Raw genomic sequence first — 95,580 nt, forward strand, 5'->3', positions numbered from 1 at the left:
CTGTGGGGCGAACAAGTAATAAGTTACGCGGATCCCGCGCACTCGTCCAATCCACACCACCGCCCGGGCGTGTCGCACCCCCGAAACCGCGGAAAGACGCGGATCTCAGGTCCAGCGCTCGACACCGCCCCATCGGCCGACCCACGACTCGAGGTGCGGCTCGTCGCGCACGGGAAGTACTCCGTTCGTCACGACGGTGCCCGTCGTGAACCCGACGGCTCCGTGCCATCGCTCCGCACGGCGCCGCGCCCGACGCGAGGTCGCCTCGCCGATGGCCGTCCCGTCCGCAGACCGGACGATGAGACGCCCCTCGTCTCCCTGTCCGAGCCTCGCGAGCCGCTCGCGCAGTTCGTCGGCGTCGAGAACGACGACGGGCTGCGTCAGCCGGAGCACCACGCGAGCGTCGGGGATGTTCCCCACCACGAGCCGCGGGTCGGTCGTCAGGACTGGCACGGTGGGGGTGGCATCCAGGATCACCGTTGCACGAGGGAACGCTTCGAGGACCGAGTCGACGCACAGGAAGGTCGCCGCCGGCGCGAACTCTCCGTCCAGGTGGATGGCGAGGTCGGGGGTTCTGGGCAGCAGGCCGCGACCGGAGGATCCGTCGACGGGGATCAGGTCGGCGAGCGTGAGTGTCTGCGCATTGCCCTCGCGGGCGCGATCGACGCCCGGTCGTTCGGCCCACTCAGGTCCGTCATGCCAGGCGACGGCATCCGGAATGTGCGCGAAGACGGCGCCGGCCTGCCACGCGCGGTGGGCCCATTCCCAGTCCTCGCCGCCGTATGACGAGAAGCTCTCGTCGAATCCTCCGACGTCGTCGAACATCGCGCGTGAGCAGGCCATCACGGCACCGATGATGTACCGGTAGCTGCGGTCGTCGGAGAGCCGGAGGTTCTCGGTGCGGGCGTAAGCGTCGAGAAGCCACTGCGGCTCGGGCAGCTCGACGGTCGGGGCGATCTCGGCGATCGGCGCAGAGGGGTCCACCCCCGCGAGGGCGGCGTGCCGGCGTCGCCCCACCGTGACCGCCTCGGGCAGGAGCGCGGGCAGGCGCGTCATCGCTCGGACGTACCCCGGCTCGGGCGCCGTGTCGGCGTCGAGGAAGCACAGGATCTCTCCCGTACTCGCGGCGACTCCCCTGTTCCGCGCGGCGGCGGCCCGGAACCCGAGGTCCGGCTGACTCACGACCCGGACTCCCGGGGGCACGATCGGCGCGGAGGGAGAGCCGTCGTCGGCGACGACGATCTCGACGAGATGCGCGGGATAGTCCTGGCGCGACAGCGCGAGGAGCGTCCGGTCGAGCTCGGCCTGCTGGTCGTAGTGCGTCACGATGACGCTCACCCGCGCGAGGCGTGACGGCGCGTCCGCGACGTCGTCCCACCGGTTGCCGACCACCCACCCGGGTGCGCTCATGAGAGCACCTCGGCCCACCACCGGAGGTACGCGCGAGCGGCTTCGGCCCGATCGAACGGGATGGGGTCGACGCCGTGCCAGGTCGAGGACGGGTCGTCGACAGCCTCACGAATCGCAGCCGGCAGGGCCTCCGGTTCGACGGAGCGCAGTGTGCCCGGACGCAGGGCAGACATCTCGTCGACGTAGCGGTTGCGGACCGCGACGGGTCGACGGCCCCAGCCGATCCACGACGCCAGCGACCCGGACGCCGAGACGTGCCGATGGGCGATCACCGGAACCGCGACCGTGCGTGCCTGCACCGCCATCTCGGCGTCGTCGAGCCAGCCCGTGACCTCGGTCGTCACCCCGAGACCGCGGGCGCGCCGGACGAAGGCGTCGAGTTCATCAGCGTGACCGTCCGACGCGCGCCCGAGCACGCGAAGCCGGGGCAGTCCGGCCGCGACGGTCGCGGCGAGCGCTTCGTCGTGTCCCTTCCCCGGGTAGAAGTAGCCCAGAACGCCCACGGCGTCGTCGAGTCGGGGACGGGTCGACAGCGTGTGCGCGGTGACGGGAAGCGGCACCACGGCGACGGGCCCGCTCCACACGCCCTCTTCATCGAGCAGCGCGCGCTCATGCTCGCTGTTGACGGCAATCGCGCGTGCCGCTCGAGCGACCGCCGTGTAGAACGCTCGTCGGCGGGGCCGGTTGCGCTCTCCATCGGAGGCTTGCGGGACGTCGTGCAGGGTCACGGTCAGCGGATGACGGGCGGCCAGAGCCAGGACGTACTCGGTCGCGTCCTCGGGCGACGTTCCCCACAGCCGGTCGGTGATCTGCGCGTGGACAGGGGTTCCCGGGGTGAGCGATGAAATCTCCGCCGGGTCGATCACCCGAGGATCGGCCCCGAGATCCGTCAGCGCGTCCGCGAGTTCGCGCCCGAACACCGCGACCCCGTGGGGACCGGGGTGGACAAGAAGGATCGGGGCCGTCACGCTGCCCGCCACCGGTGCAGCAGGGAGGCGATACGCGTGACGGCTGCGGCGACGAAGTCGGGACGCTCGGCGTACCAGGCACGGTGGGCCTCGGACACGGTCGCGGCGGGAAGGATCTCGCCCTCGACGACCCAGTCGGGCTGGGGCTCGGCATCCAGGTTCCAGGCGTCGACGACCCACTCCTCGAGCGGCGCGCGCACTCCCGCGAGGATCGGGCGGCCGGGATCGACCGCTCGCCCGGGCGCGCCGAGGGCCTCGACCACCCGCTCGCCCAGGGGGACGAACACGGCGTTCCCGGGGTGGTTGACCGTGCGGGCGAGGTCGGCGACGACGGGGGTGAACAGATCGGATGCCGAGACGTCGAGCCCGAGATCCTCTCGCCGGCGCAGCTCGGCGACGGACTCCGCCGCCACCTCGCGCACCGACTCCGCCGGCAGCTCTCGCTCGACCGGAAGGCCCGCGGCCTCGGCCAGCAGGCGCACGTCGTGGTAGGCGACCAGCGGCGGATCGGGCTCGAAACCGGGGAGGCGCAGCACGACCTGGAACGGGTGCAGACCGGCGTAACGGATCGAGGGGACGAGGACCACGCGGGCACCGCTCGGGAGGGACGCCCGCAGCTGCGCGGTGCCGAGCGGGAGGCCCCGGTAATCGTCACGGACCGGCTGTGCGACGAGGAACGAGGCCCGCGCGAGCACGTCATGCAGGCGCACGGCGTCGGTTTTGGTGAGCTCGTGCACGGCCGGAACCCGGATGGTGGGGAGCGCGTCGGAGGCGATCACGAGACGCAGGGACTCGGCCTGGCAGTTGCCGACGACCACGCCGAAGCGGGCGGGAAGCGGGGCCTCGCCGAAGAACTCCGCGTAGTGGCGACGGCGCGCTATCACCGTCCCGCCGTGGTCCGCAAGGCTCGTCTTGCCACCCTCGTCGCCGCTCATGCTGTGAACGTATCCGTCGGTGCCGTCGTCGTCCCAACCGCCCCGTTGCATTGCGATGTCTCCGTCGATGCGGTACGCGCACCGACGAAGCCGCTGCACGAGGAGGAAAAAGAATCGACGCCCCCACCATCCCCCCGATCCGGGTGGCCGCCGTGCCGTCGTCGCATCCGTACGTGGACGCCGTCACGGACCGCCACGCGGTGACCCTGCTCAGCGACCCCGCGGTCCCCGGTTCGCCCGAGGGCCAGTGGTGGCCGCCGCAGATCCTGCTCCCGGCCTGGCTGGAAGCACACGCGGCGGAATTCGACCTCGTGCACCTGCACTTCGGGATCGAGTCGTACAGCCCGGACGATCTCGCAGAGACCGTGGCCGCGCTGCGGCGCACTCGGCGTCCGCTCATATACACGGTCCACGACCTGGAGAACCCGCAGCTCGAATCGCAGGACGCCCACCGTGCGTCGCTCGCCGTCCTGACGGCCGCGGCGGACCAGCTGATCACCTTGACCGAATGCGCCGACGCCGAGGTGCGCCGCGTGTACGGCCGGTCGACGACCGTCGTGCCGCACCCGACGCTGCTCGGCGCGGAGGACCCGCCCATCGGTACGCCCCACGCGACGACCCGGGTGGGCGTGCACCTGCGCGACCTGCGACCGAACATCGACGGGGTGGGCACCGTGGCGACTCTGGTGCGGGCGATCGCCGACCTCCGCGCCGAAGGCGCGCGCGTCGAGGCCGTGGTACGGGTGAACGAGCGCGTCCGCGACGCGGAGGCGGCGGCATCCATCGACCGACTCGCCGCGGAGGCGGACGGCGTGACGTTGGAGCGCGGCGACCGTCTCGACGACGACGAGCTGGCGAGCTGGCTCGCCGACCTCGACGCGTGTCTGCTGCCGTACCGGCACGGCACGCAATCGGGGTGGGCAGAGCTCTGCTTCGACCTCGCGGTGCCGGTGATCGGCACGCTCGTGGGGCACATCGCGGCGCAGCATCCCGAGGACTTCCACGCCTTCGCCGTGGGGGACCCGAACTCGCTCGCGCGGGCGATCACGGATGCCACGGCACCGGCGTGGTCGACATCCGGATCGCAGCGGCGCGCCGAGGAGGTCGCTCGGCGACGTCGCGAGCGATCCGCCGAGCGTGACCGGATACGCGCCGCACACCTCGAGATCTACCGCCGGGCTCTCCAGACGACGGATGCCGCATGAGCCGCGCGTCGCGTCCGCTGCGCGTCCTCGTCGTCGCGCCGTCGCGCTATCCGCTGCGCCAGCCCCACGCCGGAGGGCTGGAGGCGTGCGTCTGGGACCGGGTGCGGTGGTTGCAAGCGCGCGGCCACGACGTCACGCTGTGCGCGGCGGACGGATCGGACTACCTCGGCGACGTGCCCGAGTTCCGCTTGCCGACGCCCGCGTGGACGCGCCCCGAGGAGTCGTCGGACACGGACTATCCCCTCGGGTACGCCGGGGCCGTCGACGCGGCCTTCGAGGCCGCGCGCGATCGGCTGATCGCCGACCGCCACCTCTACGACGTCGTCGACAACCACAGCCTTCATCCGGCGCCGATCCGGTGGAGCCGAGAGGCCGAGATCCCGGTCGTCACGACCCTGCACACCCCTCCCCTCGAACCGCTGCTCGAAGCGGCCGAGCAGGTGCGTGACAGCGCTCACCGCTTCGTCGCCGTCAGCCAGGCGACCGCACGCGCGTGGTCGGTGGAGGGGGTCGACGCGTTCGTCTTCCCGAACGGCATCGACACCGACCAGTGGACCCGCGGCGAGGGCGGAACGTCGTGGGTGTGGTCGGGTCGTGTGGTGCCGGAAAAGGCCCCTCACCTGGCGATCGAGGCGGCGCGCGCCGTCGGCGCTCACCTCGTGCTGGCCGGGCGGATCGGCGACGTCGACTATTTCGAGCAGGAGGTCGTGCCCCGGCTCGGACCGCACGCGCGCTACGTCGGACCGCTGCGGCAGCCCGAGCTGTGCCGTCTGGTCGGATCGTCGGCGGTCGCCCTCGTGACGCCGATGTGGGAAGAGCCGTTCGGGTTGGTCATCGCCGAAGCGCTGGCCACCGGCACCCCCGTCGCCGCGTTCGACATCGGCGGGGTGTCGGAGGTGCTCGCGGGGATGCCGGGATCGGCGACCGTCATACCCGGCGACGTCGTCGCGCTCGGGAAGGCCGCGGCCGAGCTCGCCGCCCGGGGCGCGCGCGAGCCCCTGACCCGGGTGTGGACGCGGCGGGCCGCGGTGCGGCAGCACTCTCTCGCGCAGCGCTACCGGGAAGTGGAGCGCGTGCTGTCGCACACCGCTCAGCCCGTCGCCGCACGACGCGCGCCGGCGGTGTCGTGGTGATCGGCTGGTACGTCCACCACCACGGCTTCGGGCACGTCGCTCGATTCCTCGCCGTACAGCCCCACCTGCGGGTTCCGGTCATGGCGTTCTCGTCGTCGACGCGGCCCGCCGGACTCGACCCCGCGGTCGAATGGGTGGAGTTACCCCCGGATGCCGATGCCGTCGAGACCGCGGACGGTACCGTCCTCGATCCACGCAGCGCCGATCCGACGGCACGAGGGGCGCTGCACTGGGCCCCGCACGATCATCCCGGACATCGCGCCCGACTTGCGACGATCGCCCGCGTCGCCGCCGAGCGACACCTCGGGGCCTTCGTCGTCGACGTGAGTGCCGAGGTCGTCGCTCTCGCTCGCCTCCTGGGCCTGCGCACCGTCGCGGTGACCCAGCCGGGCGCGCGGACCGACGCTCCGCATGCCCTCGCCTACCGACTGGCGGATCGCATCGTGGCGCCGTGGCCGCACGGCGCGGTGCCGACCCCCGGCCTCACGGCGCATGCCGATCGCGTCGTCTGGACCGGGGGGATCTCGCGGTTCGACGCACGCACACGCGAGAACGCCCGCGAGCCACGGGCGGTTCTTCTGCTCGGACACATCCTCGACCCCGCCGTCCACACCGAGCTCACCACCCGACTCTCGGCCGGCGGATGGGATGTCCGCTCCATAGGACACGAGGACCACGCCCGCGTCGACGATCCGTGGCCGCTGCTCTGTCGGAGCACGGTGGTCGTGAGCGCGGCCGGGCAGAACAGTGTCGCGGACCTCGCGGCATCCGGGGCTCGAGCCGTGGTGATCGCCCAGGACCGACCTTTCGACGAACAGCGGGCCACCGCGGACGCTCTCGAGAGGTGGGGACTCGCGCGAACGGCGGACTCCGCCGCTTCGGCCGCTGAACTGGCCTCGGTCATCGAGCGAGCCGGAGACGACGACCCCGATTGGACGCGCTGGCAGGTCTCGGGGGCCGCGACGCGGATGGCTGCGGCGATCGAGGGGATGCTGCCGTGAGGACCGCCGTGATCACGGTCGCCTCCGCAGCCAGGCGCGAGCATCTCGAGCGTCAACGGCGAGTGCTCGCCGAGGTGTCGAACGACATCGTGCGGGTGGAGGCCTGGCTCGACGAGACGTTGCCGGATGGCATCCGGGATGTCGGGACCCACACGCTGCACGTGCCGCCCGGACCCCGAGGAATCAGGGTCGGCGAGGGACGGAACCGTGCCGCCGAGCGGGCGATCGACGCGGGAGCCGAGCTGCTCGTCTTCCTCGACGTGGACTGCCTGCCGGGTCCGGAGCTGCTGCCCGCGTACCGGGCGGCGGCGCGGACGGATCCAGCCGCTCTCCTGGCGGGCCCGGTGACCTATCTCACGAGCGTCCAGCGCCCGGGAAGCGCCTCCGACCTGCCGTTTCTCCGGCGCCCGCACCGCGCGCGACCGGCGCTTCCTCTCGGTCAGGCGCGCACCGCGACCGCCGCCGAGTACGACCTGTTCTGGTCACTGTCGTTCGCGGTGACGCCCGCGACCTGGCGGCGGATCGGCGGGTTCCACCCCGGCTACGAGGGGTATGGCGCCGAGGACACCGACCTCGCGTGGACGGCGCGCGAGCGAGGCGTCGAGATGCGCTGGATCGGTGGGGCGGATGCGTTCCACCAGTGGCATCCGGTGTCCTCTCCCCCGTGGCAGCATCTCGACGACATCCTGCGCAACGGCGCAAGGTTCCATGAGCGGTGGGGCGAGTGGCCGATGGGCGGGTGGCTCGACGCGTTTGCCGCGGCCGGCGCGATCGAGCGCCGGGGTGAGGCGTGGGTGCGCACGGATCGCGGTTGAGTGTCCGAGAAACGCCGTAACCGCGCGGGGAGTTACGGCGTGTCTTGGACAGTCGACGAGAGTGGCGCGCGAGAGAGCCCCGCGCCCGGAAAGGGGTGCGGGGCTCCCGCGGGCGGTGGGTCAGGCGCGGCGGAGCCAGACCGTCGTCTCGGCGGGGAGCGTGTCGCCCTCGAGCGCGGTGCTCGACAGAAGCACCTCGCCCGCGGGGAGCGCGGCCGGCTCGGTGCCGAAGTTCGTCACGACGGTCCAGCCGTTCGGACGCTCGAAGGCCACCACGTCATCGCGGCCCGTGTCGATCCACTCCAACTGCTCGTCGGTCTGCAGCTCGTGGCGCAGGTCGAGCGCGCGGCGGTAGAGCGACAGCGTCGAGGCGGGGTCGCCATCCTGCAGATCGACCGCGTAGGTACCGAACCACTCCGGCTGCGGGAGGTGCGCACCGGTCGAGCCGAAGCCGAACGCGGGGCCGTCCGCGGTCCACGGCAGGGGCACGCGGCATCCGTCCCGACCCTGGTCGATCCCTGGGCTGCGGAAGAACGTCGGATCCTGCCGGTCGGCGTCGGGGATGTCGGCCACCTCGTGCAGCCCCAGTTCCTCGCCCTGGTACAGGTACGCGGATCCCGGGAGGCCCAGCACGAACGTCGCGGCGGCGCGGGCCCGGCGCTCGCCGCGCGCGGCGTCGAGGGCGGGCGACTGGCCGCCCGAGAGCAGCCATTCGTTGCCGTGCTTGAGCGTGGGGCGACCGTCGGCTCCGCGCTCGGCATCCGGGAGCCCGTACCGGGTGGCGTGACGGACGACGTCGTGGTTAGACAACACCCACGTCGTCGACGAACCCGACTGCGCGGCGAGCGCGAGGTTGTCGGCGACGATGCGGCGGAACTGCCCCGCATCGAAATCGGCCTCGAGCAGATCGAAGTTGAAAGCCTGACCCAAGCTCTCGATGCTCGCGTACAGCGGCACGCGGGAGGGGTGGACCCACGCCTCGGCGACGGCGGTGCGCGGCGGGTCGTACTCGTTGAACACCGCACGCCACTCGGCGTAGACCTCGTGCACGTCGTCACGGTCGATCAGGGGGTGCTTGCCGTCGAAGGGCAGCGCCTCGAGCTCGGCCCGCGAGGGCAGCGGCTCGCTGAGGTCCTTCGTCAGCATGTGCGCGACGTCGATGCGGAAGCCGTCGACGCCGCGGTCGCTCCAGAAGCGCAGGGTCTTCACGAAGTCGGCGCGCACTTCGGGGTTGGACCAGTTCAGGTCGGGCTGCGACACGTCGAAGTTGTGGAAGTACCACTGGCCGTCTTCGACGCGCTCCCACGCCGAACCGCCGAACACCGAGAGCCAGTCGGTGGGCGGCTCGGAGCCGTCGATCCCGGTGCCCTCGCGGAAGATGTACCGCTCGCGCGCGGCCGACCCGCGGCCTGCGGCCAGCGCCTCCTGGAACCAGGCGTGGTCGTTCGAGGTGTGGTTCGGCACGATGTCGACGACGACACGGATGCCATGGGCGTGGAGCCGCTCGATGAGCTCGTCCATGTCGGCCAGGGTGCCGAGCTTCGGGTCGACGTCGCGGTAGTCGGCGACGTCGTACCCTCCGTCGGCGAGCGCCGAGGGGTAGAAGGGGCTCAGCCAGACGGCATCCACCCCCAGTTCCGCGAGGTACGGGACGCGCGAGGTGATGCCCTTGATGTCGCCGAGGCCGTCGCCGTCGGTGTCGGCGAAGCTGCGCGGGTACACCTGGTACACCACGGCCTGGCGCCACCAGTCGGGGGCGTCGGAGAGTTCGCGGGTCTGCACCGAGGGGGCGGTGGTAGTCACGTGCGGGGTTCCTTTCGGGGTGGAGGGACGATCAGCCCTTGACGGCGCCCTGCGTGACGCCGGCCATCACCCATCGCTGGGTGAAGAGATAGGCGACGATCGCGGGGGCCATGGCCATGAGGTAGGAGGCGAAGGCGACGTTGTAGTTGTTGCTGAACTGCGTCTGGAACAGGTTCTGGCGCACGGGCAGCGTCTGCAAGGCCGGATCGCTGATGATGAGCGAGGGCATCATGAAGTCGTTCCACGCGTACAGGAACGCGAAGATGCCGACGGTGGCGCTCATCGGGGCGAGCAGCGGGAAGATCAGCCGCCAGAACGTCTGCCACGTCGTCGCGCCGTCGATGCGCGCGCTCTCCTCGAGCTCCAGCGGGATCGAGCGCAGGAACGCCGTGAACAGCAGCACGCTGAAGCTCAGCTGGAACATCGTGGCGAGGATGATCACGCCGACCGGGTTGTCGAGACCGACCCGGCCGGTGAGCTGGATCTGCGGGAGCGCGACGACCGGGAACGGGATGAACATCGCCGCGAGCAGGTAGAAGAACGAGTACCGGAAGAGCTTGCGATCCCAGTTGCGGGCGATCGCGTACGAGGCGAAGGCCGCGAGGATGATCGTCGCCGCGACCGTGCCGGCGGTGACCAGGAGGGAGACGGCGAGACCGACGGGGAACTTCGTCAGTGTCCACGCCTGTACGAAGCCGTCGAAGCTGATCGGCGAGGGGAACGAGAAGGCGTTTCCGTCGACGACCTGCGTCCCGCTCTTCAGCGCCATCGAGATGGTCACGTACAGCGGCAGCAGCACGGTCAGCGAGCAGAGCACGAGGATGGTCGTCGCCGACCAGTTGATGCGCTCGGCGCCGACACGGCGGATGCGGGGACGGGACCGCTGCTTCGCGGGGACGGTGATCTCGGCCTGCTCGAACGCGAGCGCGGGCTGGTTGAGAGCGGTCATGACAGGGTGTTCCTTCCCCGGGTCAGGGAGAGCTGGAGGAGCGAGATGACGACGGCCACGACGAAGAAGAGCGCCGCGTTGGCCATCTGGTAGGCGTAATCGCCACCGTTGAAGCCGAGGATGATCGACATCGCGACACTGCGCGTCGCGGTACCCGGGCCTCCGCCGGTGAGACCGACGATGATGTCGTAGGCATTGAGGAAGCCCTTGAAGCCCAGGATGACGTTGATGACGACGTATCCGGCCACGAGCGGCAGCGTGATGCGAAGGAGCTGCTGGGTCTTGCTCGCCCCGTCGAGGCCGGCGGCCTCGTAGACGTCGCCGGGCACCGACAGCAGCCCCGCGATGTAGATCAGCAGCGTGCCGGGGATCGCCTGCCACGCGGTGACGATGACGATCGCGACCCACGCCAGATCGGGGTTGGCGAGCAGGCTCGTCTCGAGCCACGGGATGCCGAGCGAGGCTCCGGCCTGCGGGACGGAGTTGCTGAAGAGGAAGTTGAAGACGTAGGCGATGATGATGCCCGAGATCACCATCGGGATGACGAAGACCGTGCGCAGCGCCTTCTTGAAGCGGATCTGCGCGGTGAGGCCCACCGCGAGAAGGAACGCCGCGACGTTGACGACGATGACCGTGGCGACCGAGAACCCGAAGGTGAAGAGGTAGCTCTGCAGGATCGCCGGGTCGCTGAAGATGGCGATGTAGTTCGTCAGGCCGGTGAAGTTCCACTCCCCCAGACCGATTGAGTCGGTGAAGCTGAAGAAGATGCCGATGATCCCGGGCACCGTGATCGCCAGCGTGAACAGCACGAGCGTCGGCAACAGGAAGAAGTAGTAGATCGGCTCGACCCGGCGGGTGCTGCGACGCGCGGTCGCCTTCCCGCCGGTCACGATCGTGGTGGTGGTGCTCATCGCGCGGCCTCCTCGCCGGATGCGTCGTTCGTCGAAGCCGGCGGCTGGCGGAACGCGAGCCGCGACCAGTCCTGGTCGAGGGTGTTCAGGGTGGCCTGCGGGGAGGCACCGAACAGCATCGCCTGCGCGTAGTTGAAGACCGGAATGGTCTTGGGCACGAGCACCGAGGCGCCCTGGTAGATGCGGCCCTCGTCGTAGTACGGAACCATTCCCGCGACCCGGGGGTCGCTCGGCGAGGGGGCGTCCTTCGTCGGCGCGAACCCGAGCTGCGACTCGTTGTACGTCTCGATCACCCCGGGCTGGTACAGGTACTCGAGGAAGTCGCGCGCGGCATCCTTGTGCCGGGACGCTTCGGGGATGATGGCCGCGAGGTCCATGTTGACGCGGACCTTCAGGTCTGCCGGGTCATCGGTCATGGGCAGCGGGAAGGTGCCGACGGGCAGGTCGGGCGAGGTCTTGGCGATCTCACCGAGCGCCCACGGGCCCTGCAGGTACATGGCCGCCTGCCCCTGGGCGAACGCGAGGTTGCCGTCGCCGTAGGCCCGACTCTCGGCATCCGGGTTCGTGTAATTCCGGGCGAGCTCGAGCATGCGGTCCATCGGCTCGCTGAAGTCCTTCGCGAACGACACCGCCGACTGCGGCCCGACCTCGTCGCCCTCGGCGGCGAGCGCGTCGAAGAAGTCGATGACGTCGAGCGATCCGCCGACGGAGTAGTCGTACCAGCCCTGTCCGACAGTCCAGTCGTCTTTGAAGGTGCCGTAGAAGGGCGTCACGCCATTGGCCTTCAGCGTCTCGGAGACCTGGAGCAGCTCGTCCCACGTGGTCGGAACCTCGAGTCCGTACTGGTCGAAGATCTGCTTGTTGTAGATGACCGAGGCCGCCATGACCGAGTAGGGCAGCGCGCTGGTGCGCCCTTCGCACGAGCCGTACTGGTCCATGAGGGGCTGCAGGTCGTCGCGCACCGTGCTCGCGGCCGTCGTGCCCGAGAGGTCGCTCAGCGCGCACCGCTGGACGAAGCGGGCGGTCTCGTAGTTGTAGTTCGCGAGCATGATGTCGGGCGGGTTGCCGCGGACGAAGCTGGCCGACACGACGTCGACGCCGGAGCTGTCCATCTCGACGCGCACCCGGTCTTGCGAGGCGTTGTACTCGGCAACGACGTCGTTCATGAACGACAGCGCCTCGCGCTTGCTGAAGGTGAAGCGGATCGTCTCGCGACCGTCGGCGGAGCAGCCCGCGAGCATCGCCGCCCCGAGCACCCCCACCGCGGTCGCGGCGACCCATCGTCGCCCGGCCCTCGTCTTCGTCGACACCAGCTGCCTCCTCCGCTGCACTGCGAATATGTTGTGTCGGTGAGTAAATCTACTCGCCAAATCAATGTAGTGCAGGCAGTATTGCAGGAGAACTCAGGGGGGTCAAGAGAGCCGATGGATGCCATGACGACGACGCCGTCGCTGCGCCGCCACAACCTCGACGCGGTGCTGACCCGCGTCTGGGACGAGGACGCCTTCACCGCCAGCGACGTGATCGCCGCGGTCGGGCTGACCCGCTCGACGGCCATCGACGTGCTCGACGAATTGACCGCGCGCGGGCTCCTCGCGGAGATGCCCAACGCCCGCGCGGTCGGCGAGTACTCGAAGGGGCGCCCCGCGCGCCGCTTCGCCTTCCAACCCGGCGCAGGGCTCGTGGTCGGGGTCGACGCGGGACGCGGTCACCTCACCGCGACCGTCGCCGACCTCCGCGGCACGACCCTCGCGACCTCGCGGCTCACCGTCGACCCCGAACTCGATTCGCCCGAGCGACGCCGCCGCGCCGCCGAGGCGACGGTCGACGCGGCCCTCACGCGCGCGCGGCGCTCGCGCGACGACCTCGTCGCGCTGTGTGTCGGCGTGCCCGCGCCGGTCGACCGGGCGGGGCGGTCCCCCGTCCACCACGACGGCTTCTGGGCGCGCATGAACCCCGACTTCGTCGACACCTTCGCGGCGTGGGCGCCCGTCGTACGCGTCGAGAACGACGCCACCCTCGCCGCGGTGGCTGAAGGGACGCACGGCGCGGCGGTGGGCTGCGACGACTTCGTCGCGCTGCTCGCCGGCGAGCGGTTCGGCGCGGGGATCAGCGTCGACGGTCATCTGCTCCGCGGCGCGCACGGAGGGGCGGGCGAGACCGTCGCCTTCGATCAGGTCGAGGGCGTCGGCAGCGCGTGGGGCCTCGCACCGCGGTGCGTGGATGCGGCGCGGGCGGCTCTGGCATCCGGAACCCTTCCGGTCGACAGCGCGCTACGTGGGATCGATCCCGAGCGCCTCGATGCCAAGACCGTGCTCGACCTCGCCGCCGCGGGCGATATCGGAGCCCTCGCCGCGGCACGCGCGGTCGGCCCGGCGCTCGCCGGAGTGGCGGCGATCTTCGGCAGCCTCTTCGACGTGGAACGCGTGGTGGTGTCCGGAGCGATCGCTGCCGGTGCGGGACCGATCATCGCCGCGGCGATCGAGGCGATCCCCGATTCGCTGCACCTTCCGGCGCCGCGGATCGTGGCCTCGACGCTCGGGGCCGACATCGTGTCGATCGGGGCCGTCTCCGCCGCCGTCGAGTCGGCGCGCGCTCGCGCGCTCGATCTCGAGGCGTTCGCCCTGCCCGAGGACCGGGCGCGGGCGTGAGGGGCAAGCCCCCCTCGCCGTGTCGGACCCCCCGGATAGCGTCGAGAACCTCGACCCCGATCGAGAGGAGACCGGATGCCCTCGTGGCCCGAACACGTGATCTGGTGGCACGTCTATCCGCTGGGCTTCGTCGACGCCCCGATCCGCGAGAACGAGGGTCCGGATGCCGCGCCGGTGCACCGCCTCGACCGCCTCGAGCCGTGGCTCGACCACGTCATCGAGCTGGGGCTGAACGGCCTGTTGCTGGGACCGGTGTTCGCCTCCGAGACGCACGGCTACGACACGGTCGACCACTTCCGCATCGACCCGCGACTGGGCGATGACCGGGACTTCGACCGACTCGTCGCGGCGGCTCGGGAGCGTGGCATCCGGATCCTGCTCGACGGCGTGTTCAACCATGTGGGGCGCGGTCACGCGGCTTTCCGGGACCTGACCGAGAACGGGCCGGGCCTGTTCTGCGGGCGTTGGATCGACGGACGGTTCGAGGCCGACGTGTTCGAGGGGCATGACGCGCTCGTCGCGCTGGATCACTCCTCCCCCGCCGTGGTCGACCTCGTCGCCGACGTCATGTGCCACTGGCTCGAGCGGGGCATCGACGGCTGGAGATTGGATGCCGCGTACGCGGTGCCGTCGTCGTTCTGGGCCGAGGTGCTCCCCCGCGTGCGGGAGCGCTTCCCGGAAGGGTGGTTCCTGGGCGAGGTGATCCACGGCGACGCTCCGGCGATCGTGCGGGAGTCGACGATGGACTCGCTCACGCAGTACGAGCTGTGGCAGGGGATCTGGCACGGCATCGCGGACCGCAACCTCTTCGAGCTGCGGCACGCGATCGAGCGGCACGACGAGATGCTGCGGACCTTCGTGCCGCAGACGTTCGTCGGGAACCACGATGTGACGCGGATCGCCTCAGCCGTGGGGCGCGACCTCGTCCCGCATGCCCTCGCGGTGCTCTTCACGGTCGCCGGGACGCCGTCGGTGTACGCGGGCGACGAGTTCGGGTGGACGGGAGTGAAGGAGGAACGCGTCGGGGGCGACGACGCGGTGCGGCCCGCGTTCCCCTCGACCCCCGGGGAAGCGCAGGGCGACGAGCGCATTCTGCAGGCCCACCGCGCGCTCGTCGCGCTGCGCCGCCGAAAGCCGTGGCTGTGGCGGGCGCATACCGACGTGATCGAGGTCGCCAATACCGCTCTCGCCCTGCGGACGGCGGTCGGCGATGACGCGGTCGTCGTCGCGCTGAACGTCGGCGACGAGCCGGTGTCGCTGCCGGTCGCGGACGGGCTGACCCCCGTGGCCGGCGAGGGGTGGCCGACGGACGGGCGCGTCGAGCTCGGGCCGCGCGGGTGGGTCGTCCTGGAAGCGTGACATCCTCGGGGTCCCTGAGCATGTCGAAGGCAGGTCCCTGAGCCTGTCGAAGGGACCGGGGCCGTCGCACCCCGGTGGCTTTGACAAGCTCAGTCACCTCACGCCACCCCTGCCGGAGACGGCTTCGACGAGCCCTGCCACCGCTTACCGCGACCCGTGACCGTCCTCCCTCCGCGGGTCAGGCGCCGGCGCGGAAGCGGTGCTCGGGACGACCCGTCGAGCCGTACCGGAGGCTCACCTGCACGAGACCCCGTTCGGCGAGAGCGGTCAGGTGTCGTTGCGCGGTCGCGCGCGAGACGCCGATGCGCTCGGCCACCTCGGTCGCCGAGGCCTCGTCCGCGCCGAGAGCGGCGAGCACCGTCTGCTCGGTGGCCGAGCGCGCGAGCGACGGTCCCTCGCGCTCCCCGCGCATCACGGATGCCGCGCGGTCGATGTCGTCCTGCGACAGGGGCCGCGAGCTGGTCAGCAGGTTGCGGTACCGCGCGTAACGGTCGAGCCGCTCCGCGAGCACGCGCGTGTCGAAGGGCTTCACCAGGTAGGCGAGCGCCCCGGCGGTGAATGCACGCCGGACGGTCTCGGCATCCGTCGCCGCGGAGAGGACGAACGCGTCGATCCCGGCCGAGCGGACGAGCTCGATGCCGTCACCGTCGGGCAGGTAGACGTCGGCGACGAGCAGATCCGGGCGGTGCGCGGCGAGGGCGGCTCGGGCCTCGCCGACCGTGCGCGCGGGCTCGAGCGCGACGAAGCCGGGGCGCGCGGCGACCGCGTCACGGTGCAGTCCCGCGACGCGGAAGTCGTCGTCGACGACGAGGACACGGATACCGGTCATTCGTTCTCTCCTCGAAGGACTCCGGGCAGACGGGCTGCCACGACGGCACCGTGCCCGTCGCCACCGGGATCGACGACCCACACGTCGCCGCCCCGGCGTCGCGCGAACTCGCGCGAGAGCGGCAGACCGATCCCGAGGCCGTGGACCGCCGAGGGGTCGTCGTCGCGCTCGCGCGGGGCGAAGGCGGCGTCGACGTCGGCGATCCCGCCCCCGGTGTCGGCCACCGTGAGCACGACCGCGTCGCCGTCGCCGAGCACCGCGACCTCGACCTCTCGAGGTTCGGGGCCGGATGCCGTGGCGGTCACGGCGTTGTCGACGAGGTTGCCGAGCACCGCCACGACGTCTTCCACGTCGTCGACGGTGCCGCGGAGGTAGGTGTCGTCGGACACGCGCAGCACGACTCCCCGCTCGCGTGCGGCGAGCGCTTTCGCTCCGAGGAACGACTGGAGCATCGCGTCGCCGACGAGGTCGATGCCCGGGACGGCCCAGTCCACCGAGCCGCGATCGACGAGATCCGCGAGGAATGCGCGAGCCTCGTCGGCGCGGCCGGCGTCGAGCAAGCCCACCGCCGCGTGCAGGCGGTTCGCGTTCTCGTGCCGCTGCACACGCAGGGCGTCTCCCATCGCGCGGACGCTGTCGAGCCTCCCCGACAGCGCGGCCACGTCGGTGCGGTCGCGCAGCACCGCGACCCGGCCGAGCGCGCGAGCGCCGCGGCGCACCGGACGCACGTCGATGAACACGACTCGGCCCCCGATGGGCAGCCCCGTGCTCGCGCCGTCGCCGGCCAGCGCGGTGGCGACGGCCGACGGGAGATCGAGGTCGGCGAGAGGGCGGCCGACGGCATCCGTGATCCCGAGAAGACGTTCGGCGGTGGCGGTGCACACGCGCACGACCCCCGTCTCGTCGATCGCGAGGACGCCCTCATCGGCGCCCTCGAGCACGGCGGTCTGCGTCTGGACGAGGGCGACCAGCTCTTCGGGCTGGACGCCGAGGGTGAGGCGCTCGAGCCGGCGGCGCATGAGCAGCGCGACGAGCGCCCCGATCGCGACGGCGAGCGCCACGGCCACGGCGATCCCGCCGACGAGCGCGGGCAGATCGTCGAAGACGCTCGCGCGTTCGAAGCCGACGCTCACCTCACCGACCGGCACGCCCCCGTCGGGCGCGTACACGGGGACTTTCGCGCGCGCGGACTCCCCGAGCGTTCCGGTCTCCCATGTGACGACCTCACGGCCCGCGAGCGCGTCCGCGAAGCTCGTGCTGACGACCTGGCCGAGGCGGTCCGGATCCGGGTGGGCCAGACGGATGCCGTGATCGTCGGTGATCACGACGAACAGGCCGCGCGTGCGCTGGGTGACGTCGGCGGCGTAGTGCTGGAGGGCGCCGTCACGCAGGGAGGCGGCATCCGGAGTCCCGGGGTCAGCCGAGTACTGCGCGACGAGGTCGCGCACCTCGGGCGCTTCGGCGACCGCGCGGGCGATGTTCAGCGCCGATGAATCGGCCTCGGCCTTGAGCTGCTGCACGCCGAGCCAGGCGAACACCGCGGTGCACACCGCGACGACGGCGATCTGGGTCGCGATCTGCACGACGAGCATCCGGGTGGCGAACCGCATGGGAACCTCCGGGCTCGACATCGTCGCGCGCGGCAGCGACCGCGACGGCGTGCGCGAAATGCGCAGAACACACGGTACGCGCATAACCCCGCGCAATGCGAGCAAGCGCGCGGTCGAGGTCTCGGCATCCGTAGGGTCGCCGCATCGAGAGCGCGAGAGACGCGCCCGTCCCGACGAAGGAGTCGCGATGACCCCCCTGATCCTTGCGTCCGAAGCCGAAGAGTACGCGGTGGCCTACACGCCCGCCGACGGCGTGCTCGTCGCCCTCGGCTTCCTCATGGTCCTGTCGTTCATGGCGCTGATCATGACGCGGCGCCTGACCCCCATGGTCGCCCTCATCGTGGTGCCCACGATCTTCGGCCTGATCGCCGGCGCCGGCCTCGGTCTCGGCGACATGGTGATCGACGCGATCAGCAAGATGGCGCCCACGGCGGCCCTGCTGATGTTCGCGATCATGTACTTCGGCATCATGATCGATGTCGGCCTGTTCGACCCGCTGATCCGCGTGATCACGCGCGTGCTGGGCGACGACCCGGCCAAGATCGTGCTTGGCACGGCGATCCTCGCCGGCGCCGTCTCGCTCGACGGCGACGGCTCGACCACCTTCATCATCACGACCTCGGCGATGCTGCCGCTCTACCTGCGCCTGGGGATGAGCCCCGTCGTGCTCACCTGTGTCGCGGGCCTGATGAACGGCACGATGAACATCGTCCCGTGGGGCGGTCCGACCGTCCGCGCGGCGACCGCACTGGGCCTCCAGCCGACCGACGTCTTCGTGCCGATGATCCCCTCGCTCGCCGCGGGCCTCGTCGTCTCTCTTGCCTTCGCGTGGTTCCTGGGCCTCGCCGAGCGCAAGCGCCTCGCGGGCGTCGTCGACACCTCGAAGCTCGACACCCCCGGGGTCTTCGGTCGTCTCGGCGGTCCGGCGCTGGTGCGCGGCGCGGAGCCCAAGCCCGGGGCTGCCGCCTCGCTGCGCACCGGGAACATCGTCACCGTCCGCGGCGGCCGCGACGCCGTCGCCGCGACCCAGCTGGTCGACACGGCCGACACCGCGATGGCCGACACGATGCTCGACCCGAACCGCGCGACGCTCCGCCCGAAGCTCATCTGGTTCAACCTCGCGCTGACCGTCGCCGTCATGGTGCTGCTGGTGATGGACATCTTCCCGCTCGCGTTCGTGTTCATGGTCGGCGCGGCGCTCGCCCTCATCGTGAACTTCCCGAAGCTGCGCGGACAGGCCGACGAGATCGTCGCTCACGCGCCCAGCATCGTCGGTGTCGTGTCGATGGTGCTCGCGGCCGGCGTCCTCGTGGGCGTGCTGAACGGCACCGGCATGGTGACCGCGATGGCGTCGTGGATCACCGAGGTGATCCCGTCGTCGATGGGGCCCTTCCTCGCCGTGATCACCGGCATCCTGTCGATCCCGTTCACGTTCTTCATGTCGAACGACGCGTTCTACTTCGGCATCCTGCCCGTGCTCGCCGAGAGCGCCGCGAACTACGGCATCGCCCCGGTCGAGATGGCCCGCGCGTCGATCACGGGCCAGCCCGTGCACCTGCAGAGCCCGCTGGTCCCCGCGATCCTGCTGCTCGTCTCGCTCGCGGGCGTCAACCTCGGCGACCACCACAAGAAGGTGCTGTGGCGCGCGACGATCGTGTCGCTCGTGATGCTCGCCGTCGGCGTGCTGGTGGGCGCGGTGCCGCTGCTGGGCTGAACGTCTCGCTCGACATGGGCCCCGGATGCCATGGCATCCGGGGCCCTTTCCGCGTCGGGCAGGGCGAGGGGCGGGGCGGGGCGGCGGCGTCGGCGCCGTCGGGTGGACGCATAAACGCTATTCGCGCACAGAAACACGTGCACACCGCGTTTATGCGAGTGGATCGCGTTTATGCGCCGCGCGGGCGGCGGCACCGGGGAGGGGCGCGGGGGCGGCGGCGGGGGCGGGGACGCTAAGGGCGGTCGGCACACGCCCGACGCCCGCGAACAAGCACGCGAGCGAACGGCGCACCTCAGCGCGCGAGCGGCGCCGACGACCGTACGACGAGCCGCGTCGGCAGGGGTGTGCTCTCGGTCACCGTGTCGGGTTCCTCGACGAGCAGAAGCACCTTCTGCATGAGGATCTCGCCGAGGGCGGCGAAGTCCTGTCGCACCGTGGCCAGTGAGGGGTAGACGAAAGCGGCCTCGGGCACATCGTCGAAGCCCACCACCCCGATGTCCTCGGGCACGCGCAGCCCGCGCTCGCGCAGCGCCGAGAGCACGCCGATCGCCATGTGGTCGTTGGCGACGAAGATGCCCTCGCCCGGCGACAGATCGGCCTCGGACGCGATGCGGTATCCACTCGCCGCCGACCAGTCGCCGTGCACGGCCGGCGTCGACTGCGCGCGAGCGGTCGCGATCTCTTCGCGCCACCCACGGATGCGCTCGACGGCGTCGGGGTTCCGCGCAGGGCCGGCGATGTGGCGCACGGTGTCATATCCCGCCTCGAGCAGGTGCCGAACGGCGCTGCGCGCCCCGCGGTACTGATCGATCGCCACGAGGCGAGGGTGAGGACGGGCACTGGCCGCCGCCGCCACGATCGGGACGTCGATGTCGAGCGCCTGGACCGCCGCGAGCACCTCCGTGTCGACGACGACGAGGACGATGGCATCCACGCGCTGCTTCAGCAGGCCGTCGATGGCCGCACGAACCGGGGCGACGTCGCTCTGCGGCGAGCTGATCGCGTCGACGTTGTACCGGGCCGCGCGCGCGGCGAAGTTGAAGTTCGTGGCGATCGAGGTCGGGCCGTAGTCGACGGTGCCCGGGGTGACCAGGCCGATCGTGCGGGTGCGGCGGGTGACCAGCGCACGGGCGGCGGGTGACGGGCTGTAGCGCAGCTGCGCGATCGCCTGCTCGACGCGCGCGCGGGTCGCGGGGCGCACGTTCGGCATGTTGTTGAGCACGCGCGAGACGGTCTGGTGCGACACCCCGGCGAGGCGGGCGACATCGAAGATGTTGGCGGTCCGCGAGGCCTTGTCTTCAGCCAACGCCGCCCTCGTCTCCGCTCGTATGACCGGCCACGAGCGCGAGCAGCGCGTCGGAGGTGAGGTCGGCAGCCGGCACGATCTGCGCGAGGACGCCGTCGCGCATCACCGCGACCAGATGAGCGACGCGCAGCACCTCGTCGAGCTCGGCCGAGATGTAGACGATCGAGAGCCCGTTGTCGCTGAGCTCTCCCACCAGCCGCTGGATCTCGGCCTTCGCCCCGACGTCGATGCCGCGGGTGGGTTCGTCGAGCACGATGAGCCGTGGCGACAGCGCGAGCAGACGCGCGAGGAGCACCTTCTGCTGGTTGCCGCCCGAGAGCGTGCGGACGGGACGGTCGATGTCGGCGGGCCGGATGTGCAGCGCCTCGACCCAGCTCATCGCGAGCTCGCGGCGCCGCGCGTTGGTGAGCCGGTGGAAGATCCCGCGCTGCGCCTGCAGCGCCAGGGTGATGTTGTCGAGGACGCTGAGGTCGCCGATGACCCCCTCGGTGCGCCGGTTCTCCGACGAGTAGGCGACGCGGCGGCGGATCGCCTCGCGCGGCGACGACAGGCGGACGGGCTCGCCGTCGATGCGCAGCTCGCCGCCGTCGGGGCGGTCGACACCCGTGAGCGAGCGCGCGAGTTCGCTGCGGCCGGATCCCAGAAGCCCCGCGACCCCGATCACCTCTCCCTCGGCGATGTCGACATCGGCCTCGCGAAGACGGGCCCCGGATGCCAAGCCCCGGGCGCTCAGCACCGACGGGCCCTCGGTGGTCTCGATCTCGCGCTGACCGAGCGGTGCGAGGACCTCGGCGGTCGCGCCGAGCATCTTCTCGACGAGATCGATGCGCAGCAGCTCACGCGTGCCGTACTCGCCGACCAGGCGTCCGCCGCGCAGCACCGTGACGCGGTCGCAGATCTCGTACACCTGATCGAGGAAGTGCGAGACGAAGACGATCGCGATGCCCTGCGCCTTGAGGTCGCGGATGACGCGGAACAGTTCGGCGACCTCGTCGGCATCCAGGCTCGACGTGGGCTCGTCGAGCACGAGCACCTTGACCTCGGTCGAGACCGCCCGCGCGATCGCGACCAGCTGCTGCACCGCGAGGGGATGCGACGACAGCACCGAGGACGGGTCGACGTCCACGCCGAGCGACGTCAGCGCCTCGACGGCGCGCTCGCGCATCGCGCGGTGGTCGATGACGCCCCAGCGACGCGGCTCACGGCCGAGCGAGATGTTCTCGGCCACCGTGAGGTTGGGCAGGAGGTCGATCTCCTGATAGACGGTCGAGATGCCGACCGCCTGCGCATCCGCCGGAGAGGAGAACCGCACCTCCCGGCCGTCGAGCTCGATCAACCCGGAGTCGAGACGGAGTGCACCGGTGATCGCCTTGATCAGCGTGGACTTGCCGGCGCCGTTCTCGCCCATGAGCGAGTGCACCTCGCCAGGGAGGAGGCGGAAGTCCACGTCGGACAGCGCCGATTCGACGCCGAAACGCACCGTCGCTCCGCGCACCTCGAGGAGGGGCGGAGCGACGGTGGACATGGGGTCAATCATGCCCGCGTGTAGCGGTGATCGCTAACACGGCGCGGGAGCATCACCGGCTGAGCGCGGAGCGCGACACGATGATGCGCTGTACCACCACGAACAGCAGCAGGAGCGCGCCGACGGTGATGCGCGTCCAGGACTGCTCGGCGCCCGAGAACGAGATGATCGTGCGGATGAGGCCGTACACGAACACGCCGATCATCGAGCCGATCACGAACCCGCTGCCGCCGGTGAGGAGCGTCCCCCCGATGACGACCGCGGCGATCGTGTCGAGCTCGGTCCCCACGCCGTTGAGGGGGTACCCGGCACCGGAGTACGCCGTCAGGACGATGCCCGCGAGGCCCGCGCACACCCCGCTGATGACGTAGACCGACAGTTTCGTCCGCACGACCGGCAGACCCATGAGCCGGGCCGACTGCTCGTTGCCGCCGACCGCGTAGACCGTGCGACCGAAGCGCGTGTAGCGGAGCACGAAGGCCGCGATCGCGACGGTCAGCAGGGCGATGATGCCCGTGGGGGTGATGTACCAGCCGGCGAACGAGAACCGCGTGGACTGCAGCCACAGGATGCCGTCGTTCTCGACCTTGATCGACTCGAGGCTCACCACGAACGCGAGTCCGCGGGCGAGGAACATGCCGATCAGCGAGGCGATGAACGGTTGCACGTCGAAGAACTGCACGAGCACGCCGATCAAGAGGCCGATCGCCGCGCCGATGAGCACCATCGCGGGGACCGCCACGGCCACCGGGACCCCGTCACCGAGGAGCTTGGCGCACAGGATGCCGGTGAACGCCATGACCGCGCCGACCGACAGGTCGATGCCCCCGGTGAGGATGACGAAGGTCATGCCCACGGCGAGGACCAGGAGGTACGCGTTGTCGAGCAGGATCGACGACATGATGCGCGGCAGCTGGAAGTTCGGGAAGTAGGCCATCGAGCCCGCGATCATGATGATCAGGATGGCCACGGCGGCGAACACCGGGACCCACGAGATGTGACGGCTGAGGAAGCGCCGGTACGCGCTGATCGACGACGCGGCGCCGCGCTCCGGGGCGGTGAGAGTGGTCATCAGGACAGCACCTTTGCGTCAGGACGGCGGGTGAGCGGACGGGCGGCGGAACGACCGGCCGTCTGGAAGAACGAGCGGAACCGCGGCGACTGCAGCAGCACCACGATGAGCACGGCCGCGGCCATGAACACCGGGCTGACCGCGGGTGGGACGCCGAGGAAGGTGATCGTGCTCTTGAGCGTCTGGATCGTGAAGACGCCGACCACGGTGCCCGCGATGCTGAACTTGCCGCCCGCGAGCGAGGTGCCACCGAGCACCACCGCGAGGATGGCATCCAACTCGATGTAGAGGCCCGCCGCGTTCGCGTCGGCCGCCATGATGTTCGAGCTGTAGAGGATGCCGGCGATACCCGCGAGCGTGCCGCTGGCGATGTAGGCACCCCAGATGATGCCGCGCGAGCGGACACCGGCGAGGCGGCTCGCCTCGGGGTTGATGCCCACCGCTTCGGTGAGCATGCCGAGAGCGGTACGACGCTCGAGGACCCCGACCACGATCACGGCGACGATCGAAACGTAGAACGCGAAGGGCAGGCCCAGCACGTAACCCTGCGCCATGAACTGGTACGGGTCGCTGTTGATCGTGGTGATGAAGCCCTTGGTGATCAGCAGGGCGACACCGCGGCCGGCGAGCATCAGCACAAGCGTGGCGATGATCGGTTGGATGCCGAGCACCGAGACCAGGAACCCGTTCCAGACGCCGAGCAGCAGAGCGGTTCCCACCGCCGCGACGATCGCGATCATCACGACGCCGAGGTTCCCCGGTTCGGGGGACGCTTCGATGATGGTGAGCGCGACGGCGCCGGACACCGCCATGATCGCGCCGACCGAGAGGTCGATGCCGCGGGTGGCGATCACGAGCGTCATGCCGAGCGCGACGAGCATGAGCGGTGCGCTGTTGCGCAGGATGTCGATCAGCGACCCGTAGAGCTGCCCGTTCTGCACCGTGATGCTGAGGAACGACGGCCGCGAGATCGTGTTGACGGCGATCAGGGCGATGAGCGCCGCGATCGGCCAGACGAGGCGGTGCGTGAGGAACTTCTTCATGCGATCTTCTCCCGATCGGACGGCGATGTCTCGGGGGCGGTTGCGGGCGTGGTCGGCTCCGCCTGACCTTCGGCGATGTATGCCACGAGGCCGTCGAGATCGACGTCCTTGGTGGCCAGTTCGCCGATCTTACGACGGTCGCGGAGCACGGCCACGCGCTGGGCGAGGCGCAGGACCTCTTCGAGCTCGGAGGAGATGAAGATGACCGACAGGCCCTTCTCAGCGAGCTCGGCGACCTTGCGTTGGATGTCGGCCTTGGCGCCGACGTCGATGCCGCGCGTGGGCTCATCGAGGATGAGCAGCTCCGGTGCCGTGGCGAGCCAACGGGCGAGCAGCACCTTCTGCTGGTTGCCACCCGAGAGGTTGCGGATCAGGGCGTTCGGGTTGGCCGGGCGGACACCGAGGGCGGTGATGTACTCGTCGACGATCGCCTGCTTCTCGGCGGCGCCCACGCGACGGAGTGCGCCGCGACGGGCCTGCACACCGAGGATGATGTTCTCGGCCACCGTGAGGTCGCCGACGATGCCCTCGGCGCGACGGTCCTCGGACGAGAAGGCGATACCGCGATCGAGCGCGTGTCGGGGCGAGCCGGTGCGAGCGGACGAACCACCCACCTCCAGGGAACCGCCATCGGTGCGGTCCGCCCCCGCGATGAGACGCGCGAGCTCCGTACGGCCGGAGCCGAGGAGACCCGCGAGCCCGACGACCTCGCCCCCAAACACTTCGAGGTCGACGGGCTCGAGGGCGTTCTTGCGGCCGAGGCCGATGGCCCGCAGCACGGGGGTGCCGGACCGGTCGATCGGGCGCTCGGCGCTGGCGGAGATGGCATCCAACTCGCCGAGCTCGCGGCCGATCATCTTGGCGACGAGTTGTTCGCGGCCGAGTTCTTCGACGGGGTACTCCCCCACCAGCGTGCCGTTGCGGAGCACGGTCAGGCGGTCGGAGATCTCGTAGATCTGGTCGAGGAAGTGCGAGACGAACAGGATCGCGACGCCGCGGTCGCGGAGATCGCGCACGACGCCGAAGAGCTGCTCGACCTCGCCGCGGTCGAGGCTGGACGTGGGCTCGTCGAGGACGAGCACCTTGGTGTCGACCACCATGGCGCGACTGATCGCGACGAGCTGCTGGATCGCGATCGAGTGGCTCGCGAGGATCGACCGCGTGTCGATGCGCACGCCGAGCTCGGAGAGATGACGTTCGGCGGCCGCGTGGGTCGCCTTCCAATCGATCATGCCCGCGCGGCGGACCTCCTGACCGAGCATGACGTTCTCGCCGACGGTGAGGTTCTGGCAGAGGTTGACCTCTTGATAAACGGTGGCGATGCCCGCCGCCTGCGCGTCGGCGGTGGCGCGGAAGAGCCGCTGCTCGCCATCGACGCGAATGGTGCCGGCGTCGATGCCGTAGACACCGGTGAGGGCTTTGATGAGCGTGGACTTGCCGGCGCCGTTCTCGCCCATGAGGGAGTGGACTTCGCCGGGGTAGAGGGTGAAGTCGACCCCGTCGAGGGCCTTCACTCCGGGGAAGGTGATGCTGATTCCTCGCATCTCGACCACGGCGGCCTGCGGGCCGGGGGCCGCTGCAGCACGTTCGGATGTCATGCTCGATCGCTTTCTGGGGTACCGGGAGGGTGTGCGGGGCCGGTCGCGGCCCCGCACACCCCGGGAGGGAGGGATCAGTACTTGCGGTCGGGCAGAGCGGCCTTCGCCTGCTCCTGGTCGAACGCCTGGTCCTCGACGATGTAGCTCTTGTCGACGGACTCGCCGGCCACGACCTTCTTGACGACCTCGGCGACCTTGTCACCGAGCAGCGGGTTGCACTCGACGATGTAGTTGAACTCGCCGTCGGCCAGGGCGGTCATGCCGTCCTTGACGGCGTCGATCGTCACGATCTTGATGTCGGTACCGGGCTTGAGGCCGGCGGCCTTGATCGCGTCGAGGGCGCCGAGGCCCATGTCGTCGTTGTGCGCGAACAGCACGTTGATCGTGGAGCCGTACTTCTGCAGGAAGCCCTCCATCACCGTCTTGCCCTCGGCGCGGGTGAAGTTGCCCGTCTGCGAGTCGAGGACCTTGATGTCGGTGCCCTTGATGGCCTCGTCGAACCCGGCGGCACGGTCGGTCGCTGCCGACGAGCCCGTGGTGCCCTCGAGCACGACCAGGTTGGTGGGCGTCTTGCCGAAGTTGTCGGCGACCCAGGTGCCCGCGGTCTCGCCTTCCTTCTTGAAGTCGAGGCCGACCCAGCTCGCGTACAGGTCTTCGGGAGCGGAGACCGTGCGGTCTTCGAGGATGACGGGGATGTTGGCATCCTTCGCCTCCTTCAGCACGTCGTCCCAGCCGTCGGTGACGATCGGCGCGAGCACGATCGCGTCGACGCCCTGGTTGATGAAGCTGCGGACCGCGGCGATCTGCGCCTCGGGCTTGTTGTCGGCCGCGTTGAAGATGAGGTTGAAGCCGTTCGCCTCGGAGAACGCCTCCTTCATCGACTCGGTGTTGGCGCTGCGCCACCCGCTCTCGGAGCCGGTCTGCGCGAAGCCGACGGTGATGACCTTGTCGTCGCCGCCCCCGCCGCCGGCGGTGTTGCCCCCACCGGCACAGCCGGCCGTGGTCAGAGCGATCGCGCCCACCAGAGCGAACCCGGCAAGAATCTTCTTCGCCTTCATGTTGAAACCTCCTCGTTTCGCCGGCACCGCTGCCGGTTCATGTGATGCAGCCCCCTCGGGTGGGCTGACTCGTGAATGTTAGCGCTCACACAATTAGCTGTGTCAAGAAATATCGGCAGCCGAATCATCACGAATTGGTAAATGTGAAGCTTCACACTCTGTGACTCGGGACCGCGGTGGATCGCGCGAAGCGTGTCGCCGTGTTGCACGCGACGACGCCGAGGCACGCGGAAGCGCCTACCGTTTGAGGTATGACTTCCCTTCCGCATGCAGCCCCCGAGAGCACCCCCGCGATCGGCACCTCGGTCTCGGCGGACGACTTCAAGCGCGCCTTCCGCGGACACCCGGGCGGCATCGCCGTGATCACCGCCTACGGCGAGAACGGGCCCGTCGCGCTGACCGCATCGTCGGTGTCGTCGGTGAGCGCCGAACCGCCGCTGCTGATCTTCTCGGTGTCGGCGCTGTCATCGGCGACCCCGACGATCGTCGCGGCCGACACGATCGTCGTGCACCTGCTCGACGCCGAAGACATCGGTCTCGCGCGCACCGCCTCGACCAGCGGGCTCGATCGCTTCGCCGACACGTCGACGTGGTCGCGCCTTCCCACCGGCGAGCCCGTCTACCACGGCGTACGCGCCTGGCTGCGGTGCAAGATCGTCAGTCGAATGGATGCCGGTGGCTCGACCGTGATCGCCGCACAGGCCCTGCAGGTCGACGTCGAGCGCGACCTCGAGCCCGGCGAGCCGGGCGCCGCGCTGGTCTACCACAACCGCACCTGGCACCGCCTCGGCGAGCACTCGCGGCTCGACTGACCCCGGCTCCGCGCTCCGCCGGGCGCCCCGCCGCGGCCGCGGCCGCGAGACTGCATACAGCTGACATCTCCACTGCACGCTGCAATGGAGATGTCAGCAGCGTGCAGTCTCACCCCAACATCGCGGGAGAGCGACGCCGTCAGCTCGTGACGATCTCGACCACGGCGGCGCCGTCTGCGGGAGCCACCACGCGCGAGACACAGCAGCACATCTTCGAGCGGGCGTCCTTCTGACGCTCGCTGTAGAACACGTCGCGGTGGTCGATGTCGCCCTCGAGGCCCAGCACCCGTACCTCGCACAGACCGCACTCGCCCTTGCGGCAGTCCCACATCATGTCGGCGCCGGCCGCCTCGAGAGCCTCGAGCATCGACTGGTTCGGACGCACGCGCGCCTCGATCCCGGTCGCCGGGATGCGCACGGTGAACTCCTGCGCGTCGAACCATCCGCTGTTGCCGAACGTCTCCATGCGGAGGTCCGCGATCGGGCGGTTCTGTTTCATCCACTCCCGGCGGATGGCATCCATCAGTCGGATCGGCCCGCAGACGTAGACCTCGGTGCCGGAGTCGATGCCGGAGACGAGATCGGGGACGACCAGCGAGGTGTTCTCGTCGCGCACGTGCAGGCGCAGGCGCTCACCGTGCACCTCGCGCAGGTCGTCGACATACGCCATGAGCGGGCGGCTGCGACCGGCGTAGAGCAGACGGTAGTCGGCTCCGCGGGAGCGGAGACTCGCCGCCATTCCGATCATCGCGGTGATGCCGACGCCTCCCGCGATGAGCACGTAACGCTCAGCCCCGGGCCTCAGCGGGAAGTCGTTCAGCGGCTGCGTGAGCTCCAATCGGTCACCGGGCGCGAGGGCGTTCATGACGGCCGCGCCCCCGCGGCTCACCGGTGAGGTGTAGACGCTGAGCGCGATGCGGCGGCCGTCGTCGGTGGCATCCACGATCGAGTACGACCGCCGGTCCCGCTCGCCCGCGATCGTCAGACGCACGTCGACGTGAGCTCCCGGCGCGACCGGTGCCGGGTCGTCGACCTCGATCTCGATGCGGCGGATCTCGGGCGTGAGGGAGCGGGATGCCACGACCGTGCCGCCCTGCCAGACCTCCGTGCGTGAGACCGCCACGTCAGCGCACCAGCTGAGCGCCGCGGCGCGGGGCGGGCGCGTGGTCGCGGCCCTCGGCGAGCAGCATCCGCTCGAGGATGCGGCGCACCCACATGCCGCCCGCATCGATGTTCAGGCTGTAGAACTCGTAGTCGGGGTTGGCGTCGATCGCGGCCTGCTGAGCGGCGAGCATCGCCTCGTCCTCACCGAAGACGCCGTGCACGCCGTCGCGCAGCTGGGTGGTGATGAGCTGGCTGTCGAGACGGTAGTTGCGCTGGAACGACCAGAAGTAGTGGCTCGAGCGCGCGGTCTCGGGGGTGATCGTGTTCATCACGTAGCCGTTGACGCCCTGCGAGCGGTCGCCCTCGGGCGCCCCGGTGCCGGCCTTGGCGACACCGACGTCGATGCAGATCGTCGACGGCGCTTCGAAGTGGATGATCTGCCAGCGGTCGACGCGGCCCGAGAAGCCCGGGAACTTGTCGCGCATGTTCTTCAGCCAGAACGGCGGCGCCTCGATGTCGCGCATCCACCGCTCGACGGTGACGGTGGTGTCGGTGTGGCTCGTGACGAACTCGCTCTCGCTGAGCTCCTTCTGGCCGATGCTGCTGGAGTGCACGAACTCCTCGTGCGTGAGGTCCATCAGGTTGTCGAGGATGAGCTGGTAGTTGCACGGAGCGTGGATCGTCAGGCCGTCGCCGGTCCAGGCGGCATCCGTCATCTGATGCATGTCGGGGATGAGCGCGGGGTCGGCGAGAGCGGGATCGCCCACCCAAACCCACACGTAGCGGTACCGGTCGACGACGGGGAACGAGGGGACGAGGGCGCTGGGGTTGATCGTCTCCTGCGCCGGCATGCTCGTGCAGCGCCCGCGAGCGTCGTAGGTGATGCCGTGGTAGGGACAGCGAATGTCTTCCGGGCCGACCAGCGCGCCCTGCGACAGGGGCGCGAGACGGTGCCAGCAGGCGTCGGCGAGCGCGACCGCGCGGCCGTCCTCGGTGCGGTAGAGAGCGAGAGGACGACCCGCGACGGTCCGGGCGAGGATCTTCTTGCGCCCGACCTCGTGGTCCCACGCGGCGACGTACCACGCGTTCCGCGGGTGATCGAGCAGCTTCGCGGTCACTGTCTCCTGCATGGTGCACTCCCTTGTCCACTCACTATCAAGATAGTTATAGCGGAGAAGATACGGTGGAAGCTCGGCATCCGCAAGCGCGAAGGAGGCGGCCGATGAGCCTGCGCTACGCCCTCCTTGCCCTGCTGACCGCCCAGCCCATGACCGGATACGACCTCGCGAAGGCCTTCCACGTGTCGGTCGGGCACGTGTGGCACGCCCCCGACTCGCAGATCTACCCCGAGCTCAAGCGCATGGTCCGCGACGGCTTGCTGGTCGATGAGTCGGTGCCGTGGGGCGAGAAGTCGACGAAGACGCAGTATTCCGTCACCGACGAGGGCGTCGCCGCGTTCCGCGCCTGGATGCGCGAGCCGATCGACTACCCGAGCGAACGCGATCCGGCGCACCTGCGCGCGGCCTACTTCGAGTGGACCGAGCCCGACGTCGCGCGACGCCACCTGCAGGAGCACATCGCGCAGTACGAGTTGCGCCGCGCCCAGTGGCAGGCGCAGTTGGATGCCATCCGCCGGCGCACGCACCCGATCGTGGAGCGCCGCCTCGCGAGCGACACCGAGCACGATCACGACGCGATCGTGGCCTTCAAGGTGTTCACGTACGAGGGCTTCCTCGACCGCGCCGAGGGCGAGATCGCCTGGGCGCGGCACGGGCTGGATCTGCTGGACCGGCTAAACCCGGGGGCGTGAGCCGAGGCGCGAACCCGGGGCCTGAGCCCGGGGGCGGATCCGGGGCCCGAGCCGCGGGCGTGAACCCGGGGCCTGAACCCGGGGCGCGAGCCTCGGGGCGAGAGTCCCGGGCACGTGAGCCGGGAGCGGGCGCCCCTCAGCTCTCGGCCGGAAACGCCGCCGCTCGCAGCAGCCGCGCCAATTCCGCCCGATCGGCGCGCGAGAGCGCCGCGTGCGCGCGCCGCTCCCCCGCCTCGACGTCGACGAGAGCACGACGGTAGAGCGCCCGCCCCTCGAGGGTCGCGGCCACGACGTTCGCGCGGCGATCGCGCGGGTCGGGCTCTCGCGTGACGAGCCCGCGCCGCTCGAGGTCGTCGATCAGGGCAACCACCTGGCTCGGGTCGAGCCGCAAGAAGGCCGCGAGCTCCCGCTGCGAGGGCCGCCCGCCGGTGACGGCGAGGGCGAGGACCGAGTACGAACGCACCTTCAGCCCGTGCGCCGCGAGCGCCTCATTGCCCGTCGCCTGCGACACCGCCGCCGCGCGCGCGAGCAGGAAGCCGAGGTCGTCGGCGAGGGGAGCGTGCTCCAGCCGCGACGCCTCGCCGGCGTCGTCGTCGGCCGCGGGAGTCATGAGGACAGTGTAGCGAAACTCAATCATTGACATTTTCAACGAATGGATGGCACGATGGCGGCGACACGAAGGAGTTCACCATGTCGCTCACCGGCAAAGTCGCCATCGTCACGGGTTCGGGGCGCGGCCTCGGCCTCGCCTACGCCCAGGAGCTCGCCCGCCAGGGGGCAGCGGTCGTCATCAACGACGTGGATGCCGCCACCGCCGACGCCGCGGTGAAGACCATCGTCGACGCGGGCGGACGCGCGGTAGCCGTCGCCGCCCCGGTCGGCCCGACCGAGACCGCCGATGCACTCGTCGCGGCCGCGGTGGACAACTTCGGACGCCTCGACATCCTCGTGACCAACGCCGGGGTCCTGCGCGACACGGTCCTCTGGAAGATGAGCGACGACGACTTCGACACCGTCATCGGCGTGCACCTTCGCGGCACCTTCACCACCGTCCGGGCCGCCGCGACGTACATGCGCCAGAACGAGATCCCCGGGCGGATCATCTGCATCGGCTCGCCCACGGGCCAGCGCGGCAACTTCGGCCAGACCAACTACGCGGCCGCCAAGGCGGGCATCGTCGGCATGGTGCGCACCTGGGCGCTCGAGCTCAAGAAGGCCGGCATCACCGCGAACGCCGTGATCCCCGTCGCCGCCACCGCGATGACCGCGACGGTCCCCTACTTCGCCGCCGCCGTCGAGGCCGATGCTGCGGGGGAGCCCATGCCCGCGTTCTTCCGACACGACCTCGGCTTCGGCACCTCCGACGACGTCGCCGGTCTCGTCGCCTACCTCGCCTCGGACGCCGCCGCCGGCGTGACGGGTCAGGCGATCGGCATCGGCGGCGACCGCCTGCAGCTGTGGTCGCACCCCGAGCCCGTCGCGACGGCGTATCGCGAGGGCGGCTGGACGTTCGAGGCCCTGAACGACGGATTCGCCGAGGCGGTCGGAGAACTCCAGAGCGTCGGCGAGCGGTTCCCCGCCCTGCCCACCGAGCTGCAGCGCCCCACTCCGACCGCCTGACGACCATGGTCCGCTATGAGTCCGCCATCGATGTCGAGGCGCTGAAGGCCATCGACGTCCACGTGCACATCGAGGTCGACGGGCACGGCCACGCGTCGCTGCCTGACGACCTGGCGGCAGCCGCGAGTCGCTACTTCGCCGTCGATGCCGCTCGCCCCGACCTCGACAGCATCGCGGAGTACTACCGCGAACGGTCGATGGCCGCGGTCGTGTTCACGGTGGATGCCGAGAGCCACCTCGATCACCCTCCTCTCTCCAGCGCGGACATCGCCGCGGGGGCCGCGCGCCACAACGACGTCCTGATCCCCTTCGGCTCGGTCGACCCGAACCGCGTCGACGCCGTCGATCGAGCGCGTCGGCTCATCGAGGATTCCGGAGTCCGCGGGTTCAAGTTCCACCCCACGGTGCAGAACTTCGACCCCAGCGACGAGCGCCACTACCCGCTCTACGACGCCTTGCAGGCAGCGGGCGTGGTCGCGCTCTTCCACACGGGCCAGACCGGGATCGGGGCGGGGATGAAGGGCGGGCGGGGCCTGCGCCTCGGCCTGTCGAACCCGATGCTGCTCGACGCGGTCGCGGCCGACTTCGGCGACCTGCAGATCATCATGGCCCACCCCTCGGTGCCGTGGCAGGACGAGGCGATCTCGGTGGCCACGCACAAGCACAACACGTGGATCGACCTGTCGGGATGGAGCCCGAAGTACTTCCCCGAGCAGCTCGTGCGAGCCGCCAACTCCTTCCTGAAGAGCCGCATCCTGTTCGGCTCGGATTTTCCCCTGCTCACCCCCGACCGCTGGATGCGCGACGTCGAGCAGACCGCCCTGAAGACCGAGGTGATGCCGGGGATTGTCAAGGACAACGCCGCGCGCCTCCTCGGCCTCTCGACCCCCTCCAAGGAGAACTGATGACCACCACCATCGCCTACGACGACATCGCGGGCCTCGCCGGCACCGACCTCGGCTGGTCGGACTGGCTCGAGATCACGCAGGACCGCGTCGACCTCTTCGCCGACGCGACCGACGACCACCAGTGGATCCACACCGATCCCGAGCGCGCGAAGGGCGGCCCTTTCGGCGGCGCGATCGCCCACGGGTTCCTCAGCCTGTCGCTCGCCGTGAAGTTCTGGACAGAGCTGCTGGACGTCACGGGCGTGACCACCAAGGTGAACTACGGCCTCGACAAGGTCCGCTTCATCTCGCCCGTGAAGGTCGGCGCCCGCGTGCGCATGAACGCCGTCGTCGCCGAGATCACCGAGATCGCCGGCGGCTACCAGCTCGCCGTCGACCAGACGATCGAGATCGAGGGCGGCAGCAAGCCCGCCGTCGTCGCACGCGGCCTCTACCGCTTCTACGCGTGAGCCGCCCGGGGCCCGCCACGCGCGGGCCCCGAACCCCTTCGCGAAATCCGCACTCGAAGAAGAGACCGCGCATGAGAACCCAAGGACTCGGAGCCTGGCTCCCCCGCCGCAGGCTGCGATCGCCCGAGAAGACCGCCGTGGTGTTCGGTGAGAACCAGCGACTGACCTACCGACAGCTCGCGGACCGCGCCGAGGCGGTGTCCGCCGTCCTGGTCGAGGAGGGCGTCGGCGCCGGTGACACCGTCGCCTACCTCGGCGAGAACAGTCCCGATTTCCTCGTCACGCTGTTCGGCGCGGTGCGCATGGGCGCCGTCTTCGTCCCGGTCAACACCCGGCTCGCGGGGCCCGAGATCGCCCACGTCCTCACCGACAGCCGCGCCCGCGTGCTCGTCCACGACGCTGTGTTCGACGACCGGCTCGACGCGATCGAGGCCGGTCTCGCGAGCCCGCCACGACGCATCCGCACGGGAGCGTCCGGACGCAACGGCGAACCGGGCTTCGATCGGAGAATGGATGCCGCCGGCCCCGCCCCCGCTCTCGTGATCGCCGAACCGGGCGCCCCCGCCGCCGTCGTCTACACCTCGGGCACGACGGGTCGCCCCAAGGGCGCCGTACTCACGCACGAGAACCTGACAGCCGTGGCCGTGAACACGATCATCGACTACGACGTCGTCTCGGACGATGTGGCGCTCATGATCTCGCCGCTCTTCCATGTCGCCTCGCTCGGCATGGGCGCCCTCCCCGTCGTCCTCAAGGGCGGGACCCTCGTCCTCGAGAAGGGGTTCGAGGCCGGCCGCGCGCTCGACCTCGTCGAGCAGCACCGCGTGACGATGATCTCCGGCGTGCCCACGACCTTCCAGCTCATGGCCGACCATCCTTCCTGGGCGAGCACCGACATCTCGAGCCTGCACACCCTCACCTGCGGCGGATCCGCCGTCCCGGACCGCATCCTGCGGGCGTGGGAAGAGCGCGGACTGTCGTTCTCGCAGGGGTACGGCATGACCGAGACCTCGCCCGGGGCGACCTCGCTCGCTCCGCACATGACGCGGGCGAAGCAGGGCAGTGTCGGTCTCCCGCACTTCTTCACCGAGGTACGCGTCGTCGACGATGAGGGGCGCCCGGTCCCGGCCGGCACCGTGGGAGAGATCCACGTCACGGGACCGAACGTCTTCGCCGGCTATCTCGGTCTCGACGAAGCGACGCGCGCGGCGAAGACCGACGACGGGTGGTTCCGCTCCGGCGACCTCGGTTACCTCGACGCCGACGGCTACCTTTACATCTGCGGACGATCGAAAGACATGATCATCTCCGGCGGCGAGAACATCTACCCGGCCGAGGTCGAAGCCCTGATCGCCGACATACCGGGAGTCACGGGCGTCGCCGTCATCGGCATCCCGGACAATCGCTGGGGCGAAGTCCCGCTGGCCGTGCTGACCGTGAGCGAGGGGACGATGGTCGACACCACCGCCGTGCGCGCGCACCTCGACGGGCAGGTGGCGCGCTACAAGCTCCCCAAAGAGGTGGTCGTGATCGAGGCGTTGCCCCGCACGGCATCCGGAAAGGTCATCAAAGCCGAGCTGCGCGAGCGCTTCGGCGGCACCTCACTCTGAAGCCTCCTCATGCCCGGGACCTGTCGATGACGACGCTCAGCGTCACCGCCGTGGTGATGTCCTTGACACCCGGGTGGCCCGCGACGAGGCGCCAGATCTCGCTCACGCGGGTCGTGTTCGCAGCCTCCACGTGCACGACGAGGTCGAGTTCGCCGGCGACCACGTCGCACCGGCGTACCTCCGGAATCGCCTCCAGGGATGCCACGACGTCGTCGCCTCGCATCCGGTCATGACGCTGGACGAGCAAGGTCGCCACGGCCGCGTCGGCACCGGGGCCGACCGTGATCGCCTCGCGGATCGTGTAGCCCTCGATGTGCCCGTCGCGTTCGAGTCTCTCGACGCGCTGACGAACGGCGTTGCGCGAAAGTCGGACGACGCTTCCCAGCATCGCGTGGCTCGCGCGGGCGTTGCGCCGGAGCTCTCGCAGGAGTTGCTCATCGATGTCATCGAGTCGGCGCATGGGAAGCCTTGCCTTCGACAGGGGACCGTGGCCGCCACCCCGCGAACGGCCACCGCCTCGTGTTCGTTCGAGGGTCGGGGGATGCCCCGCATCGTGGATGCGATCGAATCCCGACCCCGCGGCAGGGTGGGGCCGCCGAAGTCCCGGCGGGGCGATGAGCGGCGCCCCTCCGTCGCCCGTGGGGGGAAGGGGAGCCGTTCATCGTCGTCCGTTCTCGTTCTCGTTCTCGGGTCTGCGGCTGCGGCCGTCAGACCTGCTCGGGGACGACCCAGCTCTTGCGGATGGTCTTGGTCACGACCCAGGTGCCCGTGTCGCCGGCCTCCATGAAGAACACGCGGCCGGGAGCGATGACATGCACGCAGCCATCGGCGTCGGTCAGCGTCCCCTCGCCCTCGATGATGTGGAACATCTCCGCGTGCGTCCACGACCACGGGAATTCACCGGGCTCGCACATCCACGTGCCCACGCGCAGGCCGCCACCGCTCGCGATCGGGGCGGTGAACTGCTCGGGGTCGCCGGAGGTGGCATCCGGGACCAGACCCTTCGAGGTCAGAGCGAGATCGGAGGGAAGGGCATCGATGATCATGATTCTCCTGGTGGTGAGGACAGGTCACAGGACCTGGTCGAGGAAGGCTTTCAGGCGCTCCGTCTGGGGATTGTCGAAAAGGGATGCAGGAGGACCCACCTCGACGACCACGCCGCGGTCCATGAAGACCGCCTGATCGGCGACCTCGCGGGCGAAGCCCATCTCATGCGTCACGACGACCATGGTCATGCCGGCGCGGGCGAGCCGACGCATCAACGCCAGGACGCCCTTCACCAGCTCGGGGTCCAGGGCCGACGTCGCCTCGTCGAAGAGCATGACCTCCGGCTCCATGGCGAGAGCACGGGCGATCGCCACGCGCTGCTTCTGACCGCCCGAGAGCGATGCCGGGCGCATGTCGGCCTTCTCGGCGAGCCCCACCTCCGCGAGGCGCTTGTGCGCGACCTCCCGCGCCGCGGCCGCGCTCACGCCGCGCACCCGCCGGAGGGGGAGCACGATGTTGTCGAGCACGGTCCGGTGCGGGAACAGGTTGAAGTGCTGGAACACCATGCCGATCCGGCGGCGCAATGCGTCGTCCGACCCCGTGAGGACGTCGACCCCGTCGAGCAGGACGGCTCCGCCCGACGCCTCTTCCAAACGGTTGATGCAGCGCAGCACGGTCGATTTGCCCGATCCCGACGGACCGATGATGCAGGTGGTCTTCCCGGCGGGAACCTCGATGTCGACGCCGTGTAGCACGCGAACCGGTCCGAAGTCCTTCGTCAGCCCCCGCACGGAGAGCGAGCCCGCCGCCGGTGTGAAAGCACCCGTGGGGGCGGTGAGGATGTCGCTCATCGTTGTGCTCCGTTCTGCGGCGCGGTGGTCGGACCTGCCGACAGGATGGGGTCGGGAAGCACCGTCTCAGCCGGAGCGTCGTTCGCCGGGCGACGACGACGGCCCAGCGGACGCCCGTCACGGAGGCGACGGTCGATCACGTTGACCAAGTGAGTGAGGGGCACCGTGATGATGAGGTAAAAGATGCCGGCGAGCACCAGCGGCGAGAGGTTGCCGTTGGTGATGGCGGCGTCCTGCCCGATGCGGAACAACTCGCGCTGCGACGTGATCAGGCCGAGGAAGTACACCAGCGACGAGTCCTTCACGATGGCGATGAACTGGTTCACCAGCGACGGCAGCACCTGACGCACCGCCTGCGGGATCACGATGAGTCGCATCGCGTCGCGGTGCGTCATGCCCAGCGCGCGAGCGGCCTCGAGCTGGCCCTTGTCGACCGCGAGGATTCCCGCGCGGAAGATCTCTCCGAGGTAGGCGCTGGCGATGAGGCTCAGCGCCAGGATGCCGAGAGGGTAGGGGTTTCCGCGGGTGATGCCGTTGAACAGCGGGGCGAGCCCCGTTCCGATCAGAAGGATCGTCAGGATCGCCGGGAGCCCTCGGAAGATGTCGGTGTAGATCCGACTGAGGGTGCGCAGCAGACGTGACCGGCTCGTGCCCATGACGGCCAGGCCGAGTCCGAGCACGATGCCGATGACGGTGGCCGCGAGCGACAGCAGGAGGGTGTTCCAGATGCCGTAGGCGAGCATGTCGGGCAGCGCTCGCAGCATCGACGTGACGTCGAAGAAGCTGCGCGCGATGTTGCCCAGGGTGTCAGCGAGGTCCATGGGTCACTTCGTCGGCTGGAACTGGTCGGGAACCGGCTGGTCGGGGAAGAACTTCATGTCGATGCTCAGCCAGGTCCCATCGGCGATCATGTCGGCCAGGGCCCCGTTGACGGCATCCTTCAGCGCCGTGTTCTGCTTCGACACGGCCATGCCCACGGGGTAGTCGGGGACGGGGATGTTGATCGCGATCTCCTGGCGTCCGCCGGACTGAGCCGCGTAGTCCTCCGCCACGGGGAAGTCGAGGAAGTGCGCGTCGATCGTGCCCGCCGTGAGACCCGCGATCGCGCTGTTGTTGTCGGGGAAGCGCACGATCTCGACGCCGGGGAAGTTCTCCTGGGCGTAGCTGTCCTGGATCGTGCCCTGCACGACGCCCAGACGCTTGCCGCTCAGGGTCGCCTCGTCGTCGGTGATCCCGGATGCCGGGGAGGCGAGCACGGAGATGTAGGCGATGAAGTAGTGGTCGCTGAAGTCGACCGTCTCGCGACGCTTCTCGGTGTCGCTGATGGAGGCGGCGGCGAGGTCGAGCTGACCGTTCGCGACCGCCGGCAGGAGAGCGGAGAACTCCTGCGTGACGAACTCGGTCTGCAGGTCGAGACGCTTGGCCACTTCGCGTGCGATCTCGACGTCGAAGCCCTGGAGCTCGCCGTTGTCGGTGTAGGCGTAGGGCTTGGTGTCGCCCGTGGTGCCGATACGGAGCGTGCCGCTCGAGATCGTGTTCAAGCCGTCGTCGGAGCCGCCGGCGCTCGGCCCGGCGCAGGCCGAGAGGCTCAGGCCGAGGGCGACGGCCGCGGTGGCGGCCAAAAGGATTTTGGAGCGCTTCATGGTCAGGCTGCTTTCTTGGTCGGGTGGTGGGGGTCGTCGGCCCAGGACGTGCCGTCGTACTCACGGTCGGGGCTCATGAACTGGATGTCGGTGAACGGTTCCTCGTCGAGGGCGAGCTCCGCCAGGAGTTCTCCGATGGCGGGCGCGTGCTTGAAGCCGTGACCGCTGTCGCCGCCGGCGAGGACGAGCCGGGGGTCTCCGGCGACACGGCCCAGGAGGAACTGCTTGTCGGGGGTGTTCGTCACCATGCAGGGGATCGCCTTCGCGGGCGTCGGCTCGAGATCGCGGAACGCCCCGTCGACAGCCTTGGACAGGGTCGCATAGTCGCTGGCGGGGCGGATGTAGCGGTCGACGGTGTCCGCATCGGTGTCGGTGAACACACCACCGATGTCCTGCAGGCCGATCTTGACCGCGTAGCCCTCGCCGTCCGTCGCATCCGCGCCGTGGCCCCAGAGCGCCAGACCGCTGGGAAGCTGACGGATGAAGACGGGGAAGGCCGAGAGGTCGAACTGCCCGTCGGGCTCGATGTCAGAGGGGTCCGAGCTCTCGAACCAGAACATGGGCATGCGCCGGGGCGACAGGGGCAGGTCGAGGAACTTCGAGGTCCACGCGCCGGCGGTCATCACCGCACGACGGGCGCGCAGAGTCCGCCCTCCCGCCTCGACCTCGACGCCGTCGTCGATGAGACGGACGTCGGTGACCCGCGTGTCGGTCAACACCGTCGCGCCCAGCGAGACGGCCACCTCTACGGCTGCTCTGACGCCGAGCTCGGGGTAGCAGACGCCGGCGGCAGGATCCCACACGCCGATGTCGTCGGGACCGAAGCCTCGATACTGCGGGAAGCGCTCGCCGAGTTCGTCGTGCTCGATGACCTCGACCTTGAGGCCCGCATCGGTGGCGGCGCGCAGCGTCCCCTCGACCACGTGACCGTCGGGCGGGCCCACCATGAGACCGCCGGTCTGCCGCAGCAGCGTCTGGCCGGTGCGCTCGCCGAGGTCGTACCAGAGGTCGCGAGCTCGTGTCGCGATCGGTGCGAGACCGGGGTGCTCGTGGCAGGCGACACGGAAGACGCGCGTGGTGCCATGCGTCGAGCCCAGGTGGTGACCGATCCCGTACCGTTCGACCCCGATGACGCGGACGCCGCGCTCGGCGAGACGCCAGAGGGCCTGAGATCCCCACGCGCCGAGTCCGACGACGATGACGTCGGCATCCAAAAAGTTGTCTGACATGACATGCTGCCTTTCCCTCCCGGTGTGCCGGGGTGCGCATCAGTCTGCTCAAGCGCACGCTGGCTTCGCCAAATACAATTTTCGATGGTTGTGATACCCAGCAGGTATGAATGCCGCCGAGGAGGCCCCATGGAAATCCGCGAACTGACCTACTTCATGGCCGTCGCCGAAGACCTGTCGTTCACGCGGGCCGCCGCCCGTCTCCAGATGAGCCAGCCGCCCCTCAGCCGTGCCATCAGTCAGCTGGAGAAGAAACTCGGGGTGCGGTTGTTCGACAGGCGCTCTCGAGCCGCGCCGCGCCTCACCCCGGCGGGGCACCTCCTCGTCCGCGAAGGACGCCGCATCCTGCAGCAGGTCGAGCAGACCGAGTCGCTCCTCGACTCCGCCGTTGCCGAACTGCATCCCCTGCGCATCGTCAGTGTCAGCTCGGTCCTCGCCGGACTGCTGCCCCCTGTCGTGCGGGCCTTCACGGGGTCGCACCGCGAAGCGCGCGTGCTCATCGAGGAAGCGGAGGAGCGTCCGATCCTGTTCGATCTGGCCCGGGTGACGGCGGATCTGGGATTCACCCGAGTCCGAACCGTCGACGATCGCTTCGAGTTCGACCGTGTCGCGATGGAGCCGCTGGTGGCCGCCCTTCCCGCGACTCACCGGCTCGCCGGACGCGGCGAGATCTCGCTCGCCGAGCTCTCGGACGAGGACTTCATCATGTTCAACCGCGAGGACTCCCCCCAGGCGTACGACCGTCTCGTCCTCTCCTGCGTGCGAGCGGGCTTCAACCCCCGCATCATCCTGCACGCGACGAACGACCTGTCGATTCTCAGCACGGTGTCCTGCGGCCTGGGCGTGTCGCTCATGCCGTACATCTCGTCTTTCGTTCCGATCCCCGGCGTGCACTTCGCCACCATCTCGGAGGAATGGGCGCGCACGCCGCTGACGATCGTGTGGTTGTCGGGTCAGCCCAACCCCCTTACGGCGCTGTTCGTGTCGTACGTGCGCGCCGAGCTCACCGCCCGGCGCGACGCGGATCGACGAGCCGGTCGCATCACCTTCGATCTGCTCGCCCCCTGAGCCCCACCGCACGCGGCACCCTCGGCCCTCCGCACCACAGGACAACGGCTCGCACCGCACCTCGACGACGAGCGATCCGCTCGGTGCGGGGAGCGGATCGTCGCTGGTGCGCGGTGCACCTTCGCCTCGAACCTGGAGGAAAGACCCGTCTAAGGAGTTTCGATGCGTTCGTACAATCTGGCCCTGATCGGTTTCGGTGGAGTGAACCGTGCCCTCGCACAGCTCATCGACGAGGACCAACCCCGTTTCCGCGAGCTCGGCTTCGAGCTGAAGGTGGTCGCCATCACCGACCTCGCGATGGGTTCTCTCATCCAGGCCGACGGCGTCGATCTCGGCGAGATCCTCGCCCTGCCCCGCGGCACGACCTTTGCGGGCCACGACGGCGGTTCCGCCGAAGCGGACAACGAACGCGTGATCCGCGAGAGCCCGGCCGACGTCGTGGTCGAGGCGACGTTCACGAACCCGCAGACCGGAGAACCCGCGGCCTCGCACGTGCGCTGGGCGCTCGAGAGCGGCAAGCACGTGACCACCACGAACAAGGGCCCGGTCGCCCTCCACGGCGCCGCCCTGAACGCCATCGCCGCCGCGAACGGCGTGCGCTTCGCGTACGAGGGCAGCGTCATGAGCGGCACGCCGGTGCTCGGGCTCGCCCACCGGCAGCTCGCCGGGCTGGGCTTCTCGCGCGTGCAGGGCGTTCTCAACGGCACCAGCAACTACGTCCTCAGCCGTATGGAGGCGGGGCTGAGCCTCGACGCCGCCGTCGCCGAGGCCCAGGCCCACGGTTACGCCGAGGCCGACCCCACCGCCGACATCGGGGGGTCGGACGTTCAGCTCAAGGTCACCATCCTCGCGAACGAACTGCTCGGCGCCGACATCTCGCCCGCCGACGTCGAGACCTTCGGCATCCAGGACATCACCGCGGACGACGTCGCCGCGGCGGCCCGCGAGGGTCGACGCTGGAAGCTCATCGGTTCGGCGGAACGCGACCAGGACGGCGCCGTCACGGCCCGCGTCGCCGCGGAGGCCGTCACCGCCGATCACCCGCTGGCGAATGTTCCCGGCGCGACCAATGCCGTCTCGTTCGACACCGATCTGCTTGGCACGGTCACGGTCACCGGACCGGGTGCCGGCCGCATCGAGACCGCCTACGCGCTGATCGCCGACCTGATCAGCATCGACGCCTTCGAGAAGGATGCCGCTCGTGTCTGACACGCACACACTCGACGTCCTCACCGTCGACAATCTGCTCGTCTACGACAAGTTCTCGGGCGACGTCGTCGCCGCTCTGCCCCAGAACGACGTCGACGGAGCCCGTGACGCCCTCGCACGCGCCGTCGCGGCGGCGCCCGCGGCGGCGAAGACGGCCAGGCACGAACGGGCCGCGGTGCTCGAACGCGCCGCCCGCATCTTGGACGAGCGCTCCGAGAACGTCGCGCATCTCATCGTCACCGAGGCCGGCAAGACGATCCGCCAGGCGCGCAAGGAGGTCTCACGAGCGATCAACACCCTGAAACTCTCGGCGCACGAGGCGACAGCCAACGCCGGCGAGGTCATCCCGTTCGAGTCCTTCCCCGGCGGTGAGGGTCGGCGCGGCTGGTTCAGCCGCGAACCCCTAGGGGTGATCGTCGCGATCACGCCCTACAACGACGCCCTGAACCTCGTCGCCCACAAGATCGGCCCGGCGATCGCGGGCGGCAACACCGTCGTGCTCAAACCTTCCCCGCACACCCCGCTCACGGCGCAGCTGATGGTGGACGTGCTCGTCGAGGCGGGCCTGCCCGACGACGTCATCACCGTCGTGCGCGGTGACAGGTCGGTCGCTCAGGCGCTCGTCTCCGCACGCGAGGTGCGTCTGGTCTCGTTCACCGGCGGGTTCGCAACGGGGCGCGCGATCGCCGCGGCCGCCGGCATCAAGAGGCTCGCGATGGAGCTCGGGGGAAACGCACCCGTTATCGTCTTCGCCGACGCCGACCTCGACAGCGCGGTGTCGGCGTGCGTCTCGGGGGCGTTCTGGGCCGCGGGGCAGAATTGCATCGGTGCTCAGCGTCTCCTCGTGCAGCGAGAGATGTACGAGCGGTTCGTCGCCGCGTTCGTCGAGGCGACCGGGCGGCTCGTCCACGGCGACCCGCGTGAGGAGACGACCGATATCGGTCCGATGATCAGCGCGAGTGCGGCGCACGCGGCGCGTCAGACGGTGCTCGACGCCGTCGCTGCCGGAGCGCACCTGCGGATCGGCGGCACCGTGGAGGGCTCCGTCATGGCGCCGACGGTGCTGACCGATGTGCCGCGCACGTGCACGGTGTGGACCGAGGAGGTCTTCGCGCCGGTGGTCGTCATCGAGCCTTTCGACTCCGAAGAGGCCGCGATCGAGGCCGCCAACGACAGCGAGTACGCACTGCAGGCCGGGGTCTTCACGCAGAATCTCTCGCGCGCGCTCCGCGTCGCCGACGCCATCGAGGCCGGTGGCGTGATGGTCAACGATTCCTCGGACTATCGCCTCGACGCGATGCCGTTCGGCGGAGCGAAGTACGGCTCGATGGGTCGCGAGGGCGTGCGCTTCGCCTACGAGGAGATGACTCAGCCGAAGGTCATCTCGATCCTGACCTGACGGGCGGACGGGCGGGGACCCGCTGATCAGGGAAAAGAGAGAACTCCGAATTCTCTCGCAGCCCCGCCCCTGCCGGAAAGGCACCGCCGTAGAGGTCAGGCGGGGTCAGCCGTCGACGTGGGCGGCCGTTGCTGTGCGGTGCCCGCCGGAGGGCCCACCGCGCTTCGTCAGGCGCGTGATCCCGGTGATCACGGCGACGATCACGAGCCCGATCGCCAGGCCAAACACCGCCGACATCGTCGTCTCCACGATCCACACGACGACCGCTCCGGCGGCCTCGATCGCGTGGGTCACGACGTGCACGACGTCGTACGGTCCTGCCCACAGCGTCTCGGCGAGATTCTGCAGCAGGAGGTGTCCACCGACCCACAGCATCGCGACGGTGCCGACGATGCTGATGACCCGGAACACCGCCGGCATGGATGCCACGATCCGCACGCCGAAGCGGCGGACACCGCGCGAGGGGCTCTTCATGAACCGCAGGCCGATGTCGTCGATCTTCACGAGCAGCGCGACGGCACCGTAGACCACGACCGTCATGGCGAGACCGATGATCAGGAGGGCGCCCAGCGTCATCCAGATGCCGAAGTCGGGGTCGAGACTCGACAGCGCGATCAGCATGATCTCGGTGCTGAGGATGAGGTCGGTGCGCACGGCACCGAGCACGAGCTTCTTCTCATCGCGCGGGCCGTCGTCGTCGTGCTCTCCGTGGCTGACGCCGAACCACTCGAGCACCTTCTCGGCGCCTTCGAAACAGAGGAAGGCGCCACCGACGATGAGGAGGTATGGAAGCACCATCGGCGCGAACGCCTCCAGCAGCAGCGCGATCGGGATGATGATGACGTACTTGTTGATGATGCTGCCGAGCGCGATCTTCCACACCACCGGGAGCTCGCGCGCGGGTGTCAGCCCCTGCACGTACTGCGGAGTCACGGCGGCATCGTCGATGACGACGCCCGCGGTCTTCGCGCTCGCCTTCATGGCGGCGCTGAGGATGTCATCGACAACGGCGAGCAGACCGACAGACATAGGTTCTCCGGGGTCGAGGGGATGCGGCGAGAGGCCTCCAGCGAGGATATCGGCGTCGGCGACCCTGAGGGGCGCGCTGCGGACAACGCACCCCCCAGCACTGAGACGCGACGGGGATCAGACCGAGACCGGGCTGTCAGGGACAGCCTTCGCGGAATCCTCCACGGGCGCAGCGTCTTGGACCGGCGGCGCAGGCGCCTTCCGCGCGACGTGTCGCCAGATGAATCCCCCGCCGAAAATCACGACAACGACGCAACTCCAGTGCGTCACCGCGAAAAGCAGATCGTTGTTGGTGAGACCGAGGACCAATGGAGCCACACCGTCCCAGGTCCCGTGCAGAACGGCGACGCCGACGTACGTGCCGAGCACAAGCCACGACAAGCGGAAGCGCCCCTTCTTCGCGGCGGCCGCGAAAAGGGCGGCACCCAGCAGGGAACTCCAGAGAACGTGCATGAACGGGGCGTAAAGGCCGCGGTCGTACGCCTGGAACACCGCCGAGATGATGGGGTCGGCACCTGTCGCCGACATGTTGATGTAGCCCATGGACTCCAGCACCGCGAAGCCGAGACCGACCGACCCGCCGATGAACAGACCGTTGCGAGCGCTCTTGGCGATCTTCCACCCCACGGCCACGATGAGCACCCCCTTGGCGAACTCCTCGACGAAGCCGGCCGACAGCAAGGCGATCACCCCCTGGTTCCCGAAATGAGGCTGCGGAAGCTGCTCCACGAGCTGATCCAGCGTCGCGCCGAGTGTGACGGCGAGAGTCCCACCGATGACCGCCGCCACAACGAGGTTGATCGCGGTGACTGTGTCGGTCGTCCGGAGACGGTGCAGCATGATCCAAAAGACCGTCGCGGGCACGAGTGCTGCGCTTATGAAGACCCACGCCGGCAGAACGAGCACGTTTCGCAACAGGTGCAGAAGAACGATGCCCATGTAAAGCCAGATGAGTAGCCCGCCCACGAAGAACCAAACGGTGTGGGTCCTTCGGTGCTCCCGTCGGTGTGGCGCGTGTTTGTGCGGCGCGTGTTTATGTGTGCGAGTGGTGTGCTTCCCTGCCGTGGTCACGGCTCTCCCCCTGTCCGGAACGCCCAGCGCGCCCTGAGTCAGAGTGTGGCAGAGCACATCACCCCGTCGTGGCCGAATTTCACCCGACACGCTGCCTCGTCCACTGCCGGGCGGCGCGATGCTGAAAGGATGCCCGTCCTCACCACGCTCCCTCCGTTGCTGCTCCTCGTCGTCCTCGGCGTCAGCGGGGTGAGCAAGCTCCTCGATCTCGACTCCGCGGCGACGACGATGCGGGCCCTCCGCCTCGGGGCGCTTCCCGCCCGACCGACCGTCGCGGCGGTGGCCTCGGTGGAACTCGCCGTCGCCCTGGGGCTCGCTTTCGGCACGCGCGAGCTCTTCTCCGGGGCGGCCGTCGCCTCCCTCGTCGTGACGCTGGCCTTCCTCGCCGTGGCCGTCCGCGCACAGCAGCAGCACTCCACCGACGAATGCGGATGCTTCGGGCGGGTGGCATCCACCCGGGTCGGCCCGTGGATGACGGCGCGCAACGTCGCACTCGCAGTCCTGGCGTCGGCGACCTTGGCGGGCGCGATCATCGACCCGCCGTCCAACGCTCTCCTCACGCGCACGCTCAGCGACCCCTTGACCGCCGTGTCGCTCGTCATCGTCGTTGCGGCGATCGCCGTGATCGGAGCGTCCTTCGGGCCCGATTCGGCGACGGCGACCTCGGCGGCGGAGTTGCCCCTGCTCACCCCCGACGGAACGGTGGTGGTTCCGCGGCAGCGCGCCCTGCGCGGTCGCGCGCAGCTGCTGCTGTTCGTGCGGCGCGGCTGCGCGCCGTGCGAGGCGCTGATCGAGCGCGCGACGACCGACCTGGCCGAACTGGATACCATCGACGTCCGCCTCATCGGCGCCGTGGGAGATGATCATCGGCCCGCGACGGACGAACCCGTCCACACCGATCTGTCGGGGACGTTCGCCGAGTCCCTCGGCGTTCCTCCGGAGCGGCCCGCGGGGATCCTCCTGACCACCAGCGGCGACCGGCTCCTCCCTTTCGCCGTGGGTGCCGACGAGACGAATCTGCTCATCGACACCGTCGTCGCCGCCCTCGCCGAGCAGAAGCTCGACTGACGCATTCAACGAGAAAAGCCCCGGCGAACCGGGGCTTTTCTCGTTGTGCGGAGACGGAGGGATTTGAACCCTCGGTCCCCTTACGGGGACTCCACCTTAGCAGGGTGGTGCACTAGGCCTGACTATGCGACGTCTCCAGGTGATCAGCGCCGAAGGCGCGAGCACACCGGTTCATACTACCCGCTCGCGCCCTGGCATCCGAATCCGAACCGGCCGGGATGCCAGGGCGAGAGCGTCAGCGGACGTTGCCGTTCGAGCAGGTCGCCTGCGCCGCCGTCTGGCCCGCGATCTCCGACGGCAGCGTGATCGCCGACGAGGAGGGGTCGGGGGTGGGCGCGGCGCTGTCGGTCGGCGCCGGGGTGGCCGTGTCGGTCGGCGTGGGCTGGGCGTTCTCGTCGACGACCACGCCGTCTCCGTCGCTCAGGTTGCCCGAGAGCTGCAGCGGCTGGTTCGCCGCGAGCGCGGCCCAGAGCGTGTCGGCCGCGTCGTAGTCGGGCACGACACGGTTCGGGTCGGCCGAGTCGGTGAACGTCGGGTACTGGATGAAGACGATCTCGCTGAACGGGACGTCCTTCACGGCGGACGCGATCTGGACGAGCGTCAGCGGGTTGGTCAGCGACGTCGACGGATCGACGTTGCGAAGCGCGGTCGAGGCGAGCTTGTAGAGGGTCGCCGGGTTCGACAGCACCTCCTGGCTCTTCAGCTTGTTGGCCAGGCGCGACATGTACTGCTGCTGGTTCGAGATGCGGCCGAGGTCGCCGCCGTCACCGACCCCGTGACGGGTGCGCAGGAACTGGAGCGCGTCGAGGCCCTGCACCGTGCGCATTCCGGCGGGCCAGTCGATGCCCGTGTACGGGTCCTTGATGCCGTTCGCGATACACACGTCGACGCCACCGATCGCGTCGGTGATGTTGATGACGCCGCCGAAGCTGACCTTCGCCGCGAACGGGATCTCGAGTCCGCTGAGCTTCGAGATGGTCTGCACGACGCACGACAGTCCGCCGTACGAGAAAGCGCTGTTGATCTGCTGCTTGCTCATCGCGGAGGTCTCGTTGCCGTTGGCATCCGTGCAGGAGGGGATCGGCACCATGAGGTCGCGCGGGAACGAGATGACGGTCACGCGCCGCGGCTCGTCGGAGATGTGCACGAGCATGTTGACGTCGTTGAGGCTGCCCTCGGAGTCATCGCCCGAGCAGCGGTCGCCGAACAGCGAGGCGAAGGCGGGCTCGCACTCGTCGGTGCCGACGAGCAGCATGTTGACGCCGCCCTTGAGCTCGCCGATGTCGGGCGGAACGGCGGGCTGGCCCTTCAGCTCGACCGCGTCGGCGGTGAAGCTCGACGACAGGTCGTAGATCGCGTACGCACCGACGCCGAAGCCGGCGACGAGAAGAACGGCCAGGCCCACGGCGACGCCGCGGAGGATCTGGCCGGCGGGGCTGAGCGTCCGCAGACGTCCGTGACGCGCGACGGTTCTCTGCCCGCGCGGGGTCGTGCTCTTGCTCACTCGGGTCCTTTCGGGGACGGATGCCATCGGCCGGGCATCGCATCACACCTGGGCCGCGGCCACAGGTCGGAGCCATCTTAGGGACGCGCGGCTGAGAATCGTGTGAGGGTCAGGGGAATCTCACACGGAGCGCGGACCGACACGGCGGACGAGGCGCCAGAGATTCCCCCGGCGGCGCTCGACCGAGAGCTCGTCGCACACCGCAGCCGCGATCGCGAGACCGCGGCCCGATTCGGCGAGCGCGTCGGCCATCGTGGCGGCGGCGAGGTCGAGGTGCACCGGCGGCGCGGAGTCGCGCAGGACCGCGCGCAGCTCGTCGCCGGCCGACAGCTCCACCGACAACGACACCTCGTCACCGCCCCGGGGCGCGTGCACGGCGATGTTCGTGGCAATCTCGATCACCGCGAGCGAGAAGAGCGAGAAATCGTCTTCGGCGATGTGCGGAACGCTCTGGGCCAGTTCCTCGAGCGCGCGGTGCAGCCCTTCGACGAACGCGAGAGTCGCGGCCCCCTCCCGGGTGACGGTGATCTCAGACACCGTCGAACGCCCCGTCGGCGTCGGGGTACACGTGGAGGACCCGATCAAGATTTGTCAGGCGCAACACCTGTCGCACCTGTTCCCCTGCGGCGGCGATCCTCAGGTCTCCCCCGGCGACGCGTGTCGCCTTCAACGCGCCGATGAGTGCCCCGAGACCCGAGGAGTCGATGAAGTCGACTTTCTCGAGGTCGACGACGAGCCGGGTCCGACCCGCCGCGACGAGATCCGAGACCTCCGCTCGGAGCTGCGGGGCGACCGCGGCCGTAAGCCGTCCCTCGACCTCCAGGACGACCGCTTCCGCAGACTCGCGTCGTTCGATGTTCATCGTGCTCCTTCCCGGGCGATGTCGCCGTCGCGCGCCACCACCATCACCGTCACGTCATCCGTGGCCGTCGCCCCGCGCGCGAGGCGCGCGGCCTCGTCCAGCGCGCCGGCGATGCCGCGCTCGCGGAGAACGCGCCGTACGTGTCCGAGCGGATCGGACGGGTCCAGCACATCCAGCAGACCGTCGCTGCACACCATGAAGATGTCGCCCGGAGCGAGCCTCGTCTCGGCTTCGGCACGGGCGTCCGCCAGCCCCATCCCCAGCGGCATCCCGGTGGAGAAGAGGTGCTCCCACGTGTCGTCCGCGCGCAGGATGTAGCCGAGACTGTGCCCGGCGTCGACGAAACGCAGGACGCCCGTCGGCGCCTCCAGCTGCGCGTGGAACGCGGTGGCGAAGGTGCCGAGGTCGGCGACGTCGGCCTCGAGCAGGCGGTCCGCCTCGCGGATGGCATCCAGGAGTCCCCGATCGGGGAGCGTGCGCAGCGAGGCGCGCAGGCCGGCCGCCAGGAGGGCCGCGCCGAGGCCCTTGCCCATGACGTCGGCCAGCGTGAAGCGAACCCCGTCCCCGACCGGGTACCAGTCGTAGAGGTCGCCCGACATCTGGCCCGCGGCGACGGTGACGGCCGCGATCTCGTATCCGGGGAGTTCCGGCGCCGTGCGGGGGCGCAGGGTGCCCTGCACCGCCACGGCGTCATCGAGCTCGTTCTGCCGGAGGATCTCGGACTGGACCCACGCGGCCAGGTCGCGGAGCAGGTCTTCCTCGCGCTCGTCGAGCGAGCGGGGTTTCGTATCGAGCAGGCAGAGGGTCCCGATGCGTTCGCCCCCGGCCGCTTGCAGGGGATGACCGGCGTAGAAGCGCAGGTGCGGGTCTCCCTCGACGAAGGGGTTCGCGGCCCAGAGCTCGTCGGCGCTCGCATCGGGGATGACGACGGTGCGCCCCTCTCGCACGGTGAAGTCGCAGAACGCATCTTCGCGCGGCGCCTCGCGCCCGCCGAGACCGATCTCGGACTTGCGCCACTGCCGGTCGCGGTCGAGGAGCGTCACGCTCACCATGGGCACGCCGAACACCTCCTGGGCGAGGCGCGTGACGCGGTCGATGCGCTCGTCGCGCGGGGTGTCGAGGATGCCGAGCTCCTCGATCGCCCGCTGCCGGGCTGCATCGTCGAACTCCGGAATGGTCACACTCATCGGCTCTCCTTTCGCGACGACCGCCGCCCGTGCTCGGCGAGCCGCTCAGCCTCGGCGACGGGGTCGTACCCGGTGAAGGTCGCCGCTTGGAAGAGCACGCTGAGCACCACGAGATCGTAGATCGCCCACGCGATGTTGACGGCGGTGCCGATCGGCTCGGCACCGTTGACGAACAGGCGGATGGCGCCGACGATGATCGCCACGACCAGCAGCCCCATGACGACCAGCTGGGTCTTGATGAGGTGCCACTGCGGCCCGTTCGTGCTCGGACGCGTCTTCGGGGTCACGGCGAAACCGAGCGGGATCCGCAGGACGACGTTCGTGAACGCCGTCGAGCACGCTTTCAACCACACCGGGAACAACGCCAGGCTGTACTGCTGCCCGCGCCACGTGGGCGCCCCCTTCGCCGCGACGAAGAACAGCAGCTGATTGACGAGCATGAACGGGATGAACCGCGCGAAGAAGTCCCCCGCGTACGCGTGGACGGGAAGGATGCCGAGCACCAGGAACATGATGGGGGCGGCGAAGTAGACCACGGCGGCGTACCCCGACAGGTAGCTCCACATCGTGGCGAAGTACATCAGTCGCTGGGGCAGCGACATGCCCCACTGCACGAGCGGGTTCTCGCGCAGGAGAACCTGCATCGTGCCCTGCGCCCAGCGCAGCCGCTGGGTGAGCATCGTGCCGAGGTCCTCGGGGGCGAGGCCGTCGGCGAGCAGCTCGTGGTGGTAAACGCTCTTCCAGCCCATGCCGTGCATGCGCATCGACGTCGCCATGTCCTCGGTCACCGAGATGGTCGCGAGCGGCATGACCGGCTGCGCCTCACCCGCGCGGTCCACGCCGATGGTGCGCAGCACCGCCTGCACGGCCTCGAGCGCGTTCAGCGGAGACAGTTCGCGCGTGGCGAGCGCCGCGACCGCCTGCTCCACGTCGAACGCCTGCTCCTCGGGGCTCGATCCCGCGCCCGCGGGGCCGGCCAAGGCGGCCAGCTCGCGGAGGTCGTCGTCGATCCCCGCGACGTCGGACGCCACGATCGACTGGGTGGCGGCATCCACTCGGCGGTGCAGGCGATACGTGACCTCGCCCAGCGGCTCACGCGCCCGCAGGCGCGACCGGGCTTCGGCGACCCCTGCCGACACCTCGTCGAGAGCCGCCGAGACCGCGGGGTCGGATGCCGCGGGTGAGGTGCGCGCCTTCTCGATCACGCGCGTCGCGCTGCGCAACGCGCGGGCGACCGACTGATCGAGTTCGCGGACGTACCCGACGATGCCGAGCTGCATGAGGGCTTCGCGTCGCAGGATGGCGTTCGAGCCGCAGAAGAAGGCGGCGTTCCACCCGTCCTTGCCCTGCTGGATCGGACCGTAGAACAGCGGAGCCTGGCTGCCGAGGGGATCGCCCGTGGCGACGTTGCTGAAGACCTGAGGCGTCTGGACGAGCGCCACCAGCGGGTCGGTGAAGTAGCCGAGCGTGCGGTCAAGGATCTCGGGTCGGGGGATCATGTCCGCGTCGAGGATGAGGATGAACTCGCCGTCGGTGGCCTGTAGGGCGTTGTTGATGTTGCCGGCCTTCGCGTGCCGGGGACGATCGTCCCACTCGGCCCCGCGCGAGATGTACCCGATACCGGCGGCCTCGGCGCGCTCGCGCATCTCGGCGCGGCCGCCGTCGTCGAGGATCCACGTGTGGTGCGGGTAGCGGATGCGCTGCGCGGCGAGAGCCGTGGTCATCACGAGGTCGATCGGTTCGTTGTACGTCGCGATGAAGACGTCGACGGCGAGACCCTCGGCCGGCGGGGGCGGCGCCGGTCGGCCGCGGGCCTTCCACATCATCATCCCGAACAGGCACACGTCGATCAGGCTGTAGGTCTCGGCGGCGATGAGCGGGACGGCGATCCACCACGCGTCCCAGTTCAGCGAGAAGAACCACCGCCACGAGACGTAATTGACCCCGAGGAGGACCGTGAGCACGACGACGATCCGTAGGACGAGCAGTCGCCCTTCGCTGATACGCGTGTCGTCGGTCACGGCATCCGTCCTTTCCGGCCCGTTCATCGCGGCACCACCGCGAAGAGGAATCGCGTGCGCACCATGAGCCACAACAGGGCCAGGACCACGACGTTGGCGAGGGTGTCGAGCAGGAGGTCGCCACGGGTGAGGAACGGAATGCTGGCGACCGCGAGGGCGAAGAACACGTGCATGACGAACACGTACAACGTGGACTGGCCGAGCGGGATGAGGAAGCCGCCGGCAACAGCGGCGATCGGCTTCCAGAAGGCCGTGAGCAGCGCGTAGAGAGCCACCACGAGCACGAGGACGTTCAGCAGCCGACCCGGGGCGAGATAGGTGCGTTCGAACAGCGCCCCGTAGACGCCGCGGAAGGCGTTGTCGGAGACCAGGGCGAGGCGCGGGTCGCCCGGGGCCGGCGCATACGGGTTGTTCCAGGAGAACAGCATCAGCGCGACGGCGACCGCCACGATCGCGATCAACGCGACCCGGCCCGCCCGCGTGGCGAACCAGGCGATGATCTCTCGGCGATGGAACCCGGCGACCATCCCGACGATGAAGAGCATCTGCCAGACCAGCAGCGGAAACGAATCCTCGAACTGCGCGGGAACGAGCCGTAGCCGCGTTGTGTATCCCACCAGGTAGAGCGCGAGACTCGCGCCCAGCACCCACGGCCACCACCGCCGCCCGAGCGCCCACAGCACGAGCGGAGAGATCAGCAGCAGGACGACGTACAGCCCCATGACGTTGAACTGCCAGGGCCCCATCCGCAGGAGCAGGAAGTCGATCACGACCTGCGGATCGACGGGGTACTGCAGCAGGCGGTCGGCTCCCGCGTAGAGGTCGTACACCCGCCCCGTCGCACCGGTACCGGCGGCCCCCGTGCCCTGATCGGTGAAGGTGGTGACCGCCCGACCGTTGAGGAAGGGAAGGAGCGACAGGAAGAAGATCAGCACCACGACGACCAGCGCGGTGCGGTAGAGCTTCCACGAGCGCCCGGCGGTGCGGATCACGACCTCCCCGATGCCGCCCGACACGAGTTTCGGTCGATAGACGAGACCGAGCACGGCGCCCGAGAGCAGGACGAACAGCTCCGCGCCCGAGACAACCCCCAGGAACTCCTGCGTCCCGATCTGGAGATAGCTCGCGAGACCGAGGTGATTCACGACGACGAAGACGATCGCGAGACCGCGCAAGAGGTCGATGCGGGCGTCTCTCGCGGGCGATCCGACGTACCGCAATCGCCGCGCCCGGGCCGAGCCGCGTGCCGCGAAGATCACGAGGCCGGCGATCAGGGCGACGACCACGGCGACGAGGATCCAGCCCAACCACCCCTGCACCGGCATCGACGCGGCTGACTCGCCCGACGGTTCGCGCACCGGGCCGAGCACCAGGTCGGATGAGCGCAGGTCACTGACGAAAGCCGAGCGCACGGCATCCGACGACAGGGTCACAGACCAGTCGATGACGGTCTCGCCCACGACTCCCCGCCTGGTGGTCGTGTCTTCCCAGATGACCGCCGCGAGCGAGGGAAGCCGACCGGATGCCACCGCCCCCTCGATCTGCCGCCACCAGGCCGACTTGACCTCGAGCTCGGACGAGCCGCCGACGCTCGCACTATAGAAGGCCGCCGTCTCGATGAGCAGGGGCCGGTCAGGCGACGAGTACGTGCCCGCGAAGTCGGGGGCGCCGGACCCGTCGGTGCCGGTCAGGCGCGAGACGAACGCATCCGGCCCCGGCACGACGTTGCGGGCCTCCACCCCGCCCGTCTCGTCGAAGTAGAGCGACAGCCCGACCGCGTCGACCGCGGCGTCGCCCGGGTAGTAGGGCGCGTATGGATCGTCGGCGGACGTGAGCGCGCCGTCGCCGTCGGTGTCGGTCCCCGCGGGCGCGGGGGTGGACGTCGCCGCGAAGGGGTAGTCCCCGCCCCAGAACGGCGACCAGACGACCGCGGCACCGGGGAGCCGCTCGTGCACCACGTCGGCGAAGAGCGCGAACGCCGCGCGATACTCGTCGGGGCGCTGGCCCCACCCCACCCACGTGGTGTTCATGTCGGGTGCGAAGCTGAGGTACAGGGGTGCGCCCGGGGGCTGAGCGATCTGGTCGAGCGCGTCGACGAAGGCCTCCGCGTCCCCGCGATCGAGCTCGGCGAGCGGCACCGTGGGGGTCACAGCGACCACCACGATCGCCCCGACCGCTGCGGTCTGGTCGAAGAAGCCCGACAGATATCCCTTGTCCGTATCCGTGAGGGGATAAGAGACATCGCGCTGATAGATCGCGCTGGGTGCACCGAGTCGTTCGGCCTGGTCGACGACGCTGTCGCTGCTCCAGTCGAGGATCGACCCGAAGTACGCGGCGTCTCGCGGGACGAGGTCTGTCGGCTCGCCTCGATCGGATGCCAGGGCCGGGGGCGCGCCCAGCAGAACGACGAGAAGGGCGGCGAGGAGGGCGATCGCCGATCGGCGGACACCAGCCAGGCAAGGGCGGTTCCGTGGAGTGGTGTACTCCTCGAATTCCCGGTTCTGCACGTGGAGCCAGCCCCCGATTCCGTCGACTGACTGGACCCTATCGAAAGGCTGTGAGGGTGAGGGCGGGTGGTACGGAGAACGCAATACAGGCGTCCGGAGCCGCAAGCGACGGAAGGTTCGCGGCTTTCCTGGCCGCCCGCCGGCGTGGGCCCAACTCCGTTCGGATCCCGCTCAGCCGGTCATAACGAGAGAACGCGGACCCCTGCGGGGCCCGCGTTCTCTCGTTGCGGAGGGTGTGGGATTCTCCCCACCGCCCCTCCACCGACCGCTTCGCACTCGGCGGAGCCTCCGGCGGCGTGGGCCCAACTCCGTTCGGATCCCGCTCAGCCGGTCATAACGAGAGAACGCGGACCCCTGCGGGGCCCGCGTTCTCTCGTTGCGGAACCTGCGCGATGGCTTTCGAACCCCTCGTGGGAGACACAGCGGCTCCTGGATTGGGTGGCCTCGCGTGATCGGTCGGGCACCTAGGACCGATTATAGAACATAGCTTCGATTCTCGCCATGGCGGCCCGACGCAGTGGCTTTCCAAGTCCTCGTGGAAGACGCAGCGGTTGCTGGACTGGATAGAGAAGCATGCAGGTCACTAGCTCCACCAGTAGCCAAGACGGTCGCTCTTCGACGGGAGCAACCGACTCTCCTTCTCCTAGAAGAGCGGGAAGCGCGCTTCGGTGTGTGGTTCGGCCTGCCATCCTGGCCTCATGGGAACGGACGCTTGGCGGAACTGGCGCGCCTTCGATGGAGGAAATCCGGAGAGCGAAAACGTGGATGAAGATCTGTACTCTGACCGCTCCTTCGTCGGAAGCTCTCCCGCCCACGGTCCCTACGACCTGTCACTCGTCTTCGGCAGAGGCCCGGATGCGCATCGAACGGGCATGCGGCTTGCGCTGAAGCTTCACCTGGCAATTCACACCACCCTGCTGCCGGAGATACTGCGGGATGGGGAGTTGGTCAGCGCGAACTCCGATTCGTATCACGGTGGCTTTATGTCCGATGAAATCGTCGCTCTGATCTCGCTCTCGCTGGGGGTGCGACTACGCACCGCCGGCACTAGCCGCTTCTCGGGACGTTATCTCGCAGACTCGACGGCCAGACCCTTTTATGTCGAGGTACCGCCGCTCACTACGCCCGGCGATAGAGGCCGCGAGCACATCCCCGCAACACAGACACGCGGTACGGACATCGGAGACCTAGTGCGACTGGATTCTCTTCCCGGGCTATCCGAGTCCGATCAAGTCCCCCTGGTACGCGCAGCCCGAACCTATGCGCAGGGGCTGTGGTGGTCAAACGAAGATCCCAACCTCGCGTGGTTGCAGTTCGTGTCCGCAGTCGAGGTCGCCGCGAATCACAGCCAGGCGGTGAAGTCGACTCCTGCGGAGCTGGTCCAAGAACTCTGGCCGGAGCTGTGGGCAACGCTATCGGGCGCTGGCGACGACATACAGGCGCGGGTGTGTGAACAAGCGGCGCCTCAAGCCCGCAGCACGCGAAAGTTCATCGATTTTCTAGAAGCCTACGCACCTGAACCGCCAGAAAAACGGCCGCCCTACAGCCGACTCGATTGGAGTCGCATGCGAGAGCACGCTCGCATGATCTACGGTCACCGTTCGCGTGCGCTCCATGAGGGGAAGCCCTTCCCGCTCCCAATGCTTAGCCAGCCCGGGTCCGAGGAAGAGGGCACGGTCCAGGAGGTCCCCTACGGCCTGAATGCTGGGGGGATGGGCGGAGTATGGGACGCTCTCGAAACCCCAATGCTGCTCTCGACATTTGAGTACATCGCGCGAGGTGCACTGCTGAACTGGTGGGGCACGCTGTCATCAAACCATCAAGGCTGACGCAGTCACGGCGCGAGTCGTCAGGATCGTGGCAAAGAGTCTACTTGTTGCCACGGCTTCGACTCACTGCCGATTCGTCTACTCGCACCATTCCCAACTCCGGTAACCCTAAGACGTACCTTGGACCCCGCCGGGTCAACTCCTTTTTGATTTCGTTCCGAGCGATCTCGATGCGACCATTGATTTCAGTCATCTGAATGTCGCACAAACTTGCGAGCCTGAGAGCACCAGCACGAGACATGCGCGCAAACATCCCAAGCTGTGTTCCGACGCCAACGACCTTGAAGGTTTCCTCAGCCTCACCGCTGATGACCGCAAATGGTGATACTTGCTCGAAAGCGTTTACCGAATGGGCGATGAACTTGTTGCGCATCGCTATCAAGTAGTCATGGGCTGCACGGTCTTCGTCATCGAACACCGTCACATCGGGGCGGGCCGCGTGCCGTACGCCATTTGCAAAAGCGCGCGCGTACATAACCACCGCCGTCATCCAAAGCGCTTGATTTGGAGAGTCCGGCTCGACTTCATAGCGTCCCAGGTCGGCGAAGGCGGAGATGAACTGACGTGCCATCTGGAAGTCTCTGTGGAGGCTCGTCAGGTCTGCCAGCCGCGCCACCAAAGTGCTATTCGGAACCTGCACGACACGTTGACCTGGCGGCAAGCCCATGACAGCCCGGACGCGCTCTCGATCTGCCTTCGAGGGACCCTGATCGCTCACGACAACACCGTATCGAGGTCGGGAGAGGTGAGACACCGGACCGGGACGCCGCACACCGGGTGTTAAGGGTCGTAGTGTGGCGGACATGGTGACGGTGGGAGCGTTCGTTGCGGCAGGCCGTGCGGTGAAACCGGCTGTCGAAGGTTCGCGAGTTGCAATCAGGCTGCTGCGCAGACTGGGTACGTTTGACATCCGGTGGATCGAGCTTGGTGACGGCCCGGCCCTCACAGCCTCGGAGACGGTGGACCTTGAGGCTTTCCTCGCCCAGCGCGAATCTCGCGCGTTGTTGAGCGTCCTCGCCACGACTCTTCTCCTTACTGAGTCCGACGAACAAGCACGCGCCCTCGAAATCGTCAGGGAGCACTTCATGAACGCGGCACGTCAGTACCGTGCCGCCCACAACAGCAAGTGGCTCGATCGCAGGGAAGCCATCTGGCAGAGCATCGTCCGAATGTACGACGAGGCCACCCCGGCCGGTCAACACCTTGCCGACGCCGCGCTCGAAATCGAAGACTTCCTGCGGACACCGATCTCCCGTGGTTTGAGCGGTCAGGCGCGGTTGGGTAGTACGTCCCGTTTTGTGGTCCGACTTTCCGAACTATGCGGTGAGATCGAACGGGTCGCGGCTGCGCTCGACACGACTGAGCGGATACGCGAGGCGATCGCGTCGTTGCCAACTCCGCCGATTATCACCTATACAGACGCCACAACCACAGCTACGTTCCAAGACCTTTACGTCCGGCGCACACTTAGGGACGCCGAAACGGACAGCCCAATCGAAGATCAGCTACTCACGACAAAAGGGGCGCCGTTTCGAGCCGTAGTGCATGGCGCTCCAGGAGCGGGGAAGAGCACCTTTGTCCGCAATCTCCGGCGAGAACTGGCGGCAGACCCCGGAAATCCGCTACCCATCGTTTTGACTGCCCGCGAATATTTCCCGAGCGCGCAGGACAAGTCTGTCGTGCAGTACCTGTGCTCGACGCTCCAAGCGACCCTCAACTTCGAGTTGACGGACGCTGAGGTGATCGACATTCTCACCCTCGGAGCCGCCACGGTCATTTTTGATGGCCTCGATGAAGTCACCGACGTGCAACAACGCATCAATTTCGTCGAGCGAATCTGCACATTCGCCAACGAATTCCCGGTACTGTCGATACTCGTAACATCGCGATCAGTTGGATACGATCGCGCCCCGCTACCAGAGCCGGCCTTTCAAACTTTCATTCTCGATGAATACTCACCGCAGCAGTCGAGGGAGTATGTCAAGCGATGGTTCCATTCGATTTCCCGATCCGACTTGGTTGTCGACTTCGAGCGGGAATCGAACACGATCAAAGACCTAAAGCAAAACCCGCTGCTTCTCTCGCTCCTCTGCATTCTCTACCGTGAACGCGGCTCGATCCCCCGGCGCCGTCGGCAAATTTATCAGCAATGCGCCGATCTCCTCTTCCATAAATGGGATTCACATCGCCACATCGGGCAACCGGAAGAGTTGCACACGAACGGCGACCGAATCATGCAGGAGCTGGCACGGTGGGTCTACAAATCGCCGCGAGCGCAAAATGGCCTCCCCGAAAGCGTTATCGTTCATTCTATCGGCCGCTACCTCCGGGACAATCTCGGCGTTGAAGACGGAGAAGCTCGAAGAAGGGCGGAAGAGTTTCTGGAATTCTGCGCGACCCGGGCCTGGCTCCTCGGAAGTACGGGCACTGAGCATGGAGAGCGACTGTTCGGTTTCACTCACCGTACGTTCTTTGAGTTTTTCGCCGCGGAATCTTTCTCGCGAACCAGCGGTGACCCGTCGCAAATCGCCGAAATACTCATCGAAGCCCACAAACGGGACACTACGTCCGTCTTGCCAGAATTGCTATTGCAGTCCATCGACGAACGGCTGGAACGGGGAGCGCCAGAAACCTTCAAGCGCGTCTGCGAGAAGACCGACGACGTGTTGCTGATTCTGCGCTTGATTGAGGGCGCGCCTTTGCCTGCTGCCGCTCGGGCTCGCGGTTTTGACAGGATCGTCGCCGTCTGGAGGACGAGACGCATCCCGAATGCCGAGTCGACAGCACTCCTGACATTGAACCCCGATGCCAGAGATCACTTCATCCGCGAGTACGTTCGAGAAGATCGCGCTGGATCAACATGGGTCTTCCTAAGCATCTGGGCAAGCAATGCGCTGAGCAACAGCACGTCGAGGTTCGCGGCGCCCTGGAAGGAGGCGGCGCTCGAAATGGGGAAAACCTACGATCACCCCAGCGAAGCCCGGTACAGAGGTGTCATAGACGTATGGCGGTGGCGGGAGTCTCTAGCTGCCGCGCCGGAAAGTCCCAAGTATCGCTACACGACAGAGGGCGTCAGTGGCCCCCTGATTGGCACCCTGTGGCTCAGCTTCGAAATCGCCCCCGACAGAAAAGATGATGCCGACCTGAAGAAGATCTGGACCTCAACGGTCAACAACGTGGGGGTTACAGAACTTAGTTTGACGCCCGCGATGGCTGCCGAATTCGTGAGCGAAGTGCTACAGCGGATCACTTCTCATGGAATGCCGGATGCAAGTCGCTGGAGAGGTGACCAGCTCATGGCCTACCTATATACAATTGGCATCGTGTATGAACGTATCCGCCGAGACGAAGACGAGCTTGATTCATTCCTTAAAAAGATATCGCCACTTGCACGAAAAATCTGCGAAAGCCGCAGGACCGTGGAGACATATCCCGACCAGGCAACAAAACGTTCCAGGCCATTAGCTGGCGTCCCCGAGTGGCTCTCTGAGTGGGTCAACGCGAAGCGCTCTTTCATCCTTGATCCGTATAAGGCGGTTCGCCCCTCACACCCGCCGACGCGTCCGCGCTACACCCAGGACGATCGTTCCTAGCGGCGCCGAGAGCGGACCTAAGCCGCCAAGGTGCGAACACCTATGAAACCGGGCGCCTCACGTCACGCGCCGGTAACGCTGCGTCGGCCTCTTTCCCCACTGAATGATGAGAGCCCTAGCCACTCGTGAGCATGAATCCGATTCGTCGCGACAACCGCTCGCGAAATCACAGTCAGCTCATGCGTCGGAATGCAAATGCGAGCTTGGTGTACCACTTATTTGCACCAGGGAGCGGTTGCGTATGCCTGATCGCCGCATGGGCTGCATCACGCTCGTGTGCACCTTCACGACCCTCGGGATACTCGTCCTCTTGAACTGTGAAGGGGCTATTTGGCCCGGGGTTGCCGCGCCTATCAACGGCGCGGATGGCTCCCGGATCTGCCGCGGCTAATTCCCACTCGACGTTCTCCAAGCACACCTGCAGACCGAGCCCTAGGGCCGCTACCTTGGAGTGCTGATAGACAGAACATTCTTTGTGGGTCGGCGCGGCCTCGGGCGCATCGTCCCACAATAATGCCCCCGACCGCAGCCTCCCGGGGGCACCGGATTCGTCCGCGCTCCAGTGACTTACGTTTTTGGGGTCGAACCGGCGAAGTACGAGGTCTCCAGCAGGTACCGGATCTCCATTCACCGGGTTAGATGCCAATCGAACGGCCGCTTCTTCACCCCGGCCGCCATCTCCCGCAATAGGTTCCGCGCCTGATCGAATGCAGCGGGTGAGATCGGTTCATCTTGGTCGAACTCGAAGTCGAATATCGGTCGGGAGGTCGCGTCCTCAGCAATCAGACTAACTTCGCCGTCATGTTCAATGATGGCAGCAAGTAGCGTACCGCCACATAGCCACTGAACCTCAATTGACCGATCCGCAGTCGCGCCAACCTGCGGAGTGGGACCGCCATCCTCGACTAGGTTGCCAAGAATCTGGCCAAGGCGATCTTTCGTGACCGTCGATTCGAGGTAATCCCCCGCAGCCCTCAGCCCGGCGACGCGCTGTTTCGCGAAGCGGTGGAGGTCAAACTCGGACGCGTAGCTTGAATCGAGGGTCACGTCAGTGAGCCAGGCAAAGGAGTCCACTGGCGCCCTTTTCGATGAAAACTGCGCATGCATAGCCTTCCTGAACTTCTCGACGCTGCTTGAGATTGCTGAACTGGTTGTGAAGGCACCAGAGCTGTACGTGATAGTACTCACCGCGTTCTCCCCCAAATCTCCTGCTTCTTCTGAGTCACGAGCCCCGCAAAAGAATGCGATGCCAGAGCATGTGCCGCATCCAGCCCCAGGTATGCAGCATCGTAATCGCCATCGACCAGAACACGGGCGGTTACCCGGAAGGCAAGCAGGGGCCCCTCCGGCGCCTGCACAGGCTGTCCTTGGATATTTATCTGCGCCGGGAACGGGTGATCGCCGGGTTGCACCTCACGGACGAACTGAAAGGTACCAAAGGTTTCGTCACCGGGCAGCCGCGACGCGTTGGAAATGATCGCCAAGACGTCCGACAGAAGCTCACCCTCCGCGAGCGGAACGTTGTTCACGTATGTGAACTCCACGAGGTGAGGCTGCGGCAGAGGCAGATCAAGAGCCGAAAGCGAGTCGAGCATTTGGGACCATCGAAGCAGGAATTCATTTCGAAGTTCCGTGTATCCCGGGTAGGACGCGGAAGTAAATCGCTTGCGCCAGTTCAGAACGAGACGATCGGCCTGAGTTTGCAGAAGGAGACCATTACTCGGGTGAGCCGCCCAGATGCGGCGAGGTTCGTTACCGAACGCAACGAAAACGTCGTCACCCCCAGCTGCCTGCGTCGGCAGTGCACCGGGTACCTCACTCAGCTCAGGATAGTCGGCGCCCCAGGCAGACTGCAGTTGAACGAGCTTGATGACGTCCATCCCCGCCAGGGTGGGGAACTCGAAAGCCATAGCGGTCTCGGTGACTGGGGGCGAGTCGAATGCCGGCAGATTCGATGGGTCGTACCAATCGGTAGTCACCCTTCGATACTAGCCCGGCAGTGGTTCCTGGTCTCGCAACCAGGCCGAGGATCAAACTGCCCCCGTGACGCCCATGGCCTCGCCCGTGCGTCCGATGGAATCCAGTAGCACCGGCTTGCCACGAGCCGGAGAACTGCTGCCTCTGCACGCCATTCGCGGCGTCGGCGGCGGCCCAGTTGCTCGCGCGCGCACCTGCCACAGCGCCTGCACCACTCGGACGATCGCGGCGCGGGGCGTTGGGTCACCGGCCCTTGACCCTCAAGCGTTCGCTGCCTTGTACTCGTCCACGATGCTTGCGGCCACCCGTCCGCGGTCACTCACGGTGTGGCCGTTGGCACGCGCCCACTCACGAATCGCGTTGAGATCCAGCGTGCTGGTTGCTCGGCTGCGACGAGGGCTTCCGGAACGCGAGGGAGAGCCAATCGGACGGGCCGCGTCAACGTAGGGAGCGAGCGCAGCGTAAAACCTGTCGGCGTTCTTCTCGGACAGGTCGATTTCATAGGAGCGCCCTTCGACGGAGAAGGTGATCTGCTTTCCTTCTCCCTCATCGAGGGTGGTGCCGTCGAGGTCGTCGATGACCTGTGCAATCTGTCGCGTAGCCATGTTCTTCACTGTATTCGTTCAAGAACGTTCGATCAGGATCACTCGCTTTCTGATTGGATTTGCGAAGCCGCAGCCTTGGGGTGACGGAGCAGATCGACCGTGAACGATGATTCTTCAGCCATCGAATGGCCAAGTGACGACGAGCACGATGGGCTCGAGGCTGCCCTCATCGCTCGGGGGTGGGAGCCGCAGGCATCGGGAGTTCTCCGCATAGACATGCCCCTTGGCTCCGAGGAAGAGTGGCCGGTTTGGGTGGAGCTGTCGGGGGACGGAGCACTCCTGATTTCGCCCCTCGTGCTCGACCAAGAAGGCATCCTCCTGGACTGGTACCAGCAGAAGCTCAGCAAGGTGACCGATGGCGCGTTTCACCTCCAAACGAGGAGGGATGTCATCTGCGTGACGCGTCGCGTTGAGAGCCCGGACGCGACCGCGCTGATCCTCACGGCCTACGCTCACGGCCTCCCGGACCTACTCCTTGGCGAACACGTGGAGGATCGAATCTTCTTGGCCGGTTGGTCGCCCATCCCCTTCGAAGAGTGAGCGCCACTGGTGGTGCGCCGTGTCCGCTACGCTCCCCCGCCCACGTTTCCTATGAGGGGGAACAGAGGTAGGGGAGACAGGAATGACGGTTCCGAGCGATAGCGAGAAGCCAGACAACAGGGGTGGTTGCCCCTCATGGTGCATCGCTGACCACGGAAACCAAACGGCCCTCGAGGATCAGTGGCACGAGAGCAACGTCACGGCAGTGCCCGTTGTCGAGCACTGGAGCCACTTCGCGGATGGCATCTGGCGGTTATCGAGCGACGGAGTGACGTTCGACGTACTGGTCGAGCAGCACGTCTCCTCACAGGCACCCTGGTTTTCCTTCGGCCCGAGCGATGACCGCGAACGGGTGTTGCACCTGAGCCCTGAGAGCATCGGGCGGTTGGTGGCGGCCTTTGAGGTGCTCCTGAGGCTCATCAAGCCGTGAAGTAGGGAAGGGCCGACCCCGGTAGGAGTCGGCCCTTGCTGTCGGGTCCACACCGCACGTGTAGCTGCGCCCGATCGGCGTCAGCGGGCTCGGTACCCGAGCACGTAGGAGCCAACAGGCAGATGGCCACCACCAGCTCCGAACTGATCGGTGAGGTAGACCACCTTGCTCCCGGAGTGGAACCCGCCGAGGTAGCCATCGTCATCGCCTTTCAGCGCACCCGTGTATCCACCGCTGTTGAGTGCGTCAGCCGTGCCCTGCAAGTTGCCGTCCTGCCAGAACAGGTACCGGCCCACGCGGTCAACTTCCGTTATCTCCACGGCACACACAGGCGGTGACGGCAGCGCAGCAACAAGTGCATCTGGCGTGCCATCGAGACTCGTCAACGGCGTGACAGGGCCCGTGGCCTGAGACTTGATGATCGAGGCAAGGTCGGTCGGGCAGGGTCCGAGGTTCGTGGAAGCTCCGCCATCGGAACCTTGAGCCGTATCTGCCGCTACCGCATCCGACGATTCCGACGCCACCGCGGTCGGTGTGTTCACACCGTCGCTAGCAGCAGGCTGAGATGCGCCGGCGGATGCAGCACACGAGGACAACAGAAGCACTGCCGCCACGAGACCTGGCATCAACGTAGCTCGCTGGCCGGTCATCACCGCTGGTGAACCCGACGGCGGTGCGCAAAGAACACGACGCCAATACCCGCAGCCAGCAGCAGCGCTCCCGCACCGCCACCGACGGTGCTCGCGACGGGGTCAAAGCCCGTAACCGCGAGGCCATCCGTAACTGTCAGGTTGGCGTAGGCAGAGCCACTGCTAGCACCACGTGCCTCGATCTTGTGCGCGCCGATGTCCGTGCCAGACGGAATCGTCACGGTCTGCCGGACTGCTCCGTTGTCGTCAGCGGTTGCCGTCACGAGCTTGGTCGGAGTGGAGTGGAGCCATATCTCCACCGTCTCGCCGGATGCGAAGCCACTTGCCGTCACGGCGACCTGGCTCCCGCGCGACACCGTGCTCGTCGAGAGAGATACGGCCAGCGGAGAAGCGGACTGACTCGGCGACGGAGAGACCGTCGGGGTGGCCGTAGGCGTCGAGGTGGACGTCGGCTCGGGTGTCGGAGTCGGCGTAGGCGTCGCCGTCTCGGTCGGAGAAGGAGTCGGCGTGCTGGTTTCAATCGGGGTCGGGGTGGGCGTGGGCGTGGGATCGCACGCCCCGGCGAAGAAGTTGTCGTAGGCGATGTAGCGGTTGGGGTCGTCCGTGAAGACGACGACCACGTGCGTCGAAGCGGTGTTACTGAAGGGCACCTGGGCGGTGTAGATGCCGTCCGAGGTCGGCTTAGCGGACTGCTCAAGGGGTCCGCTGTTCACGGTGAGGGACAGCGACGGGTAGCCACCCTCGGGCTCGGGGCCGGAGTCGCTCAGATCGGAACGCACGTTGATCACGCCGCCCGCCGTGCTCGTGCAGTTGAGGGTCATGGTGGTCGTGGCGGCATTGGCCGCTGCGATGCCGCCAAACACGGCCAGGCTTGCTCCAAGGCCAGCGGCGATCGTAAGCGACAGGGCCTTCCAGCGGCGGGGAAGGGACGGGTGGAGCGAACGAGACATAACGGGTTCCTCACGGGCGCGGCGAGACGAGGGTTCGGGTTCAGGAAGCCGTCAGCGGGCGTGGAGGCAGCTCACAGATGCTTCATGCATGCTTCATTATGCCTAATTTATCATCCAGCGCGAGTCTTCCCGTGCCGAACGTGGAGGGATGGCTAAGCGCGTCCCCCCTCCCGAGTGGGCTCCCTACGTCCGCAAGCTCGGTCTAGAGCTACACCGCCGCCGTATCGAGGCGGGACTCAGCCAAGAGCAACTGGCAGCCGCAGCAGGCATCACGAGGGCAACGTACGCCCAACTTGAGAAGGGGCTGTCACGGCCCGAGGTGAGCGCGAACCCGTCGCTCTACACGTTGGTGGCGCTCAGCAACGTGCTGCACATCGAGGTAACGGAGCTGATACCGGCGGGTGCACCGGATGTCTCGGCGTGGCGATAGCGCACCCAACGCCTAGTGACACGTTCGACCGGTCTTGAGCACCGCGGCAGCGGTGGACTCCGAGCTTGGGTAGCCCACGAATTCTGTTGTGAACGTGTAGGACAGGTCGCCGCACGCTTCCGGATCCGAGATATCCACTCTGTAGAAGACGGACAGTTCGGCGAACGGCTCTAGAGGTTCCACAGCAAGGCCTTCATCCGAGAACAGCTCGCTCTGGTCACGCTGACCGGCAGGCAGCTCGCTCACCTTGGTGCCGAATGGTTTCGCAAATTCCGGTCCGCCCACCACGTTGGCACTTAGAGGACGCGTGCTTCTGACTCGGAGGTCAGATAGCGTCACGCCGCTCGTGTTGATATAGCGAATCCAGACACCTATGGGTCGTTTAGAATCAACTACCTCAAGGCCGGGAGTTGGACAATCACCGTCGTAGACCAGAAAAATATCGATTGAATCGTGCAACTCGCGCGGCTGATCCATCGCCGAGCCTTCGCACCAATCAGCCATCCCTGGGAAGTAATAGTATTCGGACGGGGATTGACTACCTGACGGGGTTACAGCCCTTCCGGAAGAATTAACTGGACCTGCGTCGATCGCGCCTTCAGGACCGGCGCCGGACAGCAGCCCGGCGAGAAGTATCCATATGAACGCTACCGCCGCAGCCACTAGCAGGAATAGGACTGGCCAGTTCGATCGGTCTCGCAAATAGGACGAGAACGCAGTCTTGCTTTTCTCTATCAGACCCGGCGACCGAGGTGGCGGCCCAAACGCCAAATCGACATAATCCACGTCTTGAGTAGATCCTGCATGAGAGGAAGTAGGAACTGGCTGCGGGGCGGACTCGGCCGTAACGTCACATTCTTCCAACGACGCATGCAGCAATGACAGGGTTGGATCATCGGGCGCATCCGAGTGCTCCTCCTCAGGCGACACTGGGTCATCCTGACCAGCAAAGTCCACAGCGCGCCTCCGGACAAGATCCAGAAGTTCTGCCGTGAACCCGTCGAGGAGACGGGAGACACTCTTGGAGGGCGGGCGGTCACTCCGAAGGTTGCCTTGGTCTTTGAGGCCGAATACGGGTAACACATAAGCACGGCGTAAGTCGATACTGTCGGAGAACGCGACGCGACTGCCGCCAATCCGATCCCGCCTCAGCATCGAGACTGTGAAACCTGGTGTTTGGTGCGCAGGAACCAGGTCATCTTCACGCGGAGCGGCACTGTAGCCGAGAAGGACCTTGGCGGCCCAGACTCCTGGTCGAGCGGTTTCCAGGTCACCGACCGACTCCACTAATTGCTCGATGGCATTGAAAGTCGATTCGGCTGTCCAGATAATGCCGGGCACAGCTTGTACAGCAACCTCCGCTAAGACCCGATTGAGTTCAAGCAGGTCTCCAACGCTCGCACCAGCAAGAAGGCTACGCACATCGAGGCGGCACGCCTCGACCAGCTCCGCGTCTTCCGCCTGGCCCATAGGGCAAGTGTAGAGCCGCTGCGCTATTGACAATGATTATCGTTATGGTATAATACGCGCTGGAGGTGGCTCCTCATCGAAAGGAGCCCACCTTGGCTCACATGAAGGATTACCGGCTGGCCTACCAGACGGACTGGGACCCAGCCCAAAGGTTCATCGATTGGCTGGTCCAAGATGACGGCAAGGGCATTGCCGACACCGTCATCGGACGCGAGCTGCGGGAAGGCAAACAGCCCACCTGCATCTTGGACTACATGCTCGGCTGGCTCGTCGAGAGCAACGCCGCGCTGTTCTGCCCAACGTACGAGGCCTGGCTGTTCACGGTCATCAGCATCGCCGACCAACTGCGACGTGACCGCTTCGGGCGCGACTACGCAGACGAGAACGGCGACTGGACCCAGGACGAGATCAAGAACTACACCAAGGGACTGGTCGACCTGTCAATCCCGCTACTGGACGACGAGCTGGAACTCAGTCACCCGGCACTCAACCGCAACACCTACGAGCTCGCACGGGACGCCGCCATCAGGTGGCGCAAGTAGAGCGAACAGCAAAAAACACGACCCACATCCATCTGAGCCACCGCCCCGCTCCGGACATCCGGAACGGGGCTTTTCCTTTTGAGATGTCATTTCGACCGTCATCCACACACGAATACACGTCATCTGGATGTCATCTTGTCATTGCTCGAGACCCGTCCCATAACGCGAGTACAACCGGTATCAGCTGATCAGCCCCGAGCCGCCCGGGCGGCGCCACCGCACCACGAAGCTCCGTATTGAGGCAGACATGTTGACTTTCGATTTCGACGATGAGCGCGACGCGATCATCACCATTCTACGCAAGTACGGCGTGCCCGAAGAGGCGATAAAGGACTTCTTCGAGCCCTTCAAGAGCTAACCCACCACCCGGGCCGACCCACCGCACGGCCCCGGGTCGGCCCCTTGCAGAAAGGAAACACCAATGTTCGACGTGATGCGATCCCTCGGAAGCAACCAGCTTCCGATGTGGTCGAACAGTCCCACCCACGAGTACACCGACGGCGAAGGCGAGCAGGCAGCATGAGCAACGTCGAGCGGTGGAACGAGGCATTCGGCGCCGGGAGCAGCCTCTCGCGCCAGGCGCGGCGTGACCTCGATCAGATCGCGGTCGAGTACGCGGTGAAAGCGGCCCGGGAGCAAGCGCGGGCTGCCTACACGATGCTGACGATCGACCTGACCATCTCCATGGTCGAGAGGACGCAGGAGCGGCTGAAGGCGACTCCGCAAGCCGCCCCGTTCGTCATGCCGCTGCTGGAGGGCTACGCGCGCAGCGCGAGCTACCGGAGCTACTTCGGCCTCTAGGAATACGTGGGGTGTTCGATTGGTAGATCGGACGCCCCACGTAGGGGGAATGAGATGTCAGAAAATTCTTCGAGCTTCGCCAAGCGGCTGTTCCTCTTCGGCGTGGCGGTCATCTTCGTAGCTATCGCTCTGAACTACGCCGTCAACATCCTCAGCAGCATTTGGGTACCGCTGGTGATCATCGCGGCCGTCATCCTGGTCATCGCCGTTGTAATTATCACACTGCGGAATCGGTGGCGCTAAAAGGGTACTGAGCATCAGAACGCGACCTGTCCGATCGCCTCGTCCGATTTTGCACAAAATTTCGAAAGTTTATTTCAATTTAATTCGGATCATGCATAGTCGGTTCTCGTGCGTTTACGTTCGGCCCGTCGAACCTAAACCCACCGCTCACACAACGCGAGGCTTCTGAGTCCTCAGCCAGCGGGCGGGGATGTCCTAGGTTCCGGGGCTTTTCGACACCTGGCCAATGTCAGGGGTATTCGGTGCGCCCAAAAACCGGGGACGACGACGCTCAACAGCTAACAGAAGGGAGGGCACATGAACGAGAAGAAGCAAGCGAAGGTCCGGGTCGTCGGGGTGGAGGAACCGTCGCCGCACGACGATGCCGCCCTCCGAAAAGTCGCCCGTGCGGCCATCCTCATCGCCGGTCGAGAGCTTCGGGATAAGTCAGCACAGCGCGCCGCCCGTGAGGACTCCCCAGAGGAGGAAACGTGATGAACACCCGTCCACCGCTCGTGTGGCGTCAGCTCATCGTGAAGCGACCCCTCGACGAGGCCACCGCTCTTGAGATGATCCGGCGTATCGCGCACGAAGCGACCCACGCGCACCTCGTACTTGAACTACGCGGTGACGAGGACGGTGTTCGACTTCTCCTCCGAGCCCGCGCCGATGTCGTGAACCAGGTGGCTCGCTGGTTGGATGCCGTACCGCTTGAGGTCCCGGACCGGGTTCTCGTTCTTCGTGCGCGTGCCATCTCGGTCCGGCCGAGCGACCGTGCCTTCGCCGCTGACCCGCTCATCGTGTTGATGAACGAGCTGTACCGCGGTGTAAGCGAAGCCAAGCGCGGCGAGATGCTCGCGCTTCAGTTGGTGGTCGGCCCACGCGTTCGGGGCATCACTCCTCCGAGTGACCTGCAGCCGACGAGCTTCCTCGGCGCGCTCCTGAACCGTCCGCCTGTCCGCGCAGAACCACTCGTCGCCGAGCAGCTGCGCACCAAGCATCACCAACCAGGCTTCGCTGCCGCCGTCCGCCTCGGAGCGACCGCCGATTCACCGGACCGTGCCCGAGTCCTTCTACGGCGGCTCCATGCATCCCTTCGCCGCCTGGAAGCCCCAGGAGTGCACCTCCTCCTGCGCGCCGCGTCCCCACGGTCCTTCGATGAGGCCAGCCAACCGCTCTGGTGGCAGAATCGGCTGACCGTTCGCGAGGCGACGGCGCTTAGCGGGCTGCCCATCGGCGACGAGCTTCCCGGTCTGCCGCCCCTGCATCCTGTTCAGCTCGCACCGACGGTGACCGTCCAGCCCGGAGAGAACCGCATCATCCTGGCGGAAGCGACCGCATCGGGGTACACGGGGCCGATCTCGCTCAGCGAAGACGCGATACTCAGAGGTCTCGCGATGCTGGGGCCTGTCGGCGTCGGGAAATCGGATGCCACGGCACAACTCGTTCTGCAGTGGGTGAACCAGGGCAGGGCCGCGGTCGTATGTGAACCCAAGCGCGACCTCACTGACGCGCTGGTCGCTCGCATAGCACCTGAGCATCGCGCTCGGATCGTCCACCTCGACCTCTTCTCCGAAGACGGCGTCATCGGACTCAACCCGCTGCGTCTGAATGGACGTTCACCGGAGGTCGTGGTCGACGGGCTCGTGAGCATCTTTAGTTCGGTGCTGTCCGACGTCATCGGCGTGACCACGAGGGATCTCCTGAACAGTGCGCTCCTCGCACTTGTGCAGTACCCAGGCGCGACGCTGCTCATGCTGCCGCTGCTGCTCTCCGATCCGAAGTTCCGGCGCAAGGTAGTGGCCAACATCTCCGGCGATGTCTTCCTTCAGGCGTACTTCGCGGAGTTTGAAGCCAAGACCGAACAGGCCAGGGCGCAGCTGGTCGCCCCGGTGCTCGTGCGACTTCGTCAGCTCCTCCTGCGGCCTTCGTTCCGCCGCTGCCTCGGCCAAGCCGAGCCGAAGTTCGATGTCCGGCAGGTATTCGGCGGCGAGAAGAAGGTCCTGCTCGTGCCGCTCCCCAAAGCGCAACTCGGTGCACAGGGGGTCGCCCTGCTCGGGTCGCTGCTGCTACATGAGGTGTTCGGAGCGATCAACGAGCGGGCCGTAGTGGAGCCCGCGAAGCGACACCCGGTCATGATCGCGGTCGACGAGTGGCACCACTTCATCCACGGCACGCAGGACTTCGCGGAAGCGCTCACGCTGTTTCGCGGATACGGAGCGGGGTTCGTCCTGGCTAATCAGGTCATGGCGCAACTCACCAGAGAGCTTCGGGAAGTGGTCACGGGTACCGTGCGCAGCCGGGTGTACTTCCAGCTCGGAGCCGACGATGCGCTCAGTCTTTCGCGGCATTCGCCCGAGCTAGAAGCCATCGACCTCATGCGGCTAGAGCAGTTCCACATCTACGCCGCGCTCTACGAACAGGGGAAGACGCAGCCGTTCGTCTCGGGTCGCACCATCAAGCTGCCCGACCCAGTCAGCGAGCCATCCGAGGTAGTGGCTGAGAGCCACCGTCGCTACGGCATTCCGCCCGAGGAGGTCGACCGCGCCGTCGCCGAACTCTACGAAGCAGGGGACACGGGGGCCGGGGATGAAGGCAGACCACCGCCGGGGATCGGACGACGCCCTCGCCCCACGAACAACCGCTAAACAGGAGACCCCTTCACCGTGAGTACCAACTCAGAACCAGAGCAAGAAACCCAAGAAGAAGACAACCGATCATCCGATCGCTCTACCGATCGGCTCCCCCTCGACCCCCGTCAACCCCGCTCCAGGGCAGCCCAGACAGCCGATCAAGGGATCGACAGTCATGCCTTCGGCATGACGGCTGCCGCCCGAGCGGGCCGCGTCGGCAAGCTGCGGCTCGACGAGATCCGCATGAGCCTGACCGCTCGGGACTTTCGCATCATCGCCACCCTCAAGCAGCACCGTTTCCTCAGTACCCGGCACCTCGAACGGTGGCACTTCGCCGACCATGCGACGCGGCTCAGCGGTGCTCGGAGTGCCCGCCGCGTCCTCGCAAAGCTCAGGAGCTACGGCATCATCACCGCGCTGCCCCGGAGCCTCGGCGGCATCACCGGTGGATCCTCCCAGCACATCTGGCACCTGACCCCAGTGGGTGAGCGCCTGGTGTCGAGCGGCGAGCCAGACCGACGCGTACGCGTACCGTCGACGGCGTTCCTCGAGCACGAACTGGGCATCGCGGACATTCACCTCAACCTCATTGAGGCCGAGCGCGCCGGAACGCTGCGCCTCATCGACTTCACGACAGAGCCGCGCTGCTGGCGCCCGTTTCCTGGGATCGGCGGACAGCTCATCACCTTGAAGCCCGACTTCTTCGCCGTCGTCGCTGCGCACGCGGACTACGAGTCGCTCATCTTCGGGGAGTACGACCGCTCGACTGAATCCCTGAAGACCATCGTCAAGAAGGCCGGCGTCTACGAGGCGTACTGGCGAACCGGCATTGAGGAGAAGCGCTCGGGTGGATTCCCCCAGGTGCTCTGGCTCGCGTCCAGCGAGACGCGGCTCAGCCGCATCCAGAAGCAGCTGGGACGCACAGCCCGGGTGACGATGGCCCTGCACGCCTTCTCGACGCCCCAGAACCTCGTGAAGACCCTCACCCGAGAGAGTGAGGCGGACCATGCCTAGCGACGACCCGCGGCTTCTCGTCGGCGATGCTGCCTCAACGCTCGAAACTCTGCCGCCGGAGTCCGTCGACATGGTGTTGACGAGCCCGCCCTACGCCAACGCGCTGCGCGACTACGGCATGGATGATCAGCTCGGCCACGAGGGGAGCGTTCAGGGCTGGGTCGACAACATGCTTCGCGTCATCGAGCCGCTGAAGGCCGTTCTGAAGCTGTCGGGGACGCTCTGGCTCAACGTCGGCGACAGCTACTCTCGAACCCCCGGCAACGGTGCCCCGAAGAAGAGTCTGCTGCTCGGGCCGGAACGGCTCGCGATCGCAATGGTCGAATCGGGCTGGGTGCTACGAAACAAGGTCGTCTGGGCGAAGCCGAACGGTCTTCCGACAGCGGTCAGCGACCGCCTCCGCAATCAGTGGGAAGTCGTCTACGTCTTCACCAAGTCGCCGCGGTACTTCTTTGATCTCGACGCGGTGCGCGCCCCGCACCTGACACGGCCGCCGAGGCGACGTGAGCACGCGCCGACTCGCACCGGACCCGACCCGTGGCAAGGCAAGCACGGTGATCGCGGGGACGGCCTCAAGCGCAACCGAGCGCTCGGCAAGGTCGGACATGATCTCGGCAAGAACCCCGGCGATGTCTGGACGATCCCGGTCAGCGCCTGGAAGGGGGACCACCACGCCACCTTCCCCGTCGCCCTCGCCGAACAATGCGTTCGCGCGGGCTGCCCGGAAGGCATCTGCGGGCACTGTGGCACGCCGTGGCGGCGGGGCCTGGTGCGCAAGCTCGGCGGTGCGGCGGTACGTGGGGCGCTGCGGCAGACCTGCGACTGCCCCGACGCGCTACCCCAGCAGGGTGTGGTGCTGGACCCGTTTATGGGCTCGGGGACGACCGCTATCGCCGCTGAGAACCTGGGGCGGGACTGGCAGGGGATCGAGCTGAACCCGGACTACGCCAAGCTCGCCCTCGCACGCATCGACGGAGCCCGCTCGCTTCGACTTCAGCGGCCTCCGCGAAGGGGTGCGCGCTGAACACAAAATGTATTCACTTGCATAAACATGCGTCCCGTGGTCCACTGACCACCGCACCCAGCGAAAGGAGGTGAACATGAACGAACAAGACCCGAAGGCGACCACCGAAGCGAGCGAAGAGGTGATCGGCTATGGTCACCCCACTCATCAGCCGAGCAGCAAGGAGAGTGGGGCAGTGGTACCCAATCACGACGCCATCACCCAGGGAGTAGCGGACGACCGCGGGCCGACCGATCCGAAGTGGCAGGCCCGTAAGAGCCTGTACCAAGGCGCTCACACCGACCTCGTCCAGCGATTGCGAAACGGCGAAACGCCGACCTCCGAGCCGCTGCTGACCCCGGCGGCAGAGGCGCACAAGCGACGTCGGGGTCGTGCAGGGCTGTATCTCCGCGTGAGCACCGAGGAACAGGCCCGTATGGGCGGCGGCGAGTTCGGCCTGTCGATCCCGTACCAGCGCGAAGCGTGTGAGCGATACGCCCGCGAACACGACCTCGAAATCGTGGACGTCTACATCGACCCGGGTAGGACCGGGACGACCACGAACCGTCCCGCCTTCAAACAGCTGCTGGCTGACCTTGCCGAGCGCCGCATCACGCACATCGTCGTACACAAGCTCGACCGACTGAGCCGCTCCCCCAAGGTCGATTACGTCGTGGACGACGCACGCGAGAAGACAAAGACGGCGCTCGTGTCGGTCACCGAGTACATCGACGAGACGCCCCAGGGGCTACTCAACCTGCAGTTCATGCGCGGCGTCGCCGCCTACTACTCGAACAACCTCGCGAGCGAGGTCCGCAAGGGCATCACGACCAAGCTCAAGGAGGGTGGCACTCCTGCTCAAGCGCCGCTCGGGTACGTCAACAAGCAGCGCAAGGAGGGGCGCGCTGACATTCGCTGGGTTGAGATCGACGAGCAGCGTGCACCGCACATTCGCTGGGCCTTTGAGGAGTACGCCACCGGAAACTGGAGCCTCCAGAACCTCTGTGCGGCGCTCGAAGCACGAGGGCTCGTCAATCGAGGGGGTTACAACCGACCCGCACGGCCCATCACCGTCTCGACGCTCCACCGTCTCCTGGCGCACCCGTATTACGTCGGCATCGTCGTCTACAAGGGAGCGTTCTACGAGGGCTCGCACCCGTCGCTGATTCCGCGGGAGTTGTGGCTTCGGGTGCAGGACGTACTCGCGGCGCATAACTCCGCGGGCGAAAAGGACCGCCGACACCCGCATTACCTCAAAGGCACCATCTACTGCGGCGAGTGCGGCAACCGCCTGGTCTTCACTCGTAACAAGGGAAAGCTCGGCGCGTACTACGACTACTTCTTCTGCCTCGGGCGGCGTGCCAAGGCCGCGCCCTGCACGAGGAAGTACGTCAGCGTGCAGGCAGTGGAGAAGGGCGTCGAGGACTTCTACCTCCGCCTCCACTTCACGCCTGAGCGCATCGAAGAGATCCGCCAAGTCGTGCGCGAGGAGCTAGCCAACAGCCAGGCAGACGCGCGCTTCACGCTCGGTGAGGCGCGACGCCGACACTCGGCGCTGAAGAACGAACAGGCCGCACTCATGAAGGCGCACTACGCGGGCGCTGTGCCCCTGGACATTCTCAAGAGCGAGATGGAGCGGATTACGCGCGAGGCCGACGCCGCCGAGCATCAGATCGCTTCGTCCGAACAAGCGTTGGAGCAGCTGGACGACCAGCTTGAACGCGCACTGAAGTCGCTCGCCTCTGCCACGAGCAGTACGTCAACGCCATCCCTGCCGAGCGGCGGCTACTTAATCAGGGGCTGTTCACGAAGGTCTTCATCGGCCAGGACGGCTCGGTCGAGGACGCCGAAGTGCAGGAGCTGTTCGCGGGTCTGCTGTCCAAAGATTCGACGCTCGCCGTCGAAGCCCGCGAGATGGCCGTGGTACCCGTTCCGACTCAACAGGACGTCGCGCTCAGCGCCACAGGAACGGACGGAGCACTCGTGCCCGTCCGAGAGTGGGGGAACCGTCCAGAGCGTCGCTGGAGCCCTTCTGCGGTGCTCCTGCGCATGCAGAGTGAGGACGAGGGCGAATATGCGCAAACCCCGCCCAAACTTTCATTTGGGCGGGGTTCGAATAACGCACATTTGGCGGAGGGTGTGGGATTCGAACCCACGGGACATTGCTGCCCACTGGTTTTCAAGACCAGGTCCATCGGCCGCTCGGACAACCCTCCCGGTCGTCCGAGTCTACCGAGGGTGCAGCGGAGCGCGCGTCCAGCCCCCGCTCCCCACGCGCGGGCCTGACTAGCGTCGAGCGCATGGCGAGAGCAGTGCGCGGGTCGGTGGCATCCTTCTTCCTTCGTCTCGGGCGCCAGGTGTGGGTGCGGGCGGCGATCTTCACAGTGACCGCGGTGCTCGTCGCCTTGGCGGCGCGGTTCCTCGGGCCGCTGCTGCCGTTCTCGCTCTCCATCGACCTCGGGCAGAACGCGGTCGGATCGCTCCTGCAGATCCTCGCCACGGCGATGCTTACTGCGAGCACCTTCTCGGTGACGGCGATGGTCACCGCCTTCTCCTCCGCCACGACAACGGCGACCCCGCGCTCGACCTCGCTGCTCATCGCCGACCCGACCTCGCAGAACGCCGTGTCGACGTTCGTCGGAGCCTTCGCATTCTCTCTCGTCGGGATCGTCGCGCTCTCGACCGGCTACTACACCGACCAGGGCCGGACGATCCTCTTCGTCGGCACGATCGTCATCATCGCAATCGTCGTGGTGACTCTTCTCCAATGGATCTCGCACCTCGCCACCTTCGGGCGCATGGCCGACGTGATCGACCGCGTCGAGAAGGCTGCGACCACCTCGCTCGAAGTGTTCGCCGCCTCCCCCGCGCTCGGCGCGCGTCGAAGCACCGGCACCCCCGCGGATGCCGAAGCCGTGGGCGCTGAGGAGGTGGGCTATGTCACGCACGTCGACATCGCCGGCCTCGATCGGCTCGCGCGTTCCCACGATGTCGACATCCACGTGCACGCCGCACCGGGCCGCATCACCGACGCCCGCGTGCCACTCGTGTTCGTGCGCGGAACAGTCAAAGACGGCCTGAGATCCGGCATCCGTCGCTGCTTCCGGATCGAGCACCACCGCACCTATGAACAGGATCCCCGGTTCGGGGTGATCGCCCTCACCGAGATCGGCAGCCGCGCGCTCTCGGCCGCGACGAACGACCCGGGAACGGCGATCGAGGTGATCGCGGCCCTGCAGCGCGTCTTCACCCGGGCCCTTCTCACCGAGCCGACGCGCGATGTCGAGCATGAGCGCGTCTCCGTGACCCCGCCGACGTGGGGAGACCTCGTTCACGACGCCTTCCGCCCACTCGCGCGCGACGGAGCGGCCGACATCGAGGTCCCGGTGCGCCTCCAGAAATGCCTCGCCTCACTCGCCGCGACCGCACCTAACCGCGCGGGCATGTTTCGGGATGCCGCGCGCGCGGCGTTCGACCGCAGTCGACGCGCGCTCGATCGGGGCGATACGCGGGTCCTGCGGACGGCGATGCAGGAGGCCTGGGCGGGGTCCGGCATCCGTTCCTGAACGAACGCTAAGCCGCGGGTATCGGTTCTCCCAGCGCACACCATCGCCGCTTGAATCCGCCCGCGAGCAGGCGTAAACCGGGGAAAACAGCCCACCGCCCTCCGCAGCGGGCCCTGTTCGACAAGGAGGGGAACCCCATGCTCATCGTCTTCGCGCTCATCTATGCGGCATCCATCTGGGCCACCGTCGTCACCGTCCGTGACGCGCACGTCTCCGTCGGTCTCAAGGCCACGTGGGCGACAGCGCTGCTGCTTCTGCCGCCGTTCGGGCTGCTGGCGTGGCTGGTCGCGAGCGTCGCGAGCCACCGTCCGGGGCACGCCGCGCACATCTAGGGGGCTACAGCGCGCGCAATACCGCGGCGACGCCACCCTCGGTCACCGAGAGGCCGACCTCGCCGGCGGCAGCGTGCACCTCGGGGGGTCCCTGGTGCATCGCGATCGCGCGGCCGCCGTTGCGGACGGCCCACTGCATCATCTCGATGTCGTTCCGGCCGTCGCCCATGACGAGCACGCGCTCCGCCGGGATGCCCAGCCACCCGCGCACGAGTTCGAGCGCGGTGGATTTGTCGACGCCCTGCGGGGCGATGTCGAGCCACGCCGTCCAGCCGATCGCGTACGAGACCTGGCTGAGGCCGATGCGCTCGACGAGCTGGAGGAAGTCCTTGTCGGTCTTCTCGGGAGCGACGACGACGACACGGCAGACCGGCCGTTCGGACAGCTGATCGAAGGTCACGCGGTTAGCGCCCTCGAGGTTCCAGTCGTCGAGGTAGTCGGTGAACAGGCGCGAGCCGTCGGGAAGCTCGACGAGGAAGTGCGCCCCCGCGAGGTGCTCTCCGAGCAGGGTGAGCACCTCGGTCGGATCGAACGTCTCGATGTGCGCGCGCTCGTAGGGCGCGGCATCCCCTTCTCCGATCCGACGCATCACGATCGCACCGTTCGAGCACACCGCGTATTCGGGACGGATGCCGAGGCGGTCCATGATCGTGTGGGTGCTGTCCCAGCTCCGACCGGTGGCGAGCATCACCTCGTGGCCCGCCGCCTGAGCATCGGCGACGGCCTCGACGACGCCGGGGCTGAGCGTGTCGTCTTCGAGGAGCACGGTGCCGTCAACGTCGAGCGCGATCAGCATCCGCGCGACGGGAGCGTCGGCGAGGTCGGCGACGACGTCAGCCGCCTCCTGCTTGGGCGCGCTCTCGACGGCGCCGGTGTCGGGGAGAGCGGCCTCGTCGGTCACGCGATCGGCTCCATGACCTCGAGGCCGCCGAGGTACGGGCGCAGGACCTCGGGGACCGTCACCGACCCGTCTTCGCGCTGGTGCGTCTCGAGCAGGGCGACGATCCAGCGCGTGGTCGCGAGCGTGCCGTTCAGAGTGGCGACGGGCTGGGTCTTGCCGCCCCCCTCGGGGCGGAAACGCGTCTCAAGCCGGCGCGCCTGGTAGGTCGTGCAGTTCGAGGTGCTGGTCAGCTCGCGGTAGGCGTCCTGCGTCGGGACCCAGGCCTCGATGTCGAACTTGCGCGCGGCGCTGGAACCGAGATCGCCCGCGGCGACGTCGATCACGCGGTACGCCAGCCCGAGGTCTTGCAGCATGCCCTCCTGCATCGCGACGAGACGGTCGTGCTCGGCCTCGGCATCTGCCGGGTCGGTGTAGACGAACATCTCGAGCTTGTTGAACTGGTGCACGCGGATGATGCCCCGGGTGTCCTTGCCGTAAGAACCGGCCTCGCTGCGGTAGCACGTGGACCACCCGGCGTAGCGCTTCGCGCCGCGCTCGAGGTCGAGGATCTCGTCCATGTGGTAGCCGGCGAGCGGGACCTCGCTCGTGCCGACGAGGTAGAGGTCTTCCTTGTCGAGGTGGTAGACCTCATCGGCGTGCTGGCCGAGGAAGCCCGTGCCGCGCATCACCTCGGGGCGCACGAGCGTCGGCGGGATCATCGGCGTGAAATCGGCCTGCAGCGCGCGGTCGAGCGCGAGGGTCATGAGCGCGAGCTCGAGACGGGCACCGATGCCGGTGAGGAAGTAGAAGCGGCTGCCCGAGACCTTGGTGCCGCGTTCCATGTCGATGGCGCCGAGCTTCTCGCCGAGCTCGAGGTGGTCGCGCGGCGCGAAGTCGTAGGTCGGGATCTCGCCGTGCGTGCGGAGGGTGACGAAGTCTTCCTCGCCGCCGGCGGGGACTCCCTCGAGCACGATGTTCTCGATCTTCGCCAGTGCTTCGTCGGCGGCGGCCTCGGCCTCGCTGACCGCGTGCTGTGCGGCCTTGACCTGCTCGCTGAGCTGCTTGGCCTCGGCCACGAGCGCGGCCTTCTCGTCCTTCGGCGCCTGCGCCACCTTCTTGCCGTGCGCGTTCTGCGCGGCGCGCAGCTCTTCGAAGGCGGTGATGGCGGCGCGGCGGTCGCGGTCGGCGGCGAGGGCCTCGTCCACCGAATCCGGCGACTCCCCGCGGGCGATCTGGGAGCGCTTCACGAGCTCGGGATCTTCACGCAGCAGAGTCAGGTCGATCACGCGTCCATCCTACGGTCGCACCCGACCGCTGCTTCCGCCTCGGGCGGGGCACACTGATCGGCAGACACCCGGGCGTGTCTTCGCGACGACCGACGTCTCGGCATCCTCCCGTCGTCTGCGCCTGCCCGCGGGACGAGCCAGCGACACGCGCGGCTCATGCGCGCGCGGCATCCCCTCGTCAACCCCGTCTCTTCAGCCGGTTCGCACCCCTCGCGCGGTCCTATGGTGGATGCCATGGCCGCCCCTGACGAGCCGCGTGACGACGCGGAGTCCCCCGAGAACGTCCCCCACGACGCCCCCGCCGACGTGAAGGCCGACGCGGCCGCAGCCGATGGCTCCCACGAGCACTTCGACGCCGCTCGCCTGGGTGACGACGTGGCCGATCATCCGCGCAAGGACGTCCCGCATCCGAAGGACGCCGCGGAGCCGGACGACACCATCCATCAGCCGGAGGACGTCGCGCCCGACTCGTCGGCGGAGATCCCGGGCAAGACGCAGCGCGTCGACGCCGAGGGCGAAGAGGCTCCGATGGACGCCGAGCCCACGCGGAAGAAGCGCGCCGCCCTCGTCTACAACCCCACGAAGGTCGAGCCCGAGGTGCTGCGTGCCCGGGTGGCCGAGCTCGCCGCCGACGCCGAGTGGGCCGAGCCGCTGTTCTACGAGACGACCGTCGACGATCTCGGCGACGACGCGACCCGCGCCGCTCTCGACGAGAAGGTGGATGCCGTGCTCGTGGCCGGCGGCGACGGCACCGTGCGCGCGGTCGCCGAGGCCCTCACCTCCACCGGCATCCCGCTCACGATCGTGCCCAGCGGCACGGGCAACCTTCTCGCGCGCAACCTGAACCTCCCGCTGACCGACACCGACGCGATGATCCGCGCCACCTTCGAGGGCGACATCCATTCCATCGACACCGGGCTGGCTCGCATCCGCCGCGCCGACGGCGAGGTCGAGGAACACGGGTTCTCGGTCATGGCCGGCATGGGCCTGGACGCCGCGATGATCCAGAACACCCGCGACGACCTGAAGAAGCAGGTCGGCTGGGTCGCGTACGTCGACGGCGCCGCCCGCTCCCTCGTGAACGCGAAGCCGTTCCGCGTGATGTACCAGTTGGACGAACACCGCCTGCACTCGGCGAAGGTGCACAGCGTGCTCTTCGCGAACTGCGGCGCCCTGCAGGGCGGCGTGGCCTTGATCCCCGACGCCTCGATCGCCGACGGTCGCCTCGACGTGGCCGTGCTGCAGCCGACCGGAGTGCTGGGCTGGCTGGGCGTCTGGCGGAAGATCGTGTGGGACAACTCCGTCCTGCGCCGCTTCCGCGCCGGTCGCCGCGTGCTCGAGCGCCGCAAGGACACCTCGGTGCGGTACCTCCGCGGCACGGGCATCGAGCTGGCGACGGCACCGGCACAGCCGATCGAGCTCGACGGTGACGAGTTCGGCGAAGCGACGCGCATCTACACGCGCATCGTGGCGGGCGGTCTCGTCGTGGCGCTGCCGAAGGGGCACGACGTCTCGACGCTCTGACGGGGCCGGCGGGCCGATCGCGCGGGCGGGTGTCAAGCCCGGATCGGCGGATGCCGGGGTGGATAGCGTCGAGGGATGGCTTCGCCCTCGATCGTGTGGTTCCGTGACGACCTCCGACTGACCGACAACCCCGCGCTGCGCGCGGCCCTCGACCGCGAGGAGCCGATCGTGGCGCTGTACGTCCTGGACGAGGAGTCGGACGGGGTGCGCCGGATCGGCGGGGCGGCGCGCTGGTGGTTGCACGGGTCTCTGGCATCCCTCGGCGAACGGCTCGAGGAGCGCGGCGGACAGCTGGTGCTGCGTCGAGGCCGCGCGGCCGAGGTCGTCCCGGCCGTCGTCGACGAGGTCGGTGCGGGGGCGGTGTTCTGGAACCGGCGCTACGGCGGGGTCGAACGCGAAATCGACGCGCAGCTCAAGGAGAAGCTGCGCGACGACGGCGTGACGGTCGCGTCGTTCGCGGCGAACCTCCTCTACGAACCGTGGACGGTGCGCACGCAGGCCGACAAGCCTTACGGCGTGTACAGCCCGTTCGCGCGTGCGGTGCAGAAGCTTCCCGCTCCGCGTCCGCCGATGCCGGAAGCGCGCAAGGTCCCGGGGTTCGACGGGCACGTCGACGGCGACGAGCTCGGCGCCTGGGAGCTGCTGCCCACGAAGCCCGACTGGGCCGGCGGCCTGCGCGAGACGTGGGAGCCGGGCGAGCCGGCCGCGAAGACACGGCTGCGGGAGTTCCTCGACGACGACCTCGGCGACTACTCGACCTATCGCGACGAGTTCGCGGGAGGCGCGACCTCGAACCTCTCGCCGCGCCTGCGCTGGGGAGAGTTGAGTCCCTACCAGGTGTGGCACGACACGATCGAGCACCGCGGCTCGGGAGAGCACGCGAAGAGCGCGAGCGGGTTCCTGTCGGAGCTCGTGTGGCGCGAGTTCGCGTGGCACGTCACCTACCACTCCCCCGACATCGCGACCGTGAACTGGCGCCGCAACTTCGACGCGTTCCCCTGGCCGCGCCTGAACCGCGCACACCTCGAGACCTGGCAGCAGGGCAGAACGGGCGTCGCGGTCGTGGATGCCGGGATGCGTCAGATGTGGAAGACCGGCGTCATGCACAACCGGGTGCGCATGGTGACGGCATCCTTCCTGATCAAGAACCTGCTGATCGACTGGCGACACGGGGAGCAGTGGTTCTGGGACTGCCTCGTCGACGCGGATGCCGCGAGCAACCCCTTCAACTGGCAATGGGTCGCGGGATCCGGCGCGGATGCCGCCCCGTACTTCCGCGTGTTCAATCCGGACACGCAGCGCAAGAAGTTCGACCCGCACGACGAGTACGTGCGGGAGTGGGCACCGGAGTTCCTGAGCGAGAATCCGCCAGAGCCGATGGTCGACCTCGGCGAGACGCGTCGGCGGGCGCTCGACGCCTACGCCGAGGTCCGGCACGGCGGCTGACGGCTCCCCGTGCGCACGACGCCGGGCGCTATCGTCGAGCGATGCGCGCCGTGCCGTCTTCCCTCGACCCCACCGTCGTCGCCGAGATCGACCGGAGGTTGGCGACCGTCGAAGCCGAGCACCGGGTACGGATCCGGTGGGCGATCGAGAGCGGAAGCCGCGCGTGGGGATTCCCCTCGCCCGACAGCGATTACGACTGCCGCTTCCTCTTCGTCCGGCCCGTGGAGAGCTACCTCTCGCTCTGGCCCGAGCGGGATGTGATCGAGACACCGCTCGACGAGATCTTCGACGTCAACGGTTGGGACCTCGCCAAGACCGTCGCGCTGATCGTGAAAGGTAACGCCACCGCTATCGAGTGGCTCAACTCACCCATCGTCTATTCGGGAGACGAGACGTTCCGCGCGGACCTGCGGGCACTCGCCGAGGAGACCGTGGAGCGCGCCGCGATCGGTCGGCACTATCTGCACGTCGCCCGCCAGCAGCGAGCGGGCGCGAGCAGCCTGAAGCGGTTCTTCTACGCCTTGCGGCCGGCAGCCGCCCTGCGCTGGCTCGAGACGCACCCCGACGCCGTGGTCCCACCGATGGACCTGCCTCGCCTACTCGCTGAGGGCGATGTCGGCGGCGATGTGCGCGACGCCGCGACCGAGCTGATCGCGCTCAAGGCGCGGACGCGCGAGCTGGGCACCGGGGCAGCTCCGGACGTGCTCGAACGGTTCGTCACGGACCAGATCGAGGCGGCTGCTCCCTTCGAAGACGCCCCCCTGCACAAAGACCCGGCGATGGTGCGCAGCATCGCGGATGCCTTCTTCCGCTCCCAGGTGACGTCCCCGTCCCGATGAGCACCTGCTCCGGCCTCCGGACACGCGAAAGGGGCGCCACCTCTCGGTGACGCCCCTGACAGACGGGTGTCAGTTGACGCGCGTGTCGTCCGCGGCATCCTCGTCGTCGTCGCCCGGGATGTAGACGTCGACCACGGTCACGTTGATCTCGGCGACCTTCATGCCGACGAGCTCGGTGATGGCCTGGTGCACGGCCGCGCGGACGTCCGACGCGACACGCTGCAGCTGCTCGGGGTAGTCGACCTGGATCGCGATATCGGCGGAGACCTCGGTCTCGCCCACCTCGACGCTCACGCCCTGCGCGTAGTCCTTCGCGCCCACGGCCTGGCGGATGTTGCCGATCACGCGGGCCGCACCGCCACCGAGGGCGTGGACGCCGGGAACCTCGGCCGCGGCGATGCCGGCGACCTTCGCGACGACGGCGTCGACGATGACGGTCGAGCCGCCGTCCTTCGTAGCGGTGGTGGGGGTGGTGGTGGGGGTGGCCATGTCACTTTCCTTCCGTCGTCTCCGGGACCGTGTGTCCCGCGATGTCACAGGTAAGACGAGGCGGGAAGCGGATTCGTCACGAGGATTTCCTGAGAGAAAGCTGGGGATGGATGCCGCGGGTTCAGGCGTCGAAGAATCCGCCGTACGGGTCGTCGGAGTCGCCGGTGTCGCGCGCGTCGTATGGGACGGTCTCGACCGAGAGGATCGCGCGCGAATGCGGGGTGAAGAGGGCGCTCACCTCGCGGTTGCCGACGACGACGAACGACACGAAGCCGCCGCCCGCGTGGACGGCTTCCTCGATTCGCGCCTTCAGCGCGACGAGGTCCTGCCCCTGCGCGAGGAAGAAAGATGCCTCGTCGATCGCAATCTGCGTCCGCACCATCGTGCTCCTGTCGCTTGGCATGTCACCGGGCTGATCGTCGTTCATGCCCGGGAGGCTAGGCGGCTCGGGTGAAGACCGCGAGGGGGGTTGCCGTGTGCACGGCGACGGAATACACAGCGCCTCCGCGGGGTTCTCTCCACCGTGATGCCCTCCCTCTCTGTTCTCGACCTCGTCCCGGTTCGTGCGGGACAGACCAGCGCTCAAGCCGTGGCCGCGGCCCTCGACCTGGTGGAGCGCGCGGACCGCCTCGGGTATCGCCGGTACTGGTTCGCCGAGCATCACAACATGCCCGCTGTCGCGTCGACGACTCCCCCCGTCCTCATCGCCGCCGCCGCCGCTCGCACCTCGCGCATCCGCGTGGGGTCGGGCGGCGTGATGCTGCCGAACCACTCGCCGCTGATCGTGGCCGAGCAGTTCGCCGCACTCGAGGCGATCGCCCCCGGCCGCATCGACCTCGGTATCGGCCGAGCTCCCGGCAGTGACCCGGTCATCACCCAGCTGTTGAACCGCTCCGGTACGACGAGCGACGTCTCCCGCTTCCCCGACCACGTGACCGACATCATGGCGCTCACCTCCCCCGAGGGTGCCACGGTCCGGTTCACCTCGGGCACCGAGTATCAGGTCAAGGCCACCCCCTTGGCATCCGGGATGCCGGAGATCTGGCTGCTCGGTTCCAGCGATTACTCGGCGCAGCTCGCGGCTTCGTTCGGTCTGCCGTACGTGTTCGCCAACCATTTCTCGGGCGAGGGACTCGATCACGCCCTGCGCCTGTACCGCGACCAGTTCGTCCCGAACGAGTCGGGTGAGGGGCCCCGCACCTTCGTCACCGCCAACGTCGTCGCCGCGCCCACCGCCGAAGAGGCGGAGGAGCGGGCGATGCCGCAGCTGCGGATGATGGCGCGACTGCGCACGAACCGTCCCCTGACGCCGCTCGAGACGGTGGAGCAGGCGAAGGCCGATCCGTTCGACGCGATGGCGCAGTCGATCATGGCCTCGACGCGGCAGAAGTGGTTCGTGGGCACGGGTGCTGACGTCCAGGCGCAGCTCGCCGCCTTCGCCGCGCAGCACGGCGTCGACGAGATCATGGTGTCGCCCGTCGCGGGCGCGTACGACGGCGAGGGTTCTGAGGGGCGCGCCCAGACGCTCGAGCTCATCGCGGCGCCGGCGGCCGTCGCGGCCTGACGGTCTGTGGTCCCGGTCCCTTCGACAGGCTCAGGCACCTCCGCAGGCTCAGGGACCTCCGCAGGCTCAGGCACCTCCGCAGGCTCAGGCACCTCCGCCGCGCGACCACGCATGCATCGCACGCGAGGTGGCTGAGCCCGTCGAAGCCACCGGGAGCAGCGGGCGGGCCGTCAGGCCTCGGGCTCTCCGCTCAGCAGGCCGCGGAGCCAGTCACGGGCCTCGACGAAGACGTCGTCGCTGTACCGCTGCGGGTAGCGGACGATCGCGCGGTCCGCACGCGCGTACGAGCCGAGGAAGATCACCTTGGGGCTGAACCGGCGAAGGCCGAGGAGGGCATCGGCCATGCGCTCGTCCTGCACGTGTCCGTCGGCGTCGATGACGAAGCGATAGCGACCGAGCGCGTCGCCGATGGGGCGGGATGCCAGAAGGCTCAGGTTGATGCCCCGGGTGGCGAACTGCTCGAGCAGTTCGAGAAGCGCACCCGGGTGGTCCTCGGGCAGCTCGACGATGAGCGAGGTCTTGTCGGCCCCCGTCGGCGGGGCCGGGGCCACGGTGCGGCTCACGAGCACGAAGCGCGTCACCGCGTTGGGATTGTCGCCGATGTTCTCGGCCAGCACCGCGACATCGTGGTGGGCGACGATGCCGGGAGCGGCGATCGCGGCATCCGCGGCGCTCGTGCCGTCGAGAACACCGAGGGCGCTCGCGACGTTGCTCTCGGCGGGCAGGTGCGCGTGCGCGGGCACGTGCTCGCTCAGCCACTTCAGGCACTGGCCGTACGCCACGGGATGAGCGGCGACGAGCGACACGTCGGCGAGGGTCGCGCCCGGACGCCCCACGAGCACGAAATTCACCGGCACGAGGTACTCGCCGACGATGCGCAGGCCCGGCACCGTGGCCAGCGCGTCCTGCGCGGTGGAGACGCCGCCGTCGACGGAGTTCTCGATCGCGATCATCGCGGCATCCGATCGCCCCTCGACGACATCCGCGAGCGCCTCGCCGACATTGCGGACGGGCCGCCAGATCTGGTCGCGCGCCTCGGGCACCTGGGCGAGCGCGGCCTCGGTGAAGGTACCGGCGGGGCCGAGGTAGCTGTAGGTACGGCGGACGGGGGTGTGGTCTGTGTCGGGCAGCACCGGCTCAGCCTAGTGCGCCGGGATCGAGCGGAGTTGTGCCGACCCGCTCGGTCGCGGCGGCCCCCTCGGCGGCGGAGCCCGGCATCCATTCGCAAACCACCTGAATCGGTGGGCGAACCACCCGTGCCGTCGACGACGAACGAGGACGATACGACGTAGGCGTCGACCCCCACCGATGCCTGCCCGGCGGGACCCGACCCGCCGGGCACTCGCTCGAAGGCCAGCCACCATGCCCGAGAAGACCATCGTCGTTCCTCCTCGCCGTCAGCGCGGAACCGACCGCGACGCGACACCGCAACCCGTCACGCACGCGCGCCCCTCCGCGCGACGCATCGCCCGCGCGCGCCTCGCCGTGGTGCTGTGCGCGCTCATGTGGGTGCTGTACTGCGCCACCGTCGTCGTCGCCCTCTCACGCGGCGGGGCGCTCGTCGACGCCGCCCAACTCATCACCACCGCGGTGTTCCTCGTCTCGGTCACGTTCCTCACCCTCTCGGCGTGCATGCACCTGCTCGCGCGCTCCGGCGCCCTGCCGCGATTCGCCGCCCACCGGCGGACGCGCCGCATCGTGCTCGACGAGCACTTCGCGGGCCGCGAGCCCCGGCTCACAGCGCTGCTGCCCTCGCGGGCGGAGGATCCCGCGCTCGTGCGGATGGGGCTGTGGTCGGTGGCGCTGCAGGAGTTCCCCCGCATCGACATCGTGCTGCTGCTCGACGACGACCCCTCCCCCGTCGACGACGACGCGCGGGCGGGGCTGGAGGGATGCCGTCGGCTCACCGACGAACTCACGGCGACGCTGCGTCCCGTCGTCGACCGGGTCGAGGCTGCCGCTGCCCGGATACGGGACGAGGCGATCGGCGATGCGGAGGCGACCGAGGTCGTGATGCGCGAGCACGCCGCGTGCGCCCAGTGGCTGCGGGCTCGCGCTGCGGAGGAACCCGCGACGACGCACGTGGAGGTGTTCTTCGTCGAACAGGTCCTGGGACGGCTCGCCGGCGAATTGGATGCCACGGCCACCGCGCTCAGCGAGGCCGCGGAGGCCGGGGAACCACCGCTCGCCGTCGAACGCGCCCGTCACCTGATGGATCGGCTCGTGCGGACCTTCGGCTTCCGAGCCCGGACCTTCGAACGGCGCCGGTACACGAACCTCCCGCACACGGCGAACAAGGCCATGAACCTCAACGCGTACCTCGGGCTGATGGGCGGCCGGTACCGCGAGCAGGCGGGGGTCGGGGGTGTCGCCCTCGAGCGGGTCGACGAGGGCCCCGCGGATCTCGACGTTCCCGAGAGCGACTACGTGCTGACCCTGGACGCCGACTCGATGCTGCTGCCCGGGTACTGCATGCGTCTGATCCACGCCCTCGAACAGCCCGAGAACGCCGGCGTCGCCGTGATCCAGACTCCCTACTCGGCGTATCGCGGAGCACCGACGCGCCTGGAACGGCTCGCGGGGGCGACCACCGACCTGCAGCACATCGTCCACCAGGGGCTGACCGCCTTCGACGCCACCTTCTGGGTGGGGGCGAACGCGATCCTGCGGTGGGAAGCCGTCCGCTCGCTCCGGCGTGAAAGCCGGGAGGACGGCATCCGCGTCGTCCGGTTCATCTCCGACCGCACCGCGATCGAAGACACCGAGTCGTCGATTGACATCGCCGCGCACGGGTGGTCGCTGCTGAACTACCCGGAGCGGCTGAGCTACAGCGCGACGCCTCCGGACTTCGGGACGCTGGTGATCCAGCGGCGGCGGTGGGCGGACGGCGGACTGCTCGTGCTGCCGAGACTGCACGCGTTGGCGCTCCAGCGTCGGCGCGAGGGGCGGCCGCTCGGGCTCGCGCAACGGCTGCTGAGGATGAACTACCTGGGCTCGGTGTCGTGGGTGACCCTCGGGCTGCTCGCGGTCCTCACCCTGTACCCGATGGACGGGCAGTTGGTCACGCTGCTGCTCCTGCTCATCGCGGTGCCGTACTTCACCGAGATGGCCTCCGACCTGCACGCGCTCGGCTATCACCGCCGGGACGTCGCCGCGATCTACGGGCTGAACCTGCTTTTGCTGCCCGTGAACCTCGCGGGAAGCGCCGCCTCTCTCGTCCAGGTGTTGAGCGGTCGACGAGCCCGATTCGCCCGCACCCCGAAGGTCTCGACGCGAACCCGCGTGCCCGCTCTGTATCTGCTCGCTCCGCTCGCGATCGCGGGCATCGCGATCGCGGTCGCCGTTCGATCCGTGTTCACTCAGGCGTGGGGGACGACGGTGTTCGCCGCCTTCACGGCGCTCGCGATCCTGTGGGCGATCACGCGGCTGATCGGCATCCGGCACACGGTCTCGGACCTGTGGTTCGCGTGGCTCGACTGGATCTGGGTCACCCCGGTGGTGCCGGCGCCCGCGCCCGACCTCGGTCGCGCGCGCTGGGCGGCCGTGCTCGACGACGGCCCGTTGGACGCGACCGGAGCCGTCGCGTGAGCCCCGTCATGGCACCCGCCCGCTCGCGCTTCGCGGGGCGACGCCTGTCGTTCGGGCGGGTCGCGTTGACCGTGCTCGCGGCTCTCGCCGTCGTCGGGGCCGGGGCCGCGGCTGCCGTCGTGCCCGTCCTCACGACGCCGGCCACCGCGCCGGGCTCGGACCGGTGGTTCGCCGGCTACTACGACGTCACGCTCGACAGCGGCGAGCAGCTCGCGCGGAGCACCATGGCTGAGGGCCCGGGCGGAATCGTGCTCGCGTTCGTCGTGGCGGCCGGAGACGCCGACTGCACGCCGACCTGGGGTAAGGCGTACACGCTCGACGACGCGGCATCACGATTCCACCTCGACCGCCGCGTGGAACGCCTGCGCCGCGAGGGGCGCCCGCTCGCCGTGTCGTTCGGCGGCGCGATCAACACGGAACTGGCGTCGGCCTGCTCCACCGTGGACGCCCTCGCCCGCGCCTACGGTCTGGTTCTCGACCGGTACGGCATCGACGTCATCGACCTCGACATCGAGGGCGACGCGCTTCGCGACACCGCGGCGACGGCGAGACGGGCGGCCGCGGTCGCCCAGCTCCAGCGGGAGCGCGCCGCGGACGGACGCCCGCTCGACGTCTGGCTCACCCTGCCCGTGGCCCCGAACGGACTGACCGACGACGGTCTCGCGCAGGTGTCGTCGCTGATGGATGCCGGGGTGTCGATCGCGGGGGTGAACGCGATGACCATGAACTTCAACGCCGACGACCGCTCGGTGTCGATGGCCGACCTGTCGATCGGCGCGCTGCGAGCGACCGCCGCGCAGCTCGAGACCGCGTGGAACGAACGGAAGCTGCCGCTGCCCGCCGGAGGGGCGTGGTCGCTGCTCGGAGCGACGCCGATGATCGGGCAGAACGACGTCGCGCACGAGGTGTTCAGCCTCGACGACGCGCACGCTCTCGCGGCGTTCGCCGACGAGGTGGGTCTCGAGCGCCTGTCGTTGTGGTCGGTGAATCGCGACCGTACCTGTGGCACCAACTACCCGCATCCGCGGACCGTGTCGGTGTCGTGCAGCGGCGTCGAGCAGGCGGGAGAGACGTTCTCGGACGTGCTGGGCGCCGGGCGCGACGGCACCCCCTCGGGGCGGATCGCGCCCGAAGACGACTCCCCCGTCATCGCGGACGATCCCGTGACCAGCCCCTTCCCCGTCTGGTCGTCGCAGTCGTTCTACTCGGCGGGCGTCTTCGTCGTGTGGCACGGGTCGGTCTACGTGTCGAAGTGGTGGAACGAAGACGGCGCGGTCCCGGATGACCCGACCCTGGATGCCGCCGCCTCGGCCTGGACCTACGTCGGTCCCGTGCTGCCCGGCGACAAGCCCTACGCCCTGCCTCAGCTTCCGGCGGGGACCTATCCCGAGTGGGTCGCGGGCGACCTCTACAACCAGGGCGACCGCGTCATGTACAACGGCAGCGGGTACGAGGCCAAGTGGTGGTCTCGGGGTCAACGCCCCGACCGATCCGTGACGGACCGGGACTACTCGCCCTGGAAGCTCGTGACCGAGCCCTGAGCGGCGCCCTCAGCGGTCCCGTGAGCGGCATCCTCGAAGAGGAGCGGTCGTCCGTCGATCGTGACGCTCGCCACCGTCTGTCTTCCCGGCGGAAGGAGCCGACCGACGGCACTCCGCTGCGCCTGGGCCACCGCGTCGACCATCCAGGTCGTCACGGCGCGGATGTCGGTGTCCGACAGGCTCTGGTCGCTGTCGTCGAGCAGGACCACGTCGACGCCGCGACCGCGCGCCGCCGCGACCGCTCCGCGCAGAGGCTCGCGAGACAGAGCGCCCGCGCGCAGGCCGTCGCGGAGGGATCCCTCGAGCGCGGCGTACTCCCGCCGGTCGGCGTCGGACACCGGGAGCCCCTCGCCGATCCGGGAGAGCAGCGGGACAACGGTGCGCGCCAGATCGTCGGTGCGCTCGCGCAGCTCCGCACTCGCGCCGCGCGACCAGCTCTCCTGCTCCGCCGCCGCGACAGCCTGATCATGGAGCGCGGCGACGCGTCGTTGCATCCGTCGGACGATCAGCAGCATCACCGTGGCCATGACGACGATGAGGGCGGGACGGGTAGTCAGGGTGAGAATCTGACCGACGGGAACGCGGTCGATGATCCCGCCGACGACAACCACGGCGACCACGACCGCCGCAGCGACCAGAGCGACACCGAACCGGCCCCGGACCGCGACCCCGACCAACAGGAACGCCAAAGCGACGATGGGCCAGAGCTCGCCGTACGTCATCGGCGCCGCGACCATGGTGATGACCGCCCCGAGCACCGCCGCCGCGACGACGACGATCGTCCGCCCCCGCGTGGGAACGAGTCCCGGGGATCGCCGGAGGACCTCCGCGGCGACGACGACCACGAGCAGGATCGCCAGCTGACGCGGCCACGAGGACGGAGCGTTGATCACCATGACAATGGCGCACAAAACCTGCAGTGCGACGAAGCCGACACCGACCAGGGCTGTTCCGCGCAGCAGAGATCGACGATCACCCAGCGCCGTGACCTCGGCGGCGCTCGCCGGGACGTATGACAGGACGACGCGCGTCCCCTCCCCCGGCGCGGACTCCACTCGTGCCGCGGTGCCGGGGAGCCTGGCCATCCGGCCGACGATGCTCTGACGCACACCCAGTCGATCGTCCGCGATGCGGGACGGGTCGAATCCTTCGCCATCATCGGCGATCTCGACCTCGACGACCCCGCCGCTCGCACGGACGCTCAGGGAGCGGCGTGCTCCGGGGGCATGGCGTCGGGCATTGTCGAGGGCCTGACGGGCGGCGCCGAGGATCGCCTCCCGGGTCGCGGGCGGCAACGGCGGTACGTTCTCGGCAGGGCCGACGAACTCGGCGCCGAAGGCGCGAGCCTCCGCCGCGAGAGCGGCTTCGAGAAGCTCGGCGCCACCGGCGTCATCGTCGACGAGACGTGTGAGCATGTCCGCCGCGCGCCGCGCCTGAGTGGCAAGTCGGTCCGTCGGCACCGGAAGCGGGGATGCCGCCAACGCGAGCGTCGCGAGGGCCTCGTCGTGCACGAGCGCTGCCGTGCGCGTGCGGGCCGCGAGTCGCCCCTTCTCGGCGTACTCGCGAGAGCCGGCCTCTCGTCGCGCGGCAGCCGCGTCGTCGAGCACCGCCCCCGAGGAGAGGACGTATCCGCCGAGGACGCAGATGACCGATGCGGTGAGGACCGCGTGCGCGTCGTTGATGACACCGTCGACGTCGAAGCCGCCGAACACCAGGCGATACAAGACCCCCGCCGCGGCCCCGTAGAGCACCGTCATCCAGCCCCACCGCATCCCACCCGCGACGAGAGCGGCCGCGACCGTGGCGCTCGAAGCCGTCAGTGGCCATGGCATCCGTTCCACGTGCCCTGCGTGCGCCGCCAGCGGGAACAGGGCGACGAAGACGACGTACATCGCCACCGCCACCGCGGCTCCGGCGCGGAGGGTGCGTGTCCCGAGCAGCGACGATAGGAGGCCGACACCGAGAGTGACGGCCCCTGCGGTGATCCCGAGAGCGCCGTACCAGAGCGGGAGGACGTTGTTGCCCGGACTCACGAAGCCGGCGTTGACGACGGCGACGACGACCACCAGGAACGCTGACGCCCGCATGACGACGAGGCGGGCGGCGCGCAGGCCCCTCTTCTCGTCAGACACGGCGGGGGCCGGGGACGAACCCGTCTTCGATCCCGCGCTGATACAGCTCGACCTTGGACGTCGCCGGGCGGCCCACCAGTTGATAGACAGCGCGGATGCGCCGGAGGTGATCGTTGACGGTGTTCTCGGAGATGAAGAGCTGGGTGGCGACCTCTCGGGCGCCGAGTCCGGACGCGTACAGGCCGAGCACCTCCCGCTCGCGCTCGGTGAGGGGCGCGCCCTGCAGCAGCGGGTCGGCGTCGACGGCGGATGCCCACTCGGTCGTGGCGACGTGTTCGCCGGAGGCGGCCGTCGTGATCGCCTCGAGCACGGCTGCCGGCGGGGCGGACTTGCGGACGATTCCCGCCACGTCGACCCTCGAGGCCGCCCGCACGAGGAAGGGATCTTCACCCGAGGTGAGCACGAGGACGTGCGCGCCCCACCGCCGCAGGGAGGCGACGTTCTCGGCGGGAGTGGAACCGTCGCGAAGGCTCAGGTCGAGGAGCACCAGATCGGCGTCGCGAGGGCGGGAGACCAGAGCCGCGACGGTGTCGGCGTGCCGCGCAAAGCTCAGGCGCTTCGCATCCGCGAGGAGGTTCTTGACCGCCAGAGCGACCAGCTCGTGGTCGTCGACGATCGCCACGCGCGCATCAACTCCGGCACCCATGGCGATGAGTATGACGTATGCGCGTGCATAGGGTGAAAACTCGGGAAAAGGCCGACGGGAACGCTCCGGGCCGACGGATTCCCTTGGAATGTGCCGTCGCGTGTGCGCATGTCGGATGCACCGGGCAGACTGGGCACATGAGCAGTCGCGCAGGGCAGCCCGCAGAGGCATCCGATCTCATCGACATCGACGAACTGATCGCGGCGTACTACGACCGCAGACCGGATGCCGCGATCCCGGAGCAGCGCGTCGCATTCGGCACCAGTGGTCACCGCGGATCCTCGCTGAGCACGAGCTTCAACGAGGACCACATCCTCGCCACGACCCAGGCGATCGTCGACTACCGCGCCGCGCAGGGCATCACCGGACCGCTGTTCCTCGGTCGTGACACGCACGGCCTGTCGCTGCCCGCCGAGCGCAGCGCGATCGAGGTGCTCGTCGCGAACGGCGTCGACGTGCGGGTCGACGCCCGCGACTCGTGGGTTCCGACGCCCGCGCTCAGCCACGCGATCCTCACCTACAACCGCGGCCGCGCTCTCGATAACCCGGGCCGTTCCGACGGCATCGTCGTCACCCCGTCGCACAACCCGCCCCGCGACGGCGGCTTCAAGTACAACCCCCCGCACGGCGGCCCCGCCGACACCGACGCAACCGGCTGGATCGCCGATCGCGCGAACGAGCTCATCGCCGCGGGTCTCGAGGGCGTGAAGCGCACCCGTCACGCCGACATCGACCTCGACAGCCTCGGCCAGTACGACTTCCGTGACGCGTACGTGCGGGATCTGGCATCCATCATCGACGTCGATGCGATCAAGAACGCCGGAGTCCGCATCGGCGCCGACCCGCTGGGCGGAGCATCGGTCGAGTACTGGGCGCTCATCGCCGAGGTGTACGGCCTCGACCTCACCGTCGTGAACCCCGAGGTCGACCCGACGTGGAAGTTCATGACCTTGGACTGGGACGAGAAGATCCGCATGGATCCCTCGTCGCCGTCGGCCATGGCGTCACTCGTCGCCGCGCGTGACGAGTACCACATCCTCACCGGCAACGACGCCGACGCCGACCGTCACGGCATCGTCACGCCCGACGCGGGGCTGATGAACCCCAACCACTACCTCGCGGTCGCGATCGACTACCTGTTCTCGCACCGGCCGAACTGGCCCGCCGACGCCGCCGTGGGCAAGACCCTCGTGTCGTCGATGATCATCGACCGCGTCGCGGCCTCGCTCGGGCGGCAGCTGCTCGAGGTTCCGGTCGGCTTCAAGTGGTTCGTCCCCGGGCTGCTCGACGGCTCCGTCGCCTTCGGCGGCGAGGAATCCGCGGGAGCGTCGTTCCTGCGCAAGGACGGCACCGTGTGGACCACCGACAAGGACGGCATCCTGCTCTGCCTGCTCGCCGCCGAGATCCTCGCGGTCACCGGCAAGACGCCGTCGCAGCGGTACGCCGAGCTCGAGGCCGAGTTCGGTGCCTCGGCCTACCAGCGCGTCGACGCCCCCGCGTCGCCCGCGCAGAAGTCGGCCCTGTCGAAGCTGTCGCCGGATGCCGTGACCGCCACCGAACTCGCGGGTGAGCCGATCATCGCGAAGCTCTCGCACGCGCCCGGCAACGGCGCCGCGATCGGCGGCCTGAAGGTGCAGACCGAGTCCGCGTGGTTCGCCGCCCGCCCCTCCGGCACTGAAGACGTCTACAAGCTGTACGCCGAGTCGCTTCGCGGCGAGGAGCACCTGCGCGAGGTGCAGGAAGAGGCCCGCGCGGTCGTGTCGGCCGCGCTCGGCCAGGCGTAACCCCCTCGTCGAAAGCGGCGTCGTCCTGCGGGGCGGCGCCGCTTTCGCGTGCGGGGGCCCGTGCATGCGCGGGCCGTCAGGCGGAGTCCGTGAGAGACACGCCGGCACCACGGCCCCGCTCGCGGCGTGTCAGGCACGAACTCCGCGCGACGGCACGGGAACGGGGGATGCCACAGCCCCGGGCAGTCCGAAGAACATCGGGCCACGGCATCCGGGGCTGCGGGCCGTCAGGCGGAATCCGTCGATGACACGCCGACACCACGGCCCCGCTCGCGGCGTGGCGGGCACGAACTCCGCACGACGGCACGGTTGTGCCACAGCCCCGGGCGCTCGGGAGAACATCGGGCCACGGCATCCGGGGCTGCGGGCCGTCAGGCGGAATCCGTCGATGACACGCCGACACCACGGCCCCGCTCGCGGCGTGGCGGGCA

The 95,580-nt window shown here is 68.3% G+C and carries 85 protein-coding genes, 2 tRNA genes and 1 pseudogene; 39 read left to right on the top strand and 49 right to left on the bottom strand.

Annotated features, from left to right (window positions below; translation table 11 throughout):
• Positions 1-105: 105 nt before the first annotated feature.
• From AB0O24_RS07760 to AB0O24_RS07770, 3 genes are read right to left on the bottom strand one after another with little or no spacing between them, the layout of a single operon-like run.
• Complete coding sequence (locus tag AB0O24_RS07760; protein ID WP_363373809.1) at positions 106-1,410, bottom strand: glycosyltransferase; 1,305 nt, start codon at positions 1,408-1,410, stop codon at positions 106-108.
• Positions 1,407-2,378 carry a glycosyltransferase gene (locus AB0O24_RS07765; RefSeq protein ID WP_275799688.1) on the bottom strand — a complete coding sequence of 324 codons (972 nt, stop codon included), beginning with the start codon at positions 2,376-2,378 and terminating at the stop codon, positions 1,407-1,409. The genes AB0O24_RS07760 and AB0O24_RS07765 overlap by 4 nt, the downstream gene beginning before the upstream one ends.
• Complete coding sequence (locus AB0O24_RS07770) at positions 2,375-3,313, bottom strand: WcbI family polysaccharide biosynthesis putative acetyltransferase (RefSeq protein ID WP_275799689.1); 939 nt, start codon at positions 3,311-3,313, stop codon at positions 2,375-2,377. Before AB0O24_RS07770 ends, AB0O24_RS07765 begins: the two co-directional genes overlap by 4 nt.
• A gap of 173 nt (positions 3,314-3,486) precedes the next feature.
• On the opposite strand from AB0O24_RS07770, the gene AB0O24_RS07775 reads away from it, so the two are divergent.
• Genes AB0O24_RS07775 through AB0O24_RS07790 form a run of 4 tightly spaced genes read left to right on the top strand, consistent with a single transcriptional unit; the run spans position 3,487 to position 7,467 of the window.
• Positions 3,487-4,518 (top strand): glycosyltransferase, encoded by a 1,032-nt coding sequence (locus AB0O24_RS07775; RefSeq protein WP_363373814.1) that lies wholly within the window; start codon positions 3,487-3,489, stop codon positions 4,516-4,518.
• Positions 4,515-5,651: a glycosyltransferase gene (locus AB0O24_RS07780; protein ID WP_363373816.1), complete on the top strand. Its 1,137-nt coding sequence runs from the start codon at positions 4,515-4,517 to the stop codon at positions 5,649-5,651. Before AB0O24_RS07775 ends, AB0O24_RS07780 begins: the two co-directional genes overlap by 4 nt.
• On the top strand, positions 5,648-6,652 hold the full coding sequence (locus tag AB0O24_RS07785; RefSeq protein ID WP_363373819.1) for a hypothetical protein: 1,005 nt from the start codon (positions 5,648-5,650) through the stop codon (positions 6,650-6,652). Before AB0O24_RS07780 ends, AB0O24_RS07785 begins: the two co-directional genes overlap by 4 nt.
• The gene (locus tag AB0O24_RS07790) at positions 6,649-7,467 is read left to right on the top strand and encodes a galactosyltransferase-related protein (protein ID WP_363373822.1); all 819 of its coding nucleotides are present in this window, start codon (positions 6,649-6,651) and stop codon (positions 7,465-7,467) included. Before AB0O24_RS07785 ends, AB0O24_RS07790 begins: the two co-directional genes overlap by 4 nt.
• Before the next feature lie 120 nt (positions 7,468-7,587).
• Here AB0O24_RS07790 and AB0O24_RS07795 read toward each other — a convergent pair whose 3' ends face one another.
• Genes AB0O24_RS07795 through AB0O24_RS07810 form a run of 4 tightly spaced genes read right to left on the bottom strand, consistent with a single transcriptional unit; the run spans position 7,588 to position 12,440 of the window.
• Entirely contained in the window at positions 7,588-9,270 is a 1,683-nt protein-coding gene (locus AB0O24_RS07795; protein ID WP_275799694.1) for a glycoside hydrolase family 13 protein, read from the bottom strand.
• A 31-nt stretch (positions 9,271-9,301) separates the two neighbouring features.
• Positions 9,302-10,219, bottom strand: coding sequence for a carbohydrate ABC transporter permease (locus AB0O24_RS07800; protein WP_275799695.1), 918 nt, complete (start codon positions 10,217-10,219; stop codon positions 9,302-9,304).
• Entirely contained in the window at positions 10,216-11,130 is a 915-nt protein-coding gene (locus tag AB0O24_RS07805; RefSeq protein WP_058627907.1) for a sugar ABC transporter permease, read from the bottom strand. Before AB0O24_RS07805 ends, AB0O24_RS07800 begins: the two co-directional genes overlap by 4 nt.
• Positions 11,127-12,440, bottom strand: a complete 1,314-nt coding sequence (locus AB0O24_RS07810; RefSeq protein WP_307384858.1) for an extracellular solute-binding protein — start codon at positions 12,438-12,440, stop codon at positions 11,127-11,129. The genes AB0O24_RS07805 and AB0O24_RS07810 overlap by 4 nt, the downstream gene beginning before the upstream one ends.
• A gap of 123 nt (positions 12,441-12,563) precedes the next feature.
• Here AB0O24_RS07810 and AB0O24_RS07815 point away from each other — a divergent pair, with 123 nt between their 5' ends.
• Together AB0O24_RS07815 and AB0O24_RS07820 are read left to right on the top strand one after the other, a co-directional pair.
• Positions 12,564-13,781 carry an ROK family protein gene (locus AB0O24_RS07815; protein ID WP_275799698.1) on the top strand — a complete coding sequence of 406 codons (1,218 nt, stop codon included), beginning with the start codon at positions 12,564-12,566 and terminating at the stop codon, positions 13,779-13,781.
• Positions 13,782-13,856: 75 nt separating this feature from the next.
• On the top strand, positions 13,857-15,140 hold the full coding sequence (locus AB0O24_RS07820) for an alpha-amylase family glycosyl hydrolase (RefSeq protein WP_363373829.1): 1,284 nt from the start codon (positions 13,857-13,859) through the stop codon (positions 15,138-15,140).
• Positions 15,141-15,318: 178 nt separating this feature from the next.
• Here AB0O24_RS07820 and AB0O24_RS07825 read toward each other — a convergent pair whose 3' ends face one another.
• Both AB0O24_RS07825 and AB0O24_RS07830 read right to left on the bottom strand, forming a co-directional pair.
• The gene (locus AB0O24_RS07825) at positions 15,319-15,969 is read right to left on the bottom strand and encodes a response regulator (RefSeq protein ID WP_275799700.1); all 651 of its coding nucleotides are present in this window, start codon (positions 15,967-15,969) and stop codon (positions 15,319-15,321) included.
• Positions 15,966-17,579 (bottom strand): sensor histidine kinase, encoded by a 1,614-nt coding sequence (locus AB0O24_RS07830; RefSeq protein ID WP_275799701.1) that lies wholly within the window; start codon positions 17,577-17,579, stop codon positions 15,966-15,968. The genes AB0O24_RS07825 and AB0O24_RS07830 overlap by 4 nt, the downstream gene beginning before the upstream one ends.
• 187 nt (positions 17,580-17,766) lie before the next feature.
• Between AB0O24_RS07830 and AB0O24_RS07835 the strand changes: the two genes are divergently transcribed.
• Complete coding sequence (locus AB0O24_RS07835; protein ID WP_363373833.1) at positions 17,767-19,293, top strand: CitMHS family transporter; 1,527 nt, start codon at positions 17,767-17,769, stop codon at positions 19,291-19,293.
• A 292-nt stretch (positions 19,294-19,585) separates the two neighbouring features.
• Here AB0O24_RS07835 and AB0O24_RS07840 read toward each other — a convergent pair whose 3' ends face one another.
• From AB0O24_RS07840 to AB0O24_RS07865, 6 genes are all read right to left on the bottom strand, one after another.
• Positions 19,586-20,599, bottom strand: a complete 1,014-nt coding sequence (locus tag AB0O24_RS07840; RefSeq protein ID WP_275799379.1) for a LacI family DNA-binding transcriptional regulator — start codon at positions 20,597-20,599, stop codon at positions 19,586-19,588.
• Positions 20,592-22,124, bottom strand: a complete 1,533-nt coding sequence (locus AB0O24_RS07845; protein WP_363373836.1) for a sugar ABC transporter ATP-binding protein — start codon at positions 22,122-22,124, stop codon at positions 20,592-20,594. Before AB0O24_RS07845 ends, AB0O24_RS07840 begins: the two co-directional genes overlap by 8 nt.
• Before the next feature lie 52 nt (positions 22,125-22,176).
• Positions 22,177-23,196 carry a sugar ABC transporter permease YjfF gene (locus tag AB0O24_RS07850; protein ID WP_275799884.1) on the bottom strand — a complete coding sequence of 340 codons (1,020 nt, stop codon included), beginning with the start codon at positions 23,194-23,196 and terminating at the stop codon, positions 22,177-22,179.
• On the bottom strand, positions 23,196-24,239 hold the full coding sequence (locus tag AB0O24_RS07855) for an ABC transporter permease (protein ID WP_275799885.1): 1,044 nt from the start codon (positions 24,237-24,239) through the stop codon (positions 23,196-23,198). Before AB0O24_RS07855 ends, AB0O24_RS07850 begins: the two co-directional genes overlap by 1 nt.
• On the bottom strand, positions 24,236-25,837 hold the full coding sequence (locus AB0O24_RS07860; RefSeq protein WP_275799888.1) for a sugar ABC transporter ATP-binding protein: 1,602 nt from the start codon (positions 25,835-25,837) through the stop codon (positions 24,236-24,238). Before AB0O24_RS07860 ends, AB0O24_RS07855 begins: the two co-directional genes overlap by 4 nt.
• A gap of 74 nt (positions 25,838-25,911) precedes the next feature.
• Positions 25,912-26,895, bottom strand: a complete 984-nt coding sequence (locus tag AB0O24_RS07865) for an ABC transporter substrate-binding protein (protein WP_275796870.1) — start codon at positions 26,893-26,895, stop codon at positions 25,912-25,914.
• Between the two features lie 251 nt (positions 26,896-27,146).
• Between AB0O24_RS07865 and AB0O24_RS07870 the strand changes: the two genes are divergently transcribed.
• On the top strand, positions 27,147-27,707 hold the full coding sequence (locus AB0O24_RS07870; RefSeq protein WP_275796872.1) for a flavin reductase family protein: 561 nt from the start codon (positions 27,147-27,149) through the stop codon (positions 27,705-27,707).
• Between the two features lie 139 nt (positions 27,708-27,846).
• On the opposite strand, the gene AB0O24_RS07875 is transcribed toward AB0O24_RS07870, so the two are convergent.
• Together AB0O24_RS07875 and AB0O24_RS07880 are read right to left on the bottom strand one after the other, a co-directional pair.
• On the bottom strand, positions 27,847-28,830 hold the full coding sequence (locus AB0O24_RS07875; RefSeq protein ID WP_363373841.1) for a PDR/VanB family oxidoreductase: 984 nt from the start codon (positions 28,828-28,830) through the stop codon (positions 27,847-27,849).
• Position 28,831: 1 nt separating this feature from the next.
• A complete protein-coding gene (locus AB0O24_RS07880) occupies positions 28,832-29,941 on the bottom strand; it encodes an aromatic ring-hydroxylating dioxygenase subunit alpha (protein WP_363373843.1) in 1,110 nt (369 codons plus the stop codon).
• Between the two features lie 92 nt (positions 29,942-30,033).
• Here AB0O24_RS07880 and AB0O24_RS07885 point away from each other — a divergent pair, with 92 nt between their 5' ends.
• Positions 30,034-30,621, top strand: coding sequence for a PadR family transcriptional regulator (locus AB0O24_RS07885; RefSeq protein ID WP_275796877.1), 588 nt, complete (start codon positions 30,034-30,036; stop codon positions 30,619-30,621).
• Positions 30,622-30,757: 136 nt separating this feature from the next.
• Here AB0O24_RS07885 and AB0O24_RS07890 read toward each other — a convergent pair whose 3' ends face one another.
• Positions 30,758-31,231 (bottom strand): MarR family transcriptional regulator, encoded by a 474-nt coding sequence (locus AB0O24_RS07890; protein ID WP_275796879.1) that lies wholly within the window; start codon positions 31,229-31,231, stop codon positions 30,758-30,760.
• Positions 31,232-31,311: 80 nt separating this feature from the next.
• On the opposite strand from AB0O24_RS07890, the gene AB0O24_RS07895 reads away from it, so the two are divergent.
• The 4 genes from AB0O24_RS07895 (at position 31,312) to AB0O24_RS07910 (ending at position 35,208) form a co-directional block, all read left to right on the top strand.
• Entirely contained in the window at positions 31,312-32,241 is a 930-nt protein-coding gene (locus tag AB0O24_RS07895; RefSeq protein ID WP_275796880.1) for an SDR family NAD(P)-dependent oxidoreductase, read from the top strand.
• A gap of 5 nt (positions 32,242-32,246) precedes the next feature.
• On the top strand, positions 32,247-33,146 hold the full coding sequence (locus tag AB0O24_RS07900; RefSeq protein ID WP_275796881.1) for an amidohydrolase family protein: 900 nt from the start codon (positions 32,247-32,249) through the stop codon (positions 33,144-33,146).
• Entirely contained in the window at positions 33,146-33,598 is a 453-nt protein-coding gene (locus AB0O24_RS07905; protein WP_275796883.1) for a MaoC family dehydratase, read from the top strand. Before AB0O24_RS07900 ends, AB0O24_RS07905 begins: the two co-directional genes overlap by 1 nt.
• A 71-nt stretch (positions 33,599-33,669) precedes the next feature.
• Complete coding sequence (locus AB0O24_RS07910; protein WP_275796885.1) at positions 33,670-35,208, top strand: long-chain fatty acid--CoA ligase; 1,539 nt, start codon at positions 33,670-33,672, stop codon at positions 35,206-35,208.
• 7 nt (positions 35,209-35,215) lie between these two features.
• Here AB0O24_RS07910 and AB0O24_RS07915 read toward each other — a convergent pair whose 3' ends face one another.
• The 6 genes from AB0O24_RS07915 to solA form a co-directional block, all read right to left on the bottom strand.
• Positions 35,216-35,668 carry an Lrp/AsnC family transcriptional regulator gene (locus AB0O24_RS07915; protein WP_275796887.1) on the bottom strand — a complete coding sequence of 151 codons (453 nt, stop codon included), beginning with the start codon at positions 35,666-35,668 and terminating at the stop codon, positions 35,216-35,218.
• A gap of 247 nt (positions 35,669-35,915) precedes the next feature.
• Positions 35,916-36,254, bottom strand: a complete 339-nt coding sequence (locus tag AB0O24_RS07920) for a cupin domain-containing protein (protein WP_275796889.1) — start codon at positions 36,252-36,254, stop codon at positions 35,916-35,918.
• A 24-nt stretch (positions 36,255-36,278) separates the two neighbouring features.
• A complete protein-coding gene (locus AB0O24_RS07925; protein ID WP_275796891.1) occupies positions 36,279-37,046 on the bottom strand; it encodes an amino acid ABC transporter ATP-binding protein in 768 nt (255 codons plus the stop codon).
• Positions 37,043-37,867 (bottom strand): amino acid ABC transporter permease, encoded by an 825-nt coding sequence (locus tag AB0O24_RS07930; RefSeq protein ID WP_275796893.1) that lies wholly within the window; start codon positions 37,865-37,867, stop codon positions 37,043-37,045. The genes AB0O24_RS07925 and AB0O24_RS07930 overlap by 4 nt, the downstream gene beginning before the upstream one ends.
• 3 nt (positions 37,868-37,870) lie before the next feature.
• Positions 37,871-38,689, bottom strand: a complete 819-nt coding sequence (locus tag AB0O24_RS07935; protein ID WP_275796895.1) for an ABC transporter substrate-binding protein — start codon at positions 38,687-38,689, stop codon at positions 37,871-37,873.
• Positions 38,690-38,691: 2 nt separating this feature from the next.
• Positions 38,692-39,918: an N-methyl-L-tryptophan oxidase gene (solA, locus tag AB0O24_RS07940; protein ID WP_275796897.1), complete on the bottom strand. Its 1,227-nt coding sequence runs from the start codon at positions 39,916-39,918 to the stop codon at positions 38,692-38,694.
• Positions 39,919-40,047: 129 nt separating this feature from the next.
• On the opposite strand from solA, the gene AB0O24_RS07945 reads away from it, so the two are divergent.
• The 3 genes from AB0O24_RS07945 to AB0O24_RS07955 all read left to right on the top strand — a co-directional run bounded on the left by AB0O24_RS07945 (position 40,048) and on the right by AB0O24_RS07955 (position 43,594).
• The gene (locus AB0O24_RS07945) at positions 40,048-40,986 is read left to right on the top strand and encodes a LysR family transcriptional regulator (protein WP_307384824.1); all 939 of its coding nucleotides are present in this window, start codon (positions 40,048-40,050) and stop codon (positions 40,984-40,986) included.
• 162 nt (positions 40,987-41,148) lie between these two features.
• Positions 41,149-42,195: a homoserine dehydrogenase gene (locus AB0O24_RS07950; protein WP_275796901.1), complete on the top strand. Its 1,047-nt coding sequence runs from the start codon at positions 41,149-41,151 to the stop codon at positions 42,193-42,195.
• Positions 42,188-43,594, top strand: a complete 1,407-nt coding sequence (locus AB0O24_RS07955; RefSeq protein ID WP_363373853.1) for an aldehyde dehydrogenase family protein — start codon at positions 42,188-42,190, stop codon at positions 43,592-43,594. Before AB0O24_RS07950 ends, AB0O24_RS07955 begins: the two co-directional genes overlap by 8 nt.
• A 105-nt stretch (positions 43,595-43,699) precedes the next feature.
• Here AB0O24_RS07955 and AB0O24_RS07960 read toward each other — a convergent pair whose 3' ends face one another.
• Positions 43,700-44,623, bottom strand: coding sequence for a DUF808 domain-containing protein (locus tag AB0O24_RS07960; protein ID WP_275796905.1), 924 nt, complete (start codon positions 44,621-44,623; stop codon positions 43,700-43,702).
• Positions 44,624-44,740: 117 nt separating this feature from the next.
• Positions 44,741-45,562: a PrsW family glutamic-type intramembrane protease gene (locus AB0O24_RS07965; protein WP_275796907.1), complete on the bottom strand. Its 822-nt coding sequence runs from the start codon at positions 45,560-45,562 to the stop codon at positions 44,741-44,743.
• 261 nt (positions 45,563-45,823) lie between these two features.
• Between AB0O24_RS07965 and AB0O24_RS07970 the strand changes: the two genes are divergently transcribed.
• Positions 45,824-46,762: a MauE/DoxX family redox-associated membrane protein gene (locus AB0O24_RS07970; RefSeq protein WP_363373857.1), complete on the top strand. Its 939-nt coding sequence runs from the start codon at positions 45,824-45,826 to the stop codon at positions 46,760-46,762.
• 48 nt (positions 46,763-46,810) lie between these two features.
• On the opposite strand, the gene AB0O24_RS07975 is transcribed toward AB0O24_RS07970, so the two are convergent.
• From AB0O24_RS07975 to opgC, 7 genes are all read right to left on the bottom strand, one after another.
• A tRNA-Ser gene (locus tag AB0O24_RS07975) sits at positions 46,811-46,899 on the bottom strand.
• Between the two features lie 98 nt (positions 46,900-46,997).
• Entirely contained in the window at positions 46,998-48,266 is a 1,269-nt protein-coding gene (locus tag AB0O24_RS07980; RefSeq protein ID WP_058613774.1) for an LCP family protein, read from the bottom strand.
• A 120-nt stretch (positions 48,267-48,386) separates the two neighbouring features.
• Complete coding sequence (locus AB0O24_RS07985; protein ID WP_275796911.1) at positions 48,387-48,803, bottom strand: ATP-binding protein; 417 nt, start codon at positions 48,801-48,803, stop codon at positions 48,387-48,389.
• Positions 48,796-49,128, bottom strand: coding sequence for an STAS domain-containing protein (locus AB0O24_RS07990; RefSeq protein WP_275796913.1), 333 nt, complete (start codon positions 49,126-49,128; stop codon positions 48,796-48,798). Before AB0O24_RS07990 ends, AB0O24_RS07985 begins: the two co-directional genes overlap by 8 nt.
• Positions 49,125-50,315: a SpoIIE family protein phosphatase gene (locus AB0O24_RS07995; protein WP_275796915.1), complete on the bottom strand. Its 1,191-nt coding sequence runs from the start codon at positions 50,313-50,315 to the stop codon at positions 49,125-49,127. The genes AB0O24_RS07990 and AB0O24_RS07995 overlap by 4 nt, the downstream gene beginning before the upstream one ends.
• The gene (locus AB0O24_RS08000; RefSeq protein ID WP_363373862.1) at positions 50,312-52,336 is read right to left on the bottom strand and encodes a glycosyltransferase; all 2,025 of its coding nucleotides are present in this window, start codon (positions 52,334-52,336) and stop codon (positions 50,312-50,314) included. The genes AB0O24_RS07995 and AB0O24_RS08000 overlap by 4 nt, the downstream gene beginning before the upstream one ends.
• 23 nt (positions 52,337-52,359) lie before the next feature.
• On the bottom strand, positions 52,360-54,843 hold the full coding sequence (gene opgC / locus AB0O24_RS08005; RefSeq protein ID WP_363373865.1) for an OpgC domain-containing protein: 2,484 nt from the start codon (positions 54,841-54,843) through the stop codon (positions 52,360-52,362).
• A gap of 698 nt (positions 54,844-55,541) precedes the next feature.
• On the opposite strand from opgC, the gene AB0O24_RS08010 reads away from it, so the two are divergent.
• The gene (locus AB0O24_RS08010; RefSeq protein ID WP_363373868.1) at positions 55,542-56,672 is read left to right on the top strand and encodes a hypothetical protein; all 1,131 of its coding nucleotides are present in this window, start codon (positions 55,542-55,544) and stop codon (positions 56,670-56,672) included.
• Positions 56,673-56,712: 40 nt separating this feature from the next.
• Here AB0O24_RS08010 and AB0O24_RS08015 read toward each other — a convergent pair whose 3' ends face one another.
• Positions 56,713-57,390 carry a hypothetical protein gene (locus AB0O24_RS08015; RefSeq protein WP_363373871.1) on the bottom strand — a complete coding sequence of 226 codons (678 nt, stop codon included), beginning with the start codon at positions 57,388-57,390 and terminating at the stop codon, positions 56,713-56,715.
• Between the two features lie 85 nt (positions 57,391-57,475).
• Between AB0O24_RS08015 and AB0O24_RS08020 the strand changes: the two genes are divergently transcribed.
• The gene (locus tag AB0O24_RS08020; protein WP_363374072.1) at positions 57,476-60,265 is read left to right on the top strand and encodes an NACHT domain-containing protein; all 2,790 of its coding nucleotides are present in this window, start codon (positions 57,476-57,478) and stop codon (positions 60,263-60,265) included.
• A gap of 627 nt (positions 60,266-60,892) precedes the next feature.
• On the opposite strand, the gene AB0O24_RS08025 is transcribed toward AB0O24_RS08020, so the two are convergent.
• The 3 genes from AB0O24_RS08025 to AB0O24_RS08035 all read right to left on the bottom strand — a co-directional run bounded on the left by AB0O24_RS08025 (position 60,893) and on the right by AB0O24_RS08035 (position 62,847).
• Positions 60,893-61,453 (bottom strand): hypothetical protein, encoded by a 561-nt coding sequence (locus AB0O24_RS08025; RefSeq protein ID WP_363373873.1) that lies wholly within the window; start codon positions 61,451-61,453, stop codon positions 60,893-60,895.
• Positions 61,450-62,244 (bottom strand): TIGR04255 family protein, encoded by a 795-nt coding sequence (locus AB0O24_RS08030; protein WP_363373875.1) that lies wholly within the window; start codon positions 62,242-62,244, stop codon positions 61,450-61,452. The genes AB0O24_RS08025 and AB0O24_RS08030 overlap by 4 nt, the downstream gene beginning before the upstream one ends.
• A gap of 258 nt (positions 62,245-62,502) precedes the next feature.
• Complete coding sequence (locus AB0O24_RS08035; protein ID WP_363373878.1) at positions 62,503-62,847, bottom strand: Lsr2 family protein; 345 nt, start codon at positions 62,845-62,847, stop codon at positions 62,503-62,505.
• 99 nt (positions 62,848-62,946) lie between these two features.
• On the opposite strand from AB0O24_RS08035, the gene AB0O24_RS08040 reads away from it, so the two are divergent.
• Together AB0O24_RS08040 and AB0O24_RS08045 are read left to right on the top strand one after the other, a co-directional pair.
• The gene (locus tag AB0O24_RS08040) at positions 62,947-63,387 is read left to right on the top strand and encodes a hypothetical protein (protein ID WP_363373880.1); all 441 of its coding nucleotides are present in this window, start codon (positions 62,947-62,949) and stop codon (positions 63,385-63,387) included.
• A gap of 82 nt (positions 63,388-63,469) precedes the next feature.
• On the top strand, positions 63,470-63,817 hold the full coding sequence (locus AB0O24_RS08045) for a hypothetical protein (RefSeq protein WP_363373883.1): 348 nt from the start codon (positions 63,470-63,472) through the stop codon (positions 63,815-63,817).
• An 80-nt stretch (positions 63,818-63,897) separates the two neighbouring features.
• Here the strand turns inward: AB0O24_RS08045 and AB0O24_RS08050 are convergent, their stop codons facing one another.
• Together AB0O24_RS08050 and AB0O24_RS08055 are read right to left on the bottom strand one after the other, a co-directional pair.
• Entirely contained in the window at positions 63,898-64,359 is a 462-nt protein-coding gene (locus AB0O24_RS08050; protein WP_363373886.1) for a hypothetical protein, read from the bottom strand.
• A gap of 107 nt (positions 64,360-64,466) precedes the next feature.
• Positions 64,467-65,417, bottom strand: coding sequence for a hypothetical protein (locus AB0O24_RS08055; RefSeq protein ID WP_363373889.1), 951 nt, complete (start codon positions 65,415-65,417; stop codon positions 64,467-64,469).
• Positions 65,418-65,565: 148 nt separating this feature from the next.
• Between AB0O24_RS08055 and AB0O24_RS08060 the strand changes: the two genes are divergently transcribed.
• The gene (locus AB0O24_RS08060) at positions 65,566-65,847 is read left to right on the top strand and encodes a helix-turn-helix transcriptional regulator (protein WP_363373892.1); all 282 of its coding nucleotides are present in this window, start codon (positions 65,566-65,568) and stop codon (positions 65,845-65,847) included.
• A gap of 12 nt (positions 65,848-65,859) precedes the next feature.
• Here AB0O24_RS08060 and AB0O24_RS08065 read toward each other — a convergent pair whose 3' ends face one another.
• Positions 65,860-67,317 (bottom strand): hypothetical protein, encoded by a 1,458-nt coding sequence (locus AB0O24_RS08065; protein WP_363373894.1) that lies wholly within the window; start codon positions 67,315-67,317, stop codon positions 65,860-65,862.
• Positions 67,318-67,409: 92 nt separating this feature from the next.
• On the opposite strand from AB0O24_RS08065, the gene AB0O24_RS08070 reads away from it, so the two are divergent.
• The 4 genes from AB0O24_RS08070 to AB0O24_RS08085 all read left to right on the top strand — a co-directional run bounded on the left by AB0O24_RS08070 (position 67,410) and on the right by AB0O24_RS08085 (position 69,377).
• The gene (locus AB0O24_RS08070; RefSeq protein WP_363373897.1) at positions 67,410-67,859 is read left to right on the top strand and encodes a hypothetical protein; all 450 of its coding nucleotides are present in this window, start codon (positions 67,410-67,412) and stop codon (positions 67,857-67,859) included.
• Between the two features lie 519 nt (positions 67,860-68,378).
• On the top strand, positions 68,379-68,660 hold the full coding sequence (locus AB0O24_RS08075; RefSeq protein WP_363373899.1) for a hypothetical protein: 282 nt from the start codon (positions 68,379-68,381) through the stop codon (positions 68,658-68,660).
• A gap of 54 nt (positions 68,661-68,714) precedes the next feature.
• Positions 68,715-68,903: a hypothetical protein gene (locus AB0O24_RS08080; RefSeq protein WP_363373901.1), complete on the top strand. Its 189-nt coding sequence runs from the start codon at positions 68,715-68,717 to the stop codon at positions 68,901-68,903.
• 297 nt (positions 68,904-69,200) lie between these two features.
• On the top strand, positions 69,201-69,377 hold the full coding sequence (locus tag AB0O24_RS08085; RefSeq protein WP_363373903.1) for a hypothetical protein: 177 nt from the start codon (positions 69,201-69,203) through the stop codon (positions 69,375-69,377).
• 125 nt (positions 69,378-69,502) lie between these two features.
• Here the strand turns inward: AB0O24_RS08085 and AB0O24_RS08090 are convergent, their stop codons facing one another.
• On the bottom strand, positions 69,503-69,883 hold the full coding sequence (locus AB0O24_RS08090; protein WP_363373905.1) for a hypothetical protein: 381 nt from the start codon (positions 69,881-69,883) through the stop codon (positions 69,503-69,505).
• Between the two features lie 117 nt (positions 69,884-70,000).
• Between AB0O24_RS08090 and AB0O24_RS08095 the strand changes: the two genes are divergently transcribed.
• The 4 genes and pseudogenes from AB0O24_RS08095 to AB0O24_RS08110 all read left to right on the top strand — a co-directional run.
• Positions 70,001-71,530 carry a type IV secretory system conjugative DNA transfer family protein gene (locus tag AB0O24_RS08095; RefSeq protein WP_363373907.1) on the top strand — a complete coding sequence of 510 codons (1,530 nt, stop codon included), beginning with the start codon at positions 70,001-70,003 and terminating at the stop codon, positions 71,528-71,530.
• A 171-nt stretch (positions 71,531-71,701) separates the two neighbouring features.
• Complete coding sequence (locus AB0O24_RS08100; RefSeq protein WP_363373910.1) at positions 71,702-72,529, top strand: replication-relaxation family protein; 828 nt, start codon at positions 71,702-71,704, stop codon at positions 72,527-72,529.
• On the top strand, positions 72,522-73,553 hold the full coding sequence (locus AB0O24_RS08105) for a site-specific DNA-methyltransferase (RefSeq protein WP_363373913.1): 1,032 nt from the start codon (positions 72,522-72,524) through the stop codon (positions 73,551-73,553). Before AB0O24_RS08100 ends, AB0O24_RS08105 begins: the two co-directional genes overlap by 8 nt.
• Before the next feature lie 415 nt (positions 73,554-73,968).
• Positions 73,969-74,901 (top strand): annotated as a pseudogene (locus AB0O24_RS08110) (recombinase family protein); the annotation flags it as partial.
• A 759-nt stretch (positions 74,902-75,660) separates the two neighbouring features.
• On the opposite strand, the gene AB0O24_RS08115 reads toward AB0O24_RS08110, so the two are convergent.
• Positions 75,661-75,748 (bottom strand) — tRNA-Ser (locus tag AB0O24_RS08115).
• An 84-nt stretch (positions 75,749-75,832) separates the two neighbouring features.
• Here AB0O24_RS08115 and AB0O24_RS08120 point away from each other — a divergent pair.
• Both AB0O24_RS08120 and AB0O24_RS08125 read left to right on the top strand, forming a co-directional pair.
• The gene (locus AB0O24_RS08120; RefSeq protein ID WP_363373915.1) at positions 75,833-77,098 is read left to right on the top strand and encodes a DUF2254 domain-containing protein; all 1,266 of its coding nucleotides are present in this window, start codon (positions 75,833-75,835) and stop codon (positions 77,096-77,098) included.
• Positions 77,099-77,235: 137 nt separating this feature from the next.
• Positions 77,236-77,430 carry a PLDc N-terminal domain-containing protein gene (locus tag AB0O24_RS08125; protein WP_275795979.1) on the top strand — a complete coding sequence of 65 codons (195 nt, stop codon included), beginning with the start codon at positions 77,236-77,238 and terminating at the stop codon, positions 77,428-77,430.
• Between the two features lie 4 nt (positions 77,431-77,434).
• Here AB0O24_RS08125 and AB0O24_RS08130 read toward each other — a convergent pair whose 3' ends face one another.
• Positions 77,435-78,331 carry an HAD family hydrolase gene (locus AB0O24_RS08130; RefSeq protein WP_275795980.1) on the bottom strand — a complete coding sequence of 299 codons (897 nt, stop codon included), beginning with the start codon at positions 78,329-78,331 and terminating at the stop codon, positions 77,435-77,437.
• Positions 78,328-79,596 carry a serine--tRNA ligase gene (serS, locus tag AB0O24_RS08135; protein ID WP_363373919.1) on the bottom strand — a complete coding sequence of 423 codons (1,269 nt, stop codon included), beginning with the start codon at positions 79,594-79,596 and terminating at the stop codon, positions 78,328-78,330. Before serS ends, AB0O24_RS08130 begins: the two co-directional genes overlap by 4 nt.
• Positions 79,597-79,830: 234 nt before the next feature.
• Between serS and AB0O24_RS08140 the strand changes: the two genes are divergently transcribed.
• The 3 genes from AB0O24_RS08140 to AB0O24_RS08150 all read left to right on the top strand — a co-directional run bounded on the left by AB0O24_RS08140 (position 79,831) and on the right by AB0O24_RS08150 (position 83,405).
• On the top strand, positions 79,831-81,120 hold the full coding sequence (locus AB0O24_RS08140; protein WP_363373922.1) for a diacylglycerol kinase family protein: 1,290 nt from the start codon (positions 79,831-79,833) through the stop codon (positions 81,118-81,120).
• A gap of 75 nt (positions 81,121-81,195) precedes the next feature.
• Entirely contained in the window at positions 81,196-82,566 is a 1,371-nt protein-coding gene (locus tag AB0O24_RS08145) for a deoxyribodipyrimidine photo-lyase (protein WP_363373924.1), read from the top strand.
• Between the two features lie 41 nt (positions 82,567-82,607).
• A complete protein-coding gene (locus AB0O24_RS08150; RefSeq protein WP_275795984.1) occupies positions 82,608-83,405 on the top strand; it encodes a nucleotidyltransferase domain-containing protein in 798 nt (265 codons plus the stop codon).
• A 69-nt stretch (positions 83,406-83,474) separates the two neighbouring features.
• Here the strand turns inward: AB0O24_RS08150 and AB0O24_RS08155 are convergent, their stop codons facing one another.
• Positions 83,475-83,894, bottom strand: a complete 420-nt coding sequence (locus AB0O24_RS08155; protein WP_363373926.1) for an Asp23/Gls24 family envelope stress response protein — start codon at positions 83,892-83,894, stop codon at positions 83,475-83,477.
• A gap of 121 nt (positions 83,895-84,015) precedes the next feature.
• Positions 84,016-84,321: a hypothetical protein gene (locus AB0O24_RS08160; protein WP_363373928.1), complete on the bottom strand. Its 306-nt coding sequence runs from the start codon at positions 84,319-84,321 to the stop codon at positions 84,016-84,018.
• A 99-nt stretch (positions 84,322-84,420) separates the two neighbouring features.
• Between AB0O24_RS08160 and AB0O24_RS08165 the strand changes: the two genes are divergently transcribed.
• Positions 84,421-85,458 (top strand): LLM class flavin-dependent oxidoreductase, encoded by a 1,038-nt coding sequence (locus tag AB0O24_RS08165; protein WP_363373931.1) that lies wholly within the window; start codon positions 84,421-84,423, stop codon positions 85,456-85,458.
• Between the two features lie 170 nt (positions 85,459-85,628).
• Here AB0O24_RS08165 and pheA read toward each other — a convergent pair whose 3' ends face one another.
• Positions 85,629-86,591, bottom strand: coding sequence for a prephenate dehydratase (pheA, locus tag AB0O24_RS08170; protein WP_275795988.1), 963 nt, complete (start codon positions 86,589-86,591; stop codon positions 85,629-85,631).
• Between the two features lie 229 nt (positions 86,592-86,820).
• On the opposite strand from pheA, the gene AB0O24_RS08175 reads away from it, so the two are divergent.
• Complete coding sequence (locus AB0O24_RS08175) at positions 86,821-89,046, top strand: glycosyltransferase family 2 protein (protein ID WP_363373934.1); 2,226 nt, start codon at positions 86,821-86,823, stop codon at positions 89,044-89,046.
• A complete protein-coding gene (locus AB0O24_RS08180; RefSeq protein ID WP_363373937.1) occupies positions 89,043-90,587 on the top strand; it encodes a carbohydrate-binding protein in 1,545 nt (514 codons plus the stop codon). Before AB0O24_RS08175 ends, AB0O24_RS08180 begins: the two co-directional genes overlap by 4 nt.
• Here the strand turns inward: AB0O24_RS08180 and AB0O24_RS08185 are convergent.
• Positions 90,554-92,719 carry an ATP-binding protein gene (locus AB0O24_RS08185; RefSeq protein ID WP_363373940.1) on the bottom strand — a complete coding sequence of 722 codons (2,166 nt, stop codon included), beginning with the start codon at positions 92,717-92,719 and terminating at the stop codon, positions 90,554-90,556. The genes AB0O24_RS08180 and AB0O24_RS08185 overlap by 34 nt on opposite strands.
• Positions 92,712-93,365, bottom strand: coding sequence for a response regulator transcription factor (locus AB0O24_RS08190; RefSeq protein ID WP_363373942.1), 654 nt, complete (start codon positions 93,363-93,365; stop codon positions 92,712-92,714). Before AB0O24_RS08190 ends, AB0O24_RS08185 begins: the two co-directional genes overlap by 8 nt.
• Positions 93,366-93,502: 137 nt before the next feature.
• Between AB0O24_RS08190 and pgm the strand changes: the two genes are divergently transcribed.
• Positions 93,503-95,149 (top strand): phosphoglucomutase (alpha-D-glucose-1,6-bisphosphate-dependent), encoded by a 1,647-nt coding sequence (gene pgm / locus AB0O24_RS08195; RefSeq protein ID WP_363373944.1) that lies wholly within the window; start codon positions 93,503-93,505, stop codon positions 95,147-95,149.
• Positions 95,150-95,580: the final 431 nt, after the last annotated feature.

The sequence above is a fragment of the Microbacterium sp. NPDC086615 genome, assembly GCF_040686055.1.
In the GTDB taxonomy this organism is placed as follows: domain Bacteria; phylum Actinomycetota; class Actinomycetes; order Actinomycetales; family Microbacteriaceae; genus Microbacterium.

What these genes read in the sequence shown, in the direction of transcription:
- AB0O24_RS07760 (WP_363373809.1), bottom strand. Translation starts at nt 1,410, where the DNA reads ATGAGCGCACCCGGGTGGGTGGTCGGCAACCGGTGGGACGACGTCGCG.
- AB0O24_RS07770 (WP_275799689.1), bottom strand. Translation starts at nt 3,313, where the DNA reads ATGAGCGGCGACGAGGGTGGCAAGACGAGCCTTGCGGACCACGGCGGG.
- AB0O24_RS07780 (WP_363373816.1), top strand. Translation starts at nt 4,515, where the DNA reads ATGAGCCGCGCGTCGCGTCCGCTGCGCGTCCTCGTCGTCGCGCCGTCG.
- AB0O24_RS07800 (WP_275799695.1), bottom strand. Translation starts at nt 10,219, where the DNA reads ATGACCGCTCTCAACCAGCCCGCGCTCGCGTTCGAGCAGGCCGAGATC.
- AB0O24_RS07805 (WP_058627907.1), bottom strand. Translation starts at nt 11,130, where the DNA reads ATGAGCACCACCACCACGATCGTGACCGGCGGGAAGGCGACCGCGCGT.
- AB0O24_RS07815 (WP_275799698.1), top strand. Translation starts at nt 12,564, where the DNA reads ATGACGACGACGCCGTCGCTGCGCCGCCACAACCTCGACGCGGTGCTG.
- AB0O24_RS07820 (WP_363373829.1), top strand. Translation starts at nt 13,857, where the DNA reads ATGCCCTCGTGGCCCGAACACGTGATCTGGTGGCACGTCTATCCGCTG.
- AB0O24_RS07825 (WP_275799700.1), bottom strand. Translation starts at nt 15,969, where the DNA reads ATGACCGGTATCCGTGTCCTCGTCGTCGACGACGACTTCCGCGTCGCG.
- AB0O24_RS07830 (WP_275799701.1), bottom strand. Translation starts at nt 17,579, where the DNA reads ATGCGGTTCGCCACCCGGATGCTCGTCGTGCAGATCGCGACCCAGATC.
- AB0O24_RS07835 (WP_363373833.1), top strand. Translation starts at nt 17,767, where the DNA reads ATGACCCCCCTGATCCTTGCGTCCGAAGCCGAAGAGTACGCGGTGGCC.
- AB0O24_RS07845 (WP_363373836.1), bottom strand. Translation starts at nt 22,124, where the DNA reads ATGTCCACCGTCGCTCCGCCCCTCCTCGAGGTGCGCGGAGCGACGGTG.
- AB0O24_RS07850 (WP_275799884.1), bottom strand. Translation starts at nt 23,196, where the DNA reads ATGACCACTCTCACCGCCCCGGAGCGCGGCGCCGCGTCGTCGATCAGC.
- AB0O24_RS07855 (WP_275799885.1), bottom strand. Translation starts at nt 24,239, where the DNA reads ATGAAGAAGTTCCTCACGCACCGCCTCGTCTGGCCGATCGCGGCGCTC.
- AB0O24_RS07860 (WP_275799888.1), bottom strand. Translation starts at nt 25,837, where the DNA reads ATGACATCCGAACGTGCTGCAGCGGCCCCCGGCCCGCAGGCCGCCGTG.
- AB0O24_RS07865 (WP_275796870.1), bottom strand. Translation starts at nt 26,895, where the DNA reads ATGAAGGCGAAGAAGATTCTTGCCGGGTTCGCTCTGGTGGGCGCGATC.
- AB0O24_RS07870 (WP_275796872.1), top strand. Translation starts at nt 27,147, where the DNA reads ATGACTTCCCTTCCGCATGCAGCCCCCGAGAGCACCCCCGCGATCGGC.
- AB0O24_RS07880 (WP_363373843.1), bottom strand. Translation starts at nt 29,941, where the DNA reads ATGCAGGAGACAGTGACCGCGAAGCTGCTCGATCACCCGCGGAACGCG.
- AB0O24_RS07885 (WP_275796877.1), top strand. Translation starts at nt 30,034, where the DNA reads ATGAGCCTGCGCTACGCCCTCCTTGCCCTGCTGACCGCCCAGCCCATG.
- AB0O24_RS07890 (WP_275796879.1), bottom strand. Translation starts at nt 31,231, where the DNA reads ATGACTCCCGCGGCCGACGACGACGCCGGCGAGGCGTCGCGGCTGGAG.
- AB0O24_RS07895 (WP_275796880.1), top strand. Translation starts at nt 31,312, where the DNA reads ATGTCGCTCACCGGCAAAGTCGCCATCGTCACGGGTTCGGGGCGCGGC.
- AB0O24_RS07900 (WP_275796881.1), top strand. Translation starts at nt 32,247, where the DNA reads ATGGTCCGCTATGAGTCCGCCATCGATGTCGAGGCGCTGAAGGCCATC.
- AB0O24_RS07905 (WP_275796883.1), top strand. Translation starts at nt 33,146, where the DNA reads ATGACCACCACCATCGCCTACGACGACATCGCGGGCCTCGCCGGCACC.
- AB0O24_RS07910 (WP_275796885.1), top strand. Translation starts at nt 33,670, where the DNA reads ATGAGAACCCAAGGACTCGGAGCCTGGCTCCCCCGCCGCAGGCTGCGA.
- AB0O24_RS07915 (WP_275796887.1), bottom strand. Translation starts at nt 35,668, where the DNA reads ATGCGCCGACTCGATGACATCGATGAGCAACTCCTGCGAGAGCTCCGG.
- AB0O24_RS07920 (WP_275796889.1), bottom strand. Translation starts at nt 36,254, where the DNA reads ATGATCATCGATGCCCTTCCCTCCGATCTCGCTCTGACCTCGAAGGGT.
- AB0O24_RS07925 (WP_275796891.1), bottom strand. Translation starts at nt 37,046, where the DNA reads ATGAGCGACATCCTCACCGCCCCCACGGGTGCTTTCACACCGGCGGCG.
- AB0O24_RS07930 (WP_275796893.1), bottom strand. Translation starts at nt 37,867, where the DNA reads ATGGACCTCGCTGACACCCTGGGCAACATCGCGCGCAGCTTCTTCGAC.
- AB0O24_RS07935 (WP_275796895.1), bottom strand. Translation starts at nt 38,689, where the DNA reads ATGAAGCGCTCCAAAATCCTTTTGGCCGCCACCGCGGCCGTCGCCCTC.
- solA (WP_275796897.1), bottom strand. Translation starts at nt 39,918, where the DNA reads ATGTCAGACAACTTTTTGGATGCCGACGTCATCGTCGTCGGACTCGGC.
- AB0O24_RS07945 (WP_307384824.1), top strand. Translation starts at nt 40,048, where the DNA reads ATGGAAATCCGCGAACTGACCTACTTCATGGCCGTCGCCGAAGACCTG.
- AB0O24_RS07950 (WP_275796901.1), top strand. Translation starts at nt 41,149, where the DNA reads ATGCGTTCGTACAATCTGGCCCTGATCGGTTTCGGTGGAGTGAACCGT.
- AB0O24_RS07960 (WP_275796905.1), bottom strand. Translation starts at nt 44,623, where the DNA reads ATGTCTGTCGGTCTGCTCGCCGTTGTCGATGACATCCTCAGCGCCGCC.
- AB0O24_RS07965 (WP_275796907.1), bottom strand. Translation starts at nt 45,562, where the DNA reads ATGGGCATCGTTCTTCTGCACCTGTTGCGAAACGTGCTCGTTCTGCCG.
- AB0O24_RS07970 (WP_363373857.1), top strand. Translation starts at nt 45,824, where the DNA reads ATGCCCGTCCTCACCACGCTCCCTCCGTTGCTGCTCCTCGTCGTCCTC.
- AB0O24_RS07990 (WP_275796913.1), bottom strand. Translation starts at nt 49,128, where the DNA reads ATGAACATCGAACGACGCGAGTCTGCGGAAGCGGTCGTCCTGGAGGTC.
- AB0O24_RS07995 (WP_275796915.1), bottom strand. Translation starts at nt 50,315, where the DNA reads ATGAGTGTGACCATTCCGGAGTTCGACGATGCAGCCCGGCAGCGGGCG.
- AB0O24_RS08010 (WP_363373868.1), top strand. Translation starts at nt 55,542, where the DNA reads ATGGGAACGGACGCTTGGCGGAACTGGCGCGCCTTCGATGGAGGAAAT.
- AB0O24_RS08020 (WP_363374072.1), top strand. Translation starts at nt 57,476, where the DNA reads ATGGTGACGGTGGGAGCGTTCGTTGCGGCAGGCCGTGCGGTGAAACCG.
- AB0O24_RS08035 (WP_363373878.1), bottom strand. Translation starts at nt 62,847, where the DNA reads ATGGCTACGCGACAGATTGCACAGGTCATCGACGACCTCGACGGCACC.
- AB0O24_RS08045 (WP_363373883.1), top strand. Translation starts at nt 63,470, where the DNA reads ATGACGGTTCCGAGCGATAGCGAGAAGCCAGACAACAGGGGTGGTTGC.
- AB0O24_RS08055 (WP_363373889.1), bottom strand. Translation starts at nt 65,417, where the DNA reads ATGTCTCGTTCGCTCCACCCGTCCCTTCCCCGCCGCTGGAAGGCCCTG.
- AB0O24_RS08060 (WP_363373892.1), top strand. Translation starts at nt 65,566, where the DNA reads ATGGCTAAGCGCGTCCCCCCTCCCGAGTGGGCTCCCTACGTCCGCAAG.
- AB0O24_RS08065 (WP_363373894.1), bottom strand. Translation starts at nt 67,317, where the DNA reads ATGGGCCAGGCGGAAGACGCGGAGCTGGTCGAGGCGTGCCGCCTCGAT.
- AB0O24_RS08075 (WP_363373899.1), top strand. Translation starts at nt 68,379, where the DNA reads ATGAGCAACGTCGAGCGGTGGAACGAGGCATTCGGCGCCGGGAGCAGC.
- AB0O24_RS08080 (WP_363373901.1), top strand. Translation starts at nt 68,715, where the DNA reads ATGTCAGAAAATTCTTCGAGCTTCGCCAAGCGGCTGTTCCTCTTCGGC.
- AB0O24_RS08085 (WP_363373903.1), top strand. Translation starts at nt 69,201, where the DNA reads ATGAACGAGAAGAAGCAAGCGAAGGTCCGGGTCGTCGGGGTGGAGGAA.
- AB0O24_RS08090 (WP_363373905.1), bottom strand. Translation starts at nt 69,883, where the DNA reads ATGCTTGGTGCGCAGCTGCTCGGCGACGAGTGGTTCTGCGCGGACAGG.
- AB0O24_RS08100 (WP_363373910.1), top strand. Translation starts at nt 71,702, where the DNA reads ATGACGGCTGCCGCCCGAGCGGGCCGCGTCGGCAAGCTGCGGCTCGAC.
- AB0O24_RS08105 (WP_363373913.1), top strand. Translation starts at nt 72,522, where the DNA reads ATGCCTAGCGACGACCCGCGGCTTCTCGTCGGCGATGCTGCCTCAACG.
- AB0O24_RS08120 (WP_363373915.1), top strand. Translation starts at nt 75,833, where the DNA reads ATGGCGAGAGCAGTGCGCGGGTCGGTGGCATCCTTCTTCCTTCGTCTC.
- AB0O24_RS08125 (WP_275795979.1), top strand. Translation starts at nt 77,236, where the DNA reads ATGCTCATCGTCTTCGCGCTCATCTATGCGGCATCCATCTGGGCCACC.
- AB0O24_RS08140 (WP_363373922.1), top strand. Translation starts at nt 79,831, where the DNA reads ATGGCCGCCCCTGACGAGCCGCGTGACGACGCGGAGTCCCCCGAGAAC.
- AB0O24_RS08145 (WP_363373924.1), top strand. Translation starts at nt 81,196, where the DNA reads ATGGCTTCGCCCTCGATCGTGTGGTTCCGTGACGACCTCCGACTGACC.
- AB0O24_RS08150 (WP_275795984.1), top strand. Translation starts at nt 82,608, where the DNA reads ATGCGCGCCGTGCCGTCTTCCCTCGACCCCACCGTCGTCGCCGAGATC.
- AB0O24_RS08155 (WP_363373926.1), bottom strand. Translation starts at nt 83,894, where the DNA reads ATGGCCACCCCCACCACCACCCCCACCACCGCTACGAAGGACGGCGGC.
- AB0O24_RS08160 (WP_363373928.1), bottom strand. Translation starts at nt 84,321, where the DNA reads ATGAACGACGATCAGCCCGGTGACATGCCAAGCGACAGGAGCACGATG.
- AB0O24_RS08165 (WP_363373931.1), top strand. Translation starts at nt 84,421, where the DNA reads ATGCCCTCCCTCTCTGTTCTCGACCTCGTCCCGGTTCGTGCGGGACAG.
- AB0O24_RS08175 (WP_363373934.1), top strand. Translation starts at nt 86,821, where the DNA reads ATGCCCGAGAAGACCATCGTCGTTCCTCCTCGCCGTCAGCGCGGAACC.
- AB0O24_RS08190 (WP_363373942.1), bottom strand. Translation starts at nt 93,365, where the DNA reads ATGGGTGCCGGAGTTGATGCGCGCGTGGCGATCGTCGACGACCACGAG.
- pgm (WP_363373944.1), top strand. Translation starts at nt 93,503, where the DNA reads ATGAGCAGTCGCGCAGGGCAGCCCGCAGAGGCATCCGATCTCATCGAC.